General features: G+C 72.2%; 96 protein-coding genes and 1 pseudogene (1 of these 97 running past the window's edge). 45 read left to right on the forward strand and 52 right to left on the reverse strand.

All coding sequences use genetic code 11. From position 1 onward, the window contains the following. The 12 genes from AB0E14_RS08030 to AB0E14_RS08085 all read left to right on the forward strand — a co-directional run. Positions 1-688 carry the 3' portion of a DUF6716 putative glycosyltransferase gene (locus AB0E14_RS08030; RefSeq protein WP_362413678.1) on the forward strand. 581 nt of this gene lie to the left of the window's left edge, so only the last 688 of its 1,269 coding nucleotides appear in the window; the start codon falls outside the window, past its left edge; the stop codon is at positions 686-688. Next, complete coding sequence (locus AB0E14_RS08035; protein ID WP_362413680.1) at positions 688-1,866, forward strand: acylneuraminate cytidylyltransferase; 1,179 nt, start codon at positions 688-690, stop codon at positions 1,864-1,866. The genes AB0E14_RS08030 and AB0E14_RS08035 overlap by 1 nt, the downstream gene beginning before the upstream one ends. 14 nt (positions 1,867-1,880) lie before the next feature. After that, positions 1,881-2,774 carry an N-acetylneuraminate synthase family protein gene (locus tag AB0E14_RS08040; RefSeq protein ID WP_362413682.1) on the forward strand — a complete coding sequence of 298 codons (894 nt, stop codon included), beginning with the start codon at positions 1,881-1,883 and terminating at the stop codon, positions 2,772-2,774. Continuing rightward, on the forward strand, positions 2,771-4,207 hold the full coding sequence (locus tag AB0E14_RS08045) for a hypothetical protein (RefSeq protein WP_362413684.1): 1,437 nt from the start codon (positions 2,771-2,773) through the stop codon (positions 4,205-4,207). Before AB0E14_RS08040 ends, AB0E14_RS08045 begins: the two co-directional genes overlap by 4 nt. A 116-nt stretch (positions 4,208-4,323) precedes the next feature. Beyond that, positions 4,324-5,544: an amidohydrolase gene (locus AB0E14_RS08050; protein WP_362413686.1), complete on the forward strand. Its 1,221-nt coding sequence runs from the start codon at positions 4,324-4,326 to the stop codon at positions 5,542-5,544. A gap of 292 nt (positions 5,545-5,836) precedes the next feature. Continuing rightward, complete coding sequence (locus AB0E14_RS08055; protein WP_362413688.1) at positions 5,837-6,874, forward strand: BMP family ABC transporter substrate-binding protein; 1,038 nt, start codon at positions 5,837-5,839, stop codon at positions 6,872-6,874. A gap of 196 nt (positions 6,875-7,070) precedes the next feature. Then, positions 7,071-8,663, forward strand: a complete 1,593-nt coding sequence (locus AB0E14_RS08060) for an ABC transporter ATP-binding protein (protein WP_362413870.1) — start codon at positions 7,071-7,073, stop codon at positions 8,661-8,663. Further along, positions 8,660-9,772: an ABC transporter permease gene (locus tag AB0E14_RS08065; RefSeq protein ID WP_362413690.1), complete on the forward strand. Its 1,113-nt coding sequence runs from the start codon at positions 8,660-8,662 to the stop codon at positions 9,770-9,772. The genes AB0E14_RS08060 and AB0E14_RS08065 overlap by 4 nt, the downstream gene beginning before the upstream one ends. Then, on the forward strand, positions 9,769-11,058 hold the full coding sequence (locus AB0E14_RS08070; RefSeq protein ID WP_362413692.1) for an ABC transporter permease: 1,290 nt from the start codon (positions 9,769-9,771) through the stop codon (positions 11,056-11,058). The genes AB0E14_RS08065 and AB0E14_RS08070 overlap by 4 nt, the downstream gene beginning before the upstream one ends. After that, positions 11,055-11,459 carry a cytidine deaminase gene (locus AB0E14_RS08075; RefSeq protein ID WP_362413694.1) on the forward strand — a complete coding sequence of 135 codons (405 nt, stop codon included), beginning with the start codon at positions 11,055-11,057 and terminating at the stop codon, positions 11,457-11,459. Before AB0E14_RS08070 ends, AB0E14_RS08075 begins: the two co-directional genes overlap by 4 nt. 85 nt (positions 11,460-11,544) lie before the next feature. After that, entirely contained in the window at positions 11,545-12,822 is a 1,278-nt protein-coding gene (locus AB0E14_RS08080) for a thymidine phosphorylase (RefSeq protein ID WP_362413696.1), read from the forward strand. Positions 12,823-12,952: 130 nt separating this feature from the next. Then, positions 12,953-13,222, forward strand: a complete 270-nt coding sequence (locus tag AB0E14_RS08085; RefSeq protein ID WP_362413698.1) for an STAS domain-containing protein — start codon at positions 12,953-12,955, stop codon at positions 13,220-13,222. Between the two features lie 15 nt (positions 13,223-13,237). On the opposite strand, the gene AB0E14_RS08090 is transcribed toward AB0E14_RS08085, so the two are convergent. The 3 genes from AB0E14_RS08090 to AB0E14_RS08100 all read right to left on the reverse strand — a co-directional run bounded on the left by AB0E14_RS08090 (position 13,238) and on the right by AB0E14_RS08100 (position 16,396). Next, positions 13,238-14,218, reverse strand: a complete 981-nt coding sequence (locus AB0E14_RS08090; protein WP_362413700.1) for a sigma-70 family RNA polymerase sigma factor — start codon at positions 14,216-14,218, stop codon at positions 13,238-13,240. Between the two features lie 82 nt (positions 14,219-14,300). Further along, a complete protein-coding gene (locus tag AB0E14_RS08095; RefSeq protein WP_362413872.1) occupies positions 14,301-14,948 on the reverse strand; it encodes a L,D-transpeptidase in 648 nt (215 codons plus the stop codon). A 161-nt stretch (positions 14,949-15,109) separates the two neighbouring features. After that, on the reverse strand, positions 15,110-16,396 hold the full coding sequence (locus AB0E14_RS08100; protein ID WP_362413702.1) for an MFS transporter: 1,287 nt from the start codon (positions 16,394-16,396) through the stop codon (positions 15,110-15,112). A 62-nt stretch (positions 16,397-16,458) separates the two neighbouring features. On the opposite strand from AB0E14_RS08100, the gene AB0E14_RS08105 reads away from it, so the two are divergent. Then, positions 16,459-17,412 carry a LysR family transcriptional regulator gene (locus AB0E14_RS08105; RefSeq protein ID WP_362413704.1) on the forward strand — a complete coding sequence of 318 codons (954 nt, stop codon included), beginning with the start codon at positions 16,459-16,461 and terminating at the stop codon, positions 17,410-17,412. Positions 17,413-17,618: 206 nt separating this feature from the next. On the opposite strand, the gene AB0E14_RS08110 is transcribed toward AB0E14_RS08105, so the two are convergent. Beyond that, positions 17,619-18,395 carry an alpha/beta hydrolase gene (locus AB0E14_RS08110; protein WP_362413707.1) on the reverse strand — a complete coding sequence of 259 codons (777 nt, stop codon included), beginning with the start codon at positions 18,393-18,395 and terminating at the stop codon, positions 17,619-17,621. A 115-nt stretch (positions 18,396-18,510) separates the two neighbouring features. Between AB0E14_RS08110 and AB0E14_RS08115 the strand changes: the two genes are divergently transcribed. Together AB0E14_RS08115 and AB0E14_RS08120 are read left to right on the forward strand one after the other, a co-directional pair. Further along, complete coding sequence (locus AB0E14_RS08115) at positions 18,511-19,665, forward strand: adenosine deaminase (RefSeq protein ID WP_362413709.1); 1,155 nt, start codon at positions 18,511-18,513, stop codon at positions 19,663-19,665. Between the two features lie 151 nt (positions 19,666-19,816). Next, a complete protein-coding gene (locus AB0E14_RS08120) occupies positions 19,817-20,185 on the forward strand; it encodes a hypothetical protein (protein ID WP_362413711.1) in 369 nt (122 codons plus the stop codon). Positions 20,186-20,264: 79 nt separating this feature from the next. On the opposite strand, the gene AB0E14_RS08125 is transcribed toward AB0E14_RS08120, so the two are convergent. The 5 genes from AB0E14_RS08125 to afsQ1 all read right to left on the reverse strand — a co-directional run bounded on the left by AB0E14_RS08125 (position 20,265) and on the right by afsQ1 (position 24,086). Then, complete coding sequence (locus AB0E14_RS08125; RefSeq protein ID WP_262006996.1) at positions 20,265-20,465, reverse strand: PspC domain-containing protein; 201 nt, start codon at positions 20,463-20,465, stop codon at positions 20,265-20,267. Between the two features lie 92 nt (positions 20,466-20,557). Then, complete coding sequence (locus AB0E14_RS08130) at positions 20,558-21,148, reverse strand: VanZ family protein (RefSeq protein ID WP_362413714.1); 591 nt, start codon at positions 21,146-21,148, stop codon at positions 20,558-20,560. 153 nt (positions 21,149-21,301) lie between these two features. Beyond that, positions 21,302-21,922 (reverse strand): hypothetical protein, encoded by a 621-nt coding sequence (locus tag AB0E14_RS08135; RefSeq protein WP_362413716.1) that lies wholly within the window; start codon positions 21,920-21,922, stop codon positions 21,302-21,304. Beyond that, complete coding sequence (locus AB0E14_RS08140; RefSeq protein WP_362413718.1) at positions 21,919-23,412, reverse strand: HAMP domain-containing sensor histidine kinase; 1,494 nt, start codon at positions 23,410-23,412, stop codon at positions 21,919-21,921. Before AB0E14_RS08140 ends, AB0E14_RS08135 begins: the two co-directional genes overlap by 4 nt. Continuing rightward, positions 23,409-24,086, reverse strand: a complete 678-nt coding sequence (gene afsQ1 / locus AB0E14_RS08145; protein WP_181019089.1) for a two-component system response regulator AfsQ1 — start codon at positions 24,084-24,086, stop codon at positions 23,409-23,411. The genes AB0E14_RS08140 and afsQ1 overlap by 4 nt, the downstream gene beginning before the upstream one ends. A 159-nt stretch (positions 24,087-24,245) precedes the next feature. Between afsQ1 and AB0E14_RS08150 the strand changes: the two genes are divergently transcribed. Continuing rightward, entirely contained in the window at positions 24,246-24,974 is a 729-nt protein-coding gene (locus AB0E14_RS08150) for a SigE family RNA polymerase sigma factor (protein ID WP_362413721.1), read from the forward strand. 122 nt (positions 24,975-25,096) lie between these two features. On the opposite strand, the gene AB0E14_RS08155 is transcribed toward AB0E14_RS08150, so the two are convergent. Next, complete coding sequence (locus AB0E14_RS08155) at positions 25,097-25,726, reverse strand: ATP-binding protein (RefSeq protein WP_362413723.1); 630 nt, start codon at positions 25,724-25,726, stop codon at positions 25,097-25,099. A 214-nt stretch (positions 25,727-25,940) separates the two neighbouring features. Here AB0E14_RS08155 and AB0E14_RS08160 point away from each other — a divergent pair, with 214 nt between their 5' ends. Together AB0E14_RS08160 and AB0E14_RS08165 are read left to right on the forward strand one after the other, a co-directional pair. Continuing rightward, a complete protein-coding gene (locus AB0E14_RS08160; protein WP_362413725.1) occupies positions 25,941-27,599 on the forward strand; it encodes an IS200/IS605 family accessory protein TnpB-related protein in 1,659 nt (552 codons plus the stop codon). A 35-nt stretch (positions 27,600-27,634) separates the two neighbouring features. Continuing rightward, entirely contained in the window at positions 27,635-28,024 is a 390-nt protein-coding gene (locus AB0E14_RS08165) for a hypothetical protein (protein WP_362413727.1), read from the forward strand. Between the two features lie 71 nt (positions 28,025-28,095). Here the strand turns inward: AB0E14_RS08165 and AB0E14_RS08170 are convergent, their stop codons facing one another. Genes AB0E14_RS08170 through deoC form a run of 3 tightly spaced genes read right to left on the reverse strand, consistent with a single transcriptional unit; the run spans position 28,096 to position 31,380 of the window. After that, complete coding sequence (locus tag AB0E14_RS08170; protein ID WP_362413729.1) at positions 28,096-28,989, reverse strand: aldehyde dehydrogenase family protein; 894 nt, start codon at positions 28,987-28,989, stop codon at positions 28,096-28,098. Next, positions 28,982-30,418 carry an aldehyde dehydrogenase family protein gene (locus AB0E14_RS08175; RefSeq protein WP_362413731.1) on the reverse strand — a complete coding sequence of 479 codons (1,437 nt, stop codon included), beginning with the start codon at positions 30,416-30,418 and terminating at the stop codon, positions 28,982-28,984. Before AB0E14_RS08175 ends, AB0E14_RS08170 begins: the two co-directional genes overlap by 8 nt. 5 nt (positions 30,419-30,423) lie before the next feature. Beyond that, a complete protein-coding gene (deoC, locus tag AB0E14_RS08180) occupies positions 30,424-31,380 on the reverse strand; it encodes a deoxyribose-phosphate aldolase (RefSeq protein WP_362413734.1) in 957 nt (318 codons plus the stop codon). Between the two features lie 233 nt (positions 31,381-31,613). Here deoC and AB0E14_RS08185 point away from each other — a divergent pair, with 233 nt between their 5' ends. From AB0E14_RS08185 to AB0E14_RS08195, 3 genes are all read left to right on the forward strand, one after another. After that, complete coding sequence (locus AB0E14_RS08185; protein ID WP_362413736.1) at positions 31,614-33,002, forward strand: hypothetical protein; 1,389 nt, start codon at positions 31,614-31,616, stop codon at positions 33,000-33,002. 186 nt (positions 33,003-33,188) lie between these two features. After that, positions 33,189-33,803: a class F sortase gene (locus AB0E14_RS08190; RefSeq protein ID WP_362413738.1), complete on the forward strand. Its 615-nt coding sequence runs from the start codon at positions 33,189-33,191 to the stop codon at positions 33,801-33,803. 34 nt (positions 33,804-33,837) lie between these two features. Then, on the forward strand, positions 33,838-34,470 hold the full coding sequence (locus AB0E14_RS08195; protein ID WP_362413740.1) for a PH domain-containing protein: 633 nt from the start codon (positions 33,838-33,840) through the stop codon (positions 34,468-34,470). 201 nt (positions 34,471-34,671) lie between these two features. On the opposite strand, the gene AB0E14_RS08200 is transcribed toward AB0E14_RS08195, so the two are convergent. From AB0E14_RS08200 to AB0E14_RS08215, 4 genes are all read right to left on the reverse strand, one after another. Next, positions 34,672-35,862, reverse strand: a complete 1,191-nt coding sequence (locus AB0E14_RS08200; protein ID WP_362413743.1) for a hypothetical protein — start codon at positions 35,860-35,862, stop codon at positions 34,672-34,674. Between the two features lie 218 nt (positions 35,863-36,080). Beyond that, positions 36,081-37,733 (reverse strand): phospho-sugar mutase, encoded by a 1,653-nt coding sequence (locus tag AB0E14_RS08205; protein WP_362413745.1) that lies wholly within the window; start codon positions 37,731-37,733, stop codon positions 36,081-36,083. Positions 37,734-38,008: 275 nt separating this feature from the next. Further along, positions 38,009-38,812 (reverse strand): purine-nucleoside phosphorylase, encoded by an 804-nt coding sequence (locus AB0E14_RS08210; protein ID WP_362413747.1) that lies wholly within the window; start codon positions 38,810-38,812, stop codon positions 38,009-38,011. 197 nt (positions 38,813-39,009) lie between these two features. After that, entirely contained in the window at positions 39,010-39,447 is a 438-nt protein-coding gene (locus AB0E14_RS08215; RefSeq protein WP_362413749.1) for a gamma-glutamylcyclotransferase, read from the reverse strand. Between the two features lie 239 nt (positions 39,448-39,686). Between AB0E14_RS08215 and AB0E14_RS08220 the strand changes: the two genes are divergently transcribed. Both AB0E14_RS08220 and AB0E14_RS08225 read left to right on the forward strand, forming a co-directional pair. Further along, complete coding sequence (locus AB0E14_RS08220; protein WP_362413751.1) at positions 39,687-41,126, forward strand: NAD(P)H-quinone dehydrogenase; 1,440 nt, start codon at positions 39,687-39,689, stop codon at positions 41,124-41,126. Positions 41,127-41,302: 176 nt separating this feature from the next. Continuing rightward, positions 41,303-42,256 (forward strand): DeoR/GlpR family DNA-binding transcription regulator, encoded by a 954-nt coding sequence (locus AB0E14_RS08225; RefSeq protein ID WP_362413753.1) that lies wholly within the window; start codon positions 41,303-41,305, stop codon positions 42,254-42,256. Positions 42,257-42,349: 93 nt separating this feature from the next. Here the strand turns inward: AB0E14_RS08225 and AB0E14_RS08230 are convergent, their stop codons facing one another. Beyond that, positions 42,350-42,904, reverse strand: coding sequence for a helix-turn-helix domain-containing protein (locus AB0E14_RS08230; RefSeq protein ID WP_362413755.1), 555 nt, complete (start codon positions 42,902-42,904; stop codon positions 42,350-42,352). Positions 42,905-42,983: 79 nt separating this feature from the next. Next, positions 42,984-44,738: a biotin carboxylase N-terminal domain-containing protein gene (locus AB0E14_RS08235; RefSeq protein WP_362413758.1), complete on the reverse strand. Its 1,755-nt coding sequence runs from the start codon at positions 44,736-44,738 to the stop codon at positions 42,984-42,986. 362 nt (positions 44,739-45,100) lie between these two features. On the opposite strand from AB0E14_RS08235, the gene AB0E14_RS08240 reads away from it, so the two are divergent. Continuing rightward, entirely contained in the window at positions 45,101-45,526 is a 426-nt protein-coding gene (locus AB0E14_RS08240; protein WP_362413760.1) for a hypothetical protein, read from the forward strand. A gap of 19 nt (positions 45,527-45,545) precedes the next feature. Here AB0E14_RS08240 and AB0E14_RS08245 read toward each other — a convergent pair whose 3' ends face one another. From AB0E14_RS08245 to AB0E14_RS08255, 3 genes are all read right to left on the reverse strand, one after another. After that, positions 45,546-46,151, reverse strand: coding sequence for a nucleoside triphosphate pyrophosphatase (locus AB0E14_RS08245; protein WP_362413762.1), 606 nt, complete (start codon positions 46,149-46,151; stop codon positions 45,546-45,548). 58 nt (positions 46,152-46,209) lie between these two features. Continuing rightward, positions 46,210-46,338 carry a hypothetical protein gene (locus AB0E14_RS08250; RefSeq protein WP_361442946.1) on the reverse strand — a complete coding sequence of 43 codons (129 nt, stop codon included), beginning with the start codon at positions 46,336-46,338 and terminating at the stop codon, positions 46,210-46,212. A gap of 75 nt (positions 46,339-46,413) precedes the next feature. After that, the gene (locus AB0E14_RS08255; RefSeq protein ID WP_362413765.1) at positions 46,414-47,049 is read right to left on the reverse strand and encodes a TetR/AcrR family transcriptional regulator; all 636 of its coding nucleotides are present in this window, start codon (positions 47,047-47,049) and stop codon (positions 46,414-46,416) included. A gap of 69 nt (positions 47,050-47,118) precedes the next feature. Between AB0E14_RS08255 and AB0E14_RS08260 the strand changes: the two genes are divergently transcribed. Then, the gene (locus AB0E14_RS08260) at positions 47,119-48,492 is read left to right on the forward strand and encodes an MFS transporter (RefSeq protein WP_362413767.1); all 1,374 of its coding nucleotides are present in this window, start codon (positions 47,119-47,121) and stop codon (positions 48,490-48,492) included. A 112-nt stretch (positions 48,493-48,604) separates the two neighbouring features. Here AB0E14_RS08260 and AB0E14_RS08265 read toward each other — a convergent pair whose 3' ends face one another. After that, positions 48,605-48,820, reverse strand: coding sequence for an acyl-CoA carboxylase epsilon subunit (locus AB0E14_RS08265; RefSeq protein WP_362413769.1), 216 nt, complete (start codon positions 48,818-48,820; stop codon positions 48,605-48,607). A gap of 28 nt (positions 48,821-48,848) precedes the next feature. Then, positions 48,849-50,441, reverse strand: coding sequence for an acyl-CoA carboxylase subunit beta (locus AB0E14_RS08270; protein ID WP_362413771.1), 1,593 nt, complete (start codon positions 50,439-50,441; stop codon positions 48,849-48,851). A 133-nt stretch (positions 50,442-50,574) separates the two neighbouring features. Here AB0E14_RS08270 and AB0E14_RS08275 point away from each other — a divergent pair, with 133 nt between their 5' ends. From AB0E14_RS08275 to AB0E14_RS08290, 4 genes are all read left to right on the forward strand, one after another. After that, the gene (locus AB0E14_RS08275) at positions 50,575-51,426 is read left to right on the forward strand and encodes a biotin--[acetyl-CoA-carboxylase] ligase (protein ID WP_362413773.1); all 852 of its coding nucleotides are present in this window, start codon (positions 50,575-50,577) and stop codon (positions 51,424-51,426) included. 225 nt (positions 51,427-51,651) lie between these two features. Then, positions 51,652-52,812, forward strand: coding sequence for an adenylate/guanylate cyclase domain-containing protein (locus tag AB0E14_RS08280; RefSeq protein WP_362413775.1), 1,161 nt, complete (start codon positions 51,652-51,654; stop codon positions 52,810-52,812). A gap of 38 nt (positions 52,813-52,850) precedes the next feature. Then, the gene (locus AB0E14_RS08285) at positions 52,851-53,639 is read left to right on the forward strand and encodes an enoyl-CoA hydratase-related protein (protein ID WP_362413778.1); all 789 of its coding nucleotides are present in this window, start codon (positions 52,851-52,853) and stop codon (positions 53,637-53,639) included. A gap of 109 nt (positions 53,640-53,748) precedes the next feature. Then, positions 53,749-54,864: a GGDEF domain-containing protein gene (locus AB0E14_RS08290; protein ID WP_362413780.1), complete on the forward strand. Its 1,116-nt coding sequence runs from the start codon at positions 53,749-53,751 to the stop codon at positions 54,862-54,864. Here the strand turns inward: AB0E14_RS08290 and AB0E14_RS08295 are convergent. Genes AB0E14_RS08295 through AB0E14_RS08305 form a run of 3 tightly spaced genes read right to left on the reverse strand, consistent with a single transcriptional unit; the run spans position 54,861 to position 56,958 of the window. Further along, positions 54,861-55,469, reverse strand: a complete 609-nt coding sequence (locus tag AB0E14_RS08295) for an HD domain-containing protein (protein WP_362413782.1) — start codon at positions 55,467-55,469, stop codon at positions 54,861-54,863. The genes AB0E14_RS08290 and AB0E14_RS08295 overlap by 4 nt on opposite strands. Next, the gene (locus tag AB0E14_RS08300) at positions 55,466-55,747 is read right to left on the reverse strand and encodes a hypothetical protein (RefSeq protein WP_362413784.1); all 282 of its coding nucleotides are present in this window, start codon (positions 55,745-55,747) and stop codon (positions 55,466-55,468) included. Before AB0E14_RS08300 ends, AB0E14_RS08295 begins: the two co-directional genes overlap by 4 nt. Beyond that, positions 55,744-56,958 (reverse strand): hypothetical protein, encoded by a 1,215-nt coding sequence (locus AB0E14_RS08305; RefSeq protein WP_362413786.1) that lies wholly within the window; start codon positions 56,956-56,958, stop codon positions 55,744-55,746. Before AB0E14_RS08305 ends, AB0E14_RS08300 begins: the two co-directional genes overlap by 4 nt. Before the next feature lie 315 nt (positions 56,959-57,273). Between AB0E14_RS08305 and hutH the strand changes: the two genes are divergently transcribed. Next, entirely contained in the window at positions 57,274-58,815 is a 1,542-nt protein-coding gene (hutH, locus tag AB0E14_RS08310; protein ID WP_362413874.1) for a histidine ammonia-lyase, read from the forward strand. Positions 58,816-58,931: 116 nt separating this feature from the next. Here hutH and AB0E14_RS08315 read toward each other — a convergent pair whose 3' ends face one another. Next, the gene (locus AB0E14_RS08315; protein WP_362413788.1) at positions 58,932-59,195 is read right to left on the reverse strand and encodes an LAETG motif-containing sortase-dependent surface protein; all 264 of its coding nucleotides are present in this window, start codon (positions 59,193-59,195) and stop codon (positions 58,932-58,934) included. 109 nt (positions 59,196-59,304) lie between these two features. Between AB0E14_RS08315 and AB0E14_RS08320 the strand changes: the two genes are divergently transcribed. Next, entirely contained in the window at positions 59,305-59,646 is a 342-nt protein-coding gene (locus tag AB0E14_RS08320; RefSeq protein ID WP_362413790.1) for a hypothetical protein, read from the forward strand. A 197-nt stretch (positions 59,647-59,843) separates the two neighbouring features. After that, positions 59,844-61,112, forward strand: a complete 1,269-nt coding sequence (locus AB0E14_RS08325; protein WP_362413792.1) for an Ig-like domain-containing protein — start codon at positions 59,844-59,846, stop codon at positions 61,110-61,112. A gap of 98 nt (positions 61,113-61,210) precedes the next feature. On the opposite strand, the gene AB0E14_RS08330 is transcribed toward AB0E14_RS08325, so the two are convergent. Beyond that, positions 61,211-62,077 carry a helix-turn-helix transcriptional regulator gene (locus AB0E14_RS08330; protein WP_362413794.1) on the reverse strand — a complete coding sequence of 289 codons (867 nt, stop codon included), beginning with the start codon at positions 62,075-62,077 and terminating at the stop codon, positions 61,211-61,213. A gap of 204 nt (positions 62,078-62,281) precedes the next feature. Between AB0E14_RS08330 and AB0E14_RS08335 the strand changes: the two genes are divergently transcribed. Both AB0E14_RS08335 and AB0E14_RS08340 read left to right on the forward strand, forming a co-directional pair. After that, entirely contained in the window at positions 62,282-63,352 is a 1,071-nt protein-coding gene (locus AB0E14_RS08335) for an NAD(P)-dependent alcohol dehydrogenase (protein WP_362413797.1), read from the forward strand. Between the two features lie 80 nt (positions 63,353-63,432). Continuing rightward, the gene (locus AB0E14_RS08340) at positions 63,433-63,798 is read left to right on the forward strand and encodes a DUF1330 domain-containing protein (protein WP_362413799.1); all 366 of its coding nucleotides are present in this window, start codon (positions 63,433-63,435) and stop codon (positions 63,796-63,798) included. Here AB0E14_RS08340 and abc-f read toward each other — a convergent pair. The 6 genes from abc-f to AB0E14_RS08370 form a co-directional block, all read right to left on the reverse strand. Continuing rightward, positions 63,781-65,412: a ribosomal protection-like ABC-F family protein gene (gene abc-f / locus AB0E14_RS08345; RefSeq protein ID WP_362413801.1), complete on the reverse strand. Its 1,632-nt coding sequence runs from the start codon at positions 65,410-65,412 to the stop codon at positions 63,781-63,783. The two genes, AB0E14_RS08340 and abc-f, sit on opposite strands and share 18 nt — an antisense overlap. 217 nt (positions 65,413-65,629) lie before the next feature. Then, positions 65,630-67,570 (reverse strand): hypothetical protein, encoded by a 1,941-nt coding sequence (locus AB0E14_RS08350; protein ID WP_362413803.1) that lies wholly within the window; start codon positions 67,568-67,570, stop codon positions 65,630-65,632. A gap of 65 nt (positions 67,571-67,635) precedes the next feature. Further along, positions 67,636-68,295, reverse strand: a complete 660-nt coding sequence (gene msrA, locus AB0E14_RS08355) for a peptide-methionine (S)-S-oxide reductase MsrA (protein WP_362413805.1) — start codon at positions 68,293-68,295, stop codon at positions 67,636-67,638. Between the two features lie 87 nt (positions 68,296-68,382). Continuing rightward, positions 68,383-69,513, reverse strand: a complete 1,131-nt coding sequence (locus tag AB0E14_RS08360) for a hypothetical protein (protein ID WP_362413807.1) — start codon at positions 69,511-69,513, stop codon at positions 68,383-68,385. Continuing rightward, entirely contained in the window at positions 69,510-71,123 is a 1,614-nt protein-coding gene (locus AB0E14_RS08365; protein WP_362413809.1) for a M48 family metallopeptidase, read from the reverse strand. Before AB0E14_RS08365 ends, AB0E14_RS08360 begins: the two co-directional genes overlap by 4 nt. Before the next feature lie 312 nt (positions 71,124-71,435). After that, positions 71,436-72,545: a hypothetical protein gene (locus AB0E14_RS08370; protein ID WP_362413811.1), complete on the reverse strand. Its 1,110-nt coding sequence runs from the start codon at positions 72,543-72,545 to the stop codon at positions 71,436-71,438. A gap of 73 nt (positions 72,546-72,618) precedes the next feature. Here AB0E14_RS08370 and AB0E14_RS08375 point away from each other — a divergent pair, with 73 nt between their 5' ends. Beyond that, positions 72,619-73,773 (forward strand): cystathionine gamma-synthase, encoded by a 1,155-nt coding sequence (locus AB0E14_RS08375; RefSeq protein ID WP_362413813.1) that lies wholly within the window; start codon positions 72,619-72,621, stop codon positions 73,771-73,773. A gap of 207 nt (positions 73,774-73,980) precedes the next feature. Here the strand turns inward: AB0E14_RS08375 and AB0E14_RS08380 are convergent, their stop codons facing one another. From AB0E14_RS08380 to AB0E14_RS08395, 4 genes are all read right to left on the reverse strand, one after another. Further along, on the reverse strand, positions 73,981-74,172 hold the full coding sequence (locus AB0E14_RS08380; protein ID WP_362413815.1) for a DUF1059 domain-containing protein: 192 nt from the start codon (positions 74,170-74,172) through the stop codon (positions 73,981-73,983). A gap of 45 nt (positions 74,173-74,217) precedes the next feature. Continuing rightward, complete coding sequence (locus tag AB0E14_RS08385) at positions 74,218-74,466, reverse strand: hypothetical protein (RefSeq protein WP_362413817.1); 249 nt, start codon at positions 74,464-74,466, stop codon at positions 74,218-74,220. Positions 74,467-74,488: 22 nt separating this feature from the next. Next, positions 74,489-74,989: a sigma factor-like helix-turn-helix DNA-binding protein gene (locus AB0E14_RS08390; RefSeq protein WP_362413819.1), complete on the reverse strand. Its 501-nt coding sequence runs from the start codon at positions 74,987-74,989 to the stop codon at positions 74,489-74,491. Positions 74,990-75,092: 103 nt separating this feature from the next. Beyond that, positions 75,093-75,608 (reverse strand): MarR family transcriptional regulator, encoded by a 516-nt coding sequence (locus AB0E14_RS08395; RefSeq protein ID WP_362413821.1) that lies wholly within the window; start codon positions 75,606-75,608, stop codon positions 75,093-75,095. Positions 75,609-75,755: 147 nt separating this feature from the next. On the opposite strand from AB0E14_RS08395, the gene ilvA reads away from it, so the two are divergent. The 3 genes from ilvA (at position 75,756) to AB0E14_RS08410 (ending at position 79,027) form a co-directional block, all read left to right on the forward strand. After that, a complete protein-coding gene (gene ilvA, locus AB0E14_RS08400; RefSeq protein ID WP_362413823.1) occupies positions 75,756-76,985 on the forward strand; it encodes a threonine ammonia-lyase in 1,230 nt (409 codons plus the stop codon). 201 nt (positions 76,986-77,186) lie between these two features. Next, positions 77,187-78,224 (forward strand): ATP-binding cassette domain-containing protein, encoded by a 1,038-nt coding sequence (locus tag AB0E14_RS08405; protein WP_362413825.1) that lies wholly within the window; start codon positions 77,187-77,189, stop codon positions 78,222-78,224. After that, positions 78,221-79,027, forward strand: a complete 807-nt coding sequence (locus AB0E14_RS08410; protein WP_362413827.1) for an ABC transporter permease — start codon at positions 78,221-78,223, stop codon at positions 79,025-79,027. Before AB0E14_RS08405 ends, AB0E14_RS08410 begins: the two co-directional genes overlap by 4 nt. Before the next feature lie 40 nt (positions 79,028-79,067). Here the strand turns inward: AB0E14_RS08410 and AB0E14_RS08415 are convergent, their stop codons facing one another. The 4 genes from AB0E14_RS08415 to AB0E14_RS08430 form a co-directional block, all read right to left on the reverse strand. Then, positions 79,068-81,359: a protein kinase gene (locus AB0E14_RS08415; RefSeq protein WP_362413829.1), complete on the reverse strand. Its 2,292-nt coding sequence runs from the start codon at positions 81,357-81,359 to the stop codon at positions 79,068-79,070. A gap of 50 nt (positions 81,360-81,409) precedes the next feature. Continuing rightward, entirely contained in the window at positions 81,410-83,791 is a 2,382-nt protein-coding gene (locus AB0E14_RS08420; RefSeq protein ID WP_362413831.1) for a PQQ-binding-like beta-propeller repeat protein, read from the reverse strand. A 138-nt stretch (positions 83,792-83,929) separates the two neighbouring features. Next, positions 83,930-84,427, reverse strand: a complete 498-nt coding sequence (gene greA / locus AB0E14_RS08425; protein WP_362413833.1) for a transcription elongation factor GreA — start codon at positions 84,425-84,427, stop codon at positions 83,930-83,932. A gap of 189 nt (positions 84,428-84,616) precedes the next feature. Beyond that, positions 84,617-85,018, reverse strand: a complete 402-nt coding sequence (locus AB0E14_RS08430; protein ID WP_362413835.1) for a DUF4307 domain-containing protein — start codon at positions 85,016-85,018, stop codon at positions 84,617-84,619. A 96-nt stretch (positions 85,019-85,114) separates the two neighbouring features. Between AB0E14_RS08430 and mca the strand changes: the two genes are divergently transcribed. Both mca and AB0E14_RS08440 read left to right on the forward strand, forming a co-directional pair. After that, entirely contained in the window at positions 85,115-85,996 is an 882-nt protein-coding gene (gene mca, locus AB0E14_RS08435) for a mycothiol conjugate amidase Mca (protein WP_362413837.1), read from the forward strand. After that, the gene (locus AB0E14_RS08440; RefSeq protein WP_362413840.1) at positions 85,989-86,225 is read left to right on the forward strand and encodes a hypothetical protein; all 237 of its coding nucleotides are present in this window, start codon (positions 85,989-85,991) and stop codon (positions 86,223-86,225) included. Before mca ends, AB0E14_RS08440 begins: the two co-directional genes overlap by 8 nt. 60 nt (positions 86,226-86,285) lie before the next feature. On the opposite strand, the gene AB0E14_RS08445 is transcribed toward AB0E14_RS08440, so the two are convergent. Beyond that, complete coding sequence (locus AB0E14_RS08445; RefSeq protein ID WP_362413842.1) at positions 86,286-89,501, reverse strand: tetratricopeptide repeat protein; 3,216 nt, start codon at positions 89,499-89,501, stop codon at positions 86,286-86,288. 242 nt (positions 89,502-89,743) lie between these two features. On the opposite strand from AB0E14_RS08445, the gene AB0E14_RS08450 reads away from it, so the two are divergent. Both AB0E14_RS08450 and AB0E14_RS08455 read left to right on the forward strand, forming a co-directional pair. Beyond that, positions 89,744-90,136: a rodlin gene (locus tag AB0E14_RS08450; protein ID WP_362413844.1), complete on the forward strand. Its 393-nt coding sequence runs from the start codon at positions 89,744-89,746 to the stop codon at positions 90,134-90,136. A 148-nt stretch (positions 90,137-90,284) separates the two neighbouring features. Next, on the forward strand, positions 90,285-92,315 hold the full coding sequence (locus AB0E14_RS08455; RefSeq protein WP_362413846.1) for a thioredoxin domain-containing protein: 2,031 nt from the start codon (positions 90,285-90,287) through the stop codon (positions 92,313-92,315). A 7-nt stretch (positions 92,316-92,322) separates the two neighbouring features. Here the strand turns inward: AB0E14_RS08455 and AB0E14_RS08460 are convergent, their stop codons facing one another. Next, the gene (locus AB0E14_RS08460; protein WP_362413848.1) at positions 92,323-93,360 is read right to left on the reverse strand and encodes an LCP family protein; all 1,038 of its coding nucleotides are present in this window, start codon (positions 93,358-93,360) and stop codon (positions 92,323-92,325) included. 150 nt (positions 93,361-93,510) lie between these two features. Between AB0E14_RS08460 and AB0E14_RS08465 the strand changes: the two genes are divergently transcribed. Together AB0E14_RS08465 and AB0E14_RS08470 are read left to right on the forward strand one after the other, a co-directional pair. Continuing rightward, positions 93,511-93,714 carry a hypothetical protein gene (locus tag AB0E14_RS08465; RefSeq protein WP_362413850.1) on the forward strand — a complete coding sequence of 68 codons (204 nt, stop codon included), beginning with the start codon at positions 93,511-93,513 and terminating at the stop codon, positions 93,712-93,714. Between the two features lie 191 nt (positions 93,715-93,905). Continuing rightward, a complete protein-coding gene (locus AB0E14_RS08470) occupies positions 93,906-94,139 on the forward strand; it encodes a chaplin (protein WP_362413852.1) in 234 nt (77 codons plus the stop codon). Positions 94,140-94,197: 58 nt separating this feature from the next. On the opposite strand, the gene AB0E14_RS08475 is transcribed toward AB0E14_RS08470, so the two are convergent. Both AB0E14_RS08475 and AB0E14_RS08480 read right to left on the reverse strand, forming a co-directional pair. Then, positions 94,198-95,454, reverse strand: a complete 1,257-nt coding sequence (locus AB0E14_RS08475) for an FAD-dependent oxidoreductase (protein ID WP_362413877.1) — start codon at positions 95,452-95,454, stop codon at positions 94,198-94,200. Positions 95,455-95,468: 14 nt separating this feature from the next. Beyond that, the gene (locus AB0E14_RS08480) at positions 95,469-96,764 is read right to left on the reverse strand and encodes an ATP-grasp domain-containing protein (protein ID WP_362413854.1); all 1,296 of its coding nucleotides are present in this window, start codon (positions 96,762-96,764) and stop codon (positions 95,469-95,471) included. Positions 96,765-96,902: 138 nt separating this feature from the next. Here AB0E14_RS08480 and AB0E14_RS08485 point away from each other — a divergent pair. Beyond that, positions 96,903-97,916 (forward strand): annotated as a pseudogene (locus AB0E14_RS08485) (glycosyl hydrolase); the annotation flags it as partial. 597 nt (positions 97,917-98,513) lie between these two features. Here the strand turns inward: AB0E14_RS08485 and AB0E14_RS08490 are convergent. From AB0E14_RS08490 to AB0E14_RS08510, 5 genes are all read right to left on the reverse strand, one after another. Beyond that, a complete protein-coding gene (locus AB0E14_RS08490) occupies positions 98,514-99,599 on the reverse strand; it encodes a GNAT family N-acetyltransferase (protein WP_362413879.1) in 1,086 nt (361 codons plus the stop codon). 89 nt (positions 99,600-99,688) lie between these two features. After that, positions 99,689-100,390: a lipopolysaccharide biosynthesis protein gene (locus tag AB0E14_RS08495; protein WP_362413856.1), complete on the reverse strand. Its 702-nt coding sequence runs from the start codon at positions 100,388-100,390 to the stop codon at positions 99,689-99,691. 8 nt (positions 100,391-100,398) lie between these two features. Continuing rightward, positions 100,399-101,532 carry a glycosyltransferase gene (locus AB0E14_RS08500; protein ID WP_362413858.1) on the reverse strand — a complete coding sequence of 378 codons (1,134 nt, stop codon included), beginning with the start codon at positions 101,530-101,532 and terminating at the stop codon, positions 100,399-100,401. Then, positions 101,529-102,317 carry a polysaccharide deacetylase family protein gene (locus AB0E14_RS08505; RefSeq protein ID WP_362413860.1) on the reverse strand — a complete coding sequence of 263 codons (789 nt, stop codon included), beginning with the start codon at positions 102,315-102,317 and terminating at the stop codon, positions 101,529-101,531. Before AB0E14_RS08505 ends, AB0E14_RS08500 begins: the two co-directional genes overlap by 4 nt. Beyond that, positions 102,214-103,884 carry a lipid II flippase MurJ gene (locus AB0E14_RS08510; protein WP_362413862.1) on the reverse strand — a complete coding sequence of 557 codons (1,671 nt, stop codon included), beginning with the start codon at positions 103,882-103,884 and terminating at the stop codon, positions 102,214-102,216. Before AB0E14_RS08510 ends, AB0E14_RS08505 begins: the two co-directional genes overlap by 104 nt. Positions 103,885-103,971 lie beyond the last annotated feature (87 nt).

Below are 103,971 nucleotides of genomic sequence, written 5' to 3' on the forward strand. Positions count from 1 at the left end.
CGACCGCGCGTACCTGCTCCGCAGGCTGGTCGAGCACGCGCGGAAGAACCCGGGCCGCGAGGTGCTGCTCAAGCTCCGCTCCAAGCCGGGCGAGCACACCACGCACCTGGAGGAACTGCCGTACCAGAAGCTGGTGCGCGACCTGGACGTCCCGCCCAACTTCCGTCTCGTGTACGGGCACATGGGCGAGGTCCTGGACCGCACCGACCTCCTGGTCACGGTCTCCTCGACCGCCGCTCTCGAAGCGCTGCACCGGCGGATCCCCACGGCGATCCTCACCGACATGGGCGTGCGCGAGGTCCTCGGCAACCACCACTTCATCGGCTCGGGGCTGCTGACCTCCTTCGACCGGCTCGACGCGGACATCCGCCCGAAGCCCGACGAGGAGTGGCTCTCCCGGCAGGGCGTGGCCGCCGAAGGCTCGTACGAGAAGGCCTTCGACACCGCCCGTGAGCGGGTCGCCGAGCTGCTCGCGGGACCCGCCCTGCCCCCGATCGACCCCTACTACACAGCGGAGACGGCCCCCGGCTACCTGCCCGGGATCCTCGCCCGCCACCGCCTGGACGTCACCGCGACGCCGACCCGCGACAGCGGGCTGCGCCGGATCGTCCGGGAGGCCGCGCGCGGCGCGTACCGCCACGGCGTCCAGCGCGTGGCGCCCGTCATCCGCCGTCTTGGAGAACTCTGATGACCACGACCGTGCTTGCCGTCATCCCGGCGCGGGGCGGTTCCAAGGGCGTCCCCGCCAAGAACCTCACCCCCGTCGCGGGCGTGCCGCTGGTCTCCCGCGCCGTCCGGGCCTGCCTCGACGCCCGCCTGGTCACCGATGTCGTCGTCTCCACCGACGACGCGGCGATCGCCTCCGCCGCCCGTGCGGCCGGCGCCGAGGCGGTCCACCGCCCCGCCGCGATCGCGGGCGACACCGCGACCAGCGAGTCGGCCGTCCTGCACGCCATGGACGCCTTCGAGGCCACCAGCGGCCGTCGCGTGGACGTGGTCCTCCTCGTCCAGTGCACGAGCCCCTTCATCACGGCGGAGGAGGTCAACGGCACCGTCGAGCGGATCACCGAGGGCGCCGACACGGCCTTCACGGCCGCTCCCAGCCACGGCTTCCTGTGGCGGGAGACCCCCCAGGGCGGCACCGGCGTCAACCACGACAAGTCCTTCCGGCCGCGTCGGCAGGACCGCGAGCCCGAGTACCTGGAGACCGGCGCCGTCTACGCGATGGCCGCCGAGGGCTTCCGTACCCACAACCACCGCTTCTTCGGCCGCACCGAGATCGTCGTCACCGACCCCCTGCGGGTCCTGGAGATCGACGACCCGCACGACCTGGCCCGCGCCCGCGCCCTCGCGCCGCTGCTCGACACCCCGGTCGTCCCCGGCTTCGAGGACATCGACGCCGTGGTCCTCGACTTCGACGGCACGCAGACCGACGACCGCGTCCATCTCGACTCCGAGGGACACGAGTTCGTCTCCGCGCACCGCGGCGACGGCCTCGGCATCGCGGCCCTGCGCCGGGCCGGCGTGCCGGTCCTGATCCTCTCCACCGAGCAGAACGCGGTCGTCGCCGCCCGCGCCCGCAAGCTCAAGATCCCCGTCCTGCACGGCATCGACCGCAAGGACCTCGCCCTCAAGCAGTGGTGCGAGGAACAGGGCATCGACCCGCAGCGCGTCCTCTACGCCGGCAACGACGTCAACGACCTCCCGTGCTTCCACCTCGTCGGCTGGCCCGTCGCGGTGGCGAGCGCGCACGACTCCGTACGGGCCGCCGCCCGTGCGGTGACCCTCACCCCCGGTGGCTCCGGAGCCGTTCGCGAGATCGCGGCCTGGCTTCTCGGACCCGAGCTCCTCTCCCCCAACCGCTAAGGAACACCAGAACCATGACCTCTCGCCTCCGTACCTTCGGCAGCAAGACCGCGGGCCCCGGCCACCCCGTCTACGTGACCGGTGAGATCGGCATCAACCACAACGGTGAGCTGGACAACGCCCTCGCGCTCATCGACGTGGCCGCCGAGGCCGGCTGCGACGCCGTGAAGTTCCAGAAGCGCACCCCGGAGATCTGCACCCCGCGCGACCAGTGGGACATCGAGCGCGACACCCCCTGGGGCCGGATGACCTACATCGACTACCGCCACCGCGTGGAGTTCGGCGAGGACGAGTACCGCGCCATCGACGAGCACTGCAAGAAGCGCGGCATCGACTGGTTCGCCTCCCCGTGGGACACCGAGGCCGTCACCTTCCTGGAGAAGTTCGACGTCCCGGCCCACAAGGTCGCCTCCGCCTCCCTCACGGACGACGAGCTGCTGCGCGCCCTGCGCGAGACCGGCCGCACGGTCATCCTGTCCACGGGCATGTCGACGCCGAAGCAGATCCGCCACGCGGTCGAGGTCCTCGGCTCGGACAACATCCTGCTCTGCCACGCCACGTCCACCTACCCGGCCAAGGCCGAGGAGCTCAACCTCCGCGTGATCAACACGCTGCGGGAGGAGTACCCGAACGTCCCGATCGGCTACTCCGGCCACGAGACGGGCCTGCAGACCACGCTGGCCGCCGTCGCCCTCGGCGCCACCTTCGTCGAGCGTCACATCACCCTCGACCGCGCCATGTGGGGCTCCGACCAGGCCGCGTCCGTCGAGCCGCAGGGCCTGCAGCGCCTGGTCCGCGACATCCGCACGATCGAGACCGCGCTCGGTGACGGCGTCAAGAAGGTCTACGAGTCGGAGCTCGGCCCGATGAAGAAGCTCCGCCGGGTCCAGGGGTCTGTCGCCGCATGACCGGCCGGCTGGCGTTCGTCGAGAGCCCTGTCCAGCTCCTGAACGTCCTGGAGTGGGCGCACGCCCAGTCCCTCGCCGTCGGGGGCACGACCGCCCCCGACGGCCGGGGCGCCGCGATACACGCGACCGAGCCGTCCGCCGACGGCCGGGCCGACGGCGGACCGGCCACGGGCTCCGCCGTGCCCACGGACGGCGCGCGCACCGCCCGCGCCACCGAGCAGGCCGCGCACCCGGGCCACGGCGCGGAGCCCGCGGGCTCCACCACGCCGCCCGCCGCCGCGCCGGTCGCCGGTGATCCGGCCGCCGCCGCGCAGGGCCCCACTCCCGCCAGCCTCCACGGCCCCGCCAGCCCCCACGGCCCCGAGGGCCTCCACGGCCCCGAGGGCCTCCACGGCCCCGACGCGGACGGCGCCCTTTCCGCGTCCGTCGTGCCCGCATCGGCCGACTTCACGCTCGTCGTGCTTTCGCCGACCGACCCGATGTCGCGCGGCCAGCTGCGCCGGATGGCGCAGCTGGCCCGCGACGACGGGTTCACCGTCCGCTGGCAGGAGGCCCGCGGCGGATGCGGCTCGCTCGTGCAGACCCTGCGGGAGCTGGCGCCCCTGCTGCGGTCCGCGGAGCGGATCATCGTCGGGGACCCGTTCTCCCGCTACGTCCAGCTGCTCCTCACGCTCTTCGCGCCCAGGCACCTCACCGTCGTCGACGACGGCACCGCCACCATGGAGTACGCCGCCCAACTGGCCCGTGGCGAGCGCCTCGTGCGCTGGCACCGGCGCGGCAGCAGCCGGGGGCCGCGCGAACTCGTCCTCGCCCCGGTCACCGCGGCCGCCCGCCGCAAGCTGGCCCCCAACAGGCGCCGTACCGTCGAGATCTTCACCTCGCTGCCGGTCGAGCCGCCGCCCGGCACGACCGTCACCAGGAACACCTTCGCCTGGACCCGGTCCCGCTTCGGCCCGCCCCGCATCACCAAGGGCGCCGACCTGGTCGGCACCTCGCTGGTCGAGACGGGTGTGGTCGACGCCGATCAGTACGCCCTCGCCGTCGCCGAGCTGGCCCGCACCCACGGCGCGACCCGCTACTTCGCGCACCGCAGGGAGTCCGCCGAGAAGCTGCACCGGATCGCGGTGGAGACCGGTCTGGAGATCGTCCGGCCCGACCTGCCGCTGGAGCTGATCGCCCGGCGCGGCCCGATCGGCCGGTCCGTCGTGAGTTTTCCCTCGACCGTCGTGCACACCCTGCCGCTCGCCCTGGTCGGCACCGGCGTCAAGGTCGCCGTCTGCGAGATCGCGCCCGAGTGGCTCAAGGAGAACGCCTCCCCGCGGGCCCAGGGCTTCCTCGCCGGGGTCACCGGCACGGCCGCGCACGAGGTGGACCGGCTCACCGCCCAGGCGACCCAGGCGGCCCAGCCCTCACAACGGCTCGAATTCGGGTGAGCTTACCCAGAAGGGATGGCAGTCAAGCCTGCCGAACCGAGATTCTTTCCCCTATCGGGCTGAACTTTTCGTGATCAACGGGCAGTTGATCTCTGAAGGGGCCTACCCTTCAAAAGGTGAACCAGTTGAAGTCCCGTGAGCCCGGCTCCGTCGTCCTGCCCGGAACGCTGTCCCCCTCGCTGCGCGGCGAACTGATCGCCTTCCGCCGCGACTTGCACATGCACCCCGAGCTGGGCAACCAGGAGTTCCGTACGACCGCGGCGCTGAAGGCGCGCCTGGAGGCCGCCGGACTCGCGCCGAGGGTCCTCGCCACGGGCACGGGACTGGTCTGTGACATCGGCACCTGGGACAGGGCCCGGCCCATGCTGGCGATCCGCGCCGACATCGACGCGCTGCCCATCCCGGACGTCAAGACGGTCGCGTACCGCTCCACCGTGCCCAACCGGGCCCACGCATGTGGACACGACGTCCACACCACCACCGTCCTCGGCGCCGGCCTTGTCCTCGCCGAGCTCGACCGGCAGGGGCTGCTCCCCAACGCCGTCCGGCTGATCTTCCAGCCCGCCGAGGAGGTGCTGCCCGGCGGCGCCGCCGACGCCATCGAGTCCGGGGTCCTGGACGGCGTCGGGCGGATCATCGCGGTGCACTGCGACCCGAAGGTGGACGCGGGCCGCATCGGGCTGCGCCCCGGCCCCATCACCTCCGCCTGCGACCGCCTGGAGGTCACCCTCGACGGCCCCGGCGGTCACACGGCCCGCCCGCACCTCACCACCGACCTGGTCACCGCCGCCGCCCGGATCGCCACCGACGTCCCCGCGCTGCTCGCCCGCCGCGTCGACGCCCGCTCCGGCCTCGCGGTCACCTGGGGCCGGATCGAGGCCGGCCACGCCTGCAACGTGATCCCGCAGCACGCCGAGCTCTCCGGCACCGTCCGCTGCCTGGACCTGCCCGGCTGGCGCGAGGCGCCGGACCTGGTGCACGCCGCGATCGACGAGATCGCCACGCTCCACCGCGCCAAGTCGACCATCAACTACGTGCGCGGTGTCCCCCCGGTCGTCAACGACCCGGTCATCACGGAGCTGCTCCGTGACGCCATGACCGCCCGGCGCGGTGTGTACGCGATCGAGGACACCGAGCAGAGCCTCGGCGGCGAGGACTTCTCCTGGTACCTGGAGCACGTCCCGGGCGCGATGGCCCGGCTCGGCGTCCGCGCCCCCGGCGACACGACACGCCGGGATCTGCACGCGGGCGACTTCGACGTGGACGAGGAGGCGATCGAGGTCGGCGTCGAGCTGTTCACCGCCGCCGCCCTGATCGACGCGGCGCCGAAGCGCTGACGTACGAACCGACGACGCGGGCCCGGACGGCCGAAACGGCGTTCATCCGTTCGGCCCAACGGCCCGCGTGTCGGGGCCCGGTCCGGGACTGGACGCCGTCCAGGGCGTGTATAACCGGCGGTGCCGAGGTGGTCGCCCCAGGTGGCCCTTGTTAACAGTCTCCCTGGCCGGTTCGCGACGATCCGATAACGACTCATGAACGGGTCTTTAACTGACATCTACGCGCGTTACGATCCACGCGAAACCAGCGCCGGAAGAGGCGCTTTCGGTCAGTCTCGAAGGGACCCTCCTCTTGCGCCGGGTATCCAAGATCGTTTCCGCGTCCGCAGTGACCGCGGCCCTCGCTCTCACCGCCACCGCTTGTGGTGAGTCGTCCACCGAGTCCAGCTCCGACTCGGGCACCATCAAGGTCGGCATGGCGTACGACGTCGGCGGCCGTGGTGACAACTCCTTCAACGACTCCGCCGCCCGCGGTCTCGACAAGGCCAAGGCCGACCTCGGTGTCGAGACCAAGGAGCTCACCGCCAAGACCGGTGAGACCCCGGCCGACCGCGAGCAGCGCCTCACCTCCCTCGCCGAGGGCGGCTTCAACCCGGTCATCGGTGTCGGCTTCGCCTACAAGGACGCCATCGACAAGGTGGCCGCGAAGTTCCCGAAGACCACCTTCGGCCTGGTCGACTCGGTCTCCGAGGCGAAGAACGTCGACTCGATCGTCTTCACCGAGGAGCAGGGCTCCTACCTCGCCGGTGTCGCCGCCGCGCTGAAGTCCAAGGACGGCAAGATCGGCTTCATCGGTGGTGTCGACACCCCGCTGATCAAGAAGTTCGCCGCCGGCTTCCAGCAGGGCGTCAAGGACACCAAGCCGGGCGCCTCGGTCACCATCCAGTACCTGTCCACCGGTACGGACTTCTCCGGCTTCGGCGCCCCGGACAAGGGCAAGGCCGCTGCCAAGGGCATGCTCGACAAGGGCATCGACGTCATCTACGCCGCCGCGGGCGGCTCGGGTGCCGGCGCCATCGAGGCCGTCGCCGCCAAGCCGGGCACCTGGGCGATCGGCGTCGACTCGGACCAGGCCAAGGACCCGGCCCTGTCCAAGTACGCCGGCTCGATCATGACCTCCATGGTCAAGAACGTCGACACGGGCGTCTTCGAGCTCATCAAGTCCGTCCAGGACGGCAAGCCGGCGACCGGCACGCACGTCTACTCGCTCGCCGAGAACGGCGTCTCCCTGACCACCACCGGTGGCCACCTCGCCGACATCCAGGCCCAGCTGGACGAGGCCAAGAAGAAGATCATCGACGGCCAGATCAAGGTCAACACGACCCTCTGACAACCGTCGGAAAGGGGCCCGGAGAACGGCTTCGGCCGACACTCCGGGCCCCCTTCACACGTCTGCCCGCGGGCAGTTGAACGATTTTCCAAAAGCTACGCGCGTAGCGTCCGCCGTACAGGGTATTTTTCGCCACCGACAGCGCCTGCGCACCGCCTCATCCCCTCCTCACGCTCCCTGCCTAGGAGAGTGCGTCATCAAAGCCTCCAGCTCCAGCAGTCCCAACGCCGTAGAACTCCGCGGCATCACCAAGCGTTTCCCCGGAGTCGTGGCCAACCACGACATCGACATCACCGTGCGCCGCGGCACCGTGCACGCCCTCGTGGGCGAGAACGGCGCGGGCAAGTCGACCCTGATGAAGATCCTCTACGGCATGCAGAAGCCGGACGAGGGCACCATCACGGTCGACGGCGAGCAGGTGACGTTCAACAGCCCCGGTGACGCCATCGCCCGCGGCGTCGGCATGGTGCACCAGCACTTCATGCTCGCGGACAACCTCACGGTCCTCGAGAACGTCGTCCTCGGCTCCGAGAAGCTCTACGGCATCGGTGACAAGGCCCGCGCCAAGATCAAGGAGATCTCCGGCGCGTACGGCCTCGGCGTCCGTCCCGACGTGCTCGTCGAGGACCTCGGTGTGGCCGACCGCCAGCGCGTGGAGATCCTCAAGGTCCTCTACCGCGGCGCCCGCACCCTGATCCTCGACGAGCCGACCGCCGTGCTCGTCCCGCAGGAGGTCGACGCGCTCTTCGACAACCTGCGCGAACTCAAGGCGGAGGGCCTGACGGTCATCTTCATCTCGCACAAGCTGGGCGAGGTCCTGTCGGTCGCCGACGAGATCACCGTCATCCGGCGCGGCACCACGGTCGGCACCGCCGACCCGAGGAACACCACGACCAAGCAGCTCGCCGAGCTGATGGTCGGCGCCGAGCTGCCCTCGCCGGAGACCCGCGAGTCGACGGTCACGGACGTGCCGATGCTGACGGTCCAGGACCTGTCGCTCAGCGCCGTCGACCCCGACGGCGTGGTCCGCGCGGTCCTCGGCGGCATCACCTTCACCATCCACAAGGGTGAGGTGCTCGGCATCGCCGGCGTCGAGGGCAACGGCCAGTCCGAGCTCGTCGACACGATCATGGGCATGCGCCACGCCGACCGGGGTGTCGTCACCCTCGACGGCGCCGACATCTCCTCCGCCCCGACGCGCAAGCGGCGCGAGGACGGCATCGGCTGCATCCCCGAGGACCGCCACCGGCACGGTCTGCTCCTGGAGGCCCCCCTCTGGGAGAACCGCATCCTCGGCCACGTCACCGAGAAGCCCAACTCCAAGGGCGCCGTCCTCGACCTCAAGGCCGCCCGCAAGGACACCGAGCGGATCGTCCGCGAGTACGACGTCCGCACCCCCGGCATCGAGGTCACCGCGGCCTCCCTCTCCGGCGGCAACCAGCAGAAGCTGATCGTCGGCCGGGAGATGAGCCACAACCCCAAGCTGCTGATCGCCGCCCACCCCACCCGGGGCGTGGACGTCGGCGCGCAGGCGCAGATCTGGGACCAGATCCGCGCGGCGCGCCGGGAGGGCCTCGCGGTCCTGCTGATCTCCGCCGACCTGGACGAGCTGATCGGCCTCTCCGACACCCTGCGCGTGATGTACCGCGGGCGTCTGGTGGCCGACGCCGACCCGGCGACCATCACCCCGGAGGAGCTGGGCTCGGCCATGACCGGTGCCGCCGCCGGTCACCTTGAGCACGATGAGAGCCCTGAGGGCACCGACGGCCCGGAGGACGAGGCCCGATGAAGAAGTTCGACAAGGAGCGGTTGCTCCTGGGCATCGCGGCCCCCGTGCTCGCGATCGTCGCCGCCTTCCTGATCACCGCCCTGGTGCTCGCGGCGACCGGCAAGGAGCCGTTCAGCGCCTTCGGGATCATGTTCGACTACGGCATCAAGTCGGACAGCCAGGTCTACATCATCAACAAGGCGACGACGTACTACCTGGCGGGCATCGCGGTGGCCATCGGCTTCCGCATGAACCTGTTCAACATCGGTGTCGACGGCCAGTACCGTCTCGCCGCGTTCTTCGCCGCCGCCGTCGGCGGCGCGCTGACCCTGCCGGGCATCGTCCAGATCCCGCTGATCATCATCACCGCGATGATCGTCGGCGCCATGTGGGCGGGCATCGCCGGTGTCCTGAAGACCACCCGGGGTGTCAGCGAGGTCGTCTCCACGATCATGCTGAACTTCATCGCCACCGCGATCATCGGCTACCTGCTGCAGCCCGGCCGGCTCGGCCACCTGGACGCCGCCGGCACGAAGGTCGCCACGACCCCGCTGCCGGAGTCCTCGCGCTTCTTCGACTTCCCGACCACGCCGACCCCGATCTACGGCTTCGTCGTCGTCGCGGTCATCGCGGGCATCGGCTACTGGTTCACGCTCTCCCGCACCCGCTTCGGCTTCGACCTGCGCACCGTCGGCCAGTCCGACACGGCGGCCGCGGCCAGCGGCGTCAACGTCAAGAAGATGGTCGTCACGTCCATGCTGATCTCCGGCGGCATGGCCGGTCTGATCGGTATGCCGACGCTGCTCAACGACTCCTACGAGTTCGGCGGCGACTTCCCCGTCGGCATCGGCTTCACCGGTATCGCCATCGCCCTGCTCGGCCGCAACCACCCGATCGGCATCGCGCTCGCCGCGATCCTCTGGGGCTTCCTGGAGCGCGGCGGCCAGCAGCTGGAGTTCGAGGACTACGACCGGGAGATCGTCGGCGTCATGCAGGGCGTCATCGTCCTCTGCGTCGTCATCGCCTACGAACTCGTCCGCCGCTACGGCCTCAAGCGCCAGCAGCGCCAGGTCGGCGAGAAGCTCGCGGCCCAGGCCCGTTCCAACAACTCGACGGAGGTGTCGGCGTGACCGCCACGGCGACTTCCACCCCGCCGCCCGCCGCGCCCAAGGCGGCCGGTGGCAAGGGCGGCCGCACCCGCCTCTCCCTGCCCTGGATCCTGCTGATCGTCGCGGGCGGGCTCATCGCCCTCTCCGCCGTCCGCGCCATCACCGGCGCGCAGGACCTCACCTCGGCCGGCCAGATCGGCGCCGCGCTCTCGCTCGCCGTGCCGATCGGCCTCGCCGGTCTCGGCGGTCTGTGGGCCGAGCGCGCGGGTGTGGTGAACATCGGCCTCGAAGGCATGATGATCCTCGGCACCTTCTTCGGTGCCTGGGCCGGCTGGCAGACCAGCCCGTGGCTCGGCATCCTCGCCGGCATCCTGGGCGGCATGGTCGGCGGCCTGGTGCACGCGGTCGCCACGGTCACCTTCGGTGTCGACCACATCATCTCCGGTATCGCGATCAACATCCTGGCGGTCGGCTTCACCACCTACTTCGCCAAGCTGTGGTTCAACTCCGGCGAGGCCGCCGCGAAGGGCGGAAGCCCCAAGCAGTCCCCGCCGGCCGAGGAGATCACCTCGGTCACGATCCCGGGCCTGTCCGACTGGCTGGCCGACATCGAGAAGCACCACTGGTTCCTGATCTCGGACATCGCCGGCATCCTCGGCGGCCTGGTCACCAACGTCTCGGTGGTCACGATCATCGCCGTCCTGCTGGTGATCGGCACGTTCTTCGTGCTGTGGAAGACCTCGTTCGGTCTGCGCCTGCGCTCCTGCGGTGAGAACCCGATCGCCGCCGAGTCCCTCGGCGTCAACGTCTACAAGTACAAGTACATCGCCGTGATCGTCTCGGGCGGTATGGCCGGCCTCGGCGGCGCCTTCCTGTCGCTGGTCACCTCGCACATCTACAACGAGGGCCAGACCGGTGGCCGCGGCTACATCGGCCTCGCGGCGATGATCTTCGGCAACTGGCGGCCGGGCGGCCTGGCGATGGGCGCGGGCCTGTTCGGCTTCGCCGACGCGCTCCAGCTGCGCAGCGGCGGCGAGTCCGTGCACGCGCTGCTCCTGCTGCTGTTCGCGGTGCTCGTCGCGATCGCGGCCTGGAAGGCGTACAAGAAGCGCTGGATCACCTCCTCCATCGCCATCGTCATCGGCGTCGGCGTCTTCATCTGGTACCTCGGTACCGACACCGTCCCGGTCGAGTTCGTCAGCGCCACGCCGTACGTGGTGACCCTGCTGGTGCTGTCGCTCTCCGCGCAGCGCCTGCGAATGCCCAAGGCGGACGGCATGCGCTACCGCAAGGGCGAGGGCAAGTGACCTCGCCCCTCGGCGAAGCCGACTGGGAGGCCCTGCGGGCGGAGGCCAGGGACGCCATGTCCCACGCCTACGCCCCGTACTCGGGCTACCCGGTCGGCGCGGCGGCCCGGGTCGACGACGGGCGCACGGTCTCCGGCTGCAACGTGGAGAACGCCTCGTACGGCCTCGGGCTGTGCGCGGAGTGCGGGCTCGTCTCGCGGCTCCAGGCCACCGGCGGCGGCCGGCTGACCCACTTCGTCTGCGTGGACGGCGAGGGCGCGGCCCTGGTGCCGTGCGGGCGGTGCAGGCAGCTGCTGTACGAGTTCGGCGGCCCCGAGCTCGTCCTGGAGACCCCGGCCGGGTTCGTCACGCTGGCGGAGATGCTTCCGCAGGCGTTCGGCCCCGGTCACCTCAGGAAGTAACACCGAGGAGAGCGGCCCTTCCGGCACCATGGGGAGGGCCGCTCTCTCCTCTCACCCCTCTATGCGCGTAGAAAGAGGCACCACCATGGACGTCATCTCCGTCATCCGCACCAAGCGGGACAAGGGCGAGCTGAGCCCGGAGCAGATCGACTGGGTCATCGACGCCTACACCCGCGGTGTGGTCGCCGACGAGCAGATGTCCGCCCTGGCCATGGCCATCCTGCTGAACGGCATGAACCGCGCGGAGATCGCCCGCTGGACCGCGGCGATGATCGCGAGCGGCGAGCGCATGGACTTCTCCTCGCTCTCCCGCCCCACCTCCGACAAGCACTCCACCGGCGGTGTCGGCGACAAGATCACCCTGCCGCTCGCCCCGCTGGTCGCCGCCTGCGGCGCGGCCGTCCCGCAGCTCTCCGGCCGGGGCCTCGGCCACACCGGTGGCACGCTCGACAAGCTGGAGTCGATCCCGGGCTGGCGCGCGCTGCTGTCCAACGCGGAGATGCTGAACGTCCTGGACACCACCGGCGCGGTGATCTGCGCGGCCGGCGACGGCCTGGCGCCGGCCGACAAGAAGCTCTACGCGCTGCGCGACGTCACGGGCACGGTCGAGGCGATCCCGCTGATCGCCAGCTCGATCATGTCGAAGAAGATCGCCGAGGGCACGGGCTCCCTGGTCCTGGACGTGAAGGTCGGCTCGGGCGCGTTCATGAAGAACCTGGAGGACGCCCGCGAGCTGGCCTCGACGATGGTGGGCCTCGGCACCGACAGCGGTGTGAAGACGGTCGCGCTGCTCACCGACATGTCCACCCCGCTGGGCCTCACGGCCGGCAACGCCCTGGAGGTCCGCGAGTCCGTCGAGGTCCTCGCGGGCGGTGGCCCGGCGGACGTGGTCGAGCTGACGATCGCGCTCGCGCGCGAGATGCTCGACGCGGCCGGCATCAAGGACGCGGACCCGGCGAAGGCGCTCGTGGACGGCTCGGCGATGGACGTCTGGCGCCGGATGATCGCGGCCCAGGGCGGCGACCCGGACGCCGCCCTGCCCGTCGCGCGCGAGCAGCATGTCGTGACGGCGGCCGCCTCGGGCGTCCTGACCCGCCTCGACGCGTACGACATCGGCATCGCCGCCTGGCGCCTCGGCGCGGGCCGCGCCCGCAAGGAGGACCCGGTCCAGGCCGGCGCGGGCGTCGAACTGCACGCCAAGCCGGGCGACACGGTCACGGCGGGCCAGCCGCTGCTGACCCTCCACACGGACACCCCGGAGAAGTTCGACTACGCCCTGGAGTCCCTGACCGGCTCCTGGGACATCGCGCCCGAGGGCACCACGTTCACCCCGAACCCGATCGTCCTGGACCGCATCGCCTGACGACGGCCCTCCCCGTGAAAGGGGCCGGTGGCTCGCCACCGGCCCCTTCGCCGTGCGCGGACGGCTTCGACGCACAAGCGGCCACCGAGCTCCGCCGATGAGTTCCGGGCGCGGCGCGGGTCTCCCTGGTGTGGACACCACTGGACCGCTCGTACTGACCCTCGCCGCCCGCGCCACCCCCGAGGAGGTGGCGCGGCTCTGCGCGCTGCTCGGAGAGGCGGCACCCACCGACGTGATCTGTGACGTCGGCGGGCTGACGCACGCCGATCTCGCGGCCGTGGACGCGCTCGCCCGGCTGCGGCTCGCCGCCCGACGGCGCGGGCACCGGCTGCGGTTCGAGGGCGCGGGCGGCGAGCTGCGCCGACTGCTCGATCTCGTCGGCCTCGCCGGCCTCGTGTGACGCGGGCGGGAGGAGCTACGCCTCCAGCCGCTCCGGCAGGTCGAAGAGCGGGAACCAGCGCTTGGTGTCCAGGAAGAAGTCCATCCCGCCGACCTTGCCGTCCCGCAGCTCCAGGACGATCAGCGCCCACGGGCTGTATCCGCCCTCGGGGTCCGGGTGGTAGTGCGCGAACGCCGGGGAGCCGTTCGCCACGGTCGGGACCAGCTTCGAGCCCCGGCAGACGTCACCGACGCCGAGCATCCAGCCCACGATGTCGTCGTGGCCGCGCAGCCACAGGTCGTACGGCGGCATGGACATCGTCGCGTCCTCGTGCAGGAGCGCGGTCAGCGCCTTCATGTCGTAGCCCTCGAAGGCCGCGACATAGCGCTCCAGGAGCTGCTTCTGCTCCTCGTCCAGCGGGTCCGCCGCGTCCGAGGCCGCCGGTTCGTTCTCCGCGATCGTCGCGCGTGCCCGCTGGAGCGCGCTGTTGACCGAGGCGACCGTGGTGTCGAGCAGCTCGGCGACCTCGCTCGCCTTCCAGGCGAGCACCTCGCGCAGGATCAGCACCGCGCGCTGCTTCGGCGGCAGGTGCTGCAGGGCCGCGACGAACGCGAGCCGCACGGTCTCGCGGGACACCGCCGTCTCCGCCGGGTCGGCCACCGACGGCAGCACCCGCCCGTCCGGGACCGGCTCCAGCCAGGTGACCTCCGGCCGGGCGTTCAACTGGGCCTGGGCGACCGGCGTCGCGGCCGTGAGGTCCATGGGCCTGGCCCTCCGGTTCCCCGCGTTGAGCGAGTCCAGGCAGACGTTCGTCGCGATGCGGTAGAGCCAGGAACGCAGGCTGGAGCGGCCCTCGAAGGAGTCGAGCGACCGCCAGGCGCGGACCATCGTGTCCTGCACGGCGTCCTCCGCCTCGAAGGACGAGCCGAGCATCCGGTAGCAGTAACCCGTCAGCTCCGTGCGGTACTTCTCCAGCTCGGAGTGCCGGTCCTCGGCCGTGGTCGCCAGATCACTCATGCAGGTCCACCCCAGTCGCCCCTCATCGGCACCGGTGCTGTGCCGATGAGGGGAAGCTACCGCAGCCCACTGACAACCGGGGTCAGGTTCCCGGCTTCCGCCCGTAGACGAACACGTCGTCGCCGTTCTTGAGCAGGTTCCAGTACGCCTTGGCGTCGGCCGGGCGCATGTTGACGCAGCCGCCCGAGCCCGGCGGGTTCCACATGGACTTGGTCGTCGAGTGGAAGGCCTGCCCGCCGTCGAAGAACTGCGAGTACGGCATGGAGACGTGGTAGATCGTCGACCAGTGGTTGATGCTGCGCCAGTAGATCTTCTTGGCGCCGGTACGGGTCTCGGTCCCGTCCTTGCCCGTACGCACCGGGACCGGGCCGTACTTGAGCTTCGCGCCGTCCTGGATCCAGGACAGCTGACGCGTCAGGTCGACGCAGGCGATCCGGCCCTTGTTGGTCGGACACGTGCCGGCCTTGTTCGGGGTCTTCCCGGCCGCCTTCTGCTGGATCATCGTGTTCATGGTCCGCCACGTCAGCGGACCGGCGTACCCCATGGTCGGCGTGATGCCGTGCGTGCGCTGGAACGACTGGATCGCCTTGCAGTCGGCGAGCGACTGCTTCCCGTCCACCGTCCGGCCCAGGAACTTCTCCACCTGCTTCTGGTACGGCCCGGTCGTCACGTTGCACGACGCGGCCTGGGCCGTCCCCGCGCCGAGGGCCACCGTCAGCGGCACCACCATCGACGTGATGCCGAGGACGATCCCGGCGCGCTTCCGTATTCCGTTCATGATCACCAACTCCCCCTAGGGTCCTAAGACTTAGGACGAGCGGGGGAGCGTTCCGGTTGTACGGACGGGGCGCCGGTTTCGGGCCGTCTTCCGGGAGCCTTCCGGGACGTGTCTCAGTGCGCCGTACGGAGCCGAGGCCGGTGCGCCCGCGCCTCCTGCGCCCTGGCCTCGACCCGGGCGCTGTGCGTGCCGTAGAGGGTGATCGAGACGACGCCGAGGACCGCGACCAGGCCCAGGAGCACCGTGCCCGCCCAGCCGCCCGCGTGGAAGGCGATCGCGCCGAGCGTGCCGCCGACGCTGCTGCCGACGTAGTACGCGGACTGGTAGAGCGCCGAGGCCTGCGCGCGGCCGGTCTTCGCGGTCCGGCTCACCGAGGAGGAGGCGACCGCGTGCCCGGCGAAGAAGCCGGCCGTGATCAGGACCAGGCCCGCGAGGACGGCGGCGAGATTGTCGGCGAGCGAGAGCAGCAGCCCGGCGGCGGTGGTGCCGACCGCGAGGTAGAGCGCCCCGCGCCGGCCGAGCCGGCCGACCAGCTTCCCGGCGGCCGCGGAGGAGACCGTACCGACCAGGTACACCAGGAAGATCGAGCCGATCACACCCTGGGGGAGCGAGAACGGCGCCTCGACGAGCCGGTAGCCGATCACCGTGTAGACCGCGCCGAACACCGTCATGAACAGCGCGCCGATCGCGTACAGCCGGACGAGGAGCGGGTCGGAGAGGTGGGTGCGGACCGCCGTGGCGAGCAGCTTGGGGTTGAGCGAACCCGGCGTGAAGTGACGTGCCTTGGGGATGAGGACCCGGAAGGCGACCACGCAGACCACGGCCATCAGACCGACCGCGAGGAGCCCCGCGCGCCAGCCCCACATCTGGGCCACCCAGCCGGTGACGATACGGCCGCTCATGCCGCCGATCGAGTTCCCCGCGACGAACAGACCGATCGCCGCGATCAGCGCCTTCGGCCGCACCTCCTCGGCCAGGAAGGCCATCGCGGAGGCCGGCAGGCCCGCGAGCGCCGCGCCCTGGACGGCGCGCAGGGCGACCAGCCACTCCAGGTTCGGGGCGAAGGGGACGAGGAGTCCGACGGCGACCGCGACGGAGAGCGAGACGGTCATCATCCGGCGCCGGCCGAAGCGCTCGGACAGGGCGCTCATCGGCAGGACCAGGAGGGCGAGCGCGCCGGTCGCGGCGGAGACCGTCCACGAGGCGGCGGAGGCGCTCGCGCCGAACTCGGCGGAGATCGCGGGGAGGAGGGCCTGGGTGGAGTAGAGGAGCGCGAAGGCGGCGAGGCCGGCGGCGAAGAGCGCGAAGCTCATCCGGCGGTAGCCGGACGCTCCGGGGGCGAGACGGGTGTCGAGGGCGGCCGTGCTGGTGGCGGCCGCCTCGGTACTGGCGGAAGGCATACATCGAACGTAGGACGATCGTTCTCATGCGTCCAATGCATGGAACTGCTGTAATCGTTCCCATGGTGCATGAGTACAGGTCACAGGGTCGGCTGTCACCGAGTAGTTACGAAGAAGACATGGGGCTGCTGCTCGCGCCGCGGCTCGCGTACTTCGCGGCGGTGGCCCGGCACGAGCACGTGACCCGCGCGGCGGCGGAGATGGGCGTCCCCCAGTCGACGCTCTCCCGGGCGATGGTCAGGCTGGAACAGGACCTCGGGGTGTCCCTGTTCGCCCGCAAGGGCCGCACGGTCTCGCTGACCCCGGCGGGCCGGACGTTCCTCGGCTCGGCCGAGCGGGCACTCGCCGAGGTCGAGCGGGCGGCCGACTCGGTACGGGCGGACGCGGACCCGGCGACGGGGCGGGTCGCCTTCGGCTTCCTGCACACGATGGGCTCGGAGACGGTCCCGGCCCTTCTCCGGGCCTTCCGGGTGGACCACCCGAGGGTCCGCTTCACGCTCGTCCAGAACTACGGCGAGGCGATGATCGAGCGGCTCCGGGCCGGCGAGCTGGACCTGTGCCTCACGTCTCCCGTCCCGGACGCCCCGGACCTGGTGGCCCGTCGCCTGGACGAGCAGCGCCTGCGCCTGGTCGTCCCGGACGACCACCGCCTCGCCGCCCGCAAGCGGGTCCGCCTCGCGGAGGCGGCGGACGAGACCTTCGTGACCCTGGAGCCCGGCTACGGACTGCGCCGCATCACGGACGACCTGTGCGCCGAGGCCGGCTTCACGCCCCGGGTCGCCTTCGAGGGCGAGGAGGCGGAGACGCTGCGCGGCCTGGTCGCGGCGGGCCTCGGCGTGGCCCTCCTGCCACCCCCGGCGGTCCCGCGCCCCGGCGTCGTCGAACTCACGGTCACGGCGCCCCGTGCGATCCGCGAGATCGGCGTCGCCTGGCTGGACGGCCACCCGGACACGCCCCCGGTGGCCGCCTTCAAAAAGTTCCTCCTGAACAAACGAGGCCACCTCCTCCCGGACTGACCCCCAACTCCCCGAACCCGCCGCGCCCACCCGGCCGTCCCGCGCCCGCCCTCCCCTCGCGAAGCCGCCTGTCGGTGCGGCGCGTAGCTGCCGCCCCCCGGCGGCGCGAAGCCGCCGCGTCCGGGGGGTCGGGGGCGGAGCCCCCGGGCTCGTCAGAGTTTCGGGAAGGGGTGGGGTGGGGGAGGAAGCCCCGCTTGCGCTCGGGGCTAGCGCCGGCCCGCCCGTCCGAAGCCTGCCGCCAGCGGCATCCGCAGACCCAGCGGCGGCGGAGCCGCCAGCGCGTCGGCGAGCGGGCGGGCGAACGGGCGGGCGAACAGCGCGCCGAGGACGAAGTCCGTCGCCAGCGCGCGCACCTCCTCGCCGTACTGCCGCAGCGCGTGCCCGTCCGAGTGGACCTCGAAGCGGCACGTGTCCCGGTTCGCCTTCTTCGCCCGTACCGCGAGCCGGTAGGACAGTTCGGGATCCGTCCGCGCGTCGTTCGTGCCGTGCACCAGCAGGACCCGACGCCCCACCAACTGCCGTACCGGCTCCGGCTCCGCCGCCACGTCGTCCTCCGGCAGCCACGGCGCGAGCCCGAGCACCGCGTCGACCGCCGAGTGCCCCGCCGCCCGCAACGCCGCCCGCGCGCCCATCCCGTGGCCGGCCAGGCAGACCGGGACGTCGCCGTAGCGCCGTACCGCCTCCGCGACCGCCCACTCCGCGTCCGCGGCCAGCGCCGCGTCCGTGCCGTTCCAGCCGCGCCCCCGGTACCGCACCACGTGCGCCACCAGGCCTTCCGCGCGGCCCGCCCTGACGAGCCGTCGGCCGAGCGGCAGCATCGCCGCGTGCGCCCGGACCGACGCGCCCCGCCCGGACGCGACCTCCCCGTCCGGGAGGAGCAGGACCACCCCGCCCACCGCCGTACCGGGGTGCGATGCGCCGACAGGCCGTCCGAGCCGGGGTGTCCGGCCTCCTGCGGTCCCTACGAGTGCGGAGTGCGCCATGGCAGAACAGTCTCAGAAGGCGAGGTGTACGCCATCCGTACGCGCGGTCACTGTTACGTATCGACAAGCGAGTTGAGGAGGGGCGCTCTACGCGCGTAGGGGCTAGAGTGCGGCAATGACGAGCCAGACCCACAGCGTTCCGACCGCGGACCAGATCCGCCGCGCGCCGAAGGTGCTCCTCCACGACCACCTCGACGGCGGACTGCGCCCCGGCACGATCATCGAACTCGCCCTCGCGCAGGGCTACGACCACCTCCCCGAGACCGAGCCCGACAAGCTCGGCATCTGGTTCCGCGAGGCCGCCGACTCGGGCTCCCTCGAGCGGTATCTGGAGACCTTCGCGCACACCTGCGCCGTCATGCAGACCCGCGAGGCCCTCTTCCGCGTCGCCGCCGAGTGCGCGGTGGACCTCGCCGAGGACGGCGTCGTCTACGCCGAGGTGCGCTACGCCCCCGAGCAGCACCTGGAGGCCGGGCTCACCCTGGAAGAGGTCGTCGAGGCCGTCAACGAGGGCTTCCGCGAGGGCGAGCGGCTGGCGCGCGCCAATGGCCACCGCATCCGCGTGGGCGCCCTGCTGACCGCCATGCGGCACGCGGCCCGCGCCCTGGAGATCGCCGAACTCGCCAACCGCTACCGCGACTCCGGCGTCGTCGGCTTCGACATCGCGGGCGCCGAGGCCGGCTACCCGCCCACCCGCCACCTCGACGCCTTCGAGTACCTCAAGCGCGAGAACAACCACTTCACGATCCACGCGGGCGAGGCCTTCGGCCTGCCGTCGATCTGGCAGGCCCTCCAGTGGTGCGGCGCCGACCGCCTCGGCCACGGCGTCCGCATCATCGACGACATCGAGGTCGCCGACGACGGCTCGGTGAAGCTCGGCCGGCTCGCCGCGTACGTCAGGGACAAGCGCGTCCCGCTGGAGATGTGCCCGACCTCCAACCTCCAGACCGGTGCGGCGGACTCCATCGCCGAGCACCCGATCGGCCTGCTCCGCAAGCTGCACTTCCGGGCCACCGTCAATACCGACAACCGGTTGATGAGTGGTACGAGCATGAGCCGGGAATTCGAGCTGCTGATCGAGGCATTCGACTACACGCTCGACGACATGGCGTGGTTCACGGTCAATGCGATGAAATCAGCGTTCATTCCTTTCGATGAACGTCTCGCCATGATCAATGACGTCATCAAGCCCGGGTATGCCGAGCTGAAGTCCGAATGGCTGTTCCAGCAGACCGCCACGACCAGCGAGTCTGCCGGAAGGACGGACTGAATACAGGCTCCGGGAGGGGCGTCGGGGCGGCCGGGGAACATCTGACCGGCCGCCTTTCGGTGTTTGCGGGAGCGTCATTCGCTGGCTAAGTTGCAAAGCCGCTCTGCATTCCCCGAATTTCCTCCCCGAAATCCTCAAGGATGATTCTCTGATGAAGCAGTCTGCCGCCAAGACGCTCGGTGTCGCCGCCCTCGGTGCCGCTTTCGCCGCTGCCGCCGCAGGCACGGCCACCGCCGCCCCGGCGCTGCCCGCCGCGCCCGACGCGCTCGGCCTGGTCACCTCGACCGTGCCGCTGGGCGACGGTCTCACCGAGCTCCCCGAGGGCGCCACCGAGTCCCTCCTGGGCGGCCAGGCCGCCGTCGACCAGGGCGCCAAGGCCGTCCCGGCCGCCGCCGGCCAGGCCCTTGAGCACGCCCCCCTCGACGGCGCCACCAACGCGCTCGGCAACACCCCGGTCGGCGGCCTGCTCGGCGGCCTCCCGGTCGGCGCCCTGCCGCTCGGCGGCCTGCCGATCGGCTGATCGCACCGCATCCACGCCGATGGGGCGCCCACCCGGTCCGGGTGAGCGCCCCATCGGCGTACGTACGTCCTCGCGCCCGCTACCAGGCGGTGCTCGCCGACTTCTCCGCCGGGAGCAGCAGCCAGAGCGCCAGGTACAGCAGGAACTGCGGCCCCGGCAGCAGGCACGAGACGAGGAAGATGACCCGCATGGTGGTGGCCGAGGTGCCGAAGCGCCGTGCCAGCGCTGCGCACACTCCGCCGATCATGCGTCCGTCACGGGGGCGGGCAAGTGCGGCCATGGTGGGCTCCTTCGGGAGGGTCTTCGGGAAGCCGCTCCGTCGGGCTTCCGATGACTCCATCCTCGCCCGCCAAGGGGGGACAAAGCGTCGGTCTACGGGGCGATCCCGACCCTGGGAATCGTCGGGGTAGGCCCCTGAGAACCCTCGTCCCGCAGGAGGGCCGAACCCCGGCCCGGCCTGCGACGCGGGGAGGACCCGCTCGTCCTCTGGCCGTCCCCGTACCGCCCCCGGCGCAGCCGCGCCCGCCCGGCGGGCACCACCAGCAGATGCGCGAGCGCCACCCCGGCGGTGTTCAGGAGCAGCGAGTCGATGTCCACGACCTGCCCGGGCACGGCGGTCTGCAGCAGCTCCACGGCCAGCGACACAAGCGCCCCGGCCGCGACCGTACGGGCCAGGGAAGCCCAGGGGGAGACGCGCAGCCGCCCGTCGGCCATCGGCAGCAGTACCCCGAGCGGGGCCAGGAGCAGCAGGCCCTCGCCGATCCGCCGGGCCGCCTCGGCCGGGCCGAGCGCGAGATCCGCGCGGATCCCGGCGAGTGGGGTCAGGTTCGGCGCGGTCACCCAGGCTACGTCGCGTGGGCTGAGTGTCACCCAGGCGACGAGCAGCAGATGCGCGAGGAGGAGAGCGAAACCCACCACGCGTACGACCACGGCGGCGCTGCCGCCCGAACCTTGACGCTGCACGCCCCCCAAGACGCGCCCCGTCCCGGAATCGGTTCCGCCGCGACGCAGACCTCCCAGAACGGCCTCAACACGCCGACGGCCTCAACAAGCCGACGGCCTCAACAAGCCGACGGTCTCAGGCGACCCCGACGGACTCAGGAGACCCCGACGGGCTCAGGACGCCGACGGGGTCGGCAGGCCCAGCGTCGGCGCCGCCGACTCCGGACGCTCGCGCAGCTCGGTCGTGCAGGCGTACCGGCGCGGGTCGTACCGGCCCGGGCCGCCCAGGACCACGGACTCCTCGCCCGCGCCCGCCGAGCTGTGCGCGAAGGTGCAGACGATCTGCGCGAGCGCGGTCGGCGTCAGGTCCTCCGGCTGCCGGCTGAGCCGCAGCGTGTCCACCGGGTCGCCCGGACGGCCGCCGGAGACGACGAGCGGACCCTTGACGGCCGTGGAGAACCCGGCCTCCCGCTCACTCTCCGAGGGCTCGCTCAGCAACTGCGCGAGCAGCGCCGACGCCGTGGTCACCGGGTTGCCGCTCGCCTTCTCCTGCGGCACCGGCGAGCGCCGGTCCACCGCCTCCAGCTGCGAGCCGCACATCAGGTAGACCCGGACAGGGACGCCCGTCGACTGCGCGGCGACCTCGTCGCCCGTCACGCTGCACGGCACCCGCGAGGGGCCGGGCCCCGCGTCCACCGGCACCGACGTCGTCCTGATCCCGCATCCGGAGGCGAGCGCGGCCACGACCACGGCCGCCGCCACCATGCCCGTACGGACCGTTCTGCGGCGGCTCAACGCTCCTCCACCCCGTCCTGCTCGTCCTGCTCGTCGTCCTGCGGGAGCCGCAGGACGAACACCGCGCCGTCGCCGTCCGGCGAGTTCGCGGCGGTGATCGAACCGCCGTGGATCAGCGCGTTCTCCATGGCGATCGACAGACCGAGACCGCTGCCCTCCGACCGGGGCCGGGACGCGCTCGCCTTGTAGAAGCGGTCGAAGACGTGCGGCAGGACCTCCTCCGGGATGCCCGGACCGTGGTCCCGCACCGCGATGACCAGCTCGCCGTCCTCGGTGCGCACCGACACCCGCACCGGCGAACCGCCGTGCTTGAGCGCGTTGCCGATCAGGTTCGCCAGGATCACGTCGAGCCGGCGCGGGTCGAGCCGCGCCACGATCCCGCGCTCGGCGTCCAGGTCCACGGCGTCCAGCCAGGCCCGGGCGTCGATGCAGGCGGTGACCTGGTCGGCGACGTCGACGTCGTCGAGGACGAGCCGGGCGGTGCCCGCGTCGAAGCGGGTCACCTCCATCAGGTTCTCCACCAGGTCGTTCAGCCGGCGCGTCTCGCTCACCACGAGCGCGACGGCCGGCGCGATCATCGGATCGAGGTCGTCCTGCTCGTCCTCCAGGACCTCCGTGACGGCCGTCAGCGCCGTCAGCGGGGTCCGCAGCTCGTGGGACATGTCCGCGACGAACCGCCGACTGGACTCCTCCCGCGCGCTCATGTCCGCGACCTTCTTCTGCAACGACTCGGCCGCGCTGTTGAACGTCCGTGACAGATCGGCCAGTTCGTCCGTGCCGGAGACCCGCAGCCGGGTGTCCAGCTCGCCCTCGCCCAGCTTCCGCGCCGCCTCGCCGAGCCGGTGCACCGGCCGCAGCACGGTCGTGGCCGCCGCCTGCGCCAGCAGCGCCGAGCCGACGAGCGCGAGCGCGGTGGCGATCCCGAGCGACCAGGCGAGCGAGTTCAGATCGGCCCGCTCGGCCTCCAGGGACTTGAACATGTAACCGGTCGGCCCACCGCCGGTGATGCGCGTGCCACCGACCAGATACGGCGTCTTCCCGCGCTGCGTCCGCTGCCAGAACAGGTGGTACGGGCTGGTCTCGCCGTCCGTCGCGGGCCGCGCCGTGTCCACCGCGGTCCGCAGCGACTCCGGCACGTCGGCAAGCGTGAACGTGTCCGGGTTCGAGGCCCCGATGATCGGCTTACCGGCCTCCCGCTCACCGAGCAGCAGCACGCTGTACCCGGCACTGCCGCTCGCCATCTGGTCGGCCGTGCGCCGCAGATCGTCCTCGGTGGGACGCAGCGGCAGCGTCGCAGCCCGGTTCTGCATCTCCTGCCGGAAGTCGTTCAGCGCGCCGTCCTGCGTCCGCGTCAGCACCGCCTCGCGGTTCAGCCAGTACGCGATCCCCGACGCGGACACCGCGGCCGTGAGCGCGACCAGCGCGAAGACGACGACGAGACGCAGCCGGAGACTCGTGAAGCGCAGCCCGGCGAATATCGCTCTTCTCACGCAGGGACGTCCAGCCGGTAGCCCACACCCCGGACGGTACGGATCAGGGTCGGCGAGGACGGCACGTCCTCCACCTTGGCGCGCAGCCGCTGGACACAGGCGTCCACCAGGCGGGAGTCGCCCAGGTAGTCATGCTCCCACACCAGGCGCAGCAACTGCTGGCGCGACAGGGCCTGTCCGGGCCGCCGGCTCAGCTCCAGGAGCAGCCGCAGCTCGGTCGGCGTGAGCTGCAGGTCCTCCCCGTTCTTCGTCACCGTCATCGCCGAACGGTCGATGACCAGCGAACCGAAGGTCGCCGAGTCGGTCGACTCCCGTTCGCCGCGCCGCAGTACGGCCCGGATCCGGGCGTCGAGCACCCGCCCCTGGACCGGCTTGACCACGTAGTCGTCGGCGCCGGACTCCAGGCCGACGACGACGTCGATGTCGTCACTGCGCGCGGTGAGCAGGATGATCGGCAGCTGGTCGGTGCGCCGGATGCGCCGGCACACCTCGAAGCCGTCGATGCCGGGCAGCATGACGTCCAGTACGACCAGGTCCGGACGCTGCTCCTTGAGCAGCTTCAGGCCGTCCTCTCCCGTCGCCGCGGTGGCCACTCGGTGGCCCTGGCGTGACAGGGAGAGTTCGAGGGCCGTGCGGATGGCGTCGTCGTCCTCGATCAGCAACAGGAAAGGCACGGACGTCATTCTGTCCCATGCGGCCGTCGGAGTTCGACTGTGCGGCGGGACCCGCCCCTGTGACACGGCTGTGACAGTCGGCGGACACCCCGATGAAAGTGCCCGGGCAGAGTTCTTGGCACACGGACCGAACAGACTCCAACCGACGGGGGGCGCGAGATGAACGCACTGCACAGCACCACCACGAGCGCAGTGGTCACGCGTCTCCACGATGTCGTCGTGCGGGGCGGGACGGAGAAGTCCGGCGGTGTGAACGGGCGGGGGTGCGTTCGCAGCGCCGGGCGTCAGCGCAAGGCGCCGTACATGGTCGCCGTGGCTGACGGGGGAGCGGCGTACAGGGAGGTCAAGGGGGAGCGGCAGTCGGCGTCCGAAGCGGAGTTCACCGCCTACGTCGCCGAGCGTCGTGCCTCCCTGTACGCCACCGCCTACCACCTGACCGGTGACCGGTTCGAGGCCGAGGACCTGCTGCAGAGCGCGCTGTTCTCGACCTACCGGGCCTGGGACCGGATCAGCGACAAGGCGGCGGTCGGCGGCTATCTGCGCCGCACCATGACGAACCTGCACATCAGCGCCTGGCGCCGGCGGAAGCTCAACGAGTACCCGACGGAGGAGCTGCCGGAGACGGCGGGCGACACGGACGCGATGCGCGGCACGGAGCTGCGCGCGGTCCTGTGGCAGGCCCTGGCCCGGCTGCCCGAGCTCCAGCGCACGATGCTGGTGCTGCGCTACTACGAGGGCCGTACGGATCCGGAGATCGCGGAGATCCTGGACATCAGTGTCGGCACGGTGAAGTCGAGCATCTGGCGTTCCCTGCGCAGGCTGCGCGAGGACGAGGTGCTGAGCTTCGGCCGTGACGAGGAGGAGTCCTTCGGCGAGCTGGTGGCCTGAGGCACGGGGGGGAAACGGGGGAGCACGGGGGAAACACGGGGGGCGTACGGGGGAACGTACGGGGGAAAAGGCGCGGGCGGTACAAGCCGGGGGAGCTTGTACCGCCCGCGTCGTTGTGCGGCCTATCGGGCCACGGGGGTGCGGTGGCGGCCCGCCGCGGCGGCGGCGAGGCGGCCCAGGGCCTCCTGCTTGGCGCAGGGGTGGGCGCCCAGCTCGGTCTGGCGAGCCACGATGGAGCGTTCCGTGCGCATCAGGCGCCAGCCGCGACGGAGCAGGAACGGGACCGACTTGCGGCCCTCCTTGAGGTCGCGCAGGAGACGGCGGCGGAACGTCGTCGAGGGGCGGCCGCGCAGGCACAGGGCGTCGGCGAGGACGCCGAGCTCCTGGCAGCGCGCCACGATCTCCGCGGCGAAGATGCCCTCCGCGACGAAGAGCGGGGTCCGGCCGATGTCGAGGGCGTCGTGGTCCACGCGCGAGCTGGTGGCGAGGGAGTACACCGGCACGTCGGTGCGGCCCGTGCGGCACAGGTCCATGATCGCGGCGACGGCGGCCTCCGCGTCCCAGGAGCCGGGGGAGTCCCAGTCGATGTCGGCGCTGTCCGCGACCAGCGGGAGCGTCGGGTCGTCGCCCTCCTTGTAGAAGTCGTCGAGGCGCAGGACCGGGAGGCCGGCGACGGCTGCGAGGGACGACTTGCCGGAGCCTGAGGGGCCCGCGAGCAGGACGACACGCGTCGGGATCGGTTGAGAACTCACGGGACACCAGTGTGAACCATTCCCCCGGGCAGGGGACCCCTGAGGAAGGGGGTTGTGAGCTGACTGACAAAAAGCGTGCGTGTGCGCGCGTGTGCCGGTGGGGTCGTCGCGGTTCTGTCCCGGGGCGTGACCTCGGGCCGCGTGGTGCGTTGATACGCATGTGCGGCTGCCGGGTTCGCGTACGAGACGGAGGTGGAGCATGGGGGGTGTGCGGGTGTCGACGGAGCCGGTTGTGGTGCCTGGTCCGTCGGGGGTGGCCGTGCGCGCCCGCCTCAAGCACCTCACTCCCCGGGACGAGGAGGTGTTGCGGCTGGTCGGTGCGCACATGGGCTCGCTTGCCTCCCGTGACCTGAGGGCCCGGTGTGCCGAGGGTCTGGGGCACGGCGCGGACTCGTGGGCGGTGCGGAAGCGGGTGCTGACACCCTTGTCGACTTCGCGGTGGGCGGGTGCGGTCACCAAGGCGACGCATGACCAGTGGGCCCTGGCACGTCGTGGTCAGGCCGCGTACGTCCAGAACCTGGAGAACGGCGTCAAGACGCTCAGGTACCGGTTGTCCTTGCCGGTCGGGGCGAAGGGGTCGAAGCGGACCCCGGGTGGTTACCGGTCGAGTCGCGAGTGGCATGCGAAGGCGCGCCGTCTGCGCGGGCTCGAAGCTCGGCTGGCCGCCGCGCGGGCTGATCGTGCCGTAGGCCGTGTGCGAGTGGTGCGGGGCGGGAAGCGACTGCTGAACACCCGCCATCATCTGGCCGAAGCCGGGCTGACCGAGGTGGATTGGCGAGAGCGCTGGGAGGCGGAACGCTGGTTCCTCAGCGCTGATGGCGAGTCCGGGAAACGGTTCGGGAACGAGACGATCCGTGTCACCGGTACCGGCGAGGTGTCGATCAAGCTTCCCGCGCCCTTGGCGCAACTGGCGAACAGCCCGCACGGGCGTTACACCCTGACCGGCAGCGTCGCTTTCGCTCACCGGGGGGAGGAATGGGCCGACCGCATCACCGGCAACCGGGCGGTCGCCTACCGCATTCACCGCGACACGTCTCGGCGCCGTTGGTACCTGACAGCCTCGTGGCAGCGCCCAGTCGTCCAGCCGGTTCCGGTGACCACAGCACTCGCGCAGGGTGTGGTCGGGGTGGACATGAACGCCGACCACCTCGCCGCCTGGCGCCTCGACCCCCACGGCAACCCGATCGGTGGCCCGCGCCAGTTCTTCTACGACGTGACTGGCGCCGCTTCCCATCGGGACGCGGCGCTCCGGCACGCACTGACCCAGCTGATCAACTGGGCCCGGCGTACCGGTGTGAAGGCTGTCGCCATCGAAGACCTGGACTTCACGGAGAAGAAGAGCCGTGAGAAACACGGTCGCCGAAAGCGATTCCGGCAGTTGATCTCCGGCCTGCCGGTCGGGAAGCTCCGCACCCGCCTCGTCGCCATGGCCGCAGAGGCGGGACTCGCCATCGTGGCCGTCGACCCCGCCTACACCAGCCTGTGGGGAGCGCAGCATTGGCAGAAACCCCTCACCAGTAAGAACCGGAAGACCAGCCGTCACGATGCCGCGAGCATTGCGATCGGCAGGCGCGCCCTCGGACACCCGATCAGGCGACGGACGGCACCGCCCCGTACCCACCAGAGCGATGGATACGGGCATCGGACCGCCCAGGCCCGGACAGGCACCCGAGTGCGCGAGGGAAACCGCCCCCGTACTCCCGGACCGCGGACAGGATCCGTCGGCGCCGGACACGGCGAGAACGTGGTGGACCAGCACGCCCAACACCGTCCGGGGCGCGCGGCTGAGCAGGGTACTCGTGGCAACACGGCTCCTTTCGGCTCAGTCTCCGAGGAACGGTTGGTATCGAGCATCACACGTCGATTACGCTAGGTGTCTCAGCGCTTACTCAACGTCGAAGGACTCTCATGGCGCGTCACAAGCAATCCGGGACCGCCCGTCGCGGTGCCCTCCTGAAGGCCGGGCTGACCGTGACGGCGGCCGGTGCGGCCGTGCTCGGTCTGGGGGCCGCGGGCGCCCAGGCGGCCCCGCTGCCACTGCCGGTCGACTCGCTCCTCGGCAGCGACGCCGCGTCGGCCCTCGGGGCCACCGGCCACGCCGTGGGCCCGCTGACGAACCTCCAGCTGGACCCGCTGGCCAACACCGGGGTCGACCCGCTCGACAACGGGATCGGCACCCAGGTCGCCGACTTCAAGCCGGTGGGGACGAACCTGGTGACGGACCACGTCACGAAGGGCGGGGGCCTGGACGACCTGCCGCTGGTCGGCGAGGTCACGGGGCTGCTGCCGAAGGCGTAGCGAGGGGTACGAGGAACGGCCCCCGGGCGTATGCCCGGGGGCCGTTCTCCGTGGTGCGGGTGCGGCTGCTGCTAGTACGACGAGCCGCTGGCGCCGAGGGAGCCCGTGGGGTGCCAGACCGTCTTCGTCTCCAGGAAGGCCGTCAGGCGGTCCGTGCCCGGGGCCGCCGTGAAGTCCACGGGGCGGGGGCGCAGGACGCGCTTGAGGTTGTCCGCCGCCGCGATCTCGAGCTCGCGGGCCAGGTCGGCGTCCGCGCCCGTCAGGTCGATCGCGTTGACGTCCTGGTGGGCCGCCAGGTGCGGGCCCATCTCGGCGGCCTTGCCCGAGAGGATGTTGACCACGCCGCCCGGCAGGTCCGAGGTGGCGAGCACCTCGCCCAGGGAGAGGGCGGGGAGCGGGGACTTCTCGCTCGCGATCACCACCGCCGTGTTGCCCGTCGCGATGACCGGGGCGATGACGGAGACCAGGCCGAGGAAGGACGAGTCCTGGGGTGCCACGACCGTGACGACGCCGGTCGGTTCCGGGGTCGACAGGTTGAAGTACGGGCCGGCGACCGGGTTGGCGCCGCCCACGATCTGGGCGATCTTGTCGGTCCAGCCCGCGTACCAGACCCAGCGGTCGATCGCCGCGTCGACGACCGCGCCGGCCTTGGACTTCGACAGGCCCTCGGCGTCCGCGACCTCGCGGACGAACTGCTCCCTGCGGCCCTCCAGCATCTCGGCGATGCGGTAGAGGATCTGGCCCCGGTTGTACGCCGTCGCGCCCGACCAGCCGCCGAAGGCCTTGCGGGCGGCGACGACCGCGTCACGGGCGTCTTTGCGGGAGGAGAGCGGTACGTTCGCCAGCCAGTTGCCCTTGGAGTCGCTCACCTCGTACACCCGGCCGCTCTCGGAGCGGGGGAACTTGCCCCCGACGTACAGCTTGTAGGTCTTGAAGACGTTCAGGCGCGTCTGCTGCTCAGACATCGAGGTAGGCCTCCAGACCATGACGGCCACCCTCGCGGCCGAAGCCCGACTCCTTGTAGCCGCCGAAGGGCGAGGTCGGGTCGAACTTGTTGAACGTGTTGGCCCAGACGACACCCGCGCGGAGCTTGTTGGCGACCGCGAGGATGCGGCTGCCCTTCTCCGTCCAGATGCCCGCCGACAGGCCGTACTGGCTGTTGTTGGCCTTGGCGACCGCCTCGTCCGGCGTACGGAAGGAGAGGACGGACAGGACCGGGCCGAAGATCTCGTCGCGGGCGATGGTGTGCGCCTGCGTGACGCCGGTGAAGAGCGTCGGGGCGAACCAGTAGCCGGCGGACGGGATCTCGCAGGCGGCCGTCCAGCGCTCGGCGCCCTCCGCCTCGCCCCGCTCGACCAGCGAGGTGATGCGGGCCAGCTGCTCCGAGGAGTTGATGGCGCCGATGTCGGTGTTCTTGTCCAGCGGGTCGCCGAGGCGGAGGGTGGACAGGCGGCGCTTCAGGGAGTCGAGCAGCTCGTCCTGGACCGACTCCTGGACGAGGAGGCGCGAGCCCGCGCAGCAGACCTGGCCCTGGTTGAAGAAGATGCCGTTGACGATGCCCTCGACGGCCTGGTCGATGGGGGCGTCGTCGAAGAGGATGTTCGCGCCCTTGCCGCCCAGTTCGAGGGTGACCTTCTTGTCCGTACCGGCGATGGAGCGCGCGATGGCCTTGCCGACCGCGGTGGAGCCGGTGAACGCGACCTTGTTCACGTCCGGGTGCTCGACGAGCGCGGCGCCCGTCTCCCCGTAACCGGGGAGGATGTTGACGACGCCCTTCGGCAGGCCCGCCTGGCGGCAGATGTCCGCGAAGAACAGGGCGGAGAGCGGGGTCGTCTCGGCCGGCTTCAGGACGACCGTGTTGCCGGTCGCGAGGGCCGGGGCGATCTTCCACGCCAGCATCAGGAGGGGGAAGTTCCAGGGGATGACCTGGCCGGCCACGCCCAGCGGGCGCGGGTTCGCGCCGTAGCCCGCGTGGTCGAGCTTGTCGGCCCAGCCCGCGTAGTAGAAGAAGTGCGCGGCGACCAGCGGGAGGTCCGCGTCGCGGGTCTCCTTGATCGGCTTGCCGTTGTCCAGGGTCTCCAGGACGGCCAGCTCGCGGCTGCGCTCCTGGATGATCCGGGCGATCCGGAAGAGGTACTTGGCGCGCTCGGCGCCGGGCAGCGCGGACCACTTCTCGAAGGCCTTGCGGGCCGCCTTCACCGCGCGGTCGACGTCCTCGGCGCCCGCCTGGGCGACCTCGGAGAGGACCTCCTCGGAGGAGGGGGAGACGGTCTTGAAGACCTTGCCGTCGGCCGCGTCGACGAACTCGCCGTCGATGAACAGGCCGTAGGAGGGGGCGATGTCGACGACGGACCGGGACTCGGGCGCCGGTGCGTACTCGAATGCAGATGCCATGATGATCAGTCCACCGTCACGTAATCGGGGCCGGAGTAGCGGCCGGTCGCCAGCTTCTGACGCTGCATGAGCAGGTCGTTGAGCAGGCTGGAGGCACCGAAGCGGAACCAGTGGTTGTCCAGCCAGTCCTCGCCGACGGTCTCGTTGACCAGGACCAGGAACTTGATGGCTTCCTTGGTGTTGCGGATGCCGCCGGCGGGCTTCACGCCGATCTGGACGCCGGTCTGGGCGCGGAAGTCGCGCACGGCCTCCAGCATCAGGAGCGTGTTGGCCGGGGTGGCGTTGACCGCGACCTTGCCGGTCGAGGTCTTGATGAAGTCGGCGCCCGCCATCATGCCGAGCCAGGAGGCGCGGCGGATGTTGTCGTACGTGGAGAGTTCGCCGGTCTCGAAGATGACCTTCAGGCGCGCGGCGCCCGAGGCCTCCTTGACGGCCCGGATCTCCTCGTAGACCTTCAGGTACTTGCCCGCGAGGAACGCGCCCCGGTCGATCACCATGTCGATCTCGTCGGCCCCGGCGGCGACGGCGTCGCGGGTGTCCGCGAGCTTCACGTCGAGCGCGGCGCGGCCGGCCGGGAAGGCGGTGGCGACGGAGGCGACCTTGACGTCGGAGCCCTTCAGGGCGGCCTTGGCGGTGGCCACCATGTCGGGGTAGACGCAGACCGCGGCGGTCGGCGGGGTCGTGCGGTCGGTCGGGTCGGGATTGACGGCCTTGGCGGCGAGCGCCCGGACCTTGCCCGGGGTGTCCGCGCCTTCGAGCGTCGTCAGGTCGATCATGGAAATGGCCAGGTCAATGGCGTAGGCCTTGGCCGTGGTCTTGATCGAGCGGGTGCCGAGGGACGCGGCGCGCGCCTCCAGGCCGACGGCGTCGACGCCGGGCAGCCCGTGGAGGAAGCGGCGCAGCGCGCCGTCGGACGCGGTCGCGTCGGCGAAAGCGGAAGCTGCGGTTGCAGTGGTGGGCATGGTCACCAGTCGAGCATATCTACGCGCGTAGCGGCCTGTACAGCCCCACCTTTTCGGAGGGGGATCCATGACGGCCGTCACGGAGCTGTGACATGGAGCGGACGGGTCCCTCATACAAGATCATTAGATTTTTTCTCAGCAGCCAGCGAGAACTCACCGGCCCCGACCGAACGAGATGTCAGCGGCATGCGGCTCTTCCTCACCCGACCTGTATCTGATTCACAGGAGTCGTTATGCGCACCGCCCTCCGCACCGCCGTCGCCACCGCCCTCCTCGCGGGCGTCGCCGTCACCCCGGCCCTGACCGCCGGAACCGCGTTCGCCGCGGACGCCAAGCCGGCGGCCGGCGCCGGGACGGCCGCCGACGCCCCGGGCACCCTCGTTCGTACGGAGACCCTCCCCAACGGCACCATCGCCAAGATCTACAAGGTCGCGGTGGCCCACCACCGCGCGGAGCTCTTCTACCAGGGCAACCCCGTCGGTGTGCTCGACGCGAACGCCCGCCCGGTCGCCGGCAACGACAACGGCGACTTCTTCGTCCTCTTCGAGGACGGCCGCACCCTGGCCTGGGAGCGGAACTACGTCCCCGGCGCGCAGCCCGGCGTCTACAAGCTCGCCGACGGCACCGTCCTCCAGCTCGCCAAGAAGGACGGCCGGTACGGCCTCCAGCTGATCGAGAACGGCAAGGGCCGCGGCTTCACCTACCTGAACGGTTTCCGCCAGGTCTGGACGTACGGCAAGGCCGTGGTCGTCCTGGAGCAGGACGGCGGGTTCGCCGCCTACATCCCCGGCTCCAAGGTCCAGGCGGCCCCGGCGCTGGTGAGCACCGAGAACCCCGGTGGCGGCCAGGGGCCCGAGACGCCCGTCGGTGAGAAGATCGGCACCCGCAAGCTCGCCGACGGCACGGTGGGCGACCTGTGGCGGCACGCCAAGGGCCACTACACGCTGGAGCTGAAGACCGCCGCAGGCAAGCCCCGCGGCAGCGTCACGGCCGGTGGCCCCGGCGGCAAGGCGGAGAAGGGCGCCCAGTTCGGCGAGATGTGGGTGACCCTCGACAACAAGGGGCAGGTCGGCTCCTGGATGAACCGGAACCTCGGCACCGACTACGCCGACAGCACCAAGGGCTGCACCGTCACCCGTGACAGCGGCTCCGCGTTCGACGAGCTGAGCCTGCAGCTCGTCAACAGCCCCTCGGGCGCGTTCGCCCGGATCCTCCACGACGACGCGGGCAAGGTGCTCGCGACCCTGACCCTCACGAAGTCGACCGCCCTCGCCGACGGTGTGTGGCTGTCGACCCTGCCCGGCGCGAAGAAGCCGATCGTGCAGATGCGCACCAGCGAGCCGGAGGAGCTCTTCACCCTCGACTTCCCCGACCTGCCGAAGGGCTGCGCCGCGGGCACCCCCGAGACGAAGCCGACCACGCCCGCCCCGGGCACGTCCGCCGGTACCTCCGGGCAGACCACCGTCGTCCCGCAGGGCGGGGTCGCCGCCGGTGCGGAGCTCGGCAGCGTGGAGAGCGCCAACGACGCGGCGCTGATGGCCTCCGGCCTGGGCGCGGCCGCCGTCGTCGCCGCCGGTCTCGGCTTCACCGTCCTGCGCCGCCGTGCCGCCGCCCGCGGCTGACCCCACTCGCCCCACCCCTGCCCCTTGACCCGAGCAGGAGCACCACCCCTGCCCCTTGACCCGAGCGAGCAGGAGCATCACCCACCCCTGCCCTTGACCCGAGCAGGAGCACCACCCCACCCCGGACCGGCCGTCGCACACACACCCCGTGCGGCGGCCGGTCGCATCCGCGCCCGGAGCCGCCCCGTGAACCGCCGCCGTACCGTCGCCCCCGTCCTGCTCGCCCTCGCGGCCCTCGCCGTGCTCACCGGCTGCGCCGAGGGCGGCGCCCCCGCCGCCACCCCGCCCGCGAAGGTCGTGGAGACCGCCTCGCCCGCGCCGGCCGCGTCCGCCGCGCCCATGCCGCGCTCGAAGCCGGTGCGGGTGCGGGTGCCGGCCGCCGGGGTCGACACCGGGCCCGTGCTCGACCTGGGGCTCGCCGCGGACGGGACCGTCGAGGTGCCGTCCGTCGCCCAGGCCGACCGGATCGGCTGGTACGACAAGGGCGTCACCCCGGGCCAGACCGGCCCCGCCGTCCTGATCGGGCACTTCGACACGGAGCGCGGCCCCGCCGTGCTCAAGGACGTCGCCAAGGTGCGGGTCGGCGACGAGATCACCGTCACCCGCGCCGACGGCACCGACGCCGTCTTCCGCGTACGGGAGCTGGAGCAGGTCGACAAGAAGGCCTTCCCGACGCAGAAGGTCTACGGCGACACCACCCGGCCCGAGCTGCGGCTGATCACCTGCGGGGGCGAGCTGGTCGACGGGCACCGTCCCGACAACATCATTCTCTACGCCGATCTGGTCACCCGAGCCGCCTGAGCCGAGCGGCGGGGGCTGAGGCAGAATCGGCACCATGACGAGCCCCCAGCCGCCCGCCGAGCCGGCCTTCGCCGACCGTGTCTTCCGTTCGCCCCTCGGGATCGCGGGCGGGGTCCTGCTGATCGGTCTCACCGCGTGGTTCTGCATCGACGCGATGGTCCGGGGCGCGGGGCGCACGCCGTGGCTGGCCCTCGCGAGTCTGCTGCTCGTCGTGCCGCTCGTGGTGGCGTTCACGATCCGCCCGGCGGTGTACGCCAACGAGGACCGGCTGCGGATCCGTAACCCCTTCCGCTACATCACGCTGCCCTGGGCCGCGGTCGCCGACGTCCGGGCCGGCTACTCCAGCGAGGTGCTCACGAAGGACGGGGGCACGTTCCAGCTGTGGGCCGTGCCGGTCTCGCTGCGGCAGCGCAAGCGCGCGGCCCGGCAGCAGGCGCGCGCCTCCCAGGACGACCCGCACGGCCGGACGTCCGTGAACGCGCGCGTGGACGACCGGGACCGGCTCGCCCCGGCCGACCAGACCATCGCCGATCTGCGGGAACTGGCCGAGCGCTGCGCGAGCCGCCCCGAGGCGCAGGGGGAGCCGCGGGTGCGCTGGGCGTACGAGATCATCGCGCCGGCGGCGGCGGGACTCGTCCTGCTGGTGATCCTGCTCGCGATCGGCTGAGGCGGGCCGGCCGGAAGGCCGCCCGCGTCTCCGACTCCTGCGCCTTCGTCCTCGCCGAACGGGGCACCCCGGGCGTGATCGTCGAACACGGCCCGACGGACGGCATGTTCGGCGCGCCCAAGGACTCCCGCACCGCCGACCACGTCAACGGCCGCTTCGGCCAGGGCGGACGCGTAGGGCCTTCACCGGGGCGTACGGCCTTCACGGCGCGCCCGCCCACACGAGCACCATGTACGCGCCCAGCCACGCCGAGGACAGCGCCGCCCCGCCGAGCACCAGGGCGGCCACCCGGCGGCGCGCCCGGCCGACCGCGAGCGCGAGCGGCAGCAGCAGCGGGAAGCCGGGCAGCAGGAACCGGGCGCGGGGGAAGTACACGCCCCCGCTGCCCAGGACCACGAGCAGCAGCACGCCCGTGAAGACCAGGAGCGGCAGCGGCTGCCGGTCGGCGAGGCAGAGCAGGAAGAGCGCGCCGGCGGCGATCATCGTGAGCGAGACCAGGACCAGGAAGAGCTGCGGATCCGGGGTGTAGACGAGCTGCCTGCGCAGCTGGCGCAGCGTCACCGAGCCGCCGTCCCAGGCGTTCCCCCAGGTCTCCTGCACGACGAAGTACCCGTCCCAGCACCCGAGCCGCAGCCCCACCCAGCCGACGTACCCCAGCCAGCCGAGCGGCGCGACCAGGGCCGCGGCGAGCGCGGGCCGGCTGCCGCGCCACGCCGCGAGCAGCCCGGCGACCGTCACCGCCGCGGCGACCGCGATCCCCGTCGGCCGGGTCAGACCCGCCGCCACCGCGAGCCCGCCCGCCCAGGCCCAGCGCCCGTCCAGGGCCGCGTAGAGCGCCCACGCGGTCAGCGCGGTGAACAGCGACTCCGTGTACCCCATCCACTGGACCAGGGCGACGGGCAGCGCGCCCCACAGGACCGCGAGGACCGTGCCCACCCGCCGCCCGTACAGCCGGTCGCCGACCGCGAAGATCCCCCAGGCGGCGGCCAGCGAGCAGAGCACCGCGAGGACCAGGCCCACGGAGGCCCGCGAGCCGGGTGTGAGGGCCGCGACCGCCTTGATCAGGGCCGGGTAGAGCGGGAAGAACGCCATCGGCCGGTGCCCGTCGGTCGGTTCGCCGGGCGGCCCGGGCGCGTACCCGTGGTCGGCGATCGCCAGGTACCACCGCGAGTCCCAGCTCGTCGCGAGCGTCGGCCAGATCCCGTCGCCCCGCAGATGCGCCCAGCGGCCGAGCACGAGCAGCCCCAGGAGGCGTACGGCCAGATAGCCGAGGAGCGCGGGCGCCGCGCGCCGCAGGGTCCCGCGCACCCGCTTCGGGAGCCGGACACCCCGCGCGGACGGTGGCCGCCGGGAGGCGGGAACGGTCGGTCGGGCGGTCAGGACCGGGGGCACTGCGGCGGCTCCAGGGAGGCTCGGCGGGACACCGGGTCACCCTGACCGGAACCACCTGATCGCGGGACGCGGGTGGGGCCGGTCGGCGTACCGAATTCACCCGTAAGGGAGGGCCGTACGGGAGGGCCGTGAGGGACGGCCTCACCGGAGGCGTACGGGAACGGGGCGGGGCCCGTACGGAAGCGCTTCCGTACGGGCCCCGGGCGGGACGCGAGCCGCTACAGGCCCGCCGCCTCCGACAGGTCGCGCTTGATCGCGGCGAGGATCTCGGCGCCCTTCGCGCGGGCCGTCGCCAGCTCGCTCGCGTCGGCGACCGGGACCACGACCTCCAGGTAGCACTTGAGCTTGGGCTCCGTGCCGGACGGGCGGACGATCACCCGGGCCTTGTGCGTGCCCTCCAGGTAGTAGCGCAGACCGTCCGTCGGCGGCAGCGACGCCGTGCCCTTCGTCAGGTCCTCGGCCGTCGTCACCGTGAGGCCCGCGAGGCGGACCGGCGGCCGCTCGCGCAGGGTGCTCATCGCGTTCGCGATGATGCTCAGGTCCTCCACGCGCACTGACAGCTGGTCCGTGGCGTGCAGCCCGTGGGCCACCGCGAGGTCGTCGAGGAGGTCCGTCAGCGTACGGTCCTGCTCCTTGAGCACCGAGGCCAGCTCCGCGACGAGCAGCGCCGCCGTGATGCCGTCCTTGTCGCGCACGCCCTCGGGGTCGACGCAGTAGCCGAGCGCCTCCTCGTAGCCGTACCGCAGGCCGTCCACCCGGGCGATCCACTTGAAGCCGGTCAGCGTCTCCTCGTAGCCGACGCCCGCCGCCTCGGCGATCCGGCCGAGCAGCGAGGACGACACGATCGACTCGGCGAAGACGCCCCGCGCCCCCTTGTGCACCAGGTGCGCGGCGAGCAGCGCGCCCACCTCGTCACCGCGCAGCATCCGCCAGCCGCCCTCGACCGAGGCGTCCGGCACGGCGACGGCGCAGCGGTCGGCGTCCGGGTCGTTGGCGATCACGATGTCCGGGTCCACGGCGCGGGCCGCCTCGAAGGCGAGGTCCATCGCGCCCGGCTCCTCCGGGTTCGGGAACGCGACCGTCGGGAACGCCGGGTCGGGCTCGGCCTGGGCGGCGACGAGCGCGGGCGGCGGGAAGCCGGCCCGGGCGAAGGCGGCCGTGACGACGTCCTTGCCGACGCCGTGCATGGCGGTGTAGACGGTCCGGACGGTGCGGGGGGAGCCCGGGGTCAGGACGGCGTCCGTACGGGCCAGGTAGGCCTCCAGGACCTCGTCGCCGAGGGTCTCCCAGCCGTCGGCCGGGCGCGGCACGTCGTCCAGCGAGCGGACCGCGTCGATCTCGGCGGCGATCTCGGCGTCGGCGGGCGGCACGATCTGCGAGCCGTCGCCCAGATAGACCTTGTAGCCGTTGTCGCGCGGCGGATTGTGGCTCGCGGTGACCTCGACACCGGCGACGGCGCCCAGATGCCTTATGGCGTACGCGAGGACCGGGGTCGGCAGCGGGCGGGGCAGCAGGGCCGCGCGCAGCCCGGCGCCGGTCATCACGGCGGCGGTGTCGCGGGCGAAGTCGGCCGACTTGTAGCGGGCGTCGTAGCCGATGACGACGAGGCCGCCCTCCTGGCCCTTGGTCTTGAGGTAGGCGGCGAGGCCCGCGGCCGCGCGGATCACGACCGAGCGGTTCATCCGCATGGGCCCGGCGCCGATCTCGCCGCGGAGGCCGGCGGTGCCGAACTGGAGCGTGCCCGCGAAGCGCGCGGCGAGCTCGTCGGTCGAGCCGCCCTCGATGAGCCGCGCGAGCTCCTCGCGGGTCTCCGGGTCGGGGTCCTCGGCGAGCCAGGCCTGGGCCCGGGCGAGGAGGTCGTCCTGCGTCACGGTGTGCCTTTCGGGGTGCGGGGAGGGTGGGTGCGGGTGGGGCGTGGGGTGCGGGGGCGGGTGCCCGCTGCGCGGAGCCTTTCCCCAACCCGCCCCTTCCCGAACTGAGGGCAAGCCCCCAGGCCCCCGTACGGCCTGCGGCCGTGTCCTCAAGCGCCGGACGGGCTGATTTCCGCCCGCAGGGCGAAAATCCAGCCCCGCTGGGGGTCCCCCCACGCCGCCAGGCGTAGGGGGAGTTCGAGGCGCGGGGTCCGGGGCGGAGCCCCGGCTACACCTCAGATGCGGTCGAGGACCCGCGTCAGGAGTTCGCCCATGCGGGCGGCCGAGTCGCGGCCGGCCTGGAGGACCTCTTCGTGGTTCAGCGGCTCGCCGGAGAGCCCGGCCGCCAGGTTGGTGACGAGGGAGATGCCCAGGACCTCGGCGCCCGCCTCGCGGGCCGCGATGGCCTCCAGGACGGTGGACATGCCGACCAGGTCGCCGCCCATGACGCGGACCATGTTGATCTCGGCCGGAGTCTCGTAGTGCGGCCCGGGGAACTGCACGTAGACGCCCTCTTCGAGGGTCGCGTCGACCTCCTTGCACAGCGCGCGCAGGCGCGGCGAGTAGAGGTCGGTGAGGTCCACGAAGTTCGCGCCGACGATCGGGGAGGCGGCCGTCAGGTTGATGTGGTCGCTGATCAGGACCGGCTGGCCGGGGCGCATGCCCTCGCGCAGGCCACCGCAGCCGTTGGTCAGGACGACCGTCTTGACGCCTGCGGCGACGGCGGTGCGCACGCCGTGGGCGACGGAGGCGACGCCCCGGCCCTCGTAGAAGTGGGTGCGGCCCAGGAAGACCAGGACGTGCTTGGCGCCGATCTTGTACGAGCGGACCTTGCCGCCGTGTCCCTCGACGGCCGGCGGCGGGAAGCCGGGCAGCTCGGTCACGGGGAACTCGGCCTCCGGAGCGCCGAGCGCGTCGACGGCCGGCGCCCAGCCGGAGCCCATGACGAGGGCCACGTCGTGGTTCTCGACTCCGGTCAGCTCGCGAAGTCGCGCGGCAGCGGCCTCGGCGGCCTCGTACGGGGTGGCAGTTGCGTTCACTGACTCTCTCGCCTCGGGGAGGGGGGGGGTCCGAGGGGAGCCCCGGACGGATTTCGTACCCGCAGCAGCCTAGCCCGAGAATTCCTACGCGCGTAGATGACGATGCTGACGGACATGCGATCGTTGTCTTGTCGTTTCCGACGAATCGCCCGGAGGCCACCCCGGTGCGCTCGTGACCGTCCGGTGGCCCGTCCCCCTCAGCACGGGCGCTTGCGCAGCTCCATCACGTAGTCGTGCGGCGCGCCCGCCGACTCCGCCGCGTCGGCGACCTCGCCCAGGTAGCGGGCGGACGGCAGCCCGCCCTCGTACGCGTTCAGGACGTACACCCAGGCCGGCTCCTCGCCGTCCAGGGTGTGCACGCGGACCCGCATCCGCCGGTAGATGTCGAGGTTGACGCCCTCCCAGCGGTCCATCGAGTCCTCGTCCATCGGCGCGATGTCGTACAGCGCGACGAAGACCTGGGAACGCGGCGCCTCGACGATGGTGGCCAGCGCTCCCTCCCAGCCCATCTGCTCGCCGCCGAAGGTCAGCCGCCAGCCGTTGAGCCAGCCCGTGCCGCGCAGCGGGGAGTGCGGGGCGCGGCGGGTCATGAGCCGCGCGTCGAGGTTGCCGGCGTACGCGGCGTAGAGCGACATGGGATCGAGGGTACGGGAGGGGAGCGGGTGTCTGCGGAAGTCCGAGGTGGGGGCCGGTACGGGCCCGGTACCGGGCAGGCCGCGGGCGTACCGGATCCGAACGGAGGCCCCGGCGCGAGTCCGCCCCCGTCGTACGGGACAATGGGGTACGCACTTGAAGCGTGCGGGACAATGGCGTACGCACTGCAGCCCAGCGGGGGGACCCCCCGGCAGAACGAGAGCGCGAGGCGTAGATCCCAGTGACCCGGATCGTGATCATCGGCGGCGGACCCGGCGGATACGAGGCTGCCCTGGTGGGCGCCCAACTCGGCGCGGAGGTGACCGTCGTCGACTGCGACGGACTCGGCGGCGCGTCCGTCCTCACCGACTGCGTTCCCTCGAAGACCCTCATCGCGACGGCCGAGGTGATGACCACCTTCGACTCCTCCTACGAGGAGCTGGGCATCATCGTCGCCGACGACACCCCGCACGTGGAGCAGGCCGCCCGCGTCGTGGGCGTCGACCTCGGCAAGGTCAACCGCCGGGTGAAGCGCCTCGCGCTGGCCCAGTCCCACGACATCACCGCCTCCGTCACCCGGGCCGGCGCCCGGGTGCTGCGCGGTCGCGGCCGGCTCTCCGGCCGGCAGGCCGTGGACGGCTCCCGTCAGGTGATCGTGACGGCCGCCGACGGCTCCGAGGAGACGCTGACCGCCGACGCCGTGCTGATCGCGACCGGCGGCCACCCGCGCGAACTGCCCGACGCCCAGCCGGACGGCGAGCGGATCCTGAACTGGACCCAGGTCTACGACCTCAAGGAGCTCCCCGAGGAGCTCATCGTGGTCGGTTCCGGTGTCACCGGCGCCGAGTTCGCGGGTGCCTACCAGGCCCTCGGCTCCCGGGTCACCCTCGTCTCCTCCCGCGACCGCGTGCTCCCGGGCGAGGACCCGGACGCCGCCGCGGTCCTGGAGGACGTCTTCCGCCGCCGCGGCATGAACGTCATGGCCCGCTCGCGCGCCGAGTCCGCCAAGCGGGTCGGCGACCGGGTCGAGGTCACCCTCTCCGACGGCCGGGTCATCTCCGGCACCCACTGCCTCATGGCCGTCGGCGCCATCCCGAACTCGGCCGGAATGGGTCTGGAGGAGGCCGGCGTCCGGCTCAAGGACTCCGGGCACATCTGGACCGACAAGGTCTCCCGCACCTCCGCCCCCGGCGTGTACGCGGCCGGTGACGTCACCGGCGTCTTCGCGCTCGCCTCGGTGGCGGCCATGCAGGGCAGGATCGCGATGTACCACTTCCTGGGCGACGCGGTGACCCCGCTCAACCTGAAGACGGTCTCCTCGAACGTCTTCACCGACCCCGAGATCGCGACCGTCGGCTTCACCCAGGCGGACGTCGACGCCGGGAAGATCGAGGCCAGGGTCGTGAAGCTGCCCCTGCTGCGCAACCCGCGCGCCAAGATGCAGGGCATCAGGGACGGCTTCGTGAAGATCTTCTGCCGCCCGGGCACCGGGATCGTGGTCGGCGGCGTCGTCGTCGCCCCCCGGGCGAGCGAGCTGATCCACCCCATCTCGATCGCGGTGGACAACAACCTGACGGTCGAACAGATCGCAAACGCTTTCACCGTGTACCCCTCCCTGTCGGGCTCGATCGCCGAAGTGGCACGTCAGTTGCACACCCGAAAGGCGACCGGCGAAGCCTGATCACCCGAGATCACCCCTCTCGCCTGGGGTGATCTGGACAACCCCCGGCAAGGGGGGACATAGAACGATCAACGACGGGGCCTCCCATACCACTTGGAGGCCCCGTCTGTGCGCATCTTCTGCAATTCGGCGCATAGTGCTGAAAAGTTCCGGCCGCTCACGTTACTGTCAGTTTTGTGTTCGCTGCAGAACGTCGTCAGTTGATCCTCGAAATGGTGCGCGCCAACGGAGCCGTGTCGCTCCGGGAGCTCGCCCGCGTCGTCCAGACCTCAGAAGTGACCGTACGGCGAGACGTGCGGGCCCTTGAGGCAGAAGGACTCCTCGACCGCCGGCACGGCGGTGCGGTACTGCCGGGCGGCTTCACGCGAGAGTCCGGTTTCCCGCAGAAATCCCATCTCGCGACCGCGGAGAAGACGGCCATCGCCGATGTCGCGGCGAGCCTTGTCGAAGAGGGCGAGGCCATCGTCGTCGGCGCCGGGACGACCACGCAGGAGCTGGCCCGCCGGCTCGCCCGCGTGCCCGGTCTGACCGTGGTCACCAACTCCCTGCTCGTCGCCCAGGCGCTGGCCCACGCCAACCGGGTCGAGGTCGTCATGACCGGCGGCACGCTGCGTGGCTCCAACTACGCGCTGGTGGGCAGCGGGGCCGAGCAGTCCCTCCAGGGGTTGCGGGTCTCCCGGGCCTTCCTCTCCGGCAGCGGTCTGACCGCCGAGCGCGGCCTGTCCACGTCGAACATGCTCTCCGCGAGCGTCGACCGGGCCCTGGTGCAGGCGGCGGCCGAGGTCGTGGTCCTCGCCGACCACACCAAGCTCGGCACCGACACCATGTTCCAGACGGTGCCGACGGACGTGATCACCCGCCTCGTCACCGACGAGCCCCCGGCGCACGACGACCGGGCGGCGACGGAGCTCCAGGCGCTGGCCGACCAGGGCGTGCAGATCGCCGTGGCCGGTACGGGCGCGGGCGGTGACCAGGTCCCCCCGCCCGGACGCCCCCGCCGCGACGTCCCCCTCCCGGGACAGCGGGCCGCCCACCCGGGTGGCCGGCTCCGCAGCGCGGGCGGGGCACTGACCAGTGACGTGCTCGCCCCCGAGCGCGCGGCCCGGGTGGCGGACATGCGGCGGCGCTGACCGCGGCTCCGACGTCGAGGGGTCCCTCCCCCAGGGGGCCCACGGGGGCCACGTGTGCCACGGAGGCCACGGGTGCCGGTCGGTACCCCCGGCTCAGGGCAGCAGGCCCCGTACCGTCAGCTCCAGCAGCCGGTCGGCCAACTCCGGGTCCTCCGGCGACTGTTCGGCCGCCAGCGCGATGGCGTTGGTCAGCCGCATCAGATCGCCGATCGACACCTCCTCGCGTACCGTCCCCGCCTTCTGCGCCCGGGACAGCAGGGCCTCGCCCGCCGCGTGCAGAGGGACACCGCACTGCGCGAGCGCCGAACGCGCGTCCCGCGAACCCGACATGGCCGGCATCAACGCCCGGGACAGCCCGCGGTACTCACTCGCATGAGTGATCAGGCAGCGCAGCCACTCCACGAGCGCCGGGCACGGCTCCTCGGCCTCCGCCAGCTCCCGGCCGCGCTGCAGCAGCGCGGCGAGCGCCTCCTGGAAGACCGCGTTGATCAGTGCCTCGCGGGTGGGGAAGTGCCGGTAGAGCGTGCCGATGCCGACCCCCGCCCGGCGCGCGATGTCCTCCAGCGAGGCGTCCGTGCCGTGTTCGGCGAAGACGGCACGGGCCTCGGTCAGCAGCCGTTCGTGGTTGCGGCGCGCGTCGGCACGCATGGGGCCTTCCCTCCGGATACGGGCGAAGGGCCCACCGGCGGTGCGCCTGCGGGCCCTTCGTACAGCTGGGGTGCGGTCGTCAGTCCTTGATCTCGCAGATCGCGGCGCCCGAGGTGATGGAGGCGCCGACCTCCGCGGAGAGGCCCTTGACGGTGCCGGAGCGGTGCGCGTTCAGCGGCTGCTCCATCTTCATGGCCTCCAGGACGACGATCAGGTCGCCCTCCTTGACCTCCTGGCCCTCCTCGACGGCCACCTTGACGATGGTGCCCTGCATCGGGGAGGCCAGGGTGTCACCGGACGCCGTCGGCCCGGACTTCTTCGCGGCGCGGCGCTTCGGCTTGGCGCCGGCGGCGAGGCCGGTGCGGGCCAGGGTCATGCCGAGGGAGGACGGCAGGGAGACCTCGAGGCGCTTGCCGCCGACCTCGACGACGATCGTCTCGCGACCGGCCTCGTCCTCGTCGGCGTCGGCACCGGCGGGGGCGAACGGCTTGATCTGGTTGTCGAACTCGGTCTCGATCCAGCGGGTGTGGACCGTGAACGGGTCGGCGGTGAAGGCGGGGTCGGTGACGACGGCCTGGTGGAAGGGGATGGCGGTGGCCATGCCCTCGACCTTGAACTCCGCGAGCGCGCGGGCGGCACGCTGCAGGGCCTGCTCGCGGGTGGCGCCGGTGACGATCAGCTTGGCCAGCAGGGAGTCCCAGGCGGGGCCGATGACGGAGCCGGACTCGACGCCGGCGTCGAGGCGGACGCCGGGGCCGGAGGGCGGCGCGAAGGTGGTGACGGTGCCGGGGGCCGGGAGGAAGTTGCGGCCCGGGTCCTCGCCGTTGATGCGGAACTCGAAGGAGTGACCGCGCATCGCCGGGTCGTCGTAGCCGAGTTCCTCGCCGTCGGCGATCCGGAACATCTCGCGCACGAGGTCGATACCGGTGACCTCCTCGGTGACCGGGTGTTCCACCTGGAGGCGGGTGTTGACCTCGAGGAAGGAGATCGTGCCGTCCACGCCGACGAGGAACTCCACCGTGCCGGCGCCGACGTAGCCGGCCTCCTTCAGGATGGCCTTCGAGGCGGCGTACAGCTCCTCGTTCTGCGCGTCGGACAGGAACGGGGCCGGGGCCTCCTCCACCAGCTTCTGGTGGCGGCGCTGCAGCGAGCAGTCGCGGGTGGAGACGACGACGACGTTGCCGTGGGTGTCGGCCAGGCACTGGGTCTCGACGTGGCGGGGCTTGTCGAGGTAGCGCTCGACGAAGCACTCGCCGCGGCCGAAGGCGGCGACGGCCTCGCGGACGGCGGAGTCGTACAGCTCGGGCACCTCTTCGAGGGTGCGGGCGACCTTCAGACCGCGGCCGCCACCACCGAAGGCGGCCTTGATCGCGATCGGCAGCCCGTGCTCCTCGGCGAAGGCGACGACCTCGTCCGCGCCGGAGACCGGGTCGGGCGTGCCGGCGACCAGCGGGGCACCGGCGCGCTGGGCGATGTGCCGGGCGGCGACCTTGTCACCGAGGTCCCGGATCGCCTGCGGCGGCGGGCCGATCCAGGTCAGACCCGCGTCCAGGACCGCCTGCGCGAAGTCGGCGTTCTCGGAGAGGAAGCCGTAACCGGGGTGGATCGCGTCCGCCCCCGAGTCCTTCGCGGCCGCGAGCACCTTGGCCATGTCCAGATAGCTGGCCGCCGGGGTGTCACCGCCCAGGGCGAACGCCTCGTCGGCCGCGCGGACGTGCAGCGCGTCCCGGTCCGGCTCGGCGTAGACGGCTACGCTCGCGATCCCCGCGTCCCGGCACGCCCGGGCCACGCGGACAGCGATTTCGCCACGGTTGGCGATGAGCACCTTGCGCACGATGGCTCCCTCCTTGAAAACAAGCTGAGTTTAGGGACTACCGACACGGCCTTTCGACCCGTCCCCAGTGGTGAGCTTGCCCACACGGAGCGTGATACGAGGCGTTCGGGGTCATGAAATCCCTTGTCGTACCACGGTACGCAGGACTCCTCTACGGCACAGTAGCTCCGAGGTGTGGCACAGGTCTCTGTTCGGGCGACCAGTCGCCGATCGGGTTTCTTTGTGGAGTCCCTACGAATGGCGCAACGATTCTTTGCCCGGGGATCGTCCGTCGCCGACCCTTGTCCACGGGTTTACCCGGCAGTAGCCTTCGCGCAGTCGTTCGTACTGTCGGTAACAGCCGTACACAGGGGGTGGCCGAGGTGGCCCGCAGACCGATAGCACTCGTGACGGCGGGGGTGCTGTTCCTGGAGGCGCCGGGAATCGTCGCGCTGAACGCCGTCATGGCACGTTTCGTCGAGGCCCAGTCGATGTCCCTGGACGGGCTCGACCCGGACCACATGGTCACCGGCACCTGGGTGCTGGGCATCGTCTCCGGGCTGCTGCTCGCGCTCTGCGCCACCGTCGCGCTGGTCGCCGGCATCCGTGACCGGCGACCCGGCCGTGCGGGACGGGCCCTGCTCGTCGGCTGCGCCGTCGTGCACGGGGTGCTGGGCGCCGTCACGGTCGGTCTGATCGGCTGGGGCGCCTTCGCGTTCATGACCGTGGTGCTCGGCCTGATCGTGCTGACGCTCGTGGCGTACGGCAAGGGTGCCGACACCCCCGAAGGCGCGCCGGCGCCCGCGTAGGAGCCCTGGGCGGCGGCCGTCAGTGCCAGAGGTCGGTGATGGAGACCCCGAGCTTGCCCAGGAGCCTGCGCAGCAGCGGCAGGGACAGGCCGATCACATTGCCCGGGTCGCCGTCGATGCCGTCGATGAACGGGGCCGAACGGCCGTCCAGGGTGAACGCGCCCGCCACGTGCAGCGGTTCGCCGCTCGCCACGTACGCGGCGACCTCGGCGTCGGTCGGCTCGCCGAAGCGGACCACGGTCGAGGCGGTCGCCGACTCGTAGCGCTTGGCGGCCGTGTCGTAGACGCAGTGCCCCGTCTGGAGGATGCCGACCCTGCCCCGCATCGCCTTCCAGCGGGCGGTCGCCTCCTCGGCGTCGGCGGGCTTGCCGAGGGCCTGCCCGTCGAGTTCGAGGACCGAGTCGCAGCCGATGACCAGGGCGCCGAAGACCTCGGGGCGGGCGGCCACATGGGCGGCCTTCGCCTCGGCGAGCGCGAGGGCGAGTTCGGCGGGCGTCGGGGCGTGGACCTTGTCCTCGTCGACGCCGCTCACGATGACCTCGGGAGCGAGTCCGGCCTGCCGCAGCAGTCCGAGACGGGCGGGCGAGGCGGAGGCGAGCACGACACGGCGGCGATCAGGAGTCATGGGGGAAGCGTAGCCATACGGGGGCTCCCCGGTGTCCCGATGGCCGGTGGCCGCGACCTCAGTGCACGCCGACCACGAACATCGCCACCACCATCGCCAGGGCCAGCAGGATCGACGCGCGACGCAGCATCGCCTGCATGTCGCGCATCTCCTTGGGCGGCTCGTTCTCGGGGTCGGACCACAGCATGCGTCCGATCCTGCTCGTGCGACGGCCGGGGCGCCTGAGTACCCGTACTCAAGCGCCCCGGTACCGAAGGACTAGTTACGGCGAGGTGAACACCCCGGCCTCCGCCGAGGTCAGCGCCGCGCGGGCGGCCCGCTCGCCGTCCGCGGGGCCGAGCGGCTCGCGGGTGATCATGAAGCGGTAGTAGAGCGGGGCGGAGACCGCGCGCAGCAGCTCCAGTTCGTCCGTCTCCGGCGGGATCTCGCCGCGCGCCGCGCCGCGCTTCACCACCGGGGCCCACTCCTCCAGGCGGGCCCGGTAGAAGCCGTTGAGCGCCTCGGCGCACTCCTCGTCGCAGGCCGCGGCCGCGATGACCGCGCGGAAGACGCCGCCCATCCGGGGGTCGGTGAGGGTCCTGACGACGAGCGCGGCGTTGGCGCGCAGGTCGCCCGCGAGGCTCCCGGTGTCGGAGGCCGGCAGGGACCGCTCGGCCATGTCGCGCAGCAGGTCGGCGACGAGCCCGACGGGGGAGCCCCAGCGTCGGTAGACGGTCGTCTTGCCCACGCCCGCGCTCGCAGCGACGTGGTCCATGTTCAGCCCGTGGAAGCCCGTGGCGGCCAGGGCGTCCTCCGTCGCTTCGAGGACGGCCCGGCGCACCTTCGCGGTACGGCCTCCGGGGCGCACGGTGCCGGGCACGGCCGGCTGGCTCTCACTCAAACGGGTCTCCTGTTCCATTAACGCCTTCGAGTCTGCTACGGTACGGGACATCTTAACGGAATCAGATTCCCATTAAGGGGTCCGCCGATGGTTGCCACCGATGTCCGGTCACAGTCGCAGGCCGGTAGCCGGCCCGCCGCCCGTATGGACGGACGGATGCGGCTCGTCCTCCTCGTCCTCCTCGTCGCCCAGTTCATGCTGGCCGTCGACTTCTCGATCCTGAACGTCGCGCTGCCCGTCATCGGCGAAGGACTCGGCTTCTCGCTGGCGAACCTCCAGTGGATCGCCACCGCCTTCGCGCTCGCCGCCGCCGGATTCACCCTCCTCTTCGGGCGCGTCGCCGACCTCGTCGGGCGCCGCCGCCTCTTCCTCGGCGGCATGGCCCTGCTCGGGATCTCCTCCCTCGCCGGCGGCCTCGCCACCGACCCCGCCCTGCTGATGGCCGCCCGCGTCGCCCAGGGCCTCGCCACCGCCGCCGTCACGCCCGCCGGGCTCTCGCTGCTCACGTCCTCCTTCCCCGAGGGCCCCCTGCGCGCCAAGGCGCTCGGCCTCAACGGCGCGCTGATGTCGGCCGGGTTCACCACGGGCGCGATCCTCGGCGGCGTCCTGACCGAGCTGCTCTCCTGGCGCTGGGCCTTCTTCATCAACGTGCCCGTCGCCCTCGCCGTCCTGCTCGTCGCGCCCACCGTCCTCAAGGAGAGCCGCCCGGACGTCCGCCCGCGCCTCGACGTCCCCGGCGCGATCACCGTCACCGGCGGGCTCCTCGCCCTCGTCTACGGCCTCACCACCGAGCCCCTGGCCCTGCCCGTCGGTATCGCCCTGCTCGTCGCCTTCTGGTTCGTGGAGCGCCGCGCCGCCTCACCCCTCGTACCGGTACGGATCCTCACCCGTCCCACCGTGATCTGGGGGAACCTCGCCGGGCTCGTCGCCTTCGTCACCGAGACCTCGCTGGTCTTCCTGATGACGCTCTACCTCCAGGACGTCCTCGGCTTCTCGCCGCTCGCCGCCGGCCTGTCCTTCGGCGTGCTCGGCGCGGGCACGGTCATCGGCGGCGTCCTCGCACCGCGCCTCATCGGCCGGTACGGGGCCCGGACCGCCCTCGTCGCGGGCGGACTGCTGCAGGCCGCCGCCACGGTCTCGCTCTACGCCCTCGGCGACGACCGGAGCTGGCTCTGGCTGCTGCTCGCCGGCACCTTCGTCGGCGGCGTCGGCAACATGGTCGCCATCGTCGGCTTCATGGTCACCGCCACCTCGGGACTGCCCGACTCCGAGCAGGGCATGGCGACCGGCCTCGCCACCATGACCCAGCAGATCGGCATCACCATGGGCACGCCGATCATGAGCGCCGTCGTCGTCACCTCCGCCACGGTCTTCGACGGCATCGGCATCGCGGTCCTCGTCAACGCGGCGATCGTGGTCGTGGGCGCGGTCCTGGCGGGGATCTTCCTCCGCAGGACGTGACCCCGCGGACGCGCGAAAGTCCGGACGCGCGAAAGGCAGGACGCGCGAAAGTCCGGACACGCGAAAGGCCGGACCCCACGTGAGGGGTCCGGCCTTCGGCGTCTTCGCCCGACTACACCGGCCAGTAGGAGCGCGCCCACGAGCGCGGTCCCGGCCGGGACCGTACCGAACGGGCGATACGGGCCGGGTCCGACCAGCCCTCCGGGGCCTCCGGGCCGCCGCCACCGGCAGCGGCGGCCGCCGCCGTCGCCGCGGCCCGGGCCTGGACCACCGCCAGTGCGGCGGCCAGCTCCTCCGGGGTCGGGTTACCTCGTACGACCTTGATCATGTCGACTCCCTGTCTCCCTGACTGAGGCCTAGAGGGGGATGTTGCCGTGCTTCTTCGGGGGAAGGGATTCCCGCTTCGTCCGCAGCTGACGCAGGCCCTTCACGATCTGCGGGCGGGTGTCCGACGGCAGGACGACCGCGTCGATGTAGCCGCGCTCGGCCGCCGTGTACGGGTTGAGCAGGGTGTCCTCGTACTCCTGGATCAGCCGCGCCCGCTCCGCCTCCTGGTCCTCGGCGGCGGCGATGGTGCGCCGGTGCAGGATGTTCACCGCGCCCTGCGCGCCCATGACCGCGATCTGCGCCGTCGGCCAGGCCAGGTTGAGGTCGGCGCCCAGGTGCTTGGAGCCCATGACGTCGTAGGCGCCGCCGAAGGCCTTGCGGGTGATGACGGTGATCAGCGGGACGGTCGCCTCGGCGTACGCGTAGATCAGCTTCGCGCCGCGGCGGATGATGCCGCCGTACTCCTGGTCCACGCCCGGCAGGAAGCCCGGCACGTCGACGAAGGTGATGACCGGGATGTTGAAGGCGTCGCAGGTGCGGACGAAGCGGGCGGCCTTCTCGGAGGCGTTGATGTCCAGGCAACCGGCGAACTGCATCGGCTGGTTGGCGACGATGCCGACCGGGAAGCCCTCCACACGGCCGAAGCCGGTGAGGATGTTCGGCGCGAACAGCGCCTGCGTCTCCAGGAACTCGCCGTCGTCGACGACGTGTTCGATGACGGTGTGCATGTCGTACGGCTGGTTGGCGGAGTCCGGGATCAGGACGTCCAGCTCGCGGTCCTCGTCCGTCGCCTCCGTCTCGGCGACCTCGGGGAAGGCCGGCGGCTCGGAGAGGTTGTTCGACGGCAGGTACGAGAGCAGCGACTTGACGTACTCGATCGCGTCCTTCTCGTCGCCGGCCATGTGATGCGCCACACCGGACGTGGTGTTGTGCGTGCGCGCGCCGCCCAGCTCCTCGAAGCCGACGTCCTCACCGGTGACCGTCTTGATGACGTCCGGGCCCGTGATGAACATGTGCGAGGTCTGGTCGACCATGACGGTGAAGTCGGTGATCGCGGGGGAGTAGACCGCGCCGCCCGCGCACGGCCCGACGACCAGGGAGATCTGCGGAATCACGCCGGAGGCATGGGTGTTGCGGCGGAAGATCTCGCCGTACATGCCGAGGGCCATGACGCCCTCCTGGATCCGCGCGCCGCCCGAGTCGTTGATCCCGACCACCGGGCAGCCGGTCTTCAGCGCGAAGTCCATCACCTTCATGATCTTCTGGCCGAAGACCTCGCCGAGCGCGCCGCCGAAGACCGTGAAGTCCTGCGAGAAGACGGCGACCGGACGGCCGTCGACCGTGCCGTAGCCGGTGACGACGCCGTCGCCGTACGGGCGGGTCTTCTCCAGGCCGAAGTTGGTCGACCGGTGCCGGGCCAGCTCGTCCAGCTCCACGAACGAGCCTTCGTCGAGCAGGAGTGCGATCCGCTCCCGGGCGGTCAGCTTGCCCTTCGCGTGCTGCTTCTCCACCGCGCGTTCGGAACCGGCGTGGGTGGCCTCGTCGATCCGGCGCTGAAGGTCCGCGATCTTGCCAGCGGTCGTGTGAATGTCGATCTCTTGCGGCTCTACCGACTCGGACATCGGGATGCGGCTCCCTGCCTGGTCACGGGGGTTCGTCTGCTACGAATGGGCTACTGCCCGGCTACTGACCCGTAGCGTATCCACGGCGATACGGTTCGGCACTGCGGTCTTTGCCACACCTAGTCTGGCTTGCATGACGTCCTCAGATGCCTCAGGAGCGCGGTGGTCCGACCTGGACCGACCCCCGCTCAACGCCGCCGCGCTGCGCCGCGCGCTCGTCCTCCCCGACGGGCTCTGGACCTCGCTCGACCTGGTCACCACGACCGGCTCCACCAACTCCGACCTCGCCGCGCGCGCCGACGAGCTGCCCGAGGGGGCCGTGCTCGTCGCCGAGGAGCAGACCTCGGGACGCGGCCGCCTCGACCGCGACTGGGTCTCGCCGCCGCGGGCCGGGATCTTCCTCTCCGTGCTGCTCAAGCCGGACGTGCCCGTGCACCGCTGGGGCTGGCTCCCGCTGCTGACCGGTGTCGCGGCGGCGACCGGGCTCGCGAAGTCCGCGGGCGTCGACCTTTCCCTCAAGTGGCCGAACGACCTGCTGGTTTCCGTCGGGGGCGAGGAGCGGAAGGCCGGCGGGATCCTCGCCGAGCGGGCGGGCGAGGACGGGGTCGTCGTCGGGATCGGGGTCAACGTCACCCTGAAGGCGGAGGAGCTGCCGGTGCCGGCCGCCGGCTCGCTGCTCCTCGCCGACGCGATCTCGACGGACCGGGACACGCTGCTGCGCTCCGTCCTGCGGTCGATGGAGCACTGGTACGGGCGATGGACCCGGGCCGACGGCGACCCGGTGGCCTCCGGCCTCCAGGAGGCGTACGAGGCGGGCTGCTCGACCCTCGGCAGGCATATCAGGGCCGACCTGCCGGGCGAGCGGATGCTGGAGGGCGAGGCGGTCGCCGTGGACGGCGACGGACGCCTGGTGGTGGCGACGGAGGGCGGCGGCACGGAGGCGGTCGCGGCGGGCGACATCGTCCACGTCCGCGCCACGGGCTGACGGCGGGCCTTCCCGGGGGCCGCGGCTCGTCGGGGCCTCGGCTCCCCGGTGCCGCCGTGTGCGGGGCGGGGCGTGGCTGGGTGGCGCGGGGCTGGGCCGGGCGGGGCGTGCGACCCTCGCACGCGCGGAACGGCGTGAGCTGGCACACACCTGTCGTATCGTGGAGCGCGATCCAGGGCGACAGATCGGCAGGGCAGTGGGCAGGGAAACGGCAGGAGGCGGCCGGTGACCGTCGACGACGCGCGCAACGGCGGTGAGGCGGAGCCACCGCCTGAGGCGGAGCCGTCGGCGTACCCCACGCCGCACCACCACGTCGACCACACGGCCGAGCCGACCGACGACCCCCTCGCGATCCGCCTCGAACAGCTCATCCTCGGCGCGGACCGCCGCTACACCCCCTTCCAGGCCGCCCGCACGGCAGGCGTCTCCATGGAGCTCGCCTCCCGCTTCTGGCGCGCCATGGGCTTCGCCGACATCGGCCAGGCCAAGGCGCTCACCGAGGCCGACGTCCTCGCCCTGCGCCGGCTCGCCGGTCTCGTCGAGGCGGGGCTGCTCAGCGAGCCCATGGCCGTCCAGGTCGCCCGGTCCACCGGCCAGACGACCGCCCGGCTGGCCGAGTGGCAGATCGACTCGTTCCTGGAGGGCCTCACCGAGCCCCCCGAGCCCGGGATGACCCGTACCGAGGTCACGTACCCCCTGGTCGAGCTGCTCCTGCCCGAGCTGGAGGAGTTCCTCATCTACGTCTGGCGCCGCCAGCTCGCCGCCGCCACCGGCCGCGTCCTGGTGCAGGCCGCCGACGACGAGGAGATGGTCGACCGGCGGCTCGCCGTCGGCTTCGCCGACCTCGTCGGCTTCACCCGGCTGACCCGCCGCCTGGAGGAGGAGGAACTCGGCGAGCTGGTCGAGGCCTTCGAGACCACCTGCGCCGACCTCGTCGCCGCGCACGGCGGCCGGCTCATCAAGACCCTCGGCGACGAGGTGCTGTACGCCGCCGACGACGCGGGCACCGCCGCCGAGATCGCGCTGCGCCTGATCGAGACGCTCAGCCAGGACGACACGATGCCCGCGCTGCGCGTCGGCATCGCGTTCGGCACGGTGACGACCAGGATGGGCGACGTCTTCGGCACCACCGTGAACCTCGCGAGCCGGCTCACCTCGATAGCGCCCAAGGACACCGTCCTGGTCGACGGGGCGCTCGCGGAGGAGCTGACCCGTACGGCCGAGGCGCCCGTCTCCGAGACGCAGGCGGCCGAGGAGGCGGCCCGCGCCGAGAAGGAGGGCGAGCAGGCGCCGACGTACCGCTTCGCGCTCCAGCCGATGTGGCAGCGGCCCGTGCGCGGTCTCGGCGTCGTGGAGCCCTGGCACCTGACCCGTCGCCCGACCTAGGATCCCGGTGAACAGTCGTTAACCGGGAGGGTCCAGCCATGTCCGAGCAGCGTTTCGGTGAGTTCGTCGCGGTCCGTCGGCACGAGCACGTGGCCGAGCTGGTCCTCGACCGGCCCAAGGCCATGAACGCGGTCTCCCTGGAGATGGCCCGCTCGATCAGCGCGGCCTGCGCGGCGCTCGCGGCGGACGACTCGGTACGGGTGACGGTGCTGACGTCCTCGAACGACCGGGCCTTCTGCGTGGGCGCCGACCTCAAGGAGCGCAACTCCTTCACGGACGCCGAGATGGTCCAGCAGCGGCCCGTCTCGCGCGGTGCGTACGGCGGGGTCCTCGACCTGCCGATGCCGACCGTCGCCGCCGTCCACGGCTTCGCGCTGGGCGGCGGCTACGAGCTGGCACTCGCCTGCGACGTGATCGTGGCCGACGCGACGGCCGTGGTCGGCCTGCCCGAGGTGTCGGTGGGCGTGATCCCGGGCGGCGGCGGTACGCAGCTGCTGCCGCGCCGGGTGGGTGCGGCGCGCGCGGCCGAGCTGGTCTTCACGGCGCGGCGGGTGGAGGCGGCGGAGGCGCGCGAGCTCGGGCTCGTCGACGTGCTCGCGGAGGACGCCCGTACGGCCGCGCTCGAACTGGCCGGGCGGATGGCGGCGAACTCGCCGGTCGGCCTGCGCGCCTCGAAGCGCGCGCTGCGGCTCGGGCAGGGCCTGGACCTGCGGGCGGGCCTTGAGGTCGAGGACGCTGCGTGGCGCGCGGTGGCCTTCTCGGGGGACCGGGCGGAGGGTGTGGCGGCGTTCAACGAGAAGCGGAAGCCGCAGTGGCCGGGCGTCTGAGGCTCGGCGCTGATGAGAATGAGCTGAGAATACGCCGATTCCACCAGGATTGTTACGTTCCGTGATGCTCCACGCGTAAAAAAGGACGAAATATCCCTAAACTGGACGAATGGGAGAGGATGTTCGGCTGCGGGCCGTAGTGGCGCTGGCGCAGGCGATGGCGGCGGCGCACACCCCGCGCGAGTTCTGGCGGGCCGCGGCGCTGGGTGCCCGCGACGGGCTCGGTGGGACGTTCGCCGCACTCTCGGTCTGGGAACGTGACCTCGGTCGGCTGAAGGTGCTCGTGAACGCGGGTGAGCGGGCCGTGGGCGAGGAGGAGTTCCCGGACGCGGAGACGTACCCGGTGCACCAGTTCCCCGAGATCACCGAGTTCCTGCACGCGCAGTGGGCCGGTGGCGGCGAGCCCGACGCCTGGGTGGAGACCGCGGACGACCGCGTCCCGACCGGCCGCGTCGCCGGGCTGCGGCGGCGGGGGCGCGGCTGCTGCGTGGTCGCGCCCGTGGTGCTGCACGGCCGGGCCTGGGGCGAGCTGTACGTGGCCCGGCCGGCCGGGGCGCCGGTCTTCGACCGCGACGACGCGGACTTCGCGGCGGTCCTCGCGGCCGTGGTCGCGGCGGGCATCGCCCAGGCGGAGCGGCTGGAGGAGGTACGGAAGCTGGCCTTCACCGACCCGCTGACCGGCCTCGCGAACCGCCGCGCGGTGGACACCCGGCTGGACGAGGCGATCGAGCGCTACCGGGTCGACGGCTCCGTGGTGAGCCTCGTGGTCTGCGACCTGAACGGCCTCAAGCGGGTCAACGACACCCACGGCCACGCGGTCGGCGACCGCCTGCTGGAACGGTTCGGCTCGGTGCTCTCGCGGTGCGGGGCGATGCTCCCCGGCGCCCTCTCGGCCCGCCTCGGCGGCGACGAGTTCTGCCTCCTCTCGGTCGGCCCGGCGGCGGACGAGGTGGTGGCGGTCGCGGACGAACTGTGCGTACGAGCCGGGGAGCTGGAACTCGGCGAGGGCGTCGCGTGCGGGGTGGCCTCGACGGGCGACCCGATCGGCCCCCTCAAGTCCGCCCGCCGCCTCTTCCGGCTCGCGGACGCGGCCCAGTACCAGGCGAAAGCGGCCCGCTCGTCGAAACCGGTGGTCGCGGGCCGCGACGGCGCCGTCATCCGCCTGGCCGACGCCCCACCGGGAGCCAGGGACCGCCGCCGCTTCCGCGACGCCCCTCCGGTCTAGGCCGCCGCGTCCAGGTCGCGGTAGAACAGTCGCCACTCCTCGAAGGCCTGCTCGAACCAGGGGACTCCCGCGGCGAGGGGAACCAGGTGGCGGCAGGTCTCGCGGTAGTAGGAGCGCTGCTTCTCGGGTCGCGGGTGCGTGTCGAGACGCTGCACATTGCTGAACCGGTCCGCCAGCTTCAGGAGCAGGACCTCAGGCGGGGCGGACCGCAGGCCGAGAAGGTAGCGGTCGCGCACCTCCGCGGCCTGCTCGCCGGCCTTGGGCTGCGGCTTTGTCACCCAGCCCACCCACTCCTCGACCCGCGGGCCGAATCGCTTGCCCACCTCCGCGGCCGTGCGGTCGGTGTCCTCCACCACGTCATGGAGGACCGCCGCGACCAGCAGGTCCTCGTCGTGGACTCCCGCGCCCGAGACGAGGATCTCCACCACCTCGAGGAGGTGCTCGAGGTAGGGCTCACCGGCGGGCCTCTTCTGGTCCCCATGAGCCTCTTCGGCGAAGGTGACGGCCTCCCCGAGGCGCTGTGCCGAAACCTCCGGTGCGAGCACCGCCAGTTGTCGGCGGGCGAGTTCCCAATCGTGCCACGCGCCGAATACCCGATGGGTCACGAAGGCTCCTGATCCGAAGTTTCCAGCTGCCTCTTGTAGTCCGCCCACCGAGGCAGTGTCGACGGCAACTCGCCGGCCTTCGCCCTTCGGGTCTCGAACTCTCCAGCGATGCGTCGACGCCGGATCTCGGCAGAGGCTTCCTGCCTGATCAACTTCATTTCCTCAGCGGACTCACATTCTCTTTCGTCGATGACGAAGGCCGCGAGCAGGAATCCATCCGCAGTCCTCCTGCGGAACGTCGAGATCATGACGAACTTCGGGGCTTTCTCATCTGTCACGGGTGCCTCCTGCGAGTCTCTTCCTGGTCCAATGCCGCCGCTTCTGCCTGCATGTCACGCATTACATCGCGTTCCTCGGGGGTCGTTTCGATATGCGCCTTGTACACGGTGTTGTGCTCGAGATCGGCGGCCACGGACGCCCGCTCCGTGGTGAGTTGGAGTTCGTACGTGTATGGTTTTCCGTCGACCTCGATGGCGACGACCATCGGAATGACGCGGTAGCTGGGGTTTCCGCTCTTCGGCTCGGCGTACATGTTCTCGATCTCCAGGAGGCGCCCGTCCTCCCCGGTTCCGAAGTGCTCCTTCGCCTTTTCGAGAACGGATTCGAGCCGGGCAGTGTCTTCGACGGTGATTCTCGCGCCCACGGCATCGATGACGTCCCCGATCTCGTAATCGGGGCGGGCCTTTCGTCCCTCGCTGCCCTCTGTCATGCGATTCACCTTGTCGACCAGGCCGTCCGCCGTTTTCGTGCGTATGCTCACGTCGGCGTCGTCGCCCTCGTCCAGGAGGCTCGTCACATCGTCGAGGACGGCCGGCTCGACCTCGTTCTCCAGTCTCTCTGCGTACTCGTCGAGGGCCTCGCGGTCGCTTTCCTCGATCTCGGCTCCGAGAGCCCGCACCGGGTCTTCCACCTTGGTCTGCTCGACGTACGCGTTCTTGCGGGACGTTCCGTCGGCCTCGTAGTTCACCTCATGCTCCACCGGCTCGAAAAGTGGGCCGCGTCCAGGGTTCTCGGACCTGTACTCCTCCAAGGAGCGTCCCTTGAGGGTCTCGCCGTCGGCGAGTTCCTGGACGATCTCCAGAGTCCGTCCGCCCTCGCCCTTGTGATCCTTCAGGTTCTCGATCACGTTCAGTCTGTTCGCATCGTCGGCGCCGAGCTTGCTGATCACCGACGCCACTCGGGGGTGCCGTTCGCTCAAGGCTTCCGCGACGTCGGCCAGTGGGTTCTCCGGCAGATCTGCGGTCTCCGGATCGTTCTTCTCCAGCAGGGGGGCGACGGGCTCGTTCGAGCCCTCTGCTTCGTCGTCCGGGTCGGCGGACTCATCGGGCTGGGTCGGCTCGGCATGGGCGTCCGTGTCTTCCTGCGATGACGAGGGGTCCGATTCCTCGTCCAGAGCCATGGGCTCCTCGGGCTCGGTCGACTCCGTCGGGTCGAGCAGCTCGGTGGATTCCGTGGTCTCCGGGGGAGTGGGCTCCCGGTCGTCCGTCACTTCGGGAAGGGACGGCGGTTCGGGTAACTGGGGAAGCTCTGTCGGGCGATCGCTCACTGGTGGCTCCGAGGCGGATGAGGCTGGGGCAGGGAACGTGCCTTCTGCGTTCGATGCATGACCTCATCCCCCGATGTCCGTAGGTCAGTTAAGCCTACGAATGCGTGTGCCAGGGCGGGAGCGCGGAAGCCCGCAGCCGGGGGTCGGCAGGCGGGTCGGTCCTCGGCCGCCCGTGCGGGCGGCCGAGGACATGTGCGGGCAGGCCGCCGCCATCTAGTGACAGGTTGGTCTTCAGTCCGTAGGGTGCTGAATATGGATATGCACTCTGTCGTCCTCGGCACGTCCGGCACCACCTTCCAGGACGTCATCGACGTCGCCCGCCGTGGCGCGCGCGTCGAGTTGTCGCCCGAGGCCGTGCGGGCGCTCGCTGAGTCGCGTGCCGTCGTCGACGCGCTCGCCGCCAAGCCCGAGCCCGTGTACGGCGTCTCGACCGGGTTCGGGGCCCTCGCCAGCCGGCACATCAGCCCCGAGCTGCGGGCGCAGCTCCAGCGCAACATCGTCCGCTCGCACGCCGCCGGCATGGGGCCGCGCGTGGAGCGGGAGGTCGTGCGGGCCCTGATGTTCCTGCGGCTCAAGACCGTCGCCTCCGGGCACACCGGTGTGCGGCCCGAGGTCGCGCAGACCATGGCCGACATCCTCAACGCGGGCATCACGCCCGTCGTGCACGAGTACGGCTCGCTCGGCTGCTCCGGCGACCTCGCGCCGCTCTCGCACTGCGCCCTGACCTTGATGGGCGAGGGGGACGCCGAGGGGCCCGACGGGGTCGTGAAGCCCGCCGGTGAGCTGCTCGCCGCCGCGGGCATCGAGGCCGTCGAGCTGCGCGAGAAGGAAGGGCTCGCGCTGCTCAACGGGACCGACGGCATGCTCGGCATGCTGATCATGGCCCTCGCCGATCTGGACAACCTGTACAAGACGGCCGACGTCACCGCCGCGCTCTCCCTGGAGGCGCTGCTCGGCACCGAGAAGGTGCTCGAACCCGAGCTGCACGCCATCCGCCCCCACCCGGGCCAGGGCGCCTCCGCCGCCAACATGCTCGCCGTCCTCAAGGGCTCCGGGCTCACCGGCCACTTCCAGGAGGAGGAGGCCCCCCGCGTCCAGGACGCGTACTCCGTGCGCTGCGCCCCGCAGGTCGCCGGCGCCGGACGCGACACCATGGCCCACGCCCGTACCGTCGCCGAGCGCGAGCTCGCCTCCGCCGTCGACAACCCCGTGGTCCTCGCCGACGGCCAGGTGCGGTCCAACGGCAACTTCCACGGCGCCCCCGTCGCGTACGTCCTCGACTTCCTCGCGATCGCCGCCGCCGACCTCGGCTCCATCGCCGAGCGCCGTACCGACCGGCTGCTCGACAAGAACCGCAGCCACGGCCTGCCGCCGTTCCTCGCCGACGACGCCGGCGTCGACTCGGGCCTGATGATCGCCCAGTACACCCAGGCCGCCCTGGTCAGCGAGTTGAAGCGGCTGGCCGTACCGGCCTCGGCCGACTCCATCCCGTCCTCCGCGATGCAGGAGGACCACGTCTCCATGGGCTGGTCCGCCGCCCGCAAGCTGCGCACCGCGATCGGCAACCTGAGCCGGGTCCTCGCCGTCGAGCTGTACGCCGCCACCCGGGGCATCGAGCTGCGCCGCGGACTGACCCCCGCCCCCGCCTCGCAGGCCGCCATCGAGGCCCTGCGCGCCGCCGGGGTCGAGGGGCCGGGCCCCGACCGCTTCCTCGCCCCCGACCTGGAGGCCGCCGACGCCTTCGTACGGGCGGGGAAGCTCGTCGCCGCGGTGGAGCCCGTCACCGGGCCGCTGGCGTAGCGGACGGACGCGCACGCACGGCGAAGGGCCGCCGCCCCGGGAACGGGGTGGCGGCCCTTCGTGTGCCTCAGGAAGCGTCTGTTTCAGGAAGCTTCTGCCCCGGGCGCGTACGCGCCTCAGTGCGCGCGGCCCCCGCGTCTCATCGCCAGCGCCACGAAACCGGCCCCCACCGCGAGGAAGCCCGTCCCGCCGATCACGTACGGCGTCGTGTCCGGGCCGCCCGTCTCCGCCAGCCGCGGCCCGTCGGCCGCGCTCTCCTGGCCGGTCGCGGCGGTGCCGCGGCCCTCGTCGGTCGCGTTCGCGGACGGGACGAACCAGAGGGCGAAGAGCAGCGCCCCGGCCGTCGTGGCGGTCAGCAGCGGACGTCGTGCGACGGACACAGAGATTCGATCCCCTTGCGGAAAAAGCGAATTGGCGGGTTCCGCTGATGCTATTGAACACAGCGGGTCGGATGAAAGTCGAGCGCCCCCGCGGCCTACGCTCCGTCGTATGAGCACTTCCGAGACATCACGTTATGTTCGGCTTCGGGTGGAAGTCGTCCTTGAGATCATCGACTCCGAGGAGCTGACCGGCGCGGCCGTCGGCCGGATCGACACCGACGAGTTCATGCCGGAGGAGGAGCGGGTGCACGCCCGGTCCGCCGTACGCGAGGACAACGCCGAGGCGCTGGCCTATCTCATCGAGCCGTTCGACCTGGTCAGCGAGGTCCCCGGGATCGAGCTCGTGCAGGCCTCGTGGAGCAGCGAGGAGGTCGACCACGACCCCGACTCCCAGGAGTGGGACCTCGACGAGGAAGATGAGGTGGACGAGGAAGACGCGGAACGGGTCTGACGGGGGCGTCCCAGCTCTTCGAAGCCCCGGTACGGCGTACGGCCCACGGCCTCCCGTACCGGGGCTTCGCCCTGTACGGGAACCGAACGCTCCGCGCGTACGTGTTGATCAGTGGCGTTGCCCACAAACATGCCGCGCGCGGAACCGGGCAGGGTCTCATGGATGTTCAGACGAGTGTTGGCAGGGATTCGGCGACGATGGAGAAGCGTGTGATGACGGACAGCAAGCGCCGTAGGAGCCTGGCGGCGGCTGCCGCGGTGCTCAGCGGCGTATTGGTGCTCTCGGCGTGCAGCGACGAGGACAAGGGCGGCGCGGCCGACGCCTCGAAGTCGGCGCAGTCACAGGCTCAGGTCGACGAGGCCGCGGCGCAGAAGACGTCGAAGGCCCAGATATCCATCTCGCCGAAGAACGGCACCACCAACGCGTCGATCAACAACGACGCCAAGGTCTCCGTCACCGAAGGCACGCTGACCGAGGTCACGCTGACCACCGCCGAGGGCACCGCCGTCAAGGGCGAGATCTCCGCCGACGGCAAGAGCTGGAAGCCCACCGGCGCCCTCAAGCGCGCCACCGTCTACAAGCTCGCGGCGACCGCCAAGGACGCGGACGGCCTGGAGGCGCACGAGAACGCCTCCTTCACCACCGTCTCGCAGGCCAACAGCTTCATCGGCAACTTCACCCCCGAGGACGGCTCCACCGTCGGCGTGGGCATGCCGGTCTCGATCAACTTCAACAAGGCCATCACCGACAAGGCCGCCGTCCAGGGCGGCATCAAGGTGACCTCCAGCAGCGGCCAGGAGGTCGTCGGGCACTGGTTCAACTCCCAGCGCCTGGACTTCCGTCCCGACGACTACTGGACCGAGGGTTCGACCGTCACGCTGAAGCTGGACCTCGACGGCGTCGAGGGCGCCAAGGGCGTCTTCGGTGTCCAGCAGAAGACCGTCACCTTCAAGATCGGCCGCAACCAGGTCTCGACCGTCGACGTCGCCACCAAGACCATGACGGTCAAGCAGGACGGCAAGACGGTCAAGACCATCCCGATCTCCGCCGGCTCCCCGGAGAACCCGACCTACAACGGTCAGATGGTGATCTCCGAGAAGTTCAAGGAGACCCGGATGAACGGCGCCACCGTCGGCTTCACCGACGACGACGGCAAGGGCGAGTACGACATCAAGGACGTCCCGCACGCCATGCGCCTGTCCACCTCGGGCACGTTCATCCACGGCAACTACTGGGGCCCGGACTCGATCTTCGGCTCCGCCAACACCAGCCACGGCTGCGTGGGCCTGAACGACGTCAAGGGCGCCGGCGACCCGAACCAGATGGCCGCCTGGCTCTACGACAACTCCATCGTCGGCGACGTCGTCATCGTCAAGAACTCCAAGGACAAGACGATCGCCCCGGACAACGGCCTCAACGGCTGGAACATGAGCTGGTCGGCCTGGAAGGCCGGCTCGGCGGTCTGACCTCCGGGTACGTGAACGACAACGGCGGCCCCCTCCCTCGCGGAGGGGGCCGCCGCCGTTTCCGTCACCGCACGGCTGACGTCACCGCACGGCCTCCGTCACCGCACGGCGTCCTCCGACTCCACGCCCCACTGCGCGAGCAGCCGCAGCGCGTCCGCCGACGCGGTCCCCGGCTCCGCCTGGTACGTCACGAGCACCAGGTCCGGGTCCGCCCCCGCCACCTTCAGGCTCTCGTACCCCAGCGTCATCTTGCCCACCAGCGGATGGCGCAGCCGCTTGGTGCCGTGCCCCTTGTCCGCGACCGTGTGCGCCGCCCACAGGGTGCGGAACTCCTCGCTGCGCACCGACAGTTCGCCCACCAGCGCGAGCAGCGCGGGATCGTCCGGGTAGCAGCCCGCGTACAGCCGCAGCACGCTCACCACCTCGGTCGCCTTGCACTCCCAGTCCTGGTACAGGTCACGTGCGTTGGGCCCGAGGAAGACCATCCGGGCCATGTTGCGCTCCGCCGGTTCCATCGCCGAGAAGTCGCCGAGCAGCGCCCGCGCCATCCGGTTCCAGGCCAGGATGTCCAGCCTGCGCCCCACGAGGAACGCCGGGACGCCGTCCATCGAGTCGAGGAGGTGCTGCAGGCCCGGCCGCACCTGCTGGGGGCGGGCGATCGCGGCCCGGTGCTGCTTCTTCTTCGCCGTCGGCTTCGCCAGGTGCGTCAGATGGGAGCGCTCGGAGTCGCTCAGCCGCAGCGCCCGCGCGATCGAGTCCAGGACCTCCATGGACACGTTGCGTCCGTTGCCCTGTTCGAGGCGGGTGTAGTACGCCACGGAGACCCCGGCCAGCTGCGCCAGCTCCTCCCGGCGCAGCCCCGGTACGCGGCGATGCCGGCCGAAGTCCGGCAGGCCCACGTCCTCCGGCTTCAGCCGGGCCCGGCGCGAGCGCAGGAACTCGCTGAGCTCGGCACTGAGATCCATGCTGCGATCCGTACTGCGGTCCATGCCGCGATCCGTGCTGCGGTCCGTGCTGCCGCGATCCATGCTGCGATCCATGCGTCCCGATTATCCCAGGCCGGACGCCCGTAAGGCCGGCTGTTCCTGTCCCTGCCAGTGGTAGGCACGCTGGTCGTAGGCAGAACAGAGGGCTGGGTAGGTCCCGCGCCTTTCGGCACGGTGGATGCCATGACCACGAACGCCACGACCTCCACGACCCCCACCACCGTCGCCGCCTACGCCGCCCCCGCCGCCCACGCGCCGCTGGAGCGCACCACGGTGCCCCGCCGCCCGGTCGGCGCGCACGACGTCCTCATCGAGATCAAGTACGCGGGCATCTGCCACTCGGACATCCACCAGGCCCGTGACGGCTGGGGCGAGGGCATCTTCCCGATGGTCCCCGGCCACGAGATCGCCGGCGTCGTCACCGAGGTCGGCTCCGAGGTCACCCGGCACAAGGTCGGCGACCGGGTCGGCGTCGGCTGCTTCGTCGACTCCTGCCGGGAGTGCGCGTACTGCCTCAAGGGCCTGGAGCAGTACTGCGTGCAGGGCATGACCGGCACGTACAACGCCCTCGGCAAGGACGGCGAGCCGACCTACGGCGGCTACTCCACCCACATCGTCGTCGACGAGCAGTACACCCTGCGCATCCCCGACGGCATCGCGCTCGACGAGGCCGCCCCGCTGCTCTGCGCCGGCATCACCCTCTACTCGCCGCTCGCGCACTGGCAGGCGGGCCCCGGCAAGAAGGTCGCGATCGTCGGCCTCGGCGGCCTCGGCCACATGGGCGTCAAGATCGCCCACGCGCTCGGTGCCGAGGTGACCGTGCTCAGCCAGTCCCTGAAGAAGCAGGAGGACGGCCTCAAGCTGGGCGCCGACCACTACTACGCCACCAGCGACCCGGCGACCTTCACCGAGCTGGCCGGCACCTTCGACCTGATCGTCTCCACCGTCTCCGCCCCGCTCGACTTCGGCGGCTACCTCGGGCTGCTCAAGACCGACGGCGCCCTGGTGAACGTCGGAGCCCCCGAGGAGCCGATCGCGCTCAACCTGTTCCCGCTGATGACCGGGCGCAAGACGCTCGCCGGGTCGATGATCGGCGGCATCGCCGAGACCCAGGAGATGCTGGACTTCTGCGCCGAGCACGGCCTGGGCGCCGAGATCGAGCTGATCCGCGCCGACCAGATCAACGAGGCGTACGAGCGCGTGCTCGCGAGCGACGTGCGCTACCGCTTCGTGATCGACGTGTCGACGATCTGACGCGCCTCGCGGCCCGTGGCGCCGGGGCATGACCTGCGAGGTAATCGACCTCGCGGGCCGTGCCCCGGCACGCTTGCGTCATGACCGCATACGCCCTCGCGAACCTCGGCCCGCAGCCCGCCCTCCACGAGGAGGTGCTCCTGTACATGGAGCGCGTCAAGGCCACGCTCGACCCCTTCGGCGGCCGCTTCCTCGTCCACGGCGCCCCCGACCGGGAGGTCCGGGAGGGCACGTGGTCCCAGGACCTCGTCCTCGTCTCCTTCCCTTCGATGGACCACGCCCGCCGCTGGTACGACTCCGCCGCCTACCAGGAGCTGATCCCGCTGCGCGCCCGGAACATCCCCGGCGACCTGATGCTGATCGACGGCGTCGGGGACGACGCGTACGACCCGGCGGGCACGGCCGCACTGCTGCGGGCCGCGCAGGGATCAGGCGGCGCGGCCTGACCGCAGTTCGAGCCGGGTGCCGCCGAAGCCCGCGCGGAACCGGTGGTCGTGCGAGACCGCGACCACCGCGCCCTCGAAGGCGGCCAGGGCCGCCTCGAGCTCCTCCACCAGGGAGAGCGCCACATGGTTGGTCGGCTCGTCCAGAACCAGCAGGTCCGCGGGCCGGGTCACCAGGCGGGCCAGCTCCAGGCGGCGCCGCTGACCCACCGAGAGCCGCGCCACGGGCACGGTCAGGTCCTCCTCCCGGAAGAGCCCGAGCGCGAGCAGCTCCGCCGCGTGCTCCTCGGGAAGGCCGGGGCGGCCCGCCGCGTACGCCGTGAGCAGCGGTTTCGGTGACGGTACGGGCTCCAGCTCCTGGGCCAGGTAGCCGACCCGGGCCGAGCGGACGACGACCGTGCCGCTGTCGGGCCGCAGGTCCCCGGCGAGGACCCGCAGCAGGGTCGTCTTCCCGGCCCCGTTGGGCCCGGAGACGAGCAGCCGGTCGCCCGCCGAGACCCGCAGCCCGTCCAGGCGCAGCCGGTCGCCGACCGCGATGTCGGCCAGCTCGGCGAGGACCCGACGCTCCTCCTCGGCCGGTGTGGCCGTCGTGAACCCCGCCCGGAAGCGCAGGGGCTCCGGCGGGGGCGGCACCGGAGACGTACGGAGCTGTTCGAGCCGGGTCCTGGCCGCCCGTACCTGCCCGGACAGCTTGTTCTCCGAGGAGCGCCGGTGCTTGCCGAAGCCCTGCCGGGGGTCCTTGCCGGTGCCCGCGAGCCGCTGGCCCGCGGCCGCCACCAGCTCCTCGGTACGGGCCAGCTCCTCCCGCCACTCCTCGTGCTCCTGGGCCCAGCGGCGGCGGGCCGCCGCCTTCGCCGCGCGGTAGCCTGACCAGCCGTCCCCGTACCGGCTCACCGAGCGCGTGTCCCGGTCGACCTCGAGGACGGTCGTCGCCATGCCCTCCAGGAACGCCCGGTCGTGGGTGACCGCCACCACCGTGCCCCGGTGGGTGCGCAGCCGCTCCTCGAGCCAGCCGGCCGCGGCCCGGTCGAGGTGGTTCGTCGGCTCGTCGAGCAGGAGCAGTTCGGCGCCCGAGGCGAGGACGCAGGCGAGGGCGAGCCGGGACTGCTCGCCGCCGGAGAGCGTGCCGACGGGGCGCTCGTACGGGACGTGGCCGAGGCCGAGGCCGTGCAGCGCGGCGGCGACCCGGGCGTCCGCCTCGTAGCCCCCGCGCTCCTCGAAGCGGGCCACCAGCTCGCCGTACGCGGCGAGTTCCTCGGCGGTCGCCGAGCCGAGCGACTCCTCGGCCGCTCGCATCTCCCGTTCGAGGGAGCGGAGTTCGGCGAGTGCCGCGTCGACGGTGGCGCGCACGGTGTGGTCGGGGCCGACGCCGAAGGTCTCGGCGAGGGTCTGGGCGAGGTGGCCGACGCCACCGGGGAAGCGGACGGTCACCTGTCCGCTGTCGGGGGTCTCCGCCCCGGCGAGCAGCCGCAGCAGGGTGGACTTCCCGGAGCCGTTCTCCCCGATGACGGCGGCCCGCTCACCGGGGCGCACGGTGAACGAGACCTGTTCGAGGACGGAGCGGGTCCCGTAGGACATGGAGACGTCATGGACGGTCAACTGGGCGCGGTCGCGCATGGGTTCTTTCCCTGGGTGAGGGGTTCGTTCGGGCCGGGTGAGGGGACACCGGGACCACCGCCGCCGCGCCCGAGGGGCGCCGGATCAGCGGGTCGGACCGTGTCCGCGGCCGGAATCAGAGAAAGAAGTAGTACGAACCCATGCGATCGAGTGTAACCAGGGCGGCCCGGCCCCCGCGCGGCCTTTTCGCCGCCACCGGCCACCGCCCGTCTCCCGGTCAGCGCCTCTTCCCGTACTTCAGCGTCCTGTCGGCGTTGAGCCGCTCGACCAGTTTGAAGACGGCCACGGCGAGCGGCCTCAGCTGGTCCGTCCGGACGTTGTCCTGCATGCGCCGCAGCTCGGTGACGATCGCCTCCTGGTCGCCCTGCGGGCCGACGAGGTTCTGCTGGTCGCCGAGGGCGCCGAGCGACTTGTGGACGGCCTCGGCGCTGTCCTGGTCGACCATGGACCGCTCGGTCTCGCCGAGGTGCTGCCAGTTCTTGAGCAGGTCGTGGCCGGAGACCAGCCCGCTCAGCCACTGCGCGCGGGTCAGCGTGACGGTCGTCCGGGTCCGGTCGTTGGCCAGGCCCCGCTCGACCTGGGCGCCGAAGACCGGTTGCTCACCGGTGCCCTCCAAGTGCGCGGCGCTCAGGACGAGGCCGGTGAACTGGTCCGGGTTCTCCTGGAAGCGGTCCTTGAGCCGCTGCGACAGCAGGCCGAAGCCACGGGCGAAGTCGGTACGGGACATCAGGGCGCCCGCGATCGTCTTGGCGTTGCCGCCTGCCTGGACGGCCTGCCCCTGCATCAGATACGCGGCGAGGTGGGTGACGAGGCCGGTGAGGGCGTTCGCTTCCCCGCCCTGCGCCTCGAAGCCGAGTCGCGGCAGCAGCGCGGCGACCGCCCCGCGAGCCCCGGCGAGTGCCGCCGGCAGGTCGCCGAGCCCTTTCCCCGACAGGTCCTTGGCGGCCTGCCTGCGTCCCTCGACCCGGCCCGCGCCGAGCACGGGGACCCGCTCCAGCCGGCTCATGGGCGCGCGGTCGCCGAGGTAGTCGATCAGCGTGGGCAGCCGCTCCAGCTTCGCGCCGAACGTCGCCTGGGGGGCGAAGGAGAGCGGGTTCCCGTCCGGGTAGATCCGCAGCCGGGGCTCGGGCGTTCCGCCGCCCGCCCGGATGTCCTCGGACGGGATGAAGGTGTCGTCCTTGCGGCCGTCGAGGTACCCGGCCATCGCGGTCACCTGGTCCATGACCGTCCCGACCTGCGCGACCGAGGTGAGCGGGTCGGTGATCCACTCCAGGTTGGAGCCGCCGCTGGGGCTGGCGTCCGCCGTGAGGTCGAAGTCGGTGCCCTTCACGACGAGTCCGTCGACGCGCCCCTTGCCGAGGTTCTCGCCGGGCAGAGGCGCTTCGGTGACCTCGTCCCTGGCCATCAGGGACGTGATGAGGCCTTGGCGGGTGTCGTCCGTGACGTCGAGGGCGGCGAGCCGCGCCACCCCTTGCTCCCGCAGCAGGCCGTCGCCCCCGAACCACTCGGCGCGCAGCGCGGCGCCTCCGTCCTCGGCGACCTGTCGCCGCTCGTCGGCCGTGAGACGGCTGTGGTACGGCGAGCTGGGCCTGAGGAAGATCTCCAGGATCTTGGCGTCGATCAGCCGTTCGCGGTCGTGCGCCCGCTGGTCGCGGACCTCCTCGGAGTTCTCCTCCATCCGCCGGACGTTCCACTGCGCCTCGAACTCGAAGCCGACGGCACGCTGCACGGCGACCTCGGCGGAGGGCGAGTGCCTGCCGCCGTCCCCGTGCCGGTGTCCCTGCGCGTTCGCGTGATCGTGCTCGTGCTCGTGATCGTGCGCTTCCGGGTCCGTCTCGGGCACGGGCGCCGCCATCACCCGTGCCGCGTTCGCCTCCGCGGCCCGCTGCACAGGCTGGGGCCGGTGGTCCTGGCTGTCCTGCCGGTCCTGCTGTCCCGCGAGCATCGCGGTGACGGCCCGGTTCCCGACGCTGCGCTGCAGCGCGTGCAGGTGCCGCGGCGAGAACGCCGCGGGGGCGTGGTCGGAGCCGGCGGGGGCGGGCTCCCGCGTCGACCGCTCCCGCACACCGCGATCGCGGCCCGGCTCCTCTACGCGCATGGCAACTCCGGTCGTCCCGACGGTCCGGCGGCGGCGCTCGCCCGCGCCCAGGATGGCCACGCACACAGGTGCCCGGAAGTGCCCCGCGGGCAACTTCCGGGCACGGATCGCTGCCCCGGGCGGCGCTACTCGGCCTTCGCGACGCCGATCGGGCAGGAGACGCCCGTACCGCCGATGCCGCAGTAGCCGGCCGGGTTCTTGTCCAGGTACTGCTGGTGGTACCCCTCCGCCGGGTAGAAGGTGCGGCCCTCGGCCGGCAGGAGCTCCGTGGTGATCGTGCCGTAGCCGGAGCCCGTCAGGACCTTCTGGTACGCGGCGCGGGACGCCTCGGCGGCCTCCGCCTGGGCGGGGGAGTGGGTGTAGAGCGCCGAGCGGTACTGGGTGCCGACGTCGTTGCCCTGGCGGAAGCCCTGGGTCGGGTCGTGGGACTCCCAGAAGAGCTTGAGCAGCCGCTCGTACGACACCTTCGCGGGGTCGAAGACGACCCGGACGACCTCGGTGTGGCCCGTGAGGCCCGAGCAGACCTCCTCGTACACCGGGTTCTGCGTCAGGCCGCCCTGGTAGCCGACCAGGGTCGTCCAGACGCCCTCGGTCTGCCAGAACTTGCGCTCCGCGCCCCAGAAGCAGCCGAGGGCGAAGTCGGCGACCTCAAGGCCCTCGGGGTAGGGGCCGAGGAGCGCGTTGCCCAGGACCGTGTGGCGCTCGGGCACCTGGAACTCGGGCTCCGGGCGGCCCTTCAGCGCCTGCTCGGGCGTGGGGAGGACGGGGGTGCGTGACAGGAACATGCGGCATCTCCTCGACGGTGGGCAGTACGCACAACGCCCGGGGGCCGGGAGGGATTCCCCTCCCGGCCCCCGGGCCCGCGGCGGTGCTCAGTCGGTGCCGTGCACCTGGCGGACCGTGTAGTCCCGCACGTTCAGGTACCGGTCCTTCGGATCGCTCGAGTACGTCCACGGCGCGTGGCCGATCCAGCCGTCGATCAGCCGGAACTGCTCCTCCGCCTCCTGGTAGCGGTCCTGCCAGTACAGGAACCACGCCAGCAGGTGCCGGACCCGTACCGTCCGCGGGTCGTCGGGGGCCGCCGCTGCCACGTCGGCCAGCGCCGCGTCCACCGCCGCGACGATCTTCGGCTCCTTCAGCCAGACGTCCGGGTCGATGTCGTTCTCGTGCTGCTCCTGCTCGAAGTACGCGTACAGCGGGAGCATCGACAGCAACTGGCCCGGCGCGCCCTGGGCGGCGGCGGCCAGGGCGAACGCCTCCGCCCGCTCGTGCGAGCCCCGCCACTTGGCGCACCAGTACTGCAGGGCGCCGGTGTACGGGCCGAGCGAGGTCGTGGTCCGCTTGGTGATCTCGGCCCAGAGCTGCTCGTACCGCTCGTGGGAGTAGCCCAGGCCCATCGCCATCGGCTGCTCGATCATGTACGGGAGCGGGTCGGCGGGGTCGGCGAGGCGGGCCGCCTCGTGCGCGGCCTCCTGCGCCTTGGCGAGCAGCTGGTGGAAGACCCGGAACTGCTCCTGGGTGGTGTGGCTGGCCCGCTTGTCGCCGCGTACGTTCCAGGCGACGAGCACCGAGGCGTCCGCGTGCACCTGTGCGGCGACCGGGTCACCGGGCCGGGCGGCCCGCCACTCGAGGAGCCAGGCGTCGTCCTCGGCGGCGATCTCGGCGAGCGCCCTGATCCGCTCCCAGCGCTCGTCCCAGTTCTGCCCTGCGGCCTCGATCCAGGCGGCTCCGGCCGCCCAGTCGCCCGCCTCGACGGCGGCCACGGCGGCGGTACGGTCCGCCGTCGGCGGCGCGGCCAGCTCGGTGTTCAGCTCCTCGCCCGGTACGAAGCCGCGCGCGACGACCACCCGGGCGGCCTCGGCCTGGTCCACCTCGGTCTGCGCCTCCAGCTCGGCCACCTCGGCCTCCAGGCGCTTGGCCTTGCGGATGTAATAGACGCCGCGCAGCACGTACACGGCGACGAACAGCAGCAGTGCGCCGAGCACCGACAGGAAGATGATCACGAGGCAAGTACCAGCTTTCGCAGCGGTTCGGTGTCGGGGCGGTCGGCGACGGCCGCGTCGAGGGCCAGGGTGAGCCGCTCCTCGAAGCCGTCGTCGGGGTAGCGGAGGTAGGCGGAGTCGGACCAGGACAGCGCCCAGCGGGTGGTGCCGCGGGCCGTCAGCTCGACGGAGGCCAGCCGGCTCAGGGCCCGGCGGACCACCGGGCGGGCGAACTCGCGGGCCGCCCGGCCGGTCGCCGCGGCCGCCTCCTCGGACTTCGGGAAGCGGTCGGCGAGCCGCCACAGCACGGCCGGGTCCGCCTCGACGGCGTCGAGCAGCGCGGGCAGCGCCTTCTCCGCGGAGCCGCCGGTCTCGGCGGCCACGGCCTGCCGGAGGGACTCGGCGCCCTCGTCGATCATGCGGGCCATGCTCCGGTGGACGAGCTCCTCCCAGTCCACCCGGGTCAGCGCCAGCGCCTCCGGGGTGAGCATGAGCGGCTCCAGCGCGGCGAACGCGCCGGTCGGGTCGGAGAGCAGCTCCAGAGAGGGGCGGTCGGCGTCCGGCTGCTGCCGGTCCGTCGCGTCGTCCGGCAGTGCCTCGATCCGGGCGACCCGGTCGGCGAGCGGCGGGTGGGAGTCGTACGGGTCCTGCTCGGTGGGCAGCTCCTGGCGCAGCTCGTCGAACTCGTCGGCGCGGGCCGGCAGCAGGTGCCGGAAGCCGCCGAAGACCTCGCCCTCGCGGGGCAGGAGACCGGAGCCGGTGCCGATGACGGCGTAGCAGCGCAGGTAGAAGTCGTAGGCGGGGCCGAGCGCGTTGAGCTCGCGCAGCGCGGAGGCGTAGGAGTCCCGACCGGCGATCCGCGCGGCGGCGAGGTCCGCGGCCAGCTCCTGACGGCGGCCGATGGAGCGGGTGGCGCGGAGGTAGAACTTCGCGTAGGCGGTGTAGATCTTCGCCATCGCCTTGTACGTGACACCGGCGCCGGTGGTGTCGATCTCCTTGGCCTTCTTGCCCTTGGTGACCCGCTTGGCGGACGCCTTCTCCTGCTTGGCGCGCTCCTTGGACTCCTTGCTCGCGGCGCGCTCCTCGAAGTGCCCGATGGTGCGGGTCAGCTGGAGGTGGCCGCGGCGGATGAGCGGGGTGAGCCGGGTGTCGGCGTTGCTGTAGTGGCCGAGTTCGTGGCCGACCACGCCGCGCAGTTGGCGTTCGTCCAGGCCGGCCATGAGCGGCAGGCCGAGCAGCAGGACGCGCCTGCCGCCGCGCAGGCCGAGGAGCGTGGCCTCCTCGTAGACGGCGGCGTTGACCTCGTCGACCAGCACGATCTCGTCGGGGGCGCGGGTGCCGACCTGCTCGGCGAGTTCACGGACGGTCCGCCAGAGCCGGGGCTCCTGCGCCTCCGTGACGCGGATGCCGACGGGCGGCTCGGGAGCGGGCGTACGCAGCATGAACATGCCGCGCACGATCGGCACGGCGAGGACCACCGACACGATCAGGATCTTCGCGGCGAGAGCGCCGGCGGTGAACTCGAACGCGAGGTAGTCCAGCAGGCCGAGGACGGCCAGCAGGACGACGCCGAGCAGGTAGAACCCGGCGAGCAGGACGAGCGCGCGGAAGGCGCGCAGATATGGGCCCATCAGGTTGGGATCCCCCCCAGGGATATGACGGGTGGTGAGGTCCGCACGGTGGTGCGGCGACGGATGAGTATGCAGGGTGGCCGAAAATCAGTGGTCGGCGGGGGTCTCGGGTACGCGAACGGCCCGCTTCCTCGGACCGGACCGCACCGGAGAGCGGTGCGGGGCCGAGGGAAGCGGGCCGTCGACGGGGCTGTTCGTGGGGGCCGCTGGAACGGGCCGTTCGCAGGGGTCGTGGTCGGCGTCAGGGGCCCCGCTGGAACGGGCCGTTCGCAGGGGACGTGGCGCCGGCGTCAGGGGCGCGCGGTCGCCGGCTCAGGAACGCAGCGTCGCCGGGCTGCCGCCGTTCGCCTCGTAGCCGGCCACCGCCAGGTTCCGGTACACGGTGTACTCCGCCGCCGGGTCCCCGTTCAGCGTCCACGGCAGGGCGCCCACGTGGCCGTCCACGTGTACGAGCTGGTTCATGGCCTCCGCCCAGCGCTCCGCGCGGACCAGGAAGAGGACGAGCAGGTGCCGGACGTGCGCCAGCATCGGGTCGTCCGGGCGCGCCGAGTGGACCGCGTAGAGCGCGCCCTCCATCGCCTTGCGGACCACCTCGGTCCGGAAGAAGTCCTGGACCAGCACGACCTCGGGCAGGTGTTCGTAGACCGCGAACAGCGGCAGCGCGGCCAGCAGCGAGCCCTGCGGGGCGCGGGCGGCGGAGGCCGTCGCGAACCGGTCGGCGTCCTCGCGCGAGCCGTGCCACTTCTCGCACCAGTAGTGCAGCGCCGCCAGGTGCGCGCCCATGTGCTGCGGAGCCCGGTCGATGATCTTCGCCCAGACCTGGTCGAACTCCTCGTGGCTGTAGCCGAGCCCGCGGGCGACGGCGAGCTGCGTGATGTACGGGACGGGGTCGCCGGGGGCGAGCAGCGCCGCCTCCTCGCTCGCCTTCTTCGCCTCTTCGAGGATGATCCGGAACTCGTCCGTGCCGGTCGAGGAGGAGCGCCAGGCCTGCTGCACCAGGAACTCCGCGTGCACCTCGGCGCCGCCCGGGTCCTTGGGGTTGTCCGTCCGCCAGGCCCGCAGCCAGGCCCCGCCGACGCCGGGCTTCTGCTGGAGTTCCAGGGAGGCGGCGCCCGCGAAGGCCTGGACGCGCTGCCAGCGCAGCTCGCCCTCCTTCTCCGTACCGGCGAGCAGCTGCGAGGCCGCCCGCCATTCCTGGGTCGCCTGCACCACGTCGAGCACGTCGAGCAGGTCCCGGTCGGGCCCCGGCATCCGTACGTCCTGCTCCTCCTGGCGAAGGAAGCCGTACGCCTCCGGATCGGCGGCGTCCGGAGAGCCGGGCGCGACCTGACGGATGCCGACGCCGGACCTGCGGCGGCGCACGAACGAACTCACCACCACGACCAGCAGTGCGGCGAGCATCAGGAACCAGAGAATCTCCATGTGTCCATTGTCCAGGACACTCCCCGAGACGATGGGCGGCGGTCCCCGGCGCTCAGGACTACGCTCCTGACCCATGAGCGACGAGCACATCCACCAGAGCTTCGAGACCCGCGCGATCCACGCGGGCAACACCGCCGACCCGCTGACCGGCGCGGTCGTCCCGCCGATCTACCAGGTGTCCACGTACAAGCAGGACGGCGTGGGCGGGCTGCGCGGCGGTTACGAGTACAGCCGGAGCGCCAACCCCACGCGCACCGCGCTCGAGGAGAACCTCGCGGCCCTTGAGGGCGGCCGGCGCGGCCTGGCCTTCGCCTCCGGTCTCGCGGCCGAGGACTGCCTGCTGCGCACGCTGCTCGCGCCCGGCGACCACGTCGTGATCCCGAACGACGCCTACGGCGGCACCTTCCGGCTCTTCGCCAAGGTCGTCCAGCGCTGGGGTGTCGACTTCTCCGTCGCGGACACCTCGGACGTCGAGTCGGTGCGCGGCGCCGTCAACGACCGTACGAAGGTGATCTGGGTCGAGACCCCCTCGAACCCGCTGCTCGGCATCACCGACATCCCCGCGGTCGCGGCGGTGGCCCGGTCGGCCGGCGCGAAGCTGGTCGTGGACAACACCTTCGCCTCGCCCTACTTGCAGCAGCCGCTCTCGCTCGGCGCGGACGTGGTCGTGCACTCGCTGACCAAGTACATGGGCGGTCACTCGGACGTCGTGGGCGGCGCGCTCGTGACGGCCGACGAGACGCTCGGCGAGGAGCTGGCGTACCACCAGAACGCGATGGGCGCGGTCGCCGGGCCGTTCGACTCGTGGATCGTGCTGCGCGGCATCAAGACGCTCGCGGTCCGCATGGACCGGCACAGCGAGAACGCGGAGAAGATCGCGGAGATGCTGACCCAGCACCCGAAGGTCACCCAGGTCCTGTACCCGGGCCTGCCGGAGCACCCGGGGCACGAGATCGCGGCCAAGCAGATGCGGTCCTTCGGCGGGATGATCTCCTTCCGGGTCGCCGGGGGCGAGGAGGCGGCGGTCGAGGTCTGCAACCGCGCGAAGCTCTTCACCCTGGGCGAGTCCCTGGGCGGCGTCGAGTCGCTGATCGAGCACCCGGGCCGGATGACGCACGCGAGCGTGGCCGGTTCCGCCCTCGAAGTACCGGCGGACCTCGTCCGTCTCTCGGTGGGCATCGAGAACGTCGAGGACCTGCTGGCGGACCTGCGCCAGGCGCTGGGCTAGGACGTACCCCCGGCCGGGTGCCCCGCTCGGGGCGCCCGGCCGGGCGGGCCGGGGCGGGTCGCCCGCTCGGGCGGCCGGGTCGGGCGCACGCTCGGGCGGCGGCCTTCTCGGCGGGCACGCTCGGGTGACAGCCTTCTCGGCCCGCACGCTCAGACGGCGGTCCTCTCGGCGGGCACGCTCAGGCGGCGACCTTCTCGGCCCGCACGCTCAGGCGGCGACCTTCTCGTCGTCCAGCGATTCGCGGACCATCGCACGCAGCTCGGGGCTGTCGGTGTGTCCGTGCACCGAGATGGCGTGTTCGGTCGCGGCCCGGACGACTTCCTCTTCCTCACCGATGATGGTGAGCGTGCACCCCATCACGCTGGGTTCCTTGCGACAGTCGGCGACTTTCCTGGTCATGACGGCCTCCTCGACTCGCCTGTTCCTTCCAGGCTAGGCCCGCCGTCACCACCCTTCGAGCGGTGGCGTCGTCTCGGCCGGACCCTGCCAGGGCTCGACGACCGACGCCCAGACCACGAACACGAGCAGGGCGGCGACGGCCAGCGCCCACAGGGCGCGGCGGACCGCCCGGTCGCGGTGCAGCAGCCGGTTCCCGCGCTCGACGGCCCGGGCGGCCAGATCGGCCGGGACCTGCGGGTGCCGGGCCTCCAGCATCCGCCGCACCTCGTCCTCCTTGTCCTCCCATCGGCTCATGACGCCGGGTCCTCCCGCCTGCTCATGACGCCTGCCTCCCGGCGCTCCCCGGGCTCCCGGGCCCTGCGGATCCGCCGCGCCGCCGGTCCCGCAGCACGGCCACGGAGCGCGCGCAGACGGCCCGTACCCGGTCCTCGGGCAGGCCGAGCAGCGCCGCGGTCTGCTCCTCGGCCACGCCCTCGTACAGCCGGAGCACCAGGACGAGGCGTTCCTGCGGGGTGAGCGCGGAGAGGACGCCGCCCCGGCCGCGGTGGTGGCGCCAGGCGGTGCGGGCGAAGCGGGCGGCGAGGTCGGCGCGGGTGCGGTCGTACGGGTCCTCGCCGCGCAGCCGGTCCCACTGGGCGTAGGTGTGGGCGAGGGAGGCGGTCAACAGCGCCTGGGCGTGCGGGTTGCGGGCCCGGGTCTCGGCCGTGAGCAGTGTCGCGGCATGCAGCAGCCGCCCCGCCGCCCCCGCCACGAACGCCTCGAACTGCCGGGTGCGGATGTGGGGTTCGCCCGTCCGCGTGTCCTGCCGATCTCGCACGTCCTCATATGAGGACAGCGCGCGGCCCCGGTCAAGAGGTCGGTCAAGAGGTCGGTCGGGAGGTCGCTCAGGAGGCCGGTCCGGAGGCTGGTGGAGAGGTCGGTCAGGAGGTGGCGGCGGACTCCGTGCCGGTGGCGGGCGGCAGGCCCGACTGGCGGGCGGAGAGCGCCGTGTTGAAGCGGGTGAGCAGGGTGCAGAAGGATTCGCGCTCGGCGGCCGTCCAGCCCTCCGTCACCTGCGCCATCAGCTCGCGGCGCGAGGCACGGACCTCCTCCAGGCGGGCCAGGCCTCGCGGGGACAGCTGGAGCACGACCGCGCGCCCGTCCTCGGGGTGCGAGGTGCGCTTGACCAGGCCGGTGTCGACGAGCGGGGCGACCTGGCGGGTGACGGTGGACGAGTCGATGCCCATGCCGGCCGCGAGCGCCTTGACGCCCATCGGGCCTTCCTGGTCGAGCCGGTTCAGGAGCAGGTAGGCGGCGCGGTCCATGGAGTTGCGGAGCTGCCCGGTGCCGCCCAGACGGGTCTGTTCGGCCCGGCGGGCGAAGACGGCCACCTGGTGCTGGAGGGCATCGAGGAGACCGGGGTCAAGCTCAGTCGTCATGTCCTGAGATGTGGGCATGGCTGTGGGGGCTCTCTCGTGCGGTGGTCGGTTGGTGGGGGACAGAGTACGCGGACCCACGGGGGTGCGTACCTGCGCTGCGCAAACCGGTAGGGACGACCTCTTCCCGGGCGGCCACGAGGCCCGTGAGCTGGGAGACTTGCTGTCATGAGCTTCCGAAGGCCAGACCCCTTGCACTCGCTGATCCTCGACGATGTCCGCGGGGCGCAGAAGATGTTGTCCGGGGTGGCCAGGATGACCGCGATGGAGGGCAGCCGGTATCTGTCGTCCCTGGTGGGGGCGCCGGTCCATCTCAAGTGCGAGAACCTCCAGCGCACCGGTTCGTTCAAGCTGCGCGGCGCGTACGTGCGGATCGCCGGGCTGCGGCCCGAGCAGCGGGCGGCCGGGGTGGTCGCCGCGTCGGCGGGGAACCACGCGCAGGGCGTCGCGCTCGCCTCCGCGCTCCTCGGGGTGCGCTCGACGGTCTTCATGCCGGTCGGCGCCCCGCTGCCGAAGGTGGCGGCGACCCGGGAGTACGGCGCCGAGGTGCGGCTGCACGGCCATGTCGTGGACGAGACGCTGGCGGCGGCGGAGGAGTACGCGGCGGAGACCGGCGCGGTGCTCATCCACCCCTTCGACCACCCGGACATCATCGCGGGGCAGGGCACGGTGGGCCTGGAGATCCTGGAACAGTGCCCCGAGGTCCGCACGATCCTGGTCGGGGTGGGCGGCGGCGGGCTCGTCGCCGGGATCGGTCTCGCGGTGAAGTCCGTACGCCCCGACGTGCGGGTGGTCGGTGTGCAGGCGGAGGGCGCCGCCGCCTATCCGCCGTCCCTCGCGGCCGGGCACCCGGTGGCGATCGAGTCGCCGGTGACGATGGCGGACGGGATCAAGGTGGGGCGCCCGGGCGATGTGCCGTTCGCGGTGGTGCGGGAGTACGTGGACGAGATCGTCACGGTCTCCGAGGACGCGCTCTCCTCGGCGCTGCTGCTCTGTCTGGAGCGGGCGAAGCTGGTGGTCGAGCCGGCCGGGGCGAGCCCGGTGGCGGCGCTGCTGAGCGACCCGAAGGCGTTCCGGGGTCCGGTGGTCGCGGTCCTGTCGGGCGGGAACGTCGACCCGCTCCTGATGCAGCGGATCCTGCGCCACGGCATGGCGGCGGGCGGCCGCTATCTGAGCCTGCGGCTGCGGGTGACGGACCGCCCGGGCGCGCTGGCGACGCTGCTCGCGGTCCTCACGGTGGTGGACGCGAACGTGCTCGACGTGAGCCATGTGCGCACCGATCCCCAGCTCGGCCTGACGGAGGCGGAGGTGGAGCTGCAGCTGGAGACGAAGGGTCCGGAGCACTGCCGGGAGGTGGAGGCGGCGCTGCGGGACGCGGGGTACACGGTGCTGTCGTAGCGGGAGCGGGAGCGGGTGCGGGTGCGGACGCGCCGAGTGCGGGGAGCGTACGCGGCGCGGATTTCCCCTTCCCAGAGGTCTTGTGATATCGCGATACATCGCGATAGCGTGTGTGGGCTCGGTCACAAAACCGTTGGGCGGCTCCCGCCCTTCAAACCTAAACTTGGGTGGAAAACGCCCAAATCCCCTGGGAGAACCCACATGCCAGGCGCGATCTACGCCGAAGGTCTGGTGAAGACCTTCGGCGACGTACGAGCTCTGGACGGCGTGGACCTCGACGTACCCGAGGGCACGGTCCTGGGCCTGCTCGGCCCGAACGGCGCGGGGAAGACGACCGCCGTGCGCGTGCTGACGACGCTACTCCAGCCCGACAGCGGGCGGGCCGAGGTCGCCGGAATCGACGTGCTCAAGCAGCCCAATGAAGTCCGCCGCGCGATCGGCCTGTCCGGTCAGTTCGCGGCCGTCGACGAGTACCTGACCGGCCGCGAGAACCTCCAGATGGTCGGCAGGCTCTACCAGTTGAACGCCAAGCAGGCCAAGATCAGGGCCGGCGAACTGCTCGAACGCTTCAACCTCGCCGAAGCGGCCGACCGTACGGCCAAGACCTACTCCGGCGGTATGCGCCGCCGCCTGGACCTCGCCGCCGCGCTCGTCGTCTCCCCGCCCGTGATGTTCATGGACGAACCGACGACGGGCCTCGACCCCCGCAACCGGCAGGCGCTCTGGGAGGTCATCCAGGAGCTCGTCGCCGGCGGCACGACCCTCCTCCTCACCACCCAGTACCTGGAGGAGGCGGACCACCTGGCGCACGACATCTGCGTCATCGACCGCGGCAAGGTCATCGCGCGCGGTACGTCCGACCAGCTCAAGGCCCAGACGGGCGGCGAGCGCGTGGAGGTCGTCGTCCACGAGCCGGGGATGATCCCGGGCGCCAAGGACGTCCTCGCGCGCTACGGCCTCGCGGGCGTCGGCCACAGCGAGGTCTCCGTCGAGGAGCACATGCGCAAGCTGACCGTCCCGGTCACCGGCGGCGCCAAGCTGCTCGCGGAGGTCATCCGCGACCTGGACACGATCGGTGTCGAGATCGACGACATCGGTCTGCGCCGCCCCACTCTCGACGACGTCTTCATCTCGCTGACCGGTCACGCGGCCGAGCTGACCGAGGGCAACGGAGAGCCCGAGGACAGCGTCGCCGCGAAGAGCCGTGCCGGGCAGACCCGCAAGGAGGGGGCGCGATGAGCACCTTGAACGACTCCCTGGTCATCGCGCAGCGGAACCTGATCCGCATGACCAGGATCCCGGAGATGATCCTCTTCGGGCTCATCCAGCCGGTGATGTTCGTGATCCTCTTCACGTACGTCTTCGGCGGCTCCATGCAGATCGGCAACAGCACCGACCCGGAGGTCTACAAGAACTTCCTGATGGCCGGCATCTTCGCGCAGACCGTCACCTTCGCGACGGCCGGCGCGGGTGCGGGCATCGCGGACGACATGCACAAGGGCCTCATCGACCGCTTCCGCTCGCTGCCGATGGCCCGCGGCGCGGTCCTCACCGGCCGCACCCTCGCCGACCTCGTACAGACCGCGCTGACCCTGGCGGTCCTCGCGATCGTCGCCCTCATCATCGGCTGGCGCCCCGGCTACGCGGAGCCGACCAACTTCGCCAAGGTCATGGCCGGCTTCGGCCTACTGCTCCTCCTCGGCTACGCCTTCACCTGGATCGGCGCCCTCATCGGCCTCTCCGTCCGCACCCCGGAGGCGGCCACCTCCGGCGGCCTGATCTGGCTCTTCCCGGTCACGTTCATCTCGAACGCCTTCGTCGACTCCAGCAACCTCCCCGGCTGGCTCCAGCCCATCGCGGAGTGGAACCCGTTCAGCGCCACCGTCCAGGCCTGCCGCAAACTCTTCGGCGACCCGGGCGTCTCACCGTCGGACGCGTGGCCGATGCAGTACCCGGTGTGGGCGTCGCTGATCTACTCGATCCTGATCGTCGCCATCTTCCGCACCCTGTCGGTCCGCAAGTACCGCCGCGCGGACGGCTGACGACCCGTACACCGGGCCCGGTCAGGGCACCGGACCCGGTTCAGGGCAGGAAGCCGGAGACCACGATGCCGTCGGAGAGGGCGAGGAACACCGCCCCTCCGGCGGCCACCGCCTCGACCGGCCCCCCGAAGTTCCCGGGCGGCAGCTCAGGCGTGAACATCTCGATGTCCGCGGGGTCGGCCGGCGGTCCCGACAGCGGGATGACACTCACCTCGTGCTTCCCCGCGACCAGCACCCGGTCGCCCACGAAACCGACGTGCTCCAGGGGCTCCCGGAACGGCGGCGTGGCGGTGCGCCACCGCAGCCGACCGGTCGCCAGGTCGTAGGTGCTCACCTGCTTGCTCTCGGCCAGGGCCACGACACCGTCGGCGTTCACCGCGGGCTCCGCCGAGGGGTCCGTGCCCGCGCCGAGGGTCCGCACCTTCTTCAAGGTCCGCGCGTCGAGGACGGCGACCCCCTCGCCCACGTTCCCCGGACACAGGACCGACTCCTTGTGGACGACGATCCGGCCGCAGCTCTCGGTCCCCCGGGCCACCACCGTGCCCGTCCCGGCGTCGAGGACCACCGGCGCGTTGCTCACCGGCATGAACACCCGGCCCCCGGCCGCGACGGGTTCCTCCGGGATCGCGTCGAGCGGTCTCCGCCACAGCTCCTTCCCGGTCCCCTCCAAGCGCACCGCCGTGACCAGCCCGGTCATCGCGCCGACGATGTCGACGTAGGTCGTGTACAGGACGCCGTCGAGCAGATCCGTGCCCTTGACCGCCCACTGCTCGCCGGGCGCGGGCAGCCCGCCGAGCACCTTCCCGTCCTGCACGCCGTAGGCGACCAGCCCCTCCGGTCCCGTCACGTAGGCGGTGTCACCCACCACCGCCGGGTACTGGTCCGTGAGGCGCGGCGCCTCACCCCGGCCCGGCACCGACCACAGCTTCTTGCCGTCCGCCGCACTCAACCCGACTGCCGCGCCGCCCGCCCCTGAGCAGACGAGGACCTTCGGCGACAGGGCGCAGGCGCCGACGCCCTGCTCGACCTCCGTCATCCAGGGGGACCAGCCGGCCGGGCGCGACGCGCGCTCCTCGCCGGCCTTGCCGAAGTCCCCGGTGTGACCCTCGCCGCCGTACGGCAGGACGACCCGGTTCAGCGTCTGCGGTGTCGACGGGGAGCCCGTGCCCCCGCTCGGACCGGCGGACGGCCCGGAGGAGGGGCCGGCGGAACCCCCGGGCCCGTCCGTCCGGTTGAGCAGCACCACTCCCACCGTCGCCAGGACGGCCACGACCAGAGCCCCCGCCGCGGCGATCCGCCCCCACGGACGGCGACGCGGCTGAGCCGTTCCGACGGCCGAGGGCCGTCGAGCCGCCATCGTGGGCGAGTACGGCACCGACGGCCCGATCGTCGGCAGGTCCGCCACGCCCGCGCCCGAAGCCGCCGCCTCACCGGCCCGCCGCGCCGCGTCCCCGTACTCCGCGAGCAGCGACAGCACCCCGCCCGGCCAGGGGAACGCCGACGGCACCTCCGCGCCCAGCAGCTCCACCAGCTCCGCCGCCGTCGGCCGCTCCGCCGGGTCGAGCCGCAGACACCGCTCCAGAACCGGCCGCAACTCCTCCGGTACGCCGGCCAGTTCGGCGTCCGCGCGGCTGATCCGGAAGACGACCGACGCCAGCTCCTCGTCGTGGAACGGCCCGCGCCCGCTCGCCGCGAACGCGAGCAGCGCGCCCAGACAGAAGACGTCCGACGCGGGCACCACCGCCCGGCTCCCGACAAGATGCTCCGGCGACATGAACCCCGGCGAACCCATCACGAGCCCCGTCGAGGTGAGCGCCGTCGCCTCGAAGGCCTGCGCGATGCCGAAGTCGATCAGCTTCGGCCCGGAGGCCCCGAGCAGCACGTTCGCGGGCTTCAGGTCCCGGTGCAGCACCTGCGCCCGGTGCACCGATTCCAGCGCCCGCGCGAGCGCCGCGCCAAGGGCCCGTACCGCCGCGACGGGCAGCGCCCCGGCCCGGGTGACGGCCTCCGCGAGCGACGGCCCGGGCACGTACTCGGTCGCCAGCCACGGCACGGCCGCGTCGGCGTCCGAGTCGACGAGCACCGCCGCGTACGGGCTGCTCACCGCCCGCGCCGCGGTGATCTCGCGCCGGAACCGGGCCCGGAAGTCCCCGTCGACCTCCAAGTCCTCCCGCACGGTCTTCACGGCGACCATCCGGTACGGATCGGCCGTCGGCGCGTCCGTCCGGCACGCCAGATGGACCTCGCCCATCCCGCCCGCGCCCAGCCGGGCGAGCAGCCGGTAGGGGCCGACGAGGCGCGGCGGCTGCCCGGAGGGCAGTGCTTCCAGCACCGAACACGTCCTTTCAGTCCGTCAGTACGTCAGTAGCCAAGTCCGGTGCGTCACGCGGGCAGTTCGACGGATGCGACGACGCCCTGGTCGTAGACGATGTGGGCGATCCCGCCGATGACCAGCACCTCGGGCGCCCGGAGCATGTCGGTGAACGGCGTCTCCATGGCGGGCTCCTTCTCCGCGCGCGGTCCCGGAGCGCCGGGTACTGGCGTCGCCCGCAATCCGGACGGCCTGCCGTCCGCGCCGAGCCGCACGGTGTAGAGCGTGGAGTAGTCGGCGTAGACGACCTGGTCGCCCGCGAGCAGCGGGGACGACCACGCCTGCGCGAGTCCGGCGGGCGCGGCCTTCGCCGCGTACGAGCCGAGCTGCCTGCCGTCCTTCGGGTCGTGGATCTTCAGGCCGCCGTCGAACCCGATCACCGCCCGCGGCCCGACCACGTCGGGACTCAGCTTCTCGACGGGCGCCGGCAGACTGCCTCGCGAGGCGAGCGTCATGGCGTCGAGCAGGTGGAGCCGCACCTCCCCCCGCGCGTCGTGCGGCGTGCTGACGCAGTACGCCGCGTCGCCGAGGACCTTGAGCAGCTGGCAGGACTCGGCCGCACGGTCGACCTGGCCCTGTACGGTGCCGGTCTTCCCGTTGTACGCGACGAGACCGCCGTCGGACAGGGCGTAGACGGTTCCCTTCGCGTACGCGACCGCTTCGAACTCCTTGATCTCGGCCCTGGGGATGGTGGAGTTGGTGAGCGCCTTCGTCCACAGCTCGCTGCCGTCGGCCAAGGAGAACGCCGTCACACCGACCCGTTCGAGGCTCGGGGCGTCGGTGGAGTGCGTGGCCGCGAACACGATGCCGTCGCCCACGATCGGGCGGCTCAGCTCGCCCTGCGCGCCCACCGCCGCCTTCTCCCACCGGACGGATCCGGTCCGCGCGTCCCGCACCTGGAGCTCGCCGTCGGAGGCGAGGACCACCACCTTGTCGTGCACCACCGGACGTGCCGTCTCGCCCGCGATGAAGATCCCGCCGGTCGGTCCCACATAGCTGTCGTTGTTCCGCGGATCCTCCACCAGGTCCGCTTCCCACAGCCGCTTCCCGCTCGCCGGGTCCAGCGCCTCGTACCGCCCGTCCACCGTCCGGCACACCAGCACCGACTCCCCGGCCGAGCAGCCGAACGCCGGGGCCGTCAGCTTCGCCTGCCACGGCTTCCAGCCCGCCGGCCGCTGCGCCGGGTTCTGCGGTACGACCCCGGAGGCGTCCGGGAGGCCCCGGTCGTCGACGCCGGCGACCTTGGCCGTCGTCGCCGCCGGAGGCGCCGCCTTGGCGGGCGGGGTCTTCTTCTCGCCCTCCGGCCACAGCAGGTACGTGCCCACCCCGGCCCCCAGGACCGCGAGCGCCACCACCCCCGCGATCACCCCCCGGCGCCGCTTCCCGCCGGCGACCGGCGTCGCCACGCCCGGCCCCATCGTCGGCAGCTGGTCCATCCCCGGACCGGGACCCGGGCCCGCACCCGCCGCCTGCGCGGGCGCCGCCGCGACCTCCACCAACGGCCCGCCCGAGGCGATCAGCTGCGCCAGCTCCCGCCCGTACTCGCCGATGTGTTCCCGCACGCTCTCCGGCCACGCCGGCCTGCGCTCCCCGCCGAGGAGCGTCACCAGCTCGGCCGGGGTCGGCCGCTCGGCCGGGGCCGGGCGCAGGCAGGCCTCCACCGCCGGGCGCAGCTCGTCCGGTACGCGGCCCAGGTCCGCCTCCGCCTGGGAGACCCGGTACAGGACGGCCGCCAGCGGACCGTCCCCGAAGGGGTCCTCGCCGGTCGCCGCGTAGCAGAGCAGCGAGCCCAGGCAGAAGACGTCCGAGGCGCCCGTGACGTGCCGCGCGCCCAGGACGTGCTCGGGCGACATGAAGGCCGGGGTGCCGACCATCATCCCGGTCGCGGTCATGGTCGTGGCGCCGGTGGAGCGGGCGATGCCGAAGTCGATCAGGCGCGGGCCGTCCACCGACAGCATCACGTTGCCGGGCTTGAGGTCCCGGTGGAGCACCCCGGCCGCGTGCAGGTCCGCGAGCGCGCGGGCGATCCCGGCGCCGACCTCCCGTACGGTCGCCACGGGCAGCGCGCCGCCGCGCCGGACGGCCTGCGACAGGCTCGGCCCGGGGACGTACGAGGTCGCCAGCCACGGCACGTCGGCGTCCGCGTCCCCGCCCTCGGGCGCGGCGGCGTACGCGCTCCGCACCATCCCCGCGACCTTGATCTCGCGGCGGAAGCGGTCCCGGAAGGCGGGCTCGGCGGCCACGTCCCGCCGTACGGTCTTCACGGCGACGAAGGAGCCCCCGCGGTCGGCCCGGCCCAGGAACACCTCGCCCATGCCGCCGGCCCCGAGCCGGGCCAGCAGCTCGTACGGTCCTATCTGCCGAGGCGTGCCCGCGCGCAGCGGTCCCAGCACGTCTCATCCCCCCTTGTGACGTGACGTGACACGACGTCACATGACGTCAGCCCGCATCATTGCATGCCGCTGTGCATGTACATGCACAGCGAAGGGCCGGACCCCCGACGGGGTCCGGCCCTTGATCGATTCCGCGGCTCAGCCGCTGTACGGCTTGGCGCTGAGGATCTTCACCGCGGCCTTGTTGCCGTTCGGAAGCTCGTACTCGGCGTCCTCGCCGGCCCGCTTGCCGTTCACGCCCACGCCGAGCGGGGACTGCGGCGAGTACGTCTCGATGTCGCCGCTGGCGTACTCGCGCGAGGCCAGCAGGAAGGTCATCGTGTCGTCCTCGTCGCCGTCGAAGGCGATCGTCACGACCATGCCGGGGGCGACGACGCCCTCGTCGGCCTGCGCCTCGCCGACCTGGGCGTGCTCCAGGAGCTGGGTCAGCTGGCGGACCCGGAGCTCCTGCTTGCCCTGCTCCTCCTTGGCCGCGTGGTACCCGCCGTTCTCGCGCAGGTCGCCCTCCTCGCGCGCCGCGGCGATCTTGGCGGCGATCTCGGTTCGCGCGGGACCAGACAGGTACTCCAGCTCGGCCTTGAGCTGGTTGTACGCCTCCTGGGTGAGCCAGGTGACGTTGTCGCTGGTCTGGGTCACAGGTGCTCCTCGTAGGTACTGGGAATACAAAGCATCGCCCTACCCCGAAGGATTTCCTTCCCGGGTGGGCGAAACCACGAGCCTAACAATTAGTGGCAGAAAGGGGGAGGACATAAAGCATCAAGATGGCGTCACCCCTGGTCAGCGAGTGAACCGGGGTTCGACGCGCCACCCGGTCCCTACCCACCGCTACGGCGCGCTACACCCGACGAGCTCGGCGCTGGTCGCCCGCGCCGTCGTCCGCAGGGACACGACGGTGTCGATCCGCCCCTGGGCCTGGTCGAAGCGGACGTCCTTGCGGCCGACCTCGGCCCCGTCCTCCGAGCGGGAGCGCAGGGTGCAGACGCCCTTCGCGTCGGCGTCCTTGCGCACCTCCAGGTGCACCTGCACCTCGGTGTCGCTCACCACGTCGAACTTGATCATCTCGGCGCTGATCCTGCTGTCGACCACGTAGTGCCAGCCGAACCAGCCCAGCATCGCGAGGAACAGCACGCCCAGAACGGCGCCGGCGATCTTGAGCTTGCGGTCGGCGCGCTCGTCCGCGGAACGCCCGTAGCGCCCCTCCGGCAGCTGCTCTCGCACCGCGCTCATGATCGTTCCTCTCGCCGCCGGGGTCGGGAATTTCCGCCCCCCGGTTTCCGTCACTATAGAGACCTCCCTCAGCGACGAATCACAGAGGATCGAGTCTTGACTGAGCAGCTGCGACTGATGGCCGTTCACGCCCACCCCGACGACGAGTCGAGCAAGGGCGCGGCGACCATGGCCAAGTACGTGTCCGAGGGGGTGGACGTGCTCGTGGTCACGTGCACGGGTGGCGAGCGCGGCTCCGTCCTCAACCCCAAGCTCCAGGGCGACCCCTACATCGAGGCGAACATCCACGAGGTGCGCCGCAAGGAGATGGACGAGGCCCGCGAGATCCTCGGCGTCCAGCAGGAGTGGCTGGGCTTCGTCGACTCCGGCCTGCCGGAGGGCGACCCGCTGCCCCCGCTCCCCGAGGGCTGTTTCGCCCTGGAGGACGTCGACACGGCGGCCGGGGCCCTGGTCCGCAAGATCCGCTCCTTCCGTCCGCAGGTCATCACGACCTACGACGAGAACGGCGGGTACCCGCACCCCGACCACATCATGACCCACAAGATCACGATGGTGGCCTTCGACGGCGCGGCCGACACCGAGAAGTACCCGGAGGCCGAGTTCGGCCCGGCGTACCAGCCGCAGAAGGTCTACTACAACCAGGGCTTCAACAAGCCGCGCACGATGGCGCTGCACCAGGCGCTCCTCGACCGGGGCATGGAGTCCCCGTACGGCGACTGGCTGAAGCGCTGGGACGAGTTCGAGCGCACGGAGCGGATCCTCACCACGCACGTGCCGTGCGCGGACTTCTTCGAGATCCGCGACAAGGCCCTGATCGCGCACCGTACGCAGATCGACCCGGACGGTGGCTGGTTCCGGGTGCCGATGGAGATCCAGAAGGAGGTCTGGCCGACGGAGGAGTACGAGCTCAGCAAGTCGCTGGTGCCGACCTCCCTCCCCGAGGACGACCTCTTCGCGGGCATCCGCGACAATGCCTGACATGAGCGCACACCTGGCACTGACCCAGCTTGTCCCCTTCGCCGCCGAAGAGCTGGACAAGAACAAGGTGACCCCCGGCGTCCTCGGCTTCGTCGTCTTCGCCGTGATGGCCCTCGCCGTCTGGATGCTGATGAAGTCGATGAACCGCCACATGGGCAAGGTCTCCTTCGAGGAGGCCCCGGACCCGAAGGCGGCCTCCGCCGCGGGCAAGGCCACCGCCCAGGAGTAGGCCCCCGGCCTTCCGGTGCGGGCTCCCCCGAGGGGAGCCCGCACCTCGGCGACCCGTTGCTCAGCCCACCGCCACCGGCACCCCCATCACCTCGCGCGCGTGCCGGTTCGGGACCATGCCCAGCTGCCAGGCCTGCCAGCCCGCCTCCAGCTGCACACCCCGCTCCAGGACCACCGCGTACGCCTCCGCGCAGTCCTCGACCTTGCCGTCCCGGGTCGCGTGCCGGTCCCGGATCAGCACCGCCAGTTCCTCCTGCGCCACCGCCGTACCCACCTCCGCGCCGCCCGGCGAGGCGTACGGCAGCAGCGTGCAGCGCAGGAAGCGGGCCCAGTCGGCGCCCCGCCGGTCCCCGTACGACAGGAACAGCCGCTCCGCCTCCCCGCACAGCTCCAGGGCCTGCGCGGTCTTCCCGTTCCCGGCGTCCACGATCGCCAGCTCCAGGCACGTCCACCCCTCGCCGTGAGCCACCCCGATGCGGTGGAAGTCCGCCCGCGCGTCCACCAGGAGCTGCCGGGCGAAGCCGGAGTTCCGCAGATTGCCGGTCTGGGCCGCCCGCTGGTCGCGCGTGACCCGCCCCGAGTGGTGCCGGGCGCACGCGAGCCCGTACACGTCCCGCATCCGGGAGAACATCGTGCGCGCCCGCTCCAGCTCCCGCACCGCCTGGTTCAGGTCCCCGCGCTCCTCCAGGGCGTGCCCCAGGTAGTACAGCGTCCAGGCCTCGCCCCGGGCGTCCTCCTGCTCGCGGTGGCGGGCCAGCGCCTGCCGCAGCCCGTCGACCGCCGGCGCCACCTCGCCCTCGACGAGCCGGGCCCGGGCCAGCTGGGTCAGCGCCCACGCCTCGCCGCGCCCGTCACGGGTCCGCCCGTACAGATCCAGCGCTCTGCCCAGCTCGGCGTCGGCCCGCTCCACGTCGCCCATCCGCAGACAGACCTGGCCCAGCTGGAAGTGGGCCCACGCCTCGCCGTGCAGCGACTCGTTCTCCCGGTGCAGCTCCAGGGCGCCGCGCAGCAGCGTCAGCGCCTCGGCCAGGTTGGCCCGGTCCCGCTCGACCGCCGCGAGGGCGTGCATGGTCCAGCCCCGGTCGGCCGCGAGCGAGGCCGGCTCCTGGAGCACCAGCGCCTCCCGCAGCTTCGCCGAGGCCTCCGCGAGATTGCCCTGGTGGTGCAGCGTGATCCCGAGCGAGCAGAGCGCGAGCGCCGCCCCCGCGTCCTGGGCCGCCTCCTGGTAGAGCGAGACCACCGACGTCAGCGTGGTGCGCGCCTTGTCGAGCTCGCCGAGCTGCCGGGCGGCGATACCGGTCCGCCACTGCACCGAACGCGACAGCAGCCCCTGCCCGACCGCGTCCGTCAGCTCGTTGATCTCGCCGAGCCGGTACAGGTCGCCGCGCAGCAGGCAGTAGTCGCAGAGCGCGCCGAGCAGGTTCAGCACCGCCTGCTGGTCGACGCCCTCGGCGTGCCGCAGGGCGGCGGTGATGAAGCTCGACTCGTCGTCCAGCCAGCGCAGCGCCGCGTCCAGCGAACCGAAGCCGTGCCCGTCGAAGCGGTTCGCGCGGGTCGACATCTTGCCGTCGACCATCCGGATCACCGCGTCCGCGAGCTCCGCGTAGCTCCCGATCAGCCGCTCCTGCGCCGCCGCGGTCGCCGCCGCGTCCTCCTCGTCCGCCAGCCGGGCCGCCGCGAACCCGCGCACCGCGTCGTGCAGCCGGTACCGCTGCCCGCGCACATGGTCCAGGAGCCCCGCCCTGGCCAGCTCCGCGAGCAGCCGCGCGCCCTCCTGCCCGCTCGCACCGAGCAGCGCCCCGGCCGCGGCCGCGCCCAGCGAGGCCCGCCCGGCGAGCGCGAGTCGCCGCAGCAGCCGCCGCCCGTCCTCGTCCAGATCGGTGAAGTACCGCACGGACAGGGACCGTTCGAGCGGTCCGGGTCCCCAGTCGGGGCGCCCGCCGAGCAGCCGCGCCAGCTCGCCCATCGACCGCAGGCCCAGCGAGGAACCGGCGACCCGCAACGCCAGCGGCAGCCCGCCGCACAGCTCCCGCACCTCCGCCAGGGCCTCGGCGTCGTACGGCCCGGGGTCCGGCGCCTGCGCCGCCTCCCGCAGCAGCTCCTCCGCACCCGCCGCGTCGAGCGCCGCCACCGGCAGCGCGTGCACCGAGGCCGGCACGTCCGCCCCCAGGTCCAGCGGCTCCCGGCAGGTGACCAGGACCAGGCTGTCCGAGCGCTCCGGCAGCAGCACCCGGACCTGCTCCGCCTCCACCGCGTCGTCCAGGATCACCGTCACCGGCAGCCCGGTCAGATGCTGGTGGTACAACTCGCCCAGCCTGCGCGCCTGTTGCTCCGCCGACGACCGCTCCCGGAACAGCAGCTGCTCACGCGGCGCGCCGAGCCGGTTCAGCAGATGCAGCAGCGCCTCCCGGGTCGACAGCGGCTTCTCGCCGCGCGTCCCGCCCCGCAGGTCCACCACGCACGCCCCGCGGAACTGGTCCCGCAGCGCGTGCGCCGCCCGCACCGCCAGCGTCGTACGGCCCGCGCCCTGCTCGCCGTGCAGCATCACCACCGTCGGCCGGGTCCTGGTCGAGGCCCGGCCCGCCTGCACCCACTGCGTGATCTGCGCCAGCTCGGCCCGCCGCCCCGTGAACGGGCCGCCCGGGTCCGGAAGATGACCGAAGGACTGCTCCAGCACGGTGCGCCGCCGTGCCGCCGCACTGCGATCGGCGCCCCGCAGCTGGGACACCACCTTCTGCGCGGGCTGCTGGGCCGTCGCGAGCAGCACCCGCTGCTGGTCGAGGAACGGCCGCACGCCCCGGACGTCGAGCGCCGTCAGCCACTGCAGCCGCAGCTGCTCGGGGCCACCCGGCTGGCCGAGCGCGCCCGCTCTTCGGTGGGCGGCCGGCCAGTGCCCGGCGGTCACCTTCAGCACCGTCGCCGCCGCGCCCGCCACCGCGACCACGGCCCCGGCGCCCAGCGCCGTCCCGGCCGCCGTGCCGAGCGCCAGGTCCGCGCCGAAGGCCGCGACCGCCGCGACGGCCGTGACCAGCGCGGGTGTTCCCATCGCCGTTCTGCTGAATCGATCCCCCAGGGACCGCTGCCCGGCCTCCGTCTCCTCCAGAGCCCGCAGATAGGCCGCGTACTCCTCGCCCGCACTCGCCGCCATGGTGTCCAGCGCGGCCCGGCCGCGTGCCAGCAGGGCCGTGGCGTCGGAGCGGCCCCCGGAGCGCCGCACCTCCTCCTCCACGGCGCGTGCCAACAGCCGCTCGGCGTCGGCCCGGTGGCTGTCCCGCATGTGCGTCCCCCTCCGAGAGCTTCCGCTTCCGGCCCAAGTGTCCTGCGTGACGCGCGTCGGCGCGAGGGAGCGGGCCGCCCCGCCTACCGAACGCGTGGCCCTCGACACGGCGTCCGATGGCGTTCATCAGCCGAATACCGCGTCCGAGTGACCCCCCGGAACCAATCCATTTTCGGGCAGTTGATCAGCGTGCTTCGGCTAACGGAGCGTTCCAGGGCCCTCGAGCTCAAGAAGGAAGACTCGTGATCAAGAAGGTTCTCGCTACGGCGGCAGTTGCGGCTTCGGTCGTCGGTGTGACGGCGACCGCCGCGGCCGCGGCCGGCAACGACGGCGGCAGCGCCAACATCATCGGCAACACGTCGAAGCAGTCGATCGGTTCGAACTCGACCGGCGGCTACATGAGCCCGAACTTCGGCCTCATCAACGGCGGTGTCCTGCACTGCTTCGACATCCAGAAGGTCCAGGCGCAGGTCCCGGTCGGCGTCATCGCCGTCCCGGTCGCCGTCCAGGACGTCCTCGGCAACCCGATGTCGAACCAGACCTGCAACCAGAACGCGGTGCAGCAGAACGGCGACAACGCCCTGTCGCACATCCTGGGCGAGGTCCTCTCCCAGAACGGGAACGTCGGCGGCTGAGTCCGACCGCTCCGTTGAGGCGGCCCCGTTCCTCGCATTCGACCTGCGAGGAACGGGGCCGCTTCGCGTCTCCTATCACTGCCCCGTTTCGCGCGCCACCACCCGTGGCGTACGAACGCTCCCTCGGCGGGTGCGCGAGGATGGGACCATGCCGAACAGACTGGCCCATGAGACGTCCCCCTATCTCCTCCAGCACGCCGACAACCCGGTCGACTGGTGGCCGTGGTCGGCCGAGGCCTTCGAGGAGGCGCGCCGCCGCGACGTCCCGGTGCTGCTCAGCGTCGGCTACAGCAGCTGTCACTGGTGCCATGTGATGGCCCACGAGTCCTTCGAGGACGAGACGACCGCGGCCCAGGTCAACGAGCACTTCGTCGCCGTCAAGGTCGACCGCGAGGAGCGCCCCGACGTCGACGCCGTCTACATGGAGGCCGTGCAGGCGGCGACCGGTCAGGGCGGCTGGCCGATGACCGTCTTCCTCACCCCGGACGCGGAGCCCTTCTACTTCGGTACGTACTTCCCGCCGGAGACCCGGCACGGCATGCCCTCCTTCGGTGACGTCCTCGACGGGGTGTCCCGGGCCTGGACCGAGCGGCGCGACGAGGTCGGCGAGGTCGCCGGGAAGATCGTCAAGGACCTGTCGGCCCGCTCGCTCGCCTATGGCGGCGACGGTGTGCCCGGCGAGGAGGAGCTGGCCCAGGCGCTGCTCGGTCTGGTCCGCGAGTACGACAGCCGCAGCGGCGGCTTCGGCGGGGCGCCCAAGTTCCCGCCGTCGATGGCGCTGGAGTTCCTGCTCCGCCACCACGCCCGTACGGGAGCCGAGGGTGCCCTGCAGATGGCGGCCGACACCTGCGAGGCGATGGCCAGGGGCGGGATCTACGACCAGCTCGCCGGCGGCTTCGCCCGCTACTCCGTGGACCGGGACTGGGTCGTCCCGCACTTCGAGAAGATGCTCTACGACAACGCCCTGCTCTGCCGGGTGTACGCCCATCTGTGGCGGACCACCGGCAGCGACCTGGCCCGCCGGGTCGCGCTGGAGACGGCCGACTTCATGGTCGGGGAACTGCGCACCCCCGAGGGCGGTTTCGCCTCCGCGCTCGACGCGGACAGCGACGACGGGACCGGGAAGCACGTCGAGGGCGCGTACTACGTCTGGACGCCCGAGCAGCTGACCGCCGTGCTGGGCGAGGAGGACGGGGAGTACGCGGCGCGGTACTTCGGGGTGACGATCGAGGGCACCTTCGAGGAGGGCGCCTCCGTGCTCCAGCTCCCGCAGGACGCCGGTGTCGCGGACGCCGACCGGATCGCCTCGATCAAGGAGCGGCTGCTCGCCGCCCGCGGCGGGCGGGAGCGCCCGGGCCGCGACGACAAGATCGTCGCCGCGTGGAACGGCCTCGCGATCGCCGCGCTCGCAGAGACCGGCGCCTTCTTCGACCGGCCCGATCTCGTCGAGCGCGCCACCGAGGCCGCCGACCTGCTCGTACGGCTCCACATGGGCGAGGGCGCCCGGCTCTCGCGTACCTCCAAGGACGGCAGGGTGGGGGCGAACGCGGGTGTCCTGGAGGACTACGCCGATGTCGCCGAGGGCTTCCTGGCGCTTGCCGGGGTGACCGGCGAGGGCGTCTGGCTGGAGTTCGCGGGCTTCCTCCTCGACATCGTGCTCGACCAGTTCGTCGCCGAGGGCGGCGCGCTCTACGACACCGCCCATGACGCCGAGGCCCTGATCCGCCGTCCCCAGGACCCCACCGACAACGCGGCCCCGTCCGGCTGGACGGCCGCGGCGGGCGCGCTCCTGTCGTACGCCGCGCACACCGGCTCCGACCCCCACCGCGCCGCCGCCGAGGGCGCGCTCGGGGTGGTCAAGGCGCTCGGTCCGCGCGCGCCCCGGTTCATCGGCTGGGGTCTCGCCACGGCGGAGGCCCTGCTCGACGGGCCGCGCGAGATCGCGGTGGTCGGCGGTCCCGGCGACGAGGACCTGGCCCGGGCGCTGCACCGCACCGCGCTGCTCGCCCCGGCCCCCGGCGCCGTGGTCGCCTTCGGCGCCCCGGACAGCGAGGAGTTCCCGCTGCTCAAGGACCGTCCGCTGGTGGGCGGGGGCGCGGCCGCGTACGTCTGCCGGCACTTCACCTGCGACGCGCCGACGACGGACCCGGCCGACCTGGCCCGTTCGCTGGCGCGCTAGCGAGGCGTCAGAGGCAGACGAGAGAGGTGCCTCCGGTCGGCCGGTAGTCGCCCAGGCCCAGGGGGATGGTGCTCGTCGAGGTGGGGCGCGCCGCCGGCAGCGGCCGGTCGGAGCGCAGCGCCTCGAACACCTCCGCCGCGTGCTCCTCGTCCACGGCGAGGGAGGAACCGACGCCCTCGATGGTGGGGTTGAAGCGGCTGATCGGCACGGTCGCGAACTCCACGTCGGCCGGGCGGAGGTGGCCGAGCCGGGCGGCGAGCCGGACCATCTCCGGTACGGAGAAGGAACGTTCCGCCGACGGCGCTGAGGCCCGCAGGGTGGAGGCGATCCGCCACAGCCTGACCGGGTCGTGGCGCAGGTCGTTCCTGACCGTCCGCCAGGCGTTGAGGACGAACTTCTGCTGCTTCAGGACCCGCCCGAAGTCCATCTTCCCGTCCCGCCGGGACCGTACGTACTGCAGCGCCTCGCCGCCCCGGACCCGCTTCGTCCCCGGGGCCAGGTCGATCCCGGTGACCGGGTCCTTGAGCGGCTCCTTCGTACAGATCGGCACCCCGCCGTCGACCCGGTCCACGGCGTCGATGAAGTGCCGGAAGTCGATCTCCAGGTACCGGTGGACAGGTGTTCCCGTCATCCGCTCGACGGCCTCGATCGTGAACGAGGGTCCGCCTTCCGAGTGAGCCGCGTTGATCTTCGCCAGGTGCGGTCCGTGCTTCTTGCCCGAGCGCTGGTCGACGTGCGGACCGGGGAACTTCGTGAGCGAGTCCCGGGGCATGCTGACCACGCTGACCCGGTCGCGTGCGGCGGAGACGTGCACCAGCATCATCGCGTCGGTGCAGTCGCAGCCCGTGCCGCCCGCCTTGAACCGCTTCAGCTCGTCGGCGGTGAGCCCCGCCCGGCTGTCCACCCCGACCAGCAGGATGTTGAGACGGTCCGGCGGGGACGGCAGGGCGGGTGCGGCCCCGGCGAGCGCACCGGAGCCGAGGACGACGAAGAGCGCCGAGACGAGCGCGATCCGGCGGGGACGGGAGGAGCTGAGGGTCTTCACGGGCTCACCACCGAGGTGCGGGGACGGATTGCCCCGCACCGTAAGTCGCCCTCGGTCGCACACAGGTTCGCGACGCGACATGGTCCGGTCGAATCACTCTCCTGCGGGCACTGTGTAATGATGCGGGAACCGCCGTGGAGGGGAGGGAAGATGGCAGCCGATCCCGGGAAATGGGAGCGGATGGCCTTCATTCCGAAGAGCCGTTATGTGGCCGACCCGGCACCGGTCGACAGGGGGCCCTTCCCCGTCTATTCCTCGCTGGTGCAGCAGTGGGCGCTGGCCGGGCGCACCGTTCCCGGCATGCCGGACCGCGAGTGGGAGCGGCTGGTCGCGATGCCCGTCTGGCCGCGTTGACGCCCTCCGACGCCTCCGCCGTCCGTGACCCGGTGGGCTCAATGGAGTGAATACGGAGTCGCCTGCGATAGGCCGGTTTCCTTTTCGGGGCATGGTCGTTGTGATGTGTGCGGCGGAGGCCGGGGGCTGCATTGCACCGGCGATTCGCGAAATCCGTGAAATTCCGTCCGCCGCGGAAAGGACCTAAGAAAATGAAGTGCAAGAAGGCCGCGGTCGTCGTCGCCGGACTGTTCATGGCCCTGGGTGCGGCCGCCCCCGCGATGGCGGACGCCGACGCGCACGGTGCGGCCATCGGCTCGCCGGGTGTCCTCTCGGGCAACGTCGTCCAGGTCCCGGTCCACGTGCCGATCAACGTCTGCGGCAACTCCGTGAACGTCATCGGCATCCTGAACCCGGCTGCCTTCAACACCTGCGTCAACGCCTGACGTACCCCCAGGGCCGGCCTCCGGAGCTTCCTTCGACGCTCCGGAGGCCGGCCCTTCGTCATGCCCGACCGACCGGCGTCCGCTCCTCGCCGGTACGGGGACGGGCCACCGTGCCGCGGGCCGTGGCCCGCAGTCGCTGCCGCACCCCGCGCACGAGCCGGCCGGCCGTGTAGCCCGCGCCGAACACGAACCGCATCGAAGGACCGTACGAAGGAGCCGTCAGCAGCCCCGCGAGGAACAGGCCCGGCCAGGACGACTCGAAGCGCGCCCCCACCTCCGGCGCCCCGCCCGCGCCCACCGTGCGCAGCGCGCCCCGGAGCGCGGGCGAGAGCACCCCGGCCCGGTCCAGGCTCGGGGTGAACCCGGTCGCGGCGATGACGTGGTCGGTGGTCAGGACCTCCGGACCCGCGGGCCCCGACACCTCCAGGCGCAGCCGCTCGTCGTCGGTCGGCTCCGCGGCCACGACACGTGTCCCGAGGCGTACGTCGGTCACGGCGGCGAACCGTTCGCGCAGCCACCAGGCGCCCGCGGGGCCGAGGGCCGAGTCGAAGATCCGCTCACGGGTGGGCGCGGGCAGCCGCCGGAAGAGCCCGGGGGTGTCCGCGTACAGCCGGTTGTGCCAGCCGCAGCCGAGGCCCGTGTGCGGGGCGCGCAGCGAAGGCCAGAGGCCGCGGTCGAGGGCCGGCGGGAGGGTGTTCCAGCGCAGCCGGTCCGAGCGGGCCAGGATCCGGGTGCGGGCGCCCTGTTCGGTGAGGATCGCCGCCGTCTCCAGGGCCGCCTGGCCGGCGCCGACGACGGTGACGTCCCGCCCGGCGAAGCCGTCCAGCTCGCCGTGGTGACTGCTGTGGGTGACGTACGCGCGCGGAAGGTCGCGCAGGGGGCCGGGGATCTCCATGAACGGCAGGACGCCGACGGCCAGCGCCACCGTCCGCGCACGGAGCGTCTCGCCGTCCTCCGTGACCACCGAGAAGCCGTCGGGGTGCGGGGCGACCGAGGCGATCAGGCGCTCGTCGAGCGCCGGGACCGCCTGGCGGGCGAACCAGTCGCCGTAGTCGGCGAAGAAACCGACCGGCAGCGGGACGCCGTGCTCGGCGCGGACGCCCCGGGTCGTCGCGTAGGTGTCGAGCCCGTACGCGCCGCGCGGGTCGGAGAGATGGGAGGCCCAGGGCTCGGACTTCAGGAACATCCCCGAGGGCATGGCGTGCCAGGACTCCATGGGGCGCCCGAAGGTCCGGCAGTTCAGGCCGTGGGCCGCCGCGTGGGCGGCCACCGAGAGCCCGTAGGGTCCGGCTCCCACAATCACCAGGTCGTACATGGTGCCTTCCGTTGTCATCGTCGGATCATGCGGTCGGAGGCGGAGCGTGCCGTCGACTGCGACGGCACGTCCGGCGCCTTCCGTCGCGGTCCCGGCGCGAGCCGCCGACGCAGCGCCACCAGGCCCTTGCGCAGGACGTGGACGAGCCAGCTCCCGGCCATCGCGAGCGCGGGCGCCAGGTCGTCCCTGGCGAACCAGGCGGTCTCCGTCCGCCCGTGCGGGCCGTCCGCGCGCCGCCGGCCGGGCGAGGCGAGCACGGACAGCGCCGCGTAGTTCTCGACCACGAACCGGCGGCCGTACGCGGGGGAGTGCGCCGGGACCGTACGGCCCGTCAGGTCCAGGTGCATCGCCCGGACGACGTCGAGCCCGTCGGGATCCGCGAAGAGCCGGAACTGCGCGCCGGGCCGCGGATTGAAGTCGAGCAGGTGGTACGCGCCGGTCGCCCGGTCGAGCCGGAAGTCCAGGTCGAAGACGCCCCGGTAGCCGAGCGCGGCGAGCAGCTCGCCCGCCGTCCGCTCGACCGCCGGGTTCGCCGTCCAGCGCCCGACCGCGGTGAGCCCCGCCCCCTCCGGCCACGAACGCTCCTTGCGCCCGGCCGCCCCGGCCGCGACGCGCCCGGTGGAGTCGGCGTACCCGTGGAAGAACCAGTCCAGTTCGCGGCCCGGCGGCAGCAGGCGCTGGAGCAGCAGCCGGCTGCCCGCCTCCGGCGTCCGGGTGTACAGCGCCCGGACCTCGGGGAGCGACCGCACGATCGTCGTGCTGCGCAGCCCGCTGCCCGGCGGGAGCAGCCAGGGGCGGCTCCACTTGGCGACCACGGGCAGTCCGAGCGTCCACGCCATGACCGCGGCCTCGTCGGCGCTCTCGGGGAGTTCGGTCGGCGGGTGGGGCAGCGACAGGGCGCGGCAGGTCTCGGCGAGCTCCGCCATGTCGGCCACCCGGGCAAGACGGTCCGCCGACTGGTCGGGCAGCAGGTAGCGGTCCGCCAGCTCGGCGCGGTGCTCGGCCAGGGCGAGGGCGCTCAGGTCGTCGAGGGGGACCAGGAGCGCGGGGGTCGCCAGGTCGGCGGAGAGCCGGAGCAGGAGGTCGGCCAGGGCGGCGGGGAGGGCGGAAGGCGAGCGGGGCTCGGGGCGGGTGTGGACGGACCGTACGTAGCGGGAGCGGGCGGCGGGGCTGGTCCGGGACTCCAGGACCGCGTGGACCGGGACACCGGCTCTGCCCAGGGAGCGCGCGGCGCCGAGCGTGCCGTGGTGGAAGGGATTCCGGTCGAGTCGCACGAGGACTGCAGGGACGCGGGTGTCAAAACTCGGCACGGCTTTCCTTCGTCTCGGATGCCCCAACTGGGCGATGAAATACACCAATGGACTACTGATCAGATCGGAGCGGAGTTCACGGTCGGCTTATTAGGAATACTTTCTGAGAATCCGACTGACGGACCATCAAGCGGCGTAATGCGCGAAGGAGCGGCCATGACGAACCGGAAGCGAAAGGCATCGAGTGTGTGGTTGGGGGTGTTCACCGCAGGTCTCCTCGCCTCAGGCTCCGTCGTGCTGTCCTCGCCCGCCCACGCCGCCGAATCCGTAACGACACGAGACCCCGAACCGACTCTCTCCACCGCACTGGGCGCGTTCCTCGAATCGGGACCGCACGGCGTCAACCGGATCGGCCAGCTGGAGCGCTGGCTCGGCGGCCGCGAACTCCGGGTCGGTCACACCTACCTCCCCGGCGACCTCTGGTCGAACATCGAGAGCCCCCCGGGCTTCCTCGACGCCTGGGCGAAGTGGCGCAACGAGCAGGCCGACCGGCTGTTCGTGCTGAACGTACCGATGTTGGAGCGGAACGAGGCCGGGGTCTCCGACTACGAAGTGCGCCGGCAGCTCCAGCTCGGCGCCTCCGGGTACTACGACCACCACTTCAAGAAGCTGGCCGAGCGGCTCGTCGCGCTCAAGGCCACCGACACCGTCATCGTCCTCGGCTGGGAGATGAACGGGACGACGTACACCCACCGGTGCGCGCCCGATCCCACGGCGTGGAAGAAGTACTGGACGCGGATCGTCACGGCGATGCGCTCCGTGCCGGGGCAGGAGTTCCGGTTCGACTTCAATCCGAGCCGGGGCACGGACGCCATTCCGTGGACGCAGTGCTATCCCGGTGACGACGTGGTCGACATCATCGGAATGGACTCGTACGACCAGCCGCCGGGGTCGAGTTTCGACCAGCATGTGAGCGAGCCGTACGGGCTGCAGAAGCAGGTGGATTTCGCGGCCGAGCACGGCAAGGAGATCTCGTACCCGGAATGGGGTCTCTTCCGGAACGGCGACAATCCCGAGTACATGCGACGCATGCTCGAATGGATGGCCGAACACCAGCCGCTGTACCACACGATCACGGACTACTGCCCGCACGGCGTCTGGCAGTGCGACGACAACCCGCGTTCGTCGCAGGTCTTCCGGCAGATGCTGTCGGGTGCGGAGCCGGAGGTGCCCGAGGTTCCGGAGGAGCCGGAGGTACCTGAAGTACCGGAGGTACCCGAGGTCCCGGAGGTGCCGGAAGTCCCGGAGGTGCCGGAAGTCCCGGAGGTGCCCGAGGTACCTGAGGTGCCTGAGGTTCCGGAAGTTCCCGAGGTGCCGGAAGTACCCGAGGTACCCGAGGTGCCCGCGGAGCCCGAGGTCCCGACGATCCCCGTACCCAAGCCCGAGCCGAAGCCCGAGCAGCCCGAGCCGAAGCCTGAGCCCAAGCCCGAGCCGAAGCCCGAGCAGCCCGAGCCGAAGCCTGAGCCCAAGCCGGAACCGAAGCCCGAGCCCAAGCCGGAACCGAAGCCTCAGCCCAAGCCGGAACCCAAGCCTCAGCCCAAGCCCGAGCCCAAGCCCGAGACCTGTTGGACCGTGAACCTCGGTTCGTGGGTCGACAGCTGGATCGGCGGGAAGGTCTGCGTCCCCCAGGTCGACATGAACTGGAAGGACGAGGTCGAGGCCGAGGTCAACGATGCCTGGGAGGACGTCCTGGACAGCGACAGCTGGCCCTTCTGACGTCCGTCCCCACCCGCACGGCGGCGGAGGAGATCATCCTCCGCCGCCGTCGGCGCGTCCCGGCAGCCTTCGCGACAGCCGTCCCGGCAGCCGCCCGAGCGCCTGCCCGACCCAGGCCCGCTCCCGCGCCTGCCGGGCCGCCCAGCGCCTGCCGTCCGCCGCGCCGGCGCGCAGCCACAGCAGCGGGGCCGTACCGCCGCCGGCCAGCATCAGCCGCTGGTTGGGCACGGTCTCCGGCCGCCAGTGCTGCTTGTACGGCTCCGTGCCGCGCAGCATGCTCAACGTCGCCCGTCCGCTCGCGCTGGTCTCCCGGGCCCCGTGCCGCAGCAGCATCGTCGCCACGTCGACCTTCCGCTCGCGCAGCACGGGATCCGCGCCGTACAGATAGCCGCCCGCGAGGCGCGGCGACATCAGCGTCAGGTCGGCCGCGACGACGTCCCCGCCGAGCCGGAACTCCGTCACCCGCGCGTCCCCGTGCTCGACCATGGGCCGCACGGCCCGCGCCAGGTGCTGGGCGAACCGGTCGCTGGTGTGCTCGACGGTCACACCCCGGCCCCGCCACTGGAGCTGATGCAGCTTCAGCAGGCGCTCCAGCGCGTCCGGCACCTCGTCCCCGGGCACGATCCGCTCGTCGATGCCGAGTGCGTCCAGCTTCCGCAGCTTCGCCCGCACCCGCTGGGCCTTGCCCGACGGGATCCGTTCGAGGAGGGCGTCCATCGGCACGGCGGGCAGCTCCAGGCAGAGCGAGTCGGGCAGCCGCCGCCTCGGCCCCCGCCAGCGGGCGAAGACCTGCTCGGCCGCCGCCCCCGGCCGGACCTCGCGCAGATCGATCACCGCCCCGCGCGCCGCCCTGGCCAGCGCCCCGGCCAGCGCGGGAGCCGCCTCCTGGCACGCGTCGTCGAGCAGGACGTCCGTGAAGTCGGTGATCGCACCGCCGAGCTGGGTGAGGACCGGGAGCGGACCCCGGGCGCGCATCAGGGGCGCCGCCGCGACCAGTTCGCCGTCGGCGCGTCGTACGAGCACCACCCGCAGCGCGCCCGGGGCGCCGTACGACACCCACCAGGAGTGCAGCCAGGAGTGCGACTGGAACGGGGTGGCCGTCGAGCAGCGGGAGTACAGCGACGCCCACCGCTCGGCGAGCCGACCGAACTCCGCGCCGTCCCGGCAGACCTCCGCCCGCAGCCCTCTGCCCGGGCCGCCGGCCCCCGTCACACCGCCTCCGGTGCCGGCTGCGGCTGCTGCTGGGCCGCCGTCGGGCCGGGCACGGCGGCCGTGGCCGTGGCCTGCCGCGAGTGCCGGGCGTCCGCGCGCGCCGCCCGCTGCGGCCGTACGAGCAGGGCGAGGCCGCCGAGGAGACCGCCCGCGCAGCCGCCGACCAGCGCGGAGAGCGGGGCGGACGGCGAGACGGGCGCCACGGGCTTGGTGGCGCGGGAGAACTGCACGACCTTCACCCCCGTGCTGCCCGACACGTGCGTGCTGTTGGTGACCAGGGCGCGGGCCACGCCGTCCGCCATGGAGACGGCCTTGGCGGGGGTCGTGGAGCGCGCGGTGATGGAGATCATCGGCGCGTCGGGGGAGGTCGCCGCCTGCACGCTCGCGCGCAGCGTCGCCGCGGAGACGCCCGCCCACACCTGCGCGTCGCCGGTCACCGCGATGTCGGTGGCGACCCGCCCGTAGGCCTGGGCGAAGCCGAGCGCGGCGGCCGGGTCGGACTTCTCGCCCGGGACCACGATCACGTAGCTGGTGGCCGCGTACTGCGGGGTCTTCACGACGCCGTAGCCCGCGCCGAGGGCCGCGCCGAGCAGGACGGACGCGGGCAGCACGAGGAGGCGGCGGGGGGTCCGCAGGGCGGCGGCGGAGAGCCGGGCGCGGCGGGGACTCGGGGGACTCAGCGGGGACTTGGGTGACATCGGTGGACTCACTTCGGGAGGGGAGGGGTGCCGTGGACGGCCTGTTCGTAGAGGGACAGCAACTGCTGTGCGCTGTGCGCGATGTCGTAGCGGCGCGCGGCGGCGGGCTGCGGCAGCCGGGCGAGCCGGGCGTCGCGGATGCCGCGCAGCGCGGAGACGAGTTCGGGTACGGACCGGCCGACCCGCCGCGCGCCCGGGGCCTCGTCGGGCGCCAGGTCGTCGACGGCCGGACAGGCCACGTACAGCGCCGGGAGACCGGCGGCAAGCGCCTCGACGACCGCGAGGCCGAAGGTCTCGTCGGGGGAGGTGGAGACGGAGACGTCCATCGCCGCGAGCAGCGACGGCAGATCGGGCCCGGCGGAGTCCGTCGGCGGCGGGTCCTCGCAGGCGCCCGTGAGGAGCACCCGGTCGGCGGCCCCGAGCTCACGGGCGAGCGCCGTGAGCCGCGCGCGCTCGGGGCCCTCGCCGACGAGCAGCAGCCGTGCCTCCGGCAGCTCCGCCACCGCCCGTACGAGCCGGTCGAAGCGCTTGCCCGGCGCGAGCCGGCCGACCCCGCCGACGACGAACGCGTCCTCCGGCAGGTCGAGCAGCTTCCGTGTCATCCTGCGCGCGTCCGCGTCGAAGCCGAAGCGCGCCCGGTCGATGCCGTTCGGCACGACCTCGATCCGGGCGCTCGGCACCCCCCAGGCGGCCAGCCGGCGGGCGACGCTCGGCGAGACGGCGACCGTGGTCGTGCCGAGCCGTTCGGTCGCCAGATACAGCGCGCGGGTGCCGGCGGAGAGCGGGCGGCCCTCGATCTGGGTGTCGCCGAGAGAGTGTTCGGTCGCGAGGACCGTACGGACCCCGCCGAGCCGGGCGGCGAGCCTGCCGTACACGCACGCCCGGTACAGGTGCGTGTGGACGAGGTCGTACCCGCCGCGCCGGACGATCCCGGCCAGCCGGGGCAGCGCGCCCAGGTCGCGGTTGCCGGCCATGCCGAGGTGGGTGACCGGGACGCCGTCGGACTCGATGCCACGGGCCACGGGGCCCGGGTTGGTGAGCGTGACGACCTCGCTGTCCACCGGCAGGTGACGCAGCATCAGCCGCAGCTGCTGTTCGGCGCCGCCGATTCCCAGACCGGTGATGATGTGCAGGACCTTCATGACGTCTCCTGGAGGGCGGCGCGCCCGAGATCGGTCGGGTGGCGGCGGCGCAGCGGGTGGAGCAGCCGCTTGGCGGTGAGCCGCCACGGGGTGTCCTGCTCGCCGATGTGGACGCGGGGCAGCGCGTGCGCGCAGGTCAGCGGGCCGGGGTCGATGGCGCAGCCGTAGCGGTAGCCGGCCTCCCGTACGGCCCGGACCGCACGGTCGTCGACGTCTCCGTACGGGTAGCAGAAGCCGTCCACCGGCTTTCCCGTGATCTCCCGCAGGAGCTCCCGGCTGCGCGCGGTCTCCCGGGTGAGGGCCGCCGCGTCCAGGGTGGGCAGCGAGACGTGCCGCAGGCCGTGCGAACCGATCTCCATGCCTGCCTCGGCCACCCGCAGGATGCCGTCCTCCGACAGCAGCGGCTTGCGCGGCCCGTCGCCGTCCCAGGCGTTCTCGCCGCCGATCCGGCCGGGCAGGACGTACACGGTGGCGGTGAAGCCGTGCCGGCGCAGCAGCGGCAGCGCCGAGTCGACGAAGTCGGCGTACCCGTCGTCGAAGGTGAGTCCGACGAGCCCCTTCGCGCGGCCCGCGGCGCGTGCGGCGAGCAGCTCGCGCACGGAGACCCCGCGCAGTCCGCGGTCGCGCAGCCAGTGCAGCTGCCGGGCGAACCGGACGGGCGAGACGGTCACCCGGTACGGGTCATCCGTGGTGTCGGCGATCGAGTGGTACATCACCACCCACGGTGGTGTCTTCGGCAGCAGTCGACGGATCGCGGCGGTGGGGGGCGCCGTGGCAGCGGGCATGGGCGAGCCTTCGTGATGCGGTGCGGGTGAGGGGTGGGATGTCCGGCGCACGGGCGGCGCAGGCGATGAAGAGCAGGAAGACGGCGACGCAGACCAGGCTCGCGACGGTGAGGGAGAGCAGCGCGGGGCCGATCAGGACCGAGGCGAGCCAGCCCGCCCCGGTGGCCCAGGCGGCGGCGGTCGCGAGCCGCAGGAGCCCCTCGCCGAGGTAGCGGACCCGGACCGGGATGGCCTGGCGGTGCGCGCCGCGCAGCATGAGCACGGCCGTCAGGGTGATCCCGAGGGCGTTGGCGGCGGCGATGCCGACGGCGCCCCACCACCCCGCGCCGACGACCCCGGCGACGGCGGTCAGGACGAGCCCGGCGGCCATGGCGGCAGCCGGGTACCAGAGCGGGCGGGCGGCGGAGAAGTAGCAGCGCACCAGCGTGCCGACCGTGGTCTGGCCGAGCAGCCCGAGGGCGTACACGCGCATCACGGCGGCGGTCGCGTCGGTGTCGCCGCGGTCGAAGGCGCCGCGCTGGAAGAGGACTTCGACGATCTGCGGGGCGGCGGCGATCACGATCGAGGTGCCGATGAGGACGACGACTGCGGCCAGCAGCAGGTCGCGCTCGACGCGCCGCCGGGCGCCGTCCGTGTCGCCCGCCGCCATGGCACGGGCGACGACGGGGAAGCTGACCGTGCACAGCATCAGCGACAGGATCATCGGCATCTGCGCGACCTTCTGCGCGTAGTTCAGATGCGAGATGGCGCCGGAGGGGAGCGGCGAGGCGAGGAAGCGCTCGATGAGGATCTGCGACTGGCGGGAGACCGTGAAGGCGATGACGGGGGCGATGAGCCCGAGCACCAGGAGCCGTCCGTCGCCGCCCGCGCGCTCGCCCCGCGGCAGGGGCTGCCTGCCGCGCAACTCCCGGATCAGGTACGGCGCCTGGACCGCCACCATCAGCGCCCCGCCGACGGCGACCCCGGCCGCGGCCGCCCGCACGCCGAAGGGTTCGCGGAGCACCACGATCGTGCCGATGATGCCGACGTTGTACGCGACGTAGATGGCGGCCGGTGGCAGGAACGAGCCGTGGGCGCGCAGGGCGGCGGAGCAGTACCCGGCGAGCGCGAAGGTCAGCACGCAGGTCGCGGTCAGCCGTGTGCAGTCGACCGCGAGCTGCGGGTCGGGCAGCCCGGGCGCGAGCGCGGCCACGAGCAGCGGCGCGGCGAGGACGAGGACCCCGGCGAGCGCGGACATGGCGAGCACGAGCCGGGGAAGCGTGGACCGTACGAGCGCCCGGACGGCGCCGCCCCTGCGGGTCAGGGCGCGGCTGAACGCGGGCACGAGGATGAGCGCCATGGCGTCCTCGATGAGCAGCGTCGACGCGAACTCGGGCACGGTCCAGGCGACCAGGAAGGCGTCGGTCTCGGCCCCGGCGCCGAAGTAGTGCGCGAGGCTCTGGTCCCGTACGAGTCCGAGGAGCGCACCGGCGGCCGTGAGCCCCGCGGTCACCGCCGCGGCCCGCCGGAGGAACCCGCCGCCCCCGGCGGCCTTCGGCGCTGCGTGCCGCGCCCGCCCGGGCTTCACGAGTACCTCAGGGAGTCTTTCGTGGGGGTGGAGACGGCCTAGCCGGAGCTTGTGAACCCCTCGGATTACAAGCTCGGCGCTCGGGCC

The sequence above is a fragment of the Streptomyces sp. NPDC047981 genome, assembly GCF_040653315.1.
Taxonomy (GTDB): Bacteria; Actinomycetota; Actinomycetes; order Streptomycetales; family Streptomycetaceae; genus Streptomyces.

What these genes read in the sequence shown, in the direction of transcription:
- AB0E14_RS08035 (WP_362413680.1), top strand. Translation starts at nt 688, where the DNA reads ATGACCACGACCGTGCTTGCCGTCATCCCGGCGCGGGGCGGTTCCAAG.
- AB0E14_RS08040 (WP_362413682.1), top strand. Translation starts at nt 1,881, where the DNA reads ATGACCTCTCGCCTCCGTACCTTCGGCAGCAAGACCGCGGGCCCCGGC.
- AB0E14_RS08045 (WP_362413684.1), top strand. Translation starts at nt 2,771, where the DNA reads ATGACCGGCCGGCTGGCGTTCGTCGAGAGCCCTGTCCAGCTCCTGAAC.
- AB0E14_RS08065 (WP_362413690.1), top strand. Translation starts at nt 8,660, where the DNA reads ATGAAGAAGTTCGACAAGGAGCGGTTGCTCCTGGGCATCGCGGCCCCC.
- AB0E14_RS08080 (WP_362413696.1), top strand. Translation starts at nt 11,545, where the DNA reads ATGGACGTCATCTCCGTCATCCGCACCAAGCGGGACAAGGGCGAGCTG.
- AB0E14_RS08090 (WP_362413700.1), bottom strand. Translation starts at nt 14,218, where the DNA reads ATGAGTGATCTGGCGACCACGGCCGAGGACCGGCACTCCGAGCTGGAG.
- AB0E14_RS08095 (WP_362413872.1), bottom strand. Translation starts at nt 14,948, where the DNA reads ATGGTGGTGCCGCTGACGGTGGCCCTCGGCGCGGGGACGGCCCAGGCC.
- AB0E14_RS08100 (WP_362413702.1), bottom strand. Translation starts at nt 16,396, where the DNA reads ATGCCTTCCGCCAGTACCGAGGCGGCCGCCACCAGCACGGCCGCCCTC.
- AB0E14_RS08105 (WP_362413704.1), top strand. Translation starts at nt 16,459, where the DNA reads ATGGTGCATGAGTACAGGTCACAGGGTCGGCTGTCACCGAGTAGTTAC.
- AB0E14_RS08110 (WP_362413707.1), bottom strand. Translation starts at nt 18,395, where the DNA reads ATGGCGCACTCCGCACTCGTAGGGACCGCAGGAGGCCGGACACCCCGG.
- AB0E14_RS08115 (WP_362413709.1), top strand. Translation starts at nt 18,511, where the DNA reads ATGACGAGCCAGACCCACAGCGTTCCGACCGCGGACCAGATCCGCCGC.
- AB0E14_RS08120 (WP_362413711.1), top strand. Translation starts at nt 19,817, where the DNA reads ATGAAGCAGTCTGCCGCCAAGACGCTCGGTGTCGCCGCCCTCGGTGCC.
- AB0E14_RS08125 (WP_262006996.1), bottom strand. Translation starts at nt 20,465, where the DNA reads ATGGCCGCACTTGCCCGCCCCCGTGACGGACGCATGATCGGCGGAGTG.
- AB0E14_RS08150 (WP_362413721.1), top strand. Translation starts at nt 24,246, where the DNA reads ATGAACGCACTGCACAGCACCACCACGAGCGCAGTGGTCACGCGTCTC.
- AB0E14_RS08165 (WP_362413727.1), top strand. Translation starts at nt 27,635, where the DNA reads ATGGCGCGTCACAAGCAATCCGGGACCGCCCGTCGCGGTGCCCTCCTG.
- AB0E14_RS08170 (WP_362413729.1), bottom strand. Translation starts at nt 28,989, where the DNA reads ATGTCTGAGCAGCAGACGCGCCTGAACGTCTTCAAGACCTACAAGCTG.
- AB0E14_RS08175 (WP_362413731.1), bottom strand. Translation starts at nt 30,418, where the DNA reads ATGGCATCTGCATTCGAGTACGCACCGGCGCCCGAGTCCCGGTCCGTC.
- deoC (WP_362413734.1), bottom strand. Translation starts at nt 31,380, where the DNA reads ATGCCCACCACTGCAACCGCAGCTTCCGCTTTCGCCGACGCGACCGCG.
- AB0E14_RS08185 (WP_362413736.1), top strand. Translation starts at nt 31,614, where the DNA reads ATGCGCACCGCCCTCCGCACCGCCGTCGCCACCGCCCTCCTCGCGGGC.
- AB0E14_RS08195 (WP_362413740.1), top strand. Translation starts at nt 33,838, where the DNA reads ATGACGAGCCCCCAGCCGCCCGCCGAGCCGGCCTTCGCCGACCGTGTC.
- AB0E14_RS08215 (WP_362413749.1), bottom strand. Translation starts at nt 39,447, where the DNA reads ATGTCGCTCTACGCCGCGTACGCCGGCAACCTCGACGCGCGGCTCATG.
- AB0E14_RS08230 (WP_362413755.1), bottom strand. Translation starts at nt 42,904, where the DNA reads ATGCGTGCCGACGCGCGCCGCAACCACGAACGGCTGCTGACCGAGGCC.
- AB0E14_RS08245 (WP_362413762.1), bottom strand. Translation starts at nt 46,151, where the DNA reads ATGACTCCTGATCGCCGCCGTGTCGTGCTCGCCTCCGCCTCGCCCGCC.
- AB0E14_RS08250 (WP_361442946.1), bottom strand. Translation starts at nt 46,338, where the DNA reads ATGCTGTGGTCCGACCCCGAGAACGAGCCGCCCAAGGAGATGCGCGAC.
- AB0E14_RS08255 (WP_362413765.1), bottom strand. Translation starts at nt 47,049, where the DNA reads ATGGAACAGGAGACCCGTTTGAGTGAGAGCCAGCCGGCCGTGCCCGGC.
- AB0E14_RS08260 (WP_362413767.1), top strand. Translation starts at nt 47,119, where the DNA reads ATGGTTGCCACCGATGTCCGGTCACAGTCGCAGGCCGGTAGCCGGCCC.
- AB0E14_RS08265 (WP_362413769.1), bottom strand. Translation starts at nt 48,820, where the DNA reads ATGATCAAGGTCGTACGAGGTAACCCGACCCCGGAGGAGCTGGCCGCC.
- AB0E14_RS08270 (WP_362413771.1), bottom strand. Translation starts at nt 50,441, where the DNA reads ATGTCCGAGTCGGTAGAGCCGCAAGAGATCGACATTCACACGACCGCT.
- AB0E14_RS08275 (WP_362413773.1), top strand. Translation starts at nt 50,575, where the DNA reads ATGACGTCCTCAGATGCCTCAGGAGCGCGGTGGTCCGACCTGGACCGA.
- AB0E14_RS08285 (WP_362413778.1), top strand. Translation starts at nt 52,851, where the DNA reads ATGTCCGAGCAGCGTTTCGGTGAGTTCGTCGCGGTCCGTCGGCACGAG.
- AB0E14_RS08290 (WP_362413780.1), top strand. Translation starts at nt 53,749, where the DNA reads ATGGGAGAGGATGTTCGGCTGCGGGCCGTAGTGGCGCTGGCGCAGGCG.
- hutH (WP_362413874.1), top strand. Translation starts at nt 57,274, where the DNA reads ATGCACTCTGTCGTCCTCGGCACGTCCGGCACCACCTTCCAGGACGTC.
- AB0E14_RS08320 (WP_362413790.1), top strand. Translation starts at nt 59,305, where the DNA reads ATGAGCACTTCCGAGACATCACGTTATGTTCGGCTTCGGGTGGAAGTC.
- AB0E14_RS08325 (WP_362413792.1), top strand. Translation starts at nt 59,844, where the DNA reads ATGGAGAAGCGTGTGATGACGGACAGCAAGCGCCGTAGGAGCCTGGCG.
- AB0E14_RS08330 (WP_362413794.1), bottom strand. Translation starts at nt 62,077, where the DNA reads ATGGATCTCAGTGCCGAGCTCAGCGAGTTCCTGCGCTCGCGCCGGGCC.
- AB0E14_RS08335 (WP_362413797.1), top strand. Translation starts at nt 62,282, where the DNA reads ATGACCACGAACGCCACGACCTCCACGACCCCCACCACCGTCGCCGCC.
- AB0E14_RS08340 (WP_362413799.1), top strand. Translation starts at nt 63,433, where the DNA reads ATGACCGCATACGCCCTCGCGAACCTCGGCCCGCAGCCCGCCCTCCAC.
- abc-f (WP_362413801.1), bottom strand. Translation starts at nt 65,412, where the DNA reads ATGCGCGACCGCGCCCAGTTGACCGTCCATGACGTCTCCATGTCCTAC.
- msrA (WP_362413805.1), bottom strand. Translation starts at nt 68,295, where the DNA reads ATGTTCCTGTCACGCACCCCCGTCCTCCCCACGCCCGAGCAGGCGCTG.
- AB0E14_RS08365 (WP_362413809.1), bottom strand. Translation starts at nt 71,123, where the DNA reads ATGGGCCCATATCTGCGCGCCTTCCGCGCGCTCGTCCTGCTCGCCGGG.
- AB0E14_RS08370 (WP_362413811.1), bottom strand. Translation starts at nt 72,545, where the DNA reads ATGGAGATTCTCTGGTTCCTGATGCTCGCCGCACTGCTGGTCGTGGTG.
- AB0E14_RS08375 (WP_362413813.1), top strand. Translation starts at nt 72,619, where the DNA reads ATGAGCGACGAGCACATCCACCAGAGCTTCGAGACCCGCGCGATCCAC.
- AB0E14_RS08380 (WP_362413815.1), bottom strand. Translation starts at nt 74,172, where the DNA reads ATGACCAGGAAAGTCGCCGACTGTCGCAAGGAACCCAGCGTGATGGGG.
- AB0E14_RS08385 (WP_362413817.1), bottom strand. Translation starts at nt 74,466, where the DNA reads ATGAGCCGATGGGAGGACAAGGAGGACGAGGTGCGGCGGATGCTGGAG.
- AB0E14_RS08395 (WP_362413821.1), bottom strand. Translation starts at nt 75,608, where the DNA reads ATGCCCACATCTCAGGACATGACGACTGAGCTTGACCCCGGTCTCCTC.
- ilvA (WP_362413823.1), top strand. Translation starts at nt 75,756, where the DNA reads ATGAGCTTCCGAAGGCCAGACCCCTTGCACTCGCTGATCCTCGACGAT.
- AB0E14_RS08405 (WP_362413825.1), top strand. Translation starts at nt 77,187, where the DNA reads ATGCCAGGCGCGATCTACGCCGAAGGTCTGGTGAAGACCTTCGGCGAC.
- AB0E14_RS08410 (WP_362413827.1), top strand. Translation starts at nt 78,221, where the DNA reads ATGAGCACCTTGAACGACTCCCTGGTCATCGCGCAGCGGAACCTGATC.
- AB0E14_RS08430 (WP_362413835.1), bottom strand. Translation starts at nt 85,018, where the DNA reads ATGAGCGCGGTGCGAGAGCAGCTGCCGGAGGGGCGCTACGGGCGTTCC.
- AB0E14_RS08440 (WP_362413840.1), top strand. Translation starts at nt 85,989, where the DNA reads ATGCCTGACATGAGCGCACACCTGGCACTGACCCAGCTTGTCCCCTTC.
- AB0E14_RS08445 (WP_362413842.1), bottom strand. Translation starts at nt 89,501, where the DNA reads ATGCGGGACAGCCACCGGGCCGACGCCGAGCGGCTGTTGGCACGCGCC.
- AB0E14_RS08455 (WP_362413846.1), top strand. Translation starts at nt 90,285, where the DNA reads ATGCCGAACAGACTGGCCCATGAGACGTCCCCCTATCTCCTCCAGCAC.
- AB0E14_RS08465 (WP_362413850.1), top strand. Translation starts at nt 93,511, where the DNA reads ATGGCAGCCGATCCCGGGAAATGGGAGCGGATGGCCTTCATTCCGAAG.
- AB0E14_RS08470 (WP_362413852.1), top strand. Translation starts at nt 93,906, where the DNA reads ATGAAGTGCAAGAAGGCCGCGGTCGTCGTCGCCGGACTGTTCATGGCC.
- AB0E14_RS08475 (WP_362413877.1), bottom strand. Translation starts at nt 95,454, where the DNA reads ATGTACGACCTGGTGATTGTGGGAGCCGGACCCTACGGGCTCTCGGTG.
- AB0E14_RS08495 (WP_362413856.1), bottom strand. Translation starts at nt 100,390, where the DNA reads ATGTCACCCAAGTCCCCGCTGAGTCCCCCGAGTCCCCGCCGCGCCCGG.
- AB0E14_RS08500 (WP_362413858.1), bottom strand. Translation starts at nt 101,532, where the DNA reads ATGAAGGTCCTGCACATCATCACCGGTCTGGGAATCGGCGGCGCCGAA.
- AB0E14_RS08505 (WP_362413860.1), bottom strand. Translation starts at nt 102,317, where the DNA reads ATGCCCGCTGCCACGGCGCCCCCCACCGCCGCGATCCGTCGACTGCTG.